This window comes from Streptomyces sp. TP-A0356 (genome assembly GCF_001417775.1).
Classification (GTDB): Bacteria; Actinomycetota; Actinomycetes; order Streptomycetales; family Streptomycetaceae; genus Streptomyces.
The window spans coordinates 55,655-168,183 of sequence record NZ_BBZJ01000023.1 but is presented as its reverse complement, the minus strand read 5'-3'; the positions used below and the strand labels follow the sequence as shown (position 1 = coordinate 168,183).

General features: G+C 70.4%; 103 protein-coding genes and 1 pseudogene (1 of these 104 cut by a window edge). 47 read left to right on the top strand and 57 right to left on the bottom strand.

Translation table 11 applies throughout. The features are described 5' to 3' along the window. Positions 1–45: 45 nt before the first annotated feature. Positions 46–1,125, bottom strand: a complete 1,080-nt coding sequence (locus ASC56_RS25055) for an SDR family oxidoreductase (protein WP_055493783.1) — start codon at positions 1,123–1,125, stop codon at positions 46–48. A gap of 3 nt (positions 1,126–1,128) precedes the next feature. Next, entirely contained in the window at positions 1,129–1,629 is a 501-nt protein-coding gene (locus ASC56_RS25050) for a phage holin family protein (RefSeq protein ID WP_055493782.1), read from the bottom strand. 105 nt (positions 1,630–1,734) lie between these two features. On the opposite strand from ASC56_RS25050, the gene ASC56_RS25045 reads away from it, so the two are divergent. Continuing rightward, positions 1,735–2,088 carry a VOC family protein gene (locus ASC56_RS25045; RefSeq protein WP_055493781.1) on the top strand — a complete coding sequence of 118 codons (354 nt, stop codon included), beginning with the start codon at positions 1,735–1,737 and terminating at the stop codon, positions 2,086–2,088. Here the strand turns inward: ASC56_RS25045 and ASC56_RS25040 are convergent. Continuing rightward, positions 2,085–4,040 (bottom strand): DUF5107 domain-containing protein, encoded by a 1,956-nt coding sequence (locus tag ASC56_RS25040; protein WP_055493780.1) that lies wholly within the window; start codon positions 4,038–4,040, stop codon positions 2,085–2,087. The two genes, ASC56_RS25045 and ASC56_RS25040, sit on opposite strands and share 4 nt — an antisense overlap. A 183-nt stretch (positions 4,041–4,223) precedes the next feature. On the opposite strand from ASC56_RS25040, the gene ASC56_RS25035 reads away from it, so the two are divergent. Continuing rightward, the gene (locus tag ASC56_RS25035) at positions 4,224–5,957 is read left to right on the top strand and encodes a cytosine permease (protein ID WP_055493779.1); all 1,734 of its coding nucleotides are present in this window, start codon (positions 4,224–4,226) and stop codon (positions 5,955–5,957) included. A gap of 21 nt (positions 5,958–5,978) precedes the next feature. On the opposite strand, the gene ASC56_RS25030 is transcribed toward ASC56_RS25035, so the two are convergent. From ASC56_RS25030 to ASC56_RS24980, 11 genes are all read right to left on the bottom strand, one after another. Next, positions 5,979–6,524 carry a GNAT family N-acetyltransferase gene (locus tag ASC56_RS25030; protein WP_055493778.1) on the bottom strand — a complete coding sequence of 182 codons (546 nt, stop codon included), beginning with the start codon at positions 6,522–6,524 and terminating at the stop codon, positions 5,979–5,981. Between the two features lie 24 nt (positions 6,525–6,548). Further along, a complete protein-coding gene (locus ASC56_RS25025) occupies positions 6,549–7,121 on the bottom strand; it encodes a hypothetical protein (protein WP_159039698.1) in 573 nt (190 codons plus the stop codon). A 275-nt stretch (positions 7,122–7,396) separates the two neighbouring features. After that, a complete protein-coding gene (locus ASC56_RS25020; protein ID WP_063784999.1) occupies positions 7,397–8,320 on the bottom strand; it encodes an LD-carboxypeptidase in 924 nt (307 codons plus the stop codon). Then, positions 8,317–10,281, bottom strand: coding sequence for an LpqB family beta-propeller domain-containing protein (locus tag ASC56_RS25015; RefSeq protein ID WP_055493775.1), 1,965 nt, complete (start codon positions 10,279–10,281; stop codon positions 8,317–8,319). Before ASC56_RS25015 ends, ASC56_RS25020 begins: the two co-directional genes overlap by 4 nt. Positions 10,282–10,296: 15 nt before the next feature. Continuing rightward, on the bottom strand, positions 10,297–11,598 hold the full coding sequence (locus ASC56_RS25010) for a M20/M25/M40 family metallo-hydrolase (protein ID WP_055493774.1): 1,302 nt from the start codon (positions 11,596–11,598) through the stop codon (positions 10,297–10,299). Continuing rightward, positions 11,591–12,424 (bottom strand): M55 family metallopeptidase, encoded by an 834-nt coding sequence (locus ASC56_RS25005; RefSeq protein ID WP_055493773.1) that lies wholly within the window; start codon positions 12,422–12,424, stop codon positions 11,591–11,593. Before ASC56_RS25005 ends, ASC56_RS25010 begins: the two co-directional genes overlap by 8 nt. A 163-nt stretch (positions 12,425–12,587) precedes the next feature. After that, positions 12,588–13,607, bottom strand: coding sequence for a Gfo/Idh/MocA family protein (locus ASC56_RS25000; protein WP_055493772.1), 1,020 nt, complete (start codon positions 13,605–13,607; stop codon positions 12,588–12,590). A 25-nt stretch (positions 13,608–13,632) separates the two neighbouring features. Then, positions 13,633–14,535: a sugar phosphate isomerase/epimerase gene (locus tag ASC56_RS24995; RefSeq protein WP_055493771.1), complete on the bottom strand. Its 903-nt coding sequence runs from the start codon at positions 14,533–14,535 to the stop codon at positions 13,633–13,635. Between the two features lies 1 nt (position 14,536). Continuing rightward, positions 14,537–15,439, bottom strand: coding sequence for an ATP-binding cassette domain-containing protein (locus tag ASC56_RS24990; protein ID WP_055493875.1), 903 nt, complete (start codon positions 15,437–15,439; stop codon positions 14,537–14,539). A gap of 5 nt (positions 15,440–15,444) precedes the next feature. Continuing rightward, entirely contained in the window at positions 15,445–16,521 is a 1,077-nt protein-coding gene (locus ASC56_RS24985; protein WP_055493770.1) for an ABC transporter permease, read from the bottom strand. After that, positions 16,521–17,543 (bottom strand): sugar ABC transporter substrate-binding protein, encoded by a 1,023-nt coding sequence (locus ASC56_RS24980; RefSeq protein WP_055493769.1) that lies wholly within the window; start codon positions 17,541–17,543, stop codon positions 16,521–16,523. Before ASC56_RS24980 ends, ASC56_RS24985 begins: the two co-directional genes overlap by 1 nt. Positions 17,544–17,858: 315 nt before the next feature. Between ASC56_RS24980 and iolC the strand changes: the two genes are divergently transcribed. The 6 genes from iolC to ASC56_RS24950 all read left to right on the top strand — a co-directional run bounded on the left by iolC (position 17,859) and on the right by ASC56_RS24950 (position 25,201). Beyond that, entirely contained in the window at positions 17,859–18,815 is a 957-nt protein-coding gene (gene iolC, locus ASC56_RS24975; RefSeq protein WP_055493768.1) for a 5-dehydro-2-deoxygluconokinase, read from the top strand. A 112-nt stretch (positions 18,816–18,927) separates the two neighbouring features. Continuing rightward, positions 18,928–19,806, top strand: coding sequence for a hypothetical protein (locus tag ASC56_RS24970; protein ID WP_055493767.1), 879 nt, complete (start codon positions 18,928–18,930; stop codon positions 19,804–19,806). A 223-nt stretch (positions 19,807–20,029) separates the two neighbouring features. After that, positions 20,030–20,911, top strand: a complete 882-nt coding sequence (iolB, locus tag ASC56_RS24965; RefSeq protein WP_055493766.1) for a 5-deoxy-glucuronate isomerase — start codon at positions 20,030–20,032, stop codon at positions 20,909–20,911. Positions 20,912–20,918: 7 nt separating this feature from the next. Next, positions 20,919–22,793, top strand: a complete 1,875-nt coding sequence (gene iolD, locus ASC56_RS24960; protein WP_055493765.1) for a 3D-(3,5/4)-trihydroxycyclohexane-1,2-dione acylhydrolase (decyclizing) — start codon at positions 20,919–20,921, stop codon at positions 22,791–22,793. A gap of 27 nt (positions 22,794–22,820) precedes the next feature. Beyond that, the gene (locus ASC56_RS24955; protein ID WP_055493764.1) at positions 22,821–24,314 is read left to right on the top strand and encodes a CoA-acylating methylmalonate-semialdehyde dehydrogenase; all 1,494 of its coding nucleotides are present in this window, start codon (positions 22,821–22,823) and stop codon (positions 24,312–24,314) included. A gap of 86 nt (positions 24,315–24,400) precedes the next feature. Next, positions 24,401–25,201 (top strand): GntR family transcriptional regulator, encoded by an 801-nt coding sequence (locus ASC56_RS24950; RefSeq protein WP_055493763.1) that lies wholly within the window; start codon positions 24,401–24,403, stop codon positions 25,199–25,201. Between the two features lie 25 nt (positions 25,202–25,226). On the opposite strand, the gene ASC56_RS24945 is transcribed toward ASC56_RS24950, so the two are convergent. Continuing rightward, the gene (locus ASC56_RS24945; RefSeq protein WP_055493762.1) at positions 25,227–26,381 is read right to left on the bottom strand and encodes a Gfo/Idh/MocA family protein; all 1,155 of its coding nucleotides are present in this window, start codon (positions 26,379–26,381) and stop codon (positions 25,227–25,229) included. 110 nt (positions 26,382–26,491) lie between these two features. Between ASC56_RS24945 and ASC56_RS24940 the strand changes: the two genes are divergently transcribed. Further along, positions 26,492–27,505, top strand: a complete 1,014-nt coding sequence (locus tag ASC56_RS24940; RefSeq protein ID WP_055493761.1) for a LacI family DNA-binding transcriptional regulator — start codon at positions 26,492–26,494, stop codon at positions 27,503–27,505. Between the two features lie 92 nt (positions 27,506–27,597). Here the strand turns inward: ASC56_RS24940 and ASC56_RS24935 are convergent, their stop codons facing one another. The 6 genes from ASC56_RS24935 to ASC56_RS42125 form a co-directional block, all read right to left on the bottom strand. Further along, positions 27,598–28,323: a class I SAM-dependent methyltransferase gene (locus ASC56_RS24935; protein ID WP_055493760.1), complete on the bottom strand. Its 726-nt coding sequence runs from the start codon at positions 28,321–28,323 to the stop codon at positions 27,598–27,600. Between the two features lie 140 nt (positions 28,324–28,463). Next, positions 28,464–30,944: a SpoIIE family protein phosphatase gene (locus ASC56_RS24930; RefSeq protein ID WP_055493759.1), complete on the bottom strand. Its 2,481-nt coding sequence runs from the start codon at positions 30,942–30,944 to the stop codon at positions 28,464–28,466. A gap of 239 nt (positions 30,945–31,183) precedes the next feature. Then, positions 31,184–33,595, bottom strand: coding sequence for an MFS transporter (locus ASC56_RS24925; RefSeq protein WP_055493758.1), 2,412 nt, complete (start codon positions 33,593–33,595; stop codon positions 31,184–31,186). A 298-nt stretch (positions 33,596–33,893) separates the two neighbouring features. Next, positions 33,894–34,337: an SRPBCC family protein gene (locus ASC56_RS24920; RefSeq protein ID WP_055493757.1), complete on the bottom strand. Its 444-nt coding sequence runs from the start codon at positions 34,335–34,337 to the stop codon at positions 33,894–33,896. A gap of 69 nt (positions 34,338–34,406) precedes the next feature. Beyond that, on the bottom strand, positions 34,407–35,303 hold the full coding sequence (locus ASC56_RS24915; protein ID WP_055493756.1) for an alpha/beta fold hydrolase: 897 nt from the start codon (positions 35,301–35,303) through the stop codon (positions 34,407–34,409). After that, positions 35,303–35,509 (bottom strand): hypothetical protein, encoded by a 207-nt coding sequence (locus ASC56_RS42125; protein ID WP_234377049.1) that lies wholly within the window; start codon positions 35,507–35,509, stop codon positions 35,303–35,305. Before ASC56_RS42125 ends, ASC56_RS24915 begins: the two co-directional genes overlap by 1 nt. Positions 35,510–35,593: 84 nt before the next feature. Between ASC56_RS42125 and ASC56_RS24910 the strand changes: the two genes are divergently transcribed. Next, positions 35,594–36,649, top strand: coding sequence for an Rv2578c family radical SAM protein (locus ASC56_RS24910; RefSeq protein WP_055493755.1), 1,056 nt, complete (start codon positions 35,594–35,596; stop codon positions 36,647–36,649). 148 nt (positions 36,650–36,797) lie between these two features. Beyond that, positions 36,798–38,375, top strand: coding sequence for an alpha/beta hydrolase (locus ASC56_RS24905; RefSeq protein ID WP_055493754.1), 1,578 nt, complete (start codon positions 36,798–36,800; stop codon positions 38,373–38,375). A 66-nt stretch (positions 38,376–38,441) separates the two neighbouring features. Here ASC56_RS24905 and ASC56_RS24900 read toward each other — a convergent pair whose 3' ends face one another. After that, a complete protein-coding gene (locus tag ASC56_RS24900; RefSeq protein WP_055493753.1) occupies positions 38,442–39,014 on the bottom strand; it encodes an adenylosuccinate lyase in 573 nt (190 codons plus the stop codon). A gap of 362 nt (positions 39,015–39,376) precedes the next feature. Between ASC56_RS24900 and ASC56_RS24895 the strand changes: the two genes are divergently transcribed. The 9 genes from ASC56_RS24895 to pssA all read left to right on the top strand — a co-directional run bounded on the left by ASC56_RS24895 (position 39,377) and on the right by pssA (position 50,394). Further along, on the top strand, positions 39,377–41,182 hold the full coding sequence (locus ASC56_RS24895; protein WP_055493752.1) for a 3-hydroxyacyl-CoA dehydrogenase family protein: 1,806 nt from the start codon (positions 39,377–39,379) through the stop codon (positions 41,180–41,182). Between the two features lie 136 nt (positions 41,183–41,318). Further along, complete coding sequence (locus ASC56_RS24890) at positions 41,319–42,128, top strand: TetR family transcriptional regulator (protein WP_199836064.1); 810 nt, start codon at positions 41,319–41,321, stop codon at positions 42,126–42,128. A 452-nt stretch (positions 42,129–42,580) separates the two neighbouring features. Beyond that, the gene (gene ccrA / locus ASC56_RS24885) at positions 42,581–43,918 is read left to right on the top strand and encodes a crotonyl-CoA carboxylase/reductase (RefSeq protein ID WP_055493750.1); all 1,338 of its coding nucleotides are present in this window, start codon (positions 42,581–42,583) and stop codon (positions 43,916–43,918) included. An 18-nt stretch (positions 43,919–43,936) separates the two neighbouring features. Next, positions 43,937–45,985, top strand: a complete 2,049-nt coding sequence (locus ASC56_RS24880; RefSeq protein WP_055493749.1) for a protein meaA — start codon at positions 43,937–43,939, stop codon at positions 45,983–45,985. Beyond that, the gene (locus ASC56_RS24875) at positions 45,982–47,001 is read left to right on the top strand and encodes a CoA ester lyase (RefSeq protein WP_234377048.1); all 1,020 of its coding nucleotides are present in this window, start codon (positions 45,982–45,984) and stop codon (positions 46,999–47,001) included. Before ASC56_RS24880 ends, ASC56_RS24875 begins: the two co-directional genes overlap by 4 nt. A 4-nt stretch (positions 47,002–47,005) precedes the next feature. Beyond that, positions 47,006–47,521 carry a MaoC family dehydratase gene (locus tag ASC56_RS24870; RefSeq protein WP_055493748.1) on the top strand — a complete coding sequence of 172 codons (516 nt, stop codon included), beginning with the start codon at positions 47,006–47,008 and terminating at the stop codon, positions 47,519–47,521. Beyond that, positions 47,518–48,723, top strand: a complete 1,206-nt coding sequence (locus ASC56_RS24865; RefSeq protein WP_055493747.1) for an acyl-CoA dehydrogenase family protein — start codon at positions 47,518–47,520, stop codon at positions 48,721–48,723. Before ASC56_RS24870 ends, ASC56_RS24865 begins: the two co-directional genes overlap by 4 nt. A gap of 170 nt (positions 48,724–48,893) precedes the next feature. Continuing rightward, positions 48,894–49,550 (top strand): phosphatidylserine decarboxylase, encoded by a 657-nt coding sequence (locus ASC56_RS24860; protein WP_079102686.1) that lies wholly within the window; start codon positions 48,894–48,896, stop codon positions 49,548–49,550. Positions 49,551–49,608: 58 nt separating this feature from the next. Continuing rightward, positions 49,609–50,394, top strand: coding sequence for a CDP-diacylglycerol--serine O-phosphatidyltransferase (pssA, locus tag ASC56_RS24855; RefSeq protein ID WP_055493873.1), 786 nt, complete (start codon positions 49,609–49,611; stop codon positions 50,392–50,394). 99 nt (positions 50,395–50,493) lie between these two features. Here pssA and ASC56_RS24850 read toward each other — a convergent pair whose 3' ends face one another. Next, positions 50,494–51,663, bottom strand: coding sequence for a glycerate kinase (locus ASC56_RS24850; RefSeq protein ID WP_371330274.1), 1,170 nt, complete (start codon positions 51,661–51,663; stop codon positions 50,494–50,496). Between the two features lie 138 nt (positions 51,664–51,801). Here ASC56_RS24850 and ASC56_RS24845 point away from each other — a divergent pair, with 138 nt between their 5' ends. The 5 genes from ASC56_RS24845 (at position 51,802) to ASC56_RS24825 (ending at position 54,975) form a co-directional block, all read left to right on the top strand. Further along, complete coding sequence (locus ASC56_RS24845) at positions 51,802–52,170, top strand: TetR-like C-terminal domain-containing protein (RefSeq protein ID WP_055493745.1); 369 nt, start codon at positions 51,802–51,804, stop codon at positions 52,168–52,170. Positions 52,171–52,503: 333 nt separating this feature from the next. Continuing rightward, complete coding sequence (locus tag ASC56_RS24840; protein WP_055493744.1) at positions 52,504–52,995, top strand: NUDIX hydrolase; 492 nt, start codon at positions 52,504–52,506, stop codon at positions 52,993–52,995. Positions 52,996–53,281: 286 nt separating this feature from the next. Continuing rightward, positions 53,282–53,644, top strand: coding sequence for a DUF2267 domain-containing protein (locus tag ASC56_RS24835; RefSeq protein WP_055493743.1), 363 nt, complete (start codon positions 53,282–53,284; stop codon positions 53,642–53,644). A 51-nt stretch (positions 53,645–53,695) separates the two neighbouring features. Beyond that, positions 53,696–54,166, top strand: a complete 471-nt coding sequence (locus tag ASC56_RS24830; protein WP_055493742.1) for an SseB family protein — start codon at positions 53,696–53,698, stop codon at positions 54,164–54,166. Positions 54,167–54,240: 74 nt separating this feature from the next. Next, positions 54,241–54,975 (top strand): Sir2 family NAD-dependent protein deacetylase, encoded by a 735-nt coding sequence (locus ASC56_RS24825; protein WP_055493741.1) that lies wholly within the window; start codon positions 54,241–54,243, stop codon positions 54,973–54,975. A gap of 60 nt (positions 54,976–55,035) precedes the next feature. Here ASC56_RS24825 and ASC56_RS24820 read toward each other — a convergent pair whose 3' ends face one another. The 7 genes from ASC56_RS24820 to ASC56_RS24790 form a co-directional block, all read right to left on the bottom strand. Then, a complete protein-coding gene (locus tag ASC56_RS24820; protein WP_055493740.1) occupies positions 55,036–55,824 on the bottom strand; it encodes a class I SAM-dependent methyltransferase in 789 nt (262 codons plus the stop codon). Between the two features lie 164 nt (positions 55,825–55,988). Continuing rightward, on the bottom strand, positions 55,989–56,477 hold the full coding sequence (locus ASC56_RS24815; protein WP_199836057.1) for a methylated-DNA--[protein]-cysteine S-methyltransferase: 489 nt from the start codon (positions 56,475–56,477) through the stop codon (positions 55,989–55,991). A gap of 15 nt (positions 56,478–56,492) precedes the next feature. Beyond that, on the bottom strand, positions 56,493–57,959 hold the full coding sequence (locus ASC56_RS24810) for an AlkA N-terminal domain-containing protein (protein ID WP_055493739.1): 1,467 nt from the start codon (positions 57,957–57,959) through the stop codon (positions 56,493–56,495). Between the two features lie 190 nt (positions 57,960–58,149). Beyond that, positions 58,150–58,659: an O-acetyl-ADP-ribose deacetylase gene (locus ASC56_RS24805; protein ID WP_055493738.1), complete on the bottom strand. Its 510-nt coding sequence runs from the start codon at positions 58,657–58,659 to the stop codon at positions 58,150–58,152. Then, positions 58,656–60,065, bottom strand: coding sequence for an NAD(P)/FAD-dependent oxidoreductase (locus tag ASC56_RS24800; RefSeq protein ID WP_055493870.1), 1,410 nt, complete (start codon positions 60,063–60,065; stop codon positions 58,656–58,658). The genes ASC56_RS24805 and ASC56_RS24800 overlap by 4 nt, the downstream gene beginning before the upstream one ends. Before the next feature lie 154 nt (positions 60,066–60,219). Continuing rightward, the gene (locus ASC56_RS24795) at positions 60,220–61,065 is read right to left on the bottom strand and encodes an inositol monophosphatase family protein (RefSeq protein WP_055493737.1); all 846 of its coding nucleotides are present in this window, start codon (positions 61,063–61,065) and stop codon (positions 60,220–60,222) included. A gap of 139 nt (positions 61,066–61,204) precedes the next feature. Next, entirely contained in the window at positions 61,205–63,031 is a 1,827-nt protein-coding gene (locus tag ASC56_RS24790) for a gamma-glutamyltransferase family protein (RefSeq protein ID WP_055493736.1), read from the bottom strand. Positions 63,032–63,158: 127 nt separating this feature from the next. Here ASC56_RS24790 and ASC56_RS24785 point away from each other — a divergent pair, with 127 nt between their 5' ends. Continuing rightward, complete coding sequence (locus ASC56_RS24785) at positions 63,159–63,434, top strand: DUF6480 family protein (RefSeq protein WP_371330272.1); 276 nt, start codon at positions 63,159–63,161, stop codon at positions 63,432–63,434. Between the two features lie 191 nt (positions 63,435–63,625). Further along, positions 63,626–64,312: a hypothetical protein gene (locus ASC56_RS24780; RefSeq protein ID WP_055493868.1), complete on the top strand. Its 687-nt coding sequence runs from the start codon at positions 63,626–63,628 to the stop codon at positions 64,310–64,312. Positions 64,313–64,348: 36 nt separating this feature from the next. Here the strand turns inward: ASC56_RS24780 and ASC56_RS39935 are convergent. Then, a pseudogene (locus tag ASC56_RS39935) lies at positions 64,349–64,522 on the bottom strand (nitrate reductase); the annotation flags it as partial. Positions 64,523–64,629: 107 nt separating this feature from the next. Continuing rightward, positions 64,630–65,127 carry an ATP-binding protein gene (locus ASC56_RS24775; protein WP_055493735.1) on the bottom strand — a complete coding sequence of 166 codons (498 nt, stop codon included), beginning with the start codon at positions 65,125–65,127 and terminating at the stop codon, positions 64,630–64,632. A gap of 149 nt (positions 65,128–65,276) precedes the next feature. On the opposite strand from ASC56_RS24775, the gene ASC56_RS24770 reads away from it, so the two are divergent. Next, a complete protein-coding gene (locus tag ASC56_RS24770) occupies positions 65,277–66,125 on the top strand; it encodes a helix-turn-helix transcriptional regulator (RefSeq protein ID WP_055493734.1) in 849 nt (282 codons plus the stop codon). Continuing rightward, positions 66,122–66,310, top strand: coding sequence for a DUF397 domain-containing protein (locus ASC56_RS24765; protein ID WP_055493733.1), 189 nt, complete (start codon positions 66,122–66,124; stop codon positions 66,308–66,310). Before ASC56_RS24770 ends, ASC56_RS24765 begins: the two co-directional genes overlap by 4 nt. A gap of 117 nt (positions 66,311–66,427) precedes the next feature. Here ASC56_RS24765 and ASC56_RS24760 read toward each other — a convergent pair whose 3' ends face one another. The 9 genes from ASC56_RS24760 to ASC56_RS24720 all read right to left on the bottom strand — a co-directional run bounded on the left by ASC56_RS24760 (position 66,428) and on the right by ASC56_RS24720 (position 78,160). Next, positions 66,428–66,838, bottom strand: a complete 411-nt coding sequence (locus tag ASC56_RS24760) for a RidA family protein (protein WP_055493732.1) — start codon at positions 66,836–66,838, stop codon at positions 66,428–66,430. Between the two features lie 541 nt (positions 66,839–67,379). After that, a complete protein-coding gene (locus ASC56_RS24755; protein ID WP_055493731.1) occupies positions 67,380–68,930 on the bottom strand; it encodes an NCS1 family nucleobase:cation symporter-1 in 1,551 nt (516 codons plus the stop codon). A gap of 216 nt (positions 68,931–69,146) precedes the next feature. Beyond that, on the bottom strand, positions 69,147–70,166 hold the full coding sequence (locus ASC56_RS24750; protein WP_055493730.1) for a TIGR03842 family LLM class F420-dependent oxidoreductase: 1,020 nt from the start codon (positions 70,164–70,166) through the stop codon (positions 69,147–69,149). 11 nt (positions 70,167–70,177) lie between these two features. Beyond that, positions 70,178–71,581, bottom strand: coding sequence for a dihydropyrimidinase (gene hydA / locus ASC56_RS24745; protein ID WP_055493729.1), 1,404 nt, complete (start codon positions 71,579–71,581; stop codon positions 70,178–70,180). 149 nt (positions 71,582–71,730) lie between these two features. Then, complete coding sequence (locus ASC56_RS24740; RefSeq protein ID WP_055493728.1) at positions 71,731–72,573, bottom strand: nitrilase-related carbon-nitrogen hydrolase; 843 nt, start codon at positions 72,571–72,573, stop codon at positions 71,731–71,733. Between the two features lie 151 nt (positions 72,574–72,724). After that, positions 72,725–74,284 carry a PucR family transcriptional regulator gene (locus ASC56_RS24735; RefSeq protein ID WP_055493727.1) on the bottom strand — a complete coding sequence of 520 codons (1,560 nt, stop codon included), beginning with the start codon at positions 74,282–74,284 and terminating at the stop codon, positions 72,725–72,727. Between the two features lie 68 nt (positions 74,285–74,352). Further along, complete coding sequence (locus ASC56_RS24730) at positions 74,353–75,636, bottom strand: aspartate aminotransferase family protein (protein ID WP_055493726.1); 1,284 nt, start codon at positions 75,634–75,636, stop codon at positions 74,353–74,355. Next, positions 75,633–76,475, bottom strand: a complete 843-nt coding sequence (locus ASC56_RS24725; RefSeq protein WP_055493725.1) for a nitrilase-related carbon-nitrogen hydrolase — start codon at positions 76,473–76,475, stop codon at positions 75,633–75,635. Before ASC56_RS24725 ends, ASC56_RS24730 begins: the two co-directional genes overlap by 4 nt. 185 nt (positions 76,476–76,660) lie before the next feature. Beyond that, complete coding sequence (locus ASC56_RS24720) at positions 76,661–78,160, bottom strand: hypothetical protein (protein ID WP_055493724.1); 1,500 nt, start codon at positions 78,158–78,160, stop codon at positions 76,661–76,663. A gap of 441 nt (positions 78,161–78,601) precedes the next feature. Here ASC56_RS24720 and ASC56_RS24715 point away from each other — a divergent pair, with 441 nt between their 5' ends. Further along, the gene (locus ASC56_RS24715; protein WP_234377052.1) at positions 78,602–81,331 is read left to right on the top strand and encodes an ATP-dependent Clp protease ATP-binding subunit; all 2,730 of its coding nucleotides are present in this window, start codon (positions 78,602–78,604) and stop codon (positions 81,329–81,331) included. Between the two features lie 15 nt (positions 81,332–81,346). Here ASC56_RS24715 and ggt read toward each other — a convergent pair whose 3' ends face one another. Further along, positions 81,347–83,143: a gamma-glutamyltransferase gene (ggt, locus tag ASC56_RS24710; protein WP_199836056.1), complete on the bottom strand. Its 1,797-nt coding sequence runs from the start codon at positions 83,141–83,143 to the stop codon at positions 81,347–81,349. 104 nt (positions 83,144–83,247) lie between these two features. Between ggt and ASC56_RS24705 the strand changes: the two genes are divergently transcribed. Both ASC56_RS24705 and ASC56_RS24700 read left to right on the top strand, forming a co-directional pair. Beyond that, positions 83,248–84,003, top strand: a complete 756-nt coding sequence (locus ASC56_RS24705; protein ID WP_055493723.1) for a hypothetical protein — start codon at positions 83,248–83,250, stop codon at positions 84,001–84,003. 115 nt (positions 84,004–84,118) lie between these two features. After that, positions 84,119–85,684 carry an alpha/beta fold hydrolase gene (locus ASC56_RS24700; RefSeq protein WP_055493722.1) on the top strand — a complete coding sequence of 522 codons (1,566 nt, stop codon included), beginning with the start codon at positions 84,119–84,121 and terminating at the stop codon, positions 85,682–85,684. 52 nt (positions 85,685–85,736) lie between these two features. Here ASC56_RS24700 and ASC56_RS24695 read toward each other — a convergent pair whose 3' ends face one another. From ASC56_RS24695 to pcaC, 8 genes are all read right to left on the bottom strand, one after another. Beyond that, the gene (locus tag ASC56_RS24695) at positions 85,737–86,624 is read right to left on the bottom strand and encodes an amino acid ABC transporter permease (RefSeq protein WP_055493866.1); all 888 of its coding nucleotides are present in this window, start codon (positions 86,622–86,624) and stop codon (positions 85,737–85,739) included. Further along, positions 86,621–87,265, bottom strand: a complete 645-nt coding sequence (locus ASC56_RS24690; protein ID WP_055493721.1) for an amino acid ABC transporter permease — start codon at positions 87,263–87,265, stop codon at positions 86,621–86,623. Before ASC56_RS24690 ends, ASC56_RS24695 begins: the two co-directional genes overlap by 4 nt. Before the next feature lie 11 nt (positions 87,266–87,276). Next, positions 87,277–88,188, bottom strand: coding sequence for a glutamate ABC transporter substrate-binding protein (locus ASC56_RS24685; RefSeq protein WP_055493720.1), 912 nt, complete (start codon positions 88,186–88,188; stop codon positions 87,277–87,279). Between the two features lie 15 nt (positions 88,189–88,203). Next, positions 88,204–88,947: an amino acid ABC transporter ATP-binding protein gene (locus ASC56_RS24680; RefSeq protein ID WP_055493719.1), complete on the bottom strand. Its 744-nt coding sequence runs from the start codon at positions 88,945–88,947 to the stop codon at positions 88,204–88,206. A gap of 261 nt (positions 88,948–89,208) precedes the next feature. Then, on the bottom strand, positions 89,209–89,649 hold the full coding sequence (locus tag ASC56_RS24675) for a DUF6278 family protein (protein WP_055493718.1): 441 nt from the start codon (positions 89,647–89,649) through the stop codon (positions 89,209–89,211). Between the two features lie 60 nt (positions 89,650–89,709). Beyond that, complete coding sequence (locus ASC56_RS24670) at positions 89,710–90,489, bottom strand: exodeoxyribonuclease III (RefSeq protein ID WP_055493717.1); 780 nt, start codon at positions 90,487–90,489, stop codon at positions 89,710–89,712. A gap of 89 nt (positions 90,490–90,578) precedes the next feature. Then, the gene (locus ASC56_RS24665) at positions 90,579–91,214 is read right to left on the bottom strand and encodes an MBL fold metallo-hydrolase (RefSeq protein ID WP_055493716.1); all 636 of its coding nucleotides are present in this window, start codon (positions 91,212–91,214) and stop codon (positions 90,579–90,581) included. Positions 91,215–91,284: 70 nt separating this feature from the next. Beyond that, a complete protein-coding gene (pcaC, locus tag ASC56_RS24660; protein WP_055493715.1) occupies positions 91,285–92,580 on the bottom strand; it encodes a 4-carboxymuconolactone decarboxylase in 1,296 nt (431 codons plus the stop codon). Between the two features lie 435 nt (positions 92,581–93,015). Here pcaC and ASC56_RS24655 point away from each other — a divergent pair, with 435 nt between their 5' ends. The 3 genes from ASC56_RS24655 (at position 93,016) to ASC56_RS24645 (ending at position 95,229) form a co-directional block, all read left to right on the top strand. Further along, complete coding sequence (locus tag ASC56_RS24655) at positions 93,016–93,552, top strand: ion channel (RefSeq protein WP_159039697.1); 537 nt, start codon at positions 93,016–93,018, stop codon at positions 93,550–93,552. A 280-nt stretch (positions 93,553–93,832) separates the two neighbouring features. After that, positions 93,833–94,192, top strand: a complete 360-nt coding sequence (locus ASC56_RS24650) for a hypothetical protein (RefSeq protein WP_055493713.1) — start codon at positions 93,833–93,835, stop codon at positions 94,190–94,192. 83 nt (positions 94,193–94,275) lie between these two features. Further along, entirely contained in the window at positions 94,276–95,229 is a 954-nt protein-coding gene (locus ASC56_RS24645; protein ID WP_055493712.1) for a PIN domain-containing protein, read from the top strand. A 29-nt stretch (positions 95,230–95,258) separates the two neighbouring features. On the opposite strand, the gene ASC56_RS40710 is transcribed toward ASC56_RS24645, so the two are convergent. Then, on the bottom strand, positions 95,259–95,396 hold the full coding sequence (locus ASC56_RS40710; protein ID WP_159039696.1) for a hypothetical protein: 138 nt from the start codon (positions 95,394–95,396) through the stop codon (positions 95,259–95,261). Between the two features lie 59 nt (positions 95,397–95,455). Between ASC56_RS40710 and ASC56_RS24640 the strand changes: the two genes are divergently transcribed. Next, on the top strand, positions 95,456–95,707 hold the full coding sequence (locus tag ASC56_RS24640) for a hypothetical protein (protein WP_159039695.1): 252 nt from the start codon (positions 95,456–95,458) through the stop codon (positions 95,705–95,707). Here the strand turns inward: ASC56_RS24640 and ASC56_RS40705 are convergent. After that, positions 95,704–95,859, bottom strand: coding sequence for a hypothetical protein (locus tag ASC56_RS40705; protein ID WP_159039694.1), 156 nt, complete (start codon positions 95,857–95,859; stop codon positions 95,704–95,706). The genes ASC56_RS24640 and ASC56_RS40705 overlap by 4 nt on opposite strands. A 207-nt stretch (positions 95,860–96,066) precedes the next feature. Here ASC56_RS40705 and ASC56_RS24635 point away from each other — a divergent pair, with 207 nt between their 5' ends. The 3 genes from ASC56_RS24635 (at position 96,067) to ASC56_RS42860 (ending at position 98,088) form a co-directional block, all read left to right on the top strand. Continuing rightward, on the top strand, positions 96,067–97,305 hold the full coding sequence (locus ASC56_RS24635) for a helix-turn-helix domain-containing protein (protein ID WP_234377047.1): 1,239 nt from the start codon (positions 96,067–96,069) through the stop codon (positions 97,303–97,305). A gap of 328 nt (positions 97,306–97,633) precedes the next feature. Further along, a complete protein-coding gene (locus ASC56_RS24630) occupies positions 97,634–97,831 on the top strand; it encodes a hypothetical protein (RefSeq protein ID WP_055493709.1) in 198 nt (65 codons plus the stop codon). A 131-nt stretch (positions 97,832–97,962) separates the two neighbouring features. Further along, positions 97,963–98,088: a hypothetical protein gene (locus tag ASC56_RS42860; protein WP_267887635.1), complete on the top strand. Its 126-nt coding sequence runs from the start codon at positions 97,963–97,965 to the stop codon at positions 98,086–98,088. 241 nt (positions 98,089–98,329) lie between these two features. On the opposite strand, the gene ASC56_RS24625 is transcribed toward ASC56_RS42860, so the two are convergent. Next, positions 98,330–98,668 carry a hypothetical protein gene (locus ASC56_RS24625; RefSeq protein WP_234377046.1) on the bottom strand — a complete coding sequence of 113 codons (339 nt, stop codon included), beginning with the start codon at positions 98,666–98,668 and terminating at the stop codon, positions 98,330–98,332. Positions 98,669–99,044: 376 nt separating this feature from the next. Next, positions 99,045–100,256: a tyrosine-type recombinase/integrase gene (locus ASC56_RS24620; protein ID WP_234377045.1), complete on the bottom strand. Its 1,212-nt coding sequence runs from the start codon at positions 100,254–100,256 to the stop codon at positions 99,045–99,047. 1,037 nt (positions 100,257–101,293) lie between these two features. Between ASC56_RS24620 and cutA the strand changes: the two genes are divergently transcribed. Further along, on the top strand, positions 101,294–101,620 hold the full coding sequence (gene cutA, locus ASC56_RS24615; protein ID WP_055493707.1) for a divalent-cation tolerance protein CutA: 327 nt from the start codon (positions 101,294–101,296) through the stop codon (positions 101,618–101,620). 65 nt (positions 101,621–101,685) lie between these two features. Here the strand turns inward: cutA and ASC56_RS24610 are convergent, their stop codons facing one another. Further along, positions 101,686–102,927 (bottom strand): helix-turn-helix transcriptional regulator, encoded by a 1,242-nt coding sequence (locus ASC56_RS24610; RefSeq protein ID WP_055493706.1) that lies wholly within the window; start codon positions 102,925–102,927, stop codon positions 101,686–101,688. A 515-nt stretch (positions 102,928–103,442) separates the two neighbouring features. On the opposite strand from ASC56_RS24610, the gene ASC56_RS24605 reads away from it, so the two are divergent. Then, positions 103,443–104,699 (top strand): IS110 family transposase, encoded by a 1,257-nt coding sequence (locus ASC56_RS24605; RefSeq protein WP_107309344.1) that lies wholly within the window; start codon positions 103,443–103,445, stop codon positions 104,697–104,699. Between the two features lie 88 nt (positions 104,700–104,787). Then, the gene (locus ASC56_RS42855) at positions 104,788–105,297 is read left to right on the top strand and encodes an ATP-binding protein (RefSeq protein WP_079102685.1); all 510 of its coding nucleotides are present in this window, start codon (positions 104,788–104,790) and stop codon (positions 105,295–105,297) included. A 62-nt stretch (positions 105,298–105,359) separates the two neighbouring features. Here the strand turns inward: ASC56_RS42855 and ASC56_RS24595 are convergent, their stop codons facing one another. Both ASC56_RS24595 and ASC56_RS24590 read right to left on the bottom strand, forming a co-directional pair. Then, the gene (locus ASC56_RS24595) at positions 105,360–105,860 is read right to left on the bottom strand and encodes an SAM-dependent methyltransferase (protein ID WP_055493703.1); all 501 of its coding nucleotides are present in this window, start codon (positions 105,858–105,860) and stop codon (positions 105,360–105,362) included. A gap of 72 nt (positions 105,861–105,932) precedes the next feature. Beyond that, positions 105,933–107,321, bottom strand: coding sequence for a Tat pathway signal protein (locus ASC56_RS24590; RefSeq protein ID WP_199836061.1), 1,389 nt, complete (start codon positions 107,319–107,321; stop codon positions 105,933–105,935). A 189-nt stretch (positions 107,322–107,510) separates the two neighbouring features. Here ASC56_RS24590 and ASC56_RS24585 point away from each other — a divergent pair, with 189 nt between their 5' ends. From ASC56_RS24585 to ASC56_RS24565, 5 genes are all read left to right on the top strand, one after another. Then, the gene (locus tag ASC56_RS24585) at positions 107,511–108,002 is read left to right on the top strand and encodes a DUF6415 family natural product biosynthesis protein (RefSeq protein WP_234377044.1); all 492 of its coding nucleotides are present in this window, start codon (positions 107,511–107,513) and stop codon (positions 108,000–108,002) included. 232 nt (positions 108,003–108,234) lie between these two features. Next, complete coding sequence (locus ASC56_RS24580) at positions 108,235–110,130, top strand: glycoside hydrolase family 15 protein (RefSeq protein WP_055493702.1); 1,896 nt, start codon at positions 108,235–108,237, stop codon at positions 110,128–110,130. A 26-nt stretch (positions 110,131–110,156) separates the two neighbouring features. Then, on the top strand, positions 110,157–111,671 hold the full coding sequence (locus ASC56_RS24575) for a sensor histidine kinase KdpD (protein WP_107309337.1): 1,515 nt from the start codon (positions 110,157–110,159) through the stop codon (positions 111,669–111,671). Positions 111,672–111,741: 70 nt separating this feature from the next. After that, on the top strand, positions 111,742–112,257 hold the full coding sequence (locus ASC56_RS24570) for a roadblock/LC7 domain-containing protein (protein WP_055493701.1): 516 nt from the start codon (positions 111,742–111,744) through the stop codon (positions 112,255–112,257). After that, positions 112,254–112,529: the 5' portion of a DUF742 domain-containing protein gene (locus ASC56_RS24565; RefSeq protein WP_006143017.1), read on the top strand. 129 nt of this gene lie beyond the right edge of the window; the window shows 276 of its 405 coding nt (coding positions 1–276); the start codon lies at positions 112,254–112,256; its stop codon lies beyond the right edge, outside the window. Before ASC56_RS24570 ends, ASC56_RS24565 begins: the two co-directional genes overlap by 4 nt.

Sequence of the window (112,529 nt, the reverse complement as noted above, 5' to 3'; positions counted from 1 at the left end):
AACACGCTGGCCACCCGCGGCTCCTGCCTCCCGCCGCGACCGCGCTCAGCGCGCTCGGCCGCGGCGGCGCAGACCCGCGGTCATCGCGGCGCCCAGGCCGCCCAGCAGAAGGCCCGCGCCCAGCCTGGACCGGTTGCGGGAGAGCCAGTCCTCGGCGCTCCCCGGCAGGGACTCCCCGTCGAAGCGGCCGTGCGCCCCGTGGTCGTGACCGTGCGGGCCGTCCGCGGGCGACCACAGGTTCCCCGCCTCGCCGTGCTCCCCCTGGTCCCGCTGCTGGTCCCGCTGCTGGTCCCGCTGCTGGTCCCGCTGCGCGTCGTACCCGGTGCGGGCGAGGTAGCGGTCGAGCAGCCCCGGGGCCATGGCGTTGGCGATCAGCGTGGCCGCCGTCGAGCCGCCCACCCAGTACTCCCGCCGCCGTCCGTGCCCGGCCGCGTGCACGATCGCGCGGGCGGCGACCTCCGGCTGGTAGACCGGTGCCACCGGTCGCGCCCGCCCCGGCATCCGGCTCAGCACCCAGTCGAACTGCGGGGTGTTGAGGGCCGGGAGCTGCACCATCGTGGTCCGCACCCGCGACCCGTCGTGCAGCAGCTCGCACCGCAACGACTCGTTGAAGCCCTGGACGGCGTGCTTGGCCCCGCAGTACGCAGTCTGCAGGGGGATTCCCCGGTAGGCGAGCGCGGAGCCGACCTGGACGATGGTTCCGTGGTCGGCGGGCAGCATGTGCCGCAGGGCGGCCCGCGTGCCGAACACATAGCCGAGATACGTGACTTCGGTGACCCGGCGGAACTCGTCCGGCTCGATCTTCATGAACGGCGCGAAGACCCCGGCGAACGCGTTGTTGACCCAGACGTCGATCCGTCCGAACGCGTCGACGACCTGCTGCGCCGCGTCCTCGACCGCCCTGGCGTCCGCGACGTCCACGGGGACGACCAGCGCCTCACCGCCGGCGCGCCGCACCTCGTCCGCGGCGGCGGCGAGGCCCTCCCGGCCCCGGGCCAGCAGGGCCACCCGGTCGCCACGGGCGGCGAAGGCGAGGGCCGTGGCCCGGCCCACGCCTGCGCTCGCCCCCGTCACCACGACCGCCCTGCGGCGCCTCGGCAGGGCTCCCGACAAGGCCCTGGCCATCTCTCACCGGTCCGGGTGGTGCGGTGTCCCCGGGTCCGGTCCGGGCGCTGCGGCACCCGGCGCGGCCGCGTCGGGGATGCCCGGCGTCGGAGCTCCGGTCCCCGGGGCCCCGGGCGCGACGGGCGGCATCGGCGGGTACGGCGTCCCGGGCCCCCTCGACGGCGTACCGCCGGTGACCCCGCCGCCGGTTGCCGGCGACACGGCCCCGTGGCCGCCCGAACGGGCTGCGCCGCGCAGCAGATACGCGGCCACACCCAGCACCGCCGCCATGATCAGCGCGGCGGCCCAGGCGGGGAGGGCGAGCCCCAGCGCCAGACCGAGGGCGAGTGCCAGCGCGGCGCCCGCGTACAGGCCGACGGCGCCGGACGCGGCGTAGAGCGCGGCCGTGCGGCGCTGCTTGCGCGTCTGCGCGCGCAGCTCGTCGCGCACGGCCTCACGGGCCACCTGCGCCAGTTCGTCGACCAGGTGCTTGTCCAGATGTTCCAGGTGATCCATGCGGTTCATGGCCGCCGAGTACCCGGGCCCGAGCGCCCGTAACGCCGCGTGCGCGCGCCCGCGATCGGTCCGAATCGATCTCCTCCCGGGCCACCCCCAACTAGGCTCGTACCCATGGAGATTCTCGGAGCCTCGCTGCGTATCTGCGTCGACGATCTGGACACCGCGGTCCCCTTCTACGAGCGTCTCGCGGGCGGCAGAGCTCTCCGGTTCGAACGCGGCGGTGTCCAGGTGGCCGCGGTCGGCTGCTTCCTGTTGATGAGCGGCCCCGAGTCGGAGCTGGAGGTGCTGCGCAAGGTGGCGGCCACGATCGCCGTCCAGGACGTGGACGAGGCCCACCGGGTGCTGACCGACCTCGGCGCCCGCATCATCGCGGGCCCGGTGCCGACGCCGGCGGGCCGGAATCTGCTCGCGGCCCATCCGGACGGAGCGGTGTACGAGTACGTGGACCGCCGACCGGCCGCCTAGTCCTCGGGCCGCATCCGGAAGTCGTAGCGTGCCGGGAGTGGTTCGTCGGTGATCCGGGCCCACAGTTCGCCGATCGTCTCCGCGCCCTCCCGCAGGTCCTCGACCTCGAACCCGGCGTCGAGGAGGGCCCGGGCGCCGTCCCGGTCACCCTGCGCGAGCAGTATCCGGGCCTCGGTCAGCCGGAAGCGGCCGCGCCCGCGCGTCGCGGGGTGCAGCCGCCGCCACACGGCGCGCGCGTCCTCGGTACGGCCCACCGCCAGCAGCGCCTCGATCGCCTCGCGGCCGAGCGCCGCCGTGGCGGCCGTCCAGCTCTCCCCGGCGTCGCGCCGCTCCTGGCACAGGTCGTCGAACGCCTCGGCGTACCGGTCGGCGGCACGCTCGCGGTGTCCTGCCTCCTGGTCGGCCACGGCGAGACAGCGCAGCATGGGCCAGAGCGACGGCGCCAGGTGCAGGGCGCGCTCCCAACTGCGCACCGCCTGGGCGCGGTCGCCCGCATGCCACTGGGCGACCCCGAGGTGATACTCCGTCAGGGGCCGTGCGGGCGCGGTCTCCAGCATGTCCCGCCAGTGCGGCGCCACGAGCGTCTCACCCGGCGGCCCGACCCGCCGCGGCTCGGGGAAGGAACCGGACCGCAACAGCTCCAGCCAGGGCGCCTGTGCCTCGCCGAGCGTCGACTCCTCGAAGGGCGTGCCCGGCAACTTGGCGCCGGAGCGCCTCACTTCGAGCGCCCCCCAGCCGGAACCGACGGCGAGCTGCTCTGCCGGATCGACGTCGGCGTACGGCTTCCACGCCTCGTACGCGGCGTCGACCGCGGCACGCGGCAGGGCGGCTTCCAGCCGTGCCTCGGCGCCCCGAACAACGGCGTTCCACTCCCCCTCCCGCCGAGCGCTCAGTGGCCCGTAGGCCTCCAGCCAGGACACCTCGCTCTCGGCGTCCAGCCGTACGTGCTCCAGCTGGGTGCGGGCCAGCCCGGCCTGGATCTCGCAGTAGCCGCCGGTGCCCGGTTCGGTGAGCCACTCCTGCCAGCGGCGCCCCCCGGCACCGGTGCCCCAGACGAACAGTTTCCGCCCGCGCAGCACATCGGTCGACGTCTGCACCAGCCCATGACCGTCCTCGCCGAGCGCGGCGATCCAGCGGCGGCGTCCACCGGGCACCTCGTAGAAGTAGTCGGCGGCATGGGCGCTGTTGAGGGGGTAGGTGCGGTCCACACCGTCGTACGACGGCACCGGCACCCGGCGCAGCCGGCGGGTGTATCCGAAGTGCCAGGCCTCCTGGGCCGGGGCCAGGACCCGGCACTCCTCCGGTACGGCGATGTTGGACCACCAGTACACCGGCGCCGGCCCCTCGTGCGGATTGCGGACGCGGACGCCGACGTAGAGGAAGTCGGAGCCCTCCGGCAGCCAGAGGTCGACCTGGAAGGGCAGGTCGCGCAGGCGCTCCCACTCCCACAGGCGCAGCATCTCACCGCCGTCGGGCGCGGTGACCCGGGCCGCGTGCAGGGGTGAGCAGGAGAGGGTGGTGTGGCCGGTGGCGCCGATGTTCCACTCGATGCCACCGGAGAACCAGGCACCGTTGAGTGCGAAGGAGGCGGGCTGGAAGACCGGGTTGCGGTAGAGGAGTTCGCGGCCGGTCGGCTTGTGGAACAGCGACGCGACCCGCCCGCCGAGGCCGGGCAGCACGGTGGCGCGCAGCCGGTCGTTCTCGATCACGAGGGTGTCGATGCGCCGGGGCTCCCGTGTTCTGCCGTAGCCGTCGCGCAGCCGTACGGGCAGCAGGCCCCGCAGGGGCGCGTAGCCGATCTGCCGGGCCATGTCGCCCGGCAGGTCCTCCCTGTCCCGGTCCTCGATGCGGTGCACCTCGTCGAGCGGCCGCAACGGGGGCAGCGGATTGTCGGGGCCCAGCGCCGCGGCGGGCAGCGTCACTGCGTCACGTCGGATCGTCGTCACCACCACATGGAACCCGGCCGCCGATGACCTGACCAGGGGCTCTGCCGGTCAGGATTCCGCAAAGGCGCCCGGATCCCCGGAGCTTCGTAAAGGCTTCGAAACGGTCGGGAAATATTGCGGCGGGACTCTTCCGTGGAACTCCTCCCGGGCCGTCGGGAGGTGACTTCCTGCGTGCGAGGAGGAGGAGTCGTGACGGAGATCGTCGACGACCGGACGCCGGCGTCCCCGCCGGAAGCGGCCGACACGAAGGCCGGGCAGGCCGACGCGGCGGGCCGGACCTACAACGGCTGGACGCACAACGACACGCTGGAGGACTACTCGCTGCGGTATGCCCCGAAGTCCTTCCGCCGGTGGACTCCGTACGTGGTGGCCACCACGGCCCTGGGCGGTATCGCGTATCTCGCTGACTTCGCCATCGGCGGCTCGATCGCGATCTCCCATGGCTTCTCCAGCGCCATGGTGGCGATCCTCGCCGCGGCGGTGGTCATCTTCCTCACCGGCATTCCGGTCTCGTACTACTCGGCGAAGTACTCGATCGACATGGACCTGCTGACCCGGGGCGCCGGCTTCGGCTATCTGGGCTCCACCCTGACATCGGTCATCTACGCCAGCTTCACCTTCATCTTCTTCGCCCTCGAAGGGTCGATCATGGCGCAGGCCCTGGAGCTGGGCCTGCACATCCCGCTGGCCATCGGTTACCTCGTCTGTTCGCTGGTCATCCTGCCGCTGGTGATCTACGGGATGACGGCGCTGTCGAAGATGCAGGTGTGGACCCAGCCGATCTGGCTGGTCCTCATGGTCGCGCCGTTCGTGTCGATCGCGATCCAGGAGCCCGGCAGGTTCTCGGAGTTCACCCACTTCGCCGGGAACTCGCCGACCGGCTCCGGTATCAGCCTGCTCGGCGTCGGCGCGGGCGCGGGCGTGGCGCTGTCACTGATCGCGCAGATCGGTGAGCAGGTCGACTACCTCCGATTCATGCCCGACAAGACGCCGCAGAACGCGAAGAAGTGGTGGGGCGCGGTGCTCTCCGCCGGCCCGGGCTGGGTGGTGCTCGGCGCGGCGAAGCAGATCGGCGGGGCGTTCCTGGCCTTCTGCATCGCCGGCAGCGTGGGGCTCGCCCAGGCGAACGAGCCCATCCAGCAGTACGTCCACGGTTTCAGGACCTTCGCCGCGCCGGTCGCCCTCGGCCTTGCGACGTTCTTCGTGATCCTCTCCCAGATCAAGATCAACTCGACGAACGCGTACTCGGGCTCGCTGTCCTGGTCGAACTTCTTCTCCCGGCTGACTCACCGTCACCCCGGGCGTGTGGTCTACATCTTCCTCAACGTCGGTATCGCGCTCGCGCTGATGGAAGGCGGCGTGTTCGGGTTCCTCAACACAGTGCTGGGCTTCTACTCGAACGTCGCCATCGCGTGGATCGGCGCGGTGGTGGCGGACCTGGTCATCAACAAGCCGCTGAAGCTGAGTCCGTCCTACATCGAGTTCAAGCGGGCCCACCTCCACCACTTCAACCCGGTCGGCTTCGGCTCGATGCTGATCGCCTCGGCGGTCTCGATCGCCGCGTACTTCGAGGCCTTCGGCGCCCTGGGCAAGGCCTACTCCCCGTTCATCGCGCTGTTCCTGGCGATGGTGCTCTCCCCGCTGTTCGCGGTGCTGACCCGGGGCAAGTACTACATCGCCCGCCGCGACGACCTGGACGAGCCACTGCTCGACCCCCAGGGACTGCCTTCCGCGGCGACGCTCACCTGCTCGGTGTGCGCGGACACCTTCGAACGTCCCGACATGGCGCGCTGCCCGTACCACTCCGGCGCGATCTGCTCACTGTGCTGCAGCCTGGAGAAGGCCTGCCACGACTCCTGCAAGGGCGGTCCGAACACCGGTGCGGTCGACCTCGCCATGCCGACGGTCCGGTCCGAGCGCTGAGGAGCCGGACCGGTGGCGGGATCACTTCCGGACCATCTCGGCGGTGATGGCCCAGCGCTCGTGATCCCGCCAGGCACCGTCGACGTAGATCATGTCCGGTGAGAAGCCTTCCAACCGGAAGCCGCAGCGCCGGGCGAGGGCGATCGAGGCGGCATTGAGGGGCTGCACATTGATCTCCAGCCGGTGCAGCCCCATGGGCCCGAACGCGTACCGCACCACCAGGTGGAGGCCCTCCGACATCAGCCCGCGCCCGGCGGCGTGCGCGAAGGCGCCGTATCCGAGGGCCCCGCTCAGGAAGCCGCCCTCGACGATGTTGTTGATGTTGATGAAGCCGGCGATGCCCCCGCCGTCCCTCTCGCACACCAGGAACCCGGCCTTCGTCGGGTCCTCGATGAGCCGCCCCGCGTACGCGGCGTAGGCCGCGGCGGTGACCGGCGGGAACAACCAGGGGTGGTGCAGGTCCCTGCTCTCCCGTGCCCGGGCGGTGAACTCGGCCCCGTCGGCGGGGGTGAAGTGGCGTATCCCCACGCGGGGGCCTTCGGTGAGGTATCCATGAGTCTCAGGCACGTCGACACCGTACGTGAACGGGACTCAGCCGCGCCGACTCACGAAGAGCGCCCCGCACGGCCCCCCGATCAGCCACTGCCCCCGCCCCTGCTGCACCCCGCCGCTCGTCCCGGCCCTCCGGGAGGTCCTCGCGCTCATACGACCAGGATGAACGGCCAAGGCCGACACCGCCCGGCCGGTGGGGGCCGGACGGGTGACGCACTCAGCGGACCGCGGGCGTGGTGTGGGCGCAGACGTCGCGTTCGCCACGCCGGGCAGTTCACCGGTGAGATCGAGCGGCCCGTCCCCGCCGTCCAGGATGTTGGTCCCGTGGTCCGCGAACAGCGGGTCCGCCTCGGCCCAGCTCACGCGCAGTGGGACGGGGTCGTGAATACGGGCGAGCCGCTCCTCCCGGTCGTAGACGGAGCGCAGCCGGGAGGCGAGCACGGCGGCGGTCGTGTCCAGGCACGCGTCCGGCAGGAAGATGTCGCGGCCCCTCGCCCCGCGCTGGGCGGCGTGCACCCGCCGGACGGCGACGACGACCATCAGCGCCGCGACGAGGAGCGCCACCCACTTGCCCGTGAGGATGAAGAGCCAGACCGCTGCCGTGGCAGCCACGAGCGGGAGGAGGAACCCGAACAGCGGGACACGCCCCGCGGACTCCGGTCGGTGCAGGTGCACATGGATGCCCCCTGCACCGACCCGGTCATCACCACGTAGTCGGCCGATCCGCCGTTGAACTCGTTGATGACCGTCGGCGGACCGTCCCGTCCGCGCAGCCGCATCGTGCGTCCCCCGTCGCTCCGCCGTCCACAGCCCAACGAGCCTGCCACAACAGTGAGTTGCGGCGCATCTGTGTCCTCGCGCCGGTCCGGCACCGGGCCGGCGGCCCGCTACGCCAGCGCCGGCACCTCCAACGTCAAGGTCCCTGCCGCCGAGTCCAGTTCGGCCGCCACCCCGAACGGCACCGTCAACGCGCCCTGTCCATGGCCGAATCCGAACTCCTCCACGACCGGCACCCCGAGGCCGCCGAGCCGGTCGACGAGGACCGGGCGCAGCTCCTCGTAGGGGCCGCACCCCTCCCATGAGCCGAGGGCGATTCCGGCGACCCCGTCGAGCCAGCCCGAGCGCAGGAGCTGGGTGAGGATCCGGTCGATGCGGTACGGCTCCTCGCCGATGTCCTCGATCAGCAGCAGCCCGCCCCGGGCGCCGGACCGCGCGTGCGGGGTGCCGAGTTCGGACGCGAGCATGCTCAGACAGCCGCCCAGGGTGACTCCCCGGGCGCGGCCGGGCACCAGTGCGGCGCCGCCGGATCTGATGGTCCGCACCGATTCCGGCTCGAACAGCGTCGCCCGTAGATGCTCCTGCGCCCGTGCGCTCTTGAGGAAGTCGACGGCCGACACCATCGGCCCGTGCAGCGTGGCCAGGCCCAGCCGGGCCGCGAACGCCTCGTGCAGCGCGGTGACGTCGCTGAAGCCGACCAGCACCTTGGGCCCGGCGGCCCGCAACGCCGCCCAGTCGAGCAGGTCCACCATGCGCTGTGCCCCGTACCCGCCCCGCGCGCACAGCACCGCCGCCACGTCGGGGTCGCACCACGCGGACTGGAGGTCGGCGGCCCGGTCGGCGTCGGTGCCCGCGAGATAGGGGAAGTCGGGGTGCCGGTCGAGGACGTGCGGGGCCACGACGGGATCCAGGTCCCAGGCGCGCAGGATGTCGAGCCCGGCGGCGAGTCGCTCCTCGCGGACGGGTCCGCTGGACGCGACAACGGCCACGCGGTCACCGGGGACGAGCCTGGGCGGCCGTACAAGAGGTGTCACTTGGTCAGCTCCAGGGTGGGAATGCCGGGCGGGTTCAGCCCGAAGACCTGCGCGTACAGGGACAGCTCGGCCTCCAGGACACGCACCATGGTCTCAGCCCGTGTGAAGCCGTGCCCCTCGCCCTCGAAGGCGATGTAGGCGTGCGGGATCCGCCGCCCCGCCAGCCGGGCCAGGAAACGCTCGCACTGCGCGGGCGGGCAGATGGCGTCGTCCAGTCCCTGCAGCAGCAGGAACGGGGCGGTGATCCGGTCGGCGTGCTCCAGGGGTGAGCGCTCGGCGTACCGGGCGGGCACCTCGGCGTACGGCCCGACCAGTGTCTCCAGGTACCGCGACTCGAAGTCATGGGTCTCCCCCGAGCCCCAGCTCACCGGGTCCAGGACCGGGTAGAGGATCGTCCCGCAGGCGTACACGTCGGTGGTCGTCAGGGACACGGCCGTCGTCCAGCCGCCCGCGCTGCCGCCGCGTACGGCGAGCCGGTCACGGTCCGCGGTGCCCTCGTCCGCCAGGGTGAGCGCGACGGCCGCGCAGTCCTCGACGTCGACGACGCCCCACTGCTCGCGCAGCCGGTTGCGATACTCGCGCCCGTATCCGGTGGAACCGCCGTAGTCGACCTCGGCGACGCCGATGCCGCGTGAGGTGAAGTAGGCGATCTCCAGATCGAGGACGTGCGGGGAACGGCTCGTGGGCCCGCCGTGCGCCCACACCACGTACGGCGGCAGCTCGTGGTCGGGCGCGACGTGGTCGGGGTGGTGCGGCGGATGGATGTGCGCGTGGATCTCGCGGCCACCCGGGCCGGTGAAGGTGCGGATCCGTGGTTCGGGGTAGTGAGCGGGGTCCACCGGGTCCTCGTGGGCGGCGCCGATCACCCGGGTGCGGCCGGTGCGGCAGTCCAGTTCGACGACCTCGTAGGCGCTGCGGGGGCCGGCGCCGACGGCGACGATCCGGCTGCCGTGCACGGCGAGTGTGGCGGCGAACTCCGTCCAGGGGCCGGCCGTGTCCACCACCTCGCCCCTGTCGGGGTCGAGGATCCCGAGCCGGCTCGCGCCCCTGCCGTGCACGACCGCGATCAGGCCGTTCTCCAGGGGCGCGAACCATCGCAGTCCGACCTTCCACAGGGGCCCGCCGAACTCCTCCTCGCGAGGGCACAGCGGCACGTCGTCGCGGTACAGGTTCCACCAGCCGGTGCGGTCACTGACGTACAGCAGGGAGCCGTCGGATGCCCACTCGGCCTGGGCGATCGACTCGTCGGGGCCGCCGGCGACCGTGCGCGGCTCCCCGAACGTGCCCTCGCCTCTGACCTCGGCGACGACGAGCTCGGTGCCGTCCCACGGCATGCGCGGATGGTCCCAGGCGAGCCAGACCGCACGCCGCCCGTCCGGCGACAGGCGAGGCCCGGTGACGAACCGGTGGCGCGCGTCGGTGAGTTCGCGTACGGAGTCCCGGTCCTGTGCGGCCGAACCGTCCAGTGGTACGGCCGCGGCCACCCGGCGAACGTGCGTGGGGCCGTCGCCGGTGAACTCCTCCAGCACGCACCAGACTTCGCCGCGCTCGGCATGCACCTGCGGATCCACCCAGCGCAGTCCGCCGCCCACCGGGGAGAGTGGGGTGAGCGGACGCGGCCCGGCACCGGGGGCCGCGGGCTCGTACGCGTACAGCCGCTGGTCCGCGAAGTTCACGAACACCACCAGTGGGCCGCCGGGCCGCATCGCCCCGGCCCAGGGCCGGCCGCCGTACTCCATGACGCGGCTGCGCACGTTCCACGAAGGGGGCAGCACCGACTCCTCCCTGCCGTCCGCCGTGCGCCGGACGAGGGTGCGGCGGCCGCCCTCGGTGGGACGCGGCTCGATCCACCACGCCTCGTCGCCGACGAAGCCCACCGACTCCGGCTGCCCGTCGTGCGCGGCGGCGAGTGACGCGTCGATGGGCGAGGGCCAGGCCCCGTACTCCAGGGTCCGCACCATCTTCTCGACTCCCTACTAAGAGCTGAGGAAGCGGTCGAGGACGCGGACGCCGAAGTGCAGTGCGTCCACCGGGACGCGCTCGTCGACGCCGTGGAAGAGCGCCTGGTAGTCGAAGCCCGCCGGGAGCTTCAGCGGCGCGAACCCGTAGCCGGTGATGCCGAGTCGGGAGAACTGCTTGGCGTCCGTGCCGCCGGACATGCAGTACGGCACCACGTGCCCCTCGGGCGCGAACTCCTGTACGGCCGCGCGCATCCGCGCGAACGTCGGCGCGTCCACCGGCGCCTGGAGGGCGACTTCGTGGTGCTGGAACTCCCAGTCCACGTCCGGGCCGGTGAGCTCGTCGAGGGTGGTACGGAACTCGTCCTCGCCGCCGGGCAGATAGCGTCCGTCGATGTACGCGACGGCCTCCCCCGGGATCACGTTGACCTTGTACCCGGCGCTCAGCATGGTCGGGTTCGCGCTGTTGCGGACGGTCGGCTCCACGAGCGCGGCGGCGGGGCCGAGCTTCTCCAGCAGGCCTTCCACGTCGTCGAGTGCGGTGTCGAGGCCGTAGAGGGCGGCCAGTTCGGTCAGCGCGGCCCGTACGGTCGGGGTGAGCCTGAGCGGCCATTCGTGGGCGCCGATACGGGCGACGGCGGCGGCGAGCCGGGTGACCGCGTTGCTGCGGTTGACCTTGGAGCCGTGGCCCGCCCGCCCGCGTGCGGTGAGCTTGAGCCAGCCGGTGCCGCGCTCGCCCGCCGCGATGGGGTAGATCTGCCGTCCGGTGCCGTCGTGGAAGGTGAACGCCCCGGACTCGCTGATCCCTTCCGTGCATCCCTCGAACAGGTCCGCGTGCCGGTCCGCGAGGAAGCCGGAGCCGTCCTCCGCGCTCGCCTCCTCGTCGGCGGTGAAGGCGATCACGAGGTCGCGCCGCGGCCGCACGCCCGCGCGCGCCCAGTTCCGAACCACGGCGAGGATCATCGCGTCCATGTTCTTCATGTCGACCGCGCCCCGCCCCCAGACGACGCCGTCGCGGACCTCGCCGGAGAACGGGTGCACGCTCCAGTCGCCGGCCTCGGCGGGCACCACGTCGAGATGGCCGTGGACGAGCAGCGCGTCGGCGCGGGGGTCGGTGCCCGGGACGCGGGCGACGACGTTCGTCCGGCCCCGGGTGCGCTCCAGGAGCGTGGGCTCGAGGCCCGCCTCGGCCAGCCGGGCGGCCGCGTACTCGGCGGCGGGCCGCTCCTGGCAGTCGCCGCCGCCACGGTTGGTGGTGTCGATGCGGATGAGGTCGGACGTGAACCGTACGACCTCCTCCCGTGCCTGCTCGTCAACCATACTGCTCCTCCACCGCGGCCGAGACGATCGTGGTGACCGCCTTGAAGGTGCGGATCGCCTCGTACATGCTCCCGCTCGTGTACGCCACCTTCCGCTCCGCGACGCGGTCCACGCCCGGCACGACGGTGGCGGCCATCGCCAGGTGCTCCGCGTCGAACTCCAGCGCCACGGTGAACGGCCCACCGGACACGGGCTCGTGACGCGCCGCCAGACCGGCCGCCTCCTTGGCGGCCGCACGGATGTCGGCGGCGGTCCTGGCCGGTGTGCGGCAGACGGCCGCGTACCGCGAGACATGGTCCTTGACGGCGACCTTGAGCGCCTCCGGCGCATACCCGAGCGCGTCCTCGCAGGCCACGTCGTCGCCGGTGACGAGGATGACGGGCACGCCGTACTCGGCGACCACGTGCGCGTTCAGCAGTCCCTCGCTGGCTCGTACGTCGTTGAGCCAGACACCGGTGATGGAGTTGGCGAGATACGTGTGCGCGAGGACGCCCTCCATACCGGCGCCCGCGTGGTAGCCGACGAACGCGATGCCGTCCACGTCCCCGTGCTGCACACCCTCCACCATGGACAGGGACTTGTGACGGCCGGTGAGCATCTGCGCCCGCTCGTCGAGCCGCTCCAGGAGCAGATTGCGCATGGTCGAGTGGGCCTCGTTGATCACCACCTCGTCGGCGCCGCCGTCGAGGAAGCCGCGCACGGCGGCGTTCACGTCGGAGGTGAACATCGCACGGCACCGCTCCCACTGCGGCGTTCCGGGCAGCACGTCGGCCGGCCAGGTCACACCGGTGGCGCCCTCCATGTCGGCGCTGATGAGGATCTTCATGCTCCGTCACGTTACGCGCCGCACCGGCAACAGGCTATGAACCGCGGGGGCCGGGTGGCATGCCTCTCCTGCTCGCCTCGCTCATGGGCGAGAACCCCACCCCGTGGAAGGAGCGGCAGGCGTGCCCTGCGCCGGAGCTCCGGCGCAGGGCACGCCTGCCGGATCAGCGGTAGAGAGCGGGGCGCTCGATCAGTTCGACTTCGGTGCGGCGGCCCTCCGCCTGGGCGCGCACGCCCGCCTCGCAGACCGCCGCCGCGGCATAGCCGTCCCAGACGCTCGGCCCGGTCACCTCGCCGCGCCGGGTGGCGTCCACCCAGGCCTGCACCTCACGGTCGTAGGCCTCCGCGAAGCGCTCCACGAAGTCCTGCGCGATGGTTCCGCCCCAGCGGCCCGCCGCGTTGGTCACCATGGCGTGCCCGTCGCCGATCCGGGCGGTGCCGCGCTCACAGACCGCTTCGGCCTGCACCTGGTAGCCGAATCCGCAGTTGACGAAGATCTCGACATCGACGAGGGCGCCTCCGTCGGTCTCGAGGACGACGAACTGCGGGTCCGTAAGGCCCTCCGGGGCGTTGTCCGACGGTGTCGGGCGCAGCGCCGTCACCGCTGTGATCTCCTGGCCGAGCAGCCAGCGCGTCACATCCATCTCGTGCACGACCGAGTCGTTGATGAGCATGGCGTCGGTGAAGCCGGGCGGGCTGGCCGCGTTGCGGTGCCGGTTGTGCAGCATCAGCGGACGGCCGAGCTGGCCGCTGTCCAGCAGCGCCTTGAGCTTGATGTACTCGGCGTCGTAGCGCCGCATGAAGCCCACCTGGACGCGCCGGTGCCCCAGCTTCTGCTCGGCCTGAAGGATCCTGAGCGCGGAGGCGGCGTCGGGGGTGAGCGGCTTCTCGCACAGCACCGGCAGGTCACGCTCGAAGGCCGCGAGCAGCGCGGCCTCGTGCGCGGGGCCGGGCGAGGCGATGAGTACGGCGTCGACGTCCTCGGCGGCCATCGCGGCGGCCGGTTCGGTGTGGGCGGTGCAGCCCTCGACACCGGCCGCGACGCTCTTGGCCCGTTCCGCGTCCACGTCCACGACGGCGGCCACCCGCGCCCCGCTGGTCACCTCGCTGATACGGCGCACATGGTCGGCGCCCATCCTCCCCGTCCCGATGACGGCGACTCCGAGCGTTCCACGCTGAGTCATGGTGGTAGGTCGTCCCTTCGGAAGGTCAGGCGCCACAGGAGCGGAGGAACTTGCGGGTGCGTACGGCGATGGGCAGCGGCTTGTCGGGCGCGCAGGGGTACATGTCCTGTTCGACGATGGCGAACAGATCGACACCGAGCCCCTGGGCGGCGGCGAGGACCGGCTCCAGCGCGGGCACGCCGGCCGGGGGTTCGCACATCACGCCGCGCTGCACGGCGGGCCCGAAGGGCACCCCGTTCTTCACGACGTCGGCGAGGACCTCGGGGTCGACCTGCTTGAGGTGCAGATAGCCGATGCGCTCGCCGTAGGTCTCGATGAGCCTGACGCTGTCGCCGCCGCAGTAGGCGTAGTGCCCGGTGTCCAGGCAGAGGTTGACGAGGCCGGAGTCGGTCGAGTCGAGGAAGCGCTCGACGTGCTCCTCGGTGTCGATGTGGGTGTCGGCGTGCGGGTGGACGACGATGTCGAGGCCGTAGGTCTCCCGGACCTCGTGGCCGAGCCGCTCCATGCCCTTGGCGAGGTGGGCCCACTGTTCGACGGTGAGCTCCGAGGGCTCGATGATCTCGGCGGTCTTGTCGTCCCGCCAGAAGGAGGGGATGACCACCAGGTGCTTGGCGCCCATGGCCTGGGTGAGGGCGGCGACCTGGCTGACGTGCTCCCAGGTGGACTCCCATACGGCCGGTCCCCGGTGCAACGAGGTGAAGACCGTGCCGGCCGACACCTTGAGGTCGCGCCGCTCCACCTCTTCGGTCAGCCGTGCCGGATCCGTCGGCAGATAGCCGTAGGGGCCCAGCTCGATCCAGGGGTAACCGGCCTCGGCGACCTCGTCCAGGAAGCGTTCCCAGGGCACCTGATGAGGGTCGTCCGGGAACCAGACACCCCAGGAGTCCGGGGCGGAGCCGACCCGGATGCGGTCCAGGGCAGAGGTCATGTCAGGAGTTCCCTTCGGAAGATGCCGCCACGGGGGCCTGGAGGTCCGCCTCTTCGGGGAGCTCCTCGACGTCGACGCCGCGGACCTGGGCCAGTTCGTGCTTCAGGGCGGCGAGTTCGGCGCCGCCGGCCATGTGGTTGGTCAGCTCTTCGAGGCTGACCTCGTCGCGGGACGCGCTGAGCTCCAGGGTGCCCAGGCGCAGCACGCTGAAGTGGTCGCCGACCATATAGGCGTGGTGCGGGTTGTGGGTGATGAAGATGACGCCCAGGCCACGGTCGCGGGCGGCGGCGATGTACTTGAGGACGACACCGGACTGTTTGACGCCGAGCGCGGCGGTGGGCTCGTCCAGGATCAGGACGCGGGCGCCGAAGTGGACGGCGCGGGCGATGGCGACGCACTGGCGCTGGCCGCCGGAGAGCGTGCCGATGGGCTGTTCGAGGTCGTCGAGGACGATGCCCATGTTGCGCAGTTCCTCGTCCGCGGTCTTCTTCATCCGGGCGATGTCCAGGCGGCGCACGGGCCAGGGGCCCTTGGTCATCTCGGAGCCGAGGAAGAAGTTGCGCCACACCGGCATCAGCGGCACGGTCGCCAGGTCCTGGTACACGGTGGCGATACCGCGGTCCAGTGCCTCGCGCGGGGTGCTGAAGCGCACGGGCTCGCCGTCGACGAGGAACTCGCCCTCGGTGTGCTGGTGCAGCCCGGAAATGATCTTGATCAGGGTGGACTTGCCGGCGCCGTTGTCACCGAGAACGCAGGTGACCTTGCCGGGATGGACGGCGAGGTCGACGCCGTGCAGGGCGCGGATGTTGCCGTAGGACTTGCCCGTGCCACGCAGTTCGACGACGGGGGCCTGGTCGTCCGTGGGCGCCTGGCCGTTGTGGTTGCCGGGGTCAGTGGTCGTCATGGTGATCACCTCCGGGTCGCGGACTTCTGGACCCACAGATTGATGAGGGTGGCGCCGAGGAGCATCACGCCGAGGAACGCCTTGAACCAGTCGGGGTTCCAGCCGGCGTAGACGATGCCCTGACTCACCATGCCGAACATGAAAGCACCGAAGACCGGGCCGATCGCGGAGCCGTAGCCGCCGGTCAGCAGACAGCCGCCGATCACCGCCGCCGCGATGTAGATCAGCTCCTGGCCGACGCCCTCCCCGGACTGCACGGTGTTGAAGGAGAACAGCTGGTGCATGCCGACGAACCAGGCGCCGAAGCCGACCAGCATGAACAGCGAGATCTTGGTGAACTTCACGGGCACACCGACGGCCCGTGCGCTGTCCTTGTCGCCGCCGACCGCGAAGATCCAGTTGCCGTACTTGGTGCGCAGCAGCACCCAGGTGGCCAGGGCCGCGAAGAGCAGCCACCACAGGACGGTGATCTTCACCTGGACACCGCCGACGGTGAACGACGAGGAGAAGAGGGCCCTGGCCTGGCCGAAGCCGTCCATGTCGCTGATGTCGTCGGTCGCGACGTTGCCGGTGATCAGCTTGGTGACCGCGAGGTTGATGCCCTGCAGGCCGAGGAACGTGCCGAGGGTGACCAGGAAGCTGGGCAGTCCGGTGCGTACCATCATCCAGCCGTTGAAGGCCCCGATCGCGAGGGACACCACGAGCGCGACGATCACACCCACCCACACGTTCATGGTCAGCTGGAAGCTGACCATGCTGGCGGTCAGCGCCGAGGTGATCACGGCGACACCGGCCGACAGATCGAACTCGCCGCCGATCATCAGCAGCGCCACCGGCAGCGCCATGATCCCGATGGTGGACGACTGGTAGAGGATGGTGGCCATCGAGCTGCCCTGGCGGAACGTCGGCGCCATCGCGAAGAAGAAGACGAACACCGCGACGGCGCCGAGGAACACGCCGACCTCGGGCCGGGCGAGCAGCCGGAACACGAGGGAGCGCTGCAGTGTCCGGCCGTCGCGGCCCTTCGGACCGGAGGCCGGCGGTGAGGTCACCGCCGGCACAGCCTGCTGGGTCATGGTCATCACCTGGTGCCCTTCGCAGCGAACGTGGCGATGATGTCGACGTTGGACTTGTCGACGAAGGCCGGGCCCGTCAGCACCGGCTGCTCACCACCGCCGCTGTAGTTGCCGTTGTTCTTGTAGAGCCACAGCGAGTCGACCGCGAGGTAGCCCTGCAGATAGGGCTGCTGGTCGACGGCGAACTGGATGTCACCCTTCTTGATGGCGCTGGTCAGGTCCTTGTTGAGGTCGAAGGTGGCGATCTTGGCCTTGCTGCCCGCGTCGGACACCGACTGCACCGCGGTCAGCGCGAACGGGGCGCCGAGCGTGACGACGTAGTCGATGGAGCTGTCCTGCTTGAGCTTGGCAGTGATCGTCGACTTGACCGACGGCATGTCGGTGCCGTTCACGTAGAGCGTCTGGGTCTTGCCGCTGAACGTCTTCTTCACGCCGTCGCAGCGCTGGGTGAGCCCGATGTTGCCCTGCTCCTGGATCACACAGACGGCGTTCTTGGCGCCGATCTCGTTGAGCTTCTTGCCGAACACCTCTCCCGCCACACCCTCGTCCTGCCCGAAGAACTCCATCAGGCCGAGCTTCTTCCAGTCGCTGACGCCCGAGTTGAGCCCCACGACCGGGACGCCCGCCGTCTTCGCCTTGCCCAGGACCTCCTTCATGGCGTCCGGCTTGGCGAGGGTGACCGCGACACCGTCGACCTTCTGGTCGAGCGCGTTCTGCACCAGGTTGGCCTGGTTGCCCGCGTTCGGGTCGCTGGAGTAGACGAGTTTGACGTTGTCCTTGGCGGCGGCCGCCTCGGCGCCCTTGCGGACGATGTCCCAGAAGGTGTCACCGGGGGCCTGGTGGGTGACCAGCGCGACCGTCATACGCGCAGTGGTGGCCTTGCCCGCGGCGACGCCCGAGCTGCTCTCCTGCGCCTTCTTTCCGCCCGAGCTGCTGGAGCAGCCGGCGACGAGCAGGGCGGACGCCGCGGCCAGCGCGACGAGAGGGGCGACTCTGTGGGAGCGGCGGGGGTGAAGCGTGCGATCCATCTTTCCTGCACCTCACTGTGCGACCGGGGGGAAAGGGGAGGGACGACACCGGGCGGGGCGCCCCGCGCGGGGCCCGGACGTGGTGTCCGGGACAGGTGCCGGTGAACCGGCGGTCTCGCTGGGACGGGATACAAACCCCTGTCGCACCCGCCTGTCAATACTTTGTTAAGACATCATTTCAGAAGCAGGTCCGAATGTAAGTACAAACTCTTGACAGAAGCTCGTCCGGCGGCCTACACCTGTGAGGCATCCGGGCCCGGATGTCCGCCCCTCCCGCGCCCGGTGCCCGCATCCCCCGCACGAGGAGCGACGCGCATGCCTGAGCCCGCCGAATGTTTCGATCTCATCACCATGGGACGCATCGGGGTCGATCTCTACCCCCTGCAGACCGGTGTTCCGCTTCCCCAGGTCGAGTCCTTCGGAAAGTTCCTCGGCGGCTCGGCGGCCAACGTCGCGGTGGCCGCCGCGCGGCTCGGCCGCACCACGGCGGTGATCACCCGGACCGGCAACGACCCCTTCGGCACCTATCTGCACCAGGCGCTGAAGGAGTTCGGTGTGGACGACCGGTTCGTCACGCCGGTGGAGGCGTACCCGACCCCCATCACGTTCTGCGAGATCTTCCCGCCGGACGACTTCCCCCTCTACTTCTACCGTCGGCCCAAGGCACCCGACCTGGAGATCCGCACCGACGAGCTGGACCTCTCCGCCATCCGCTCCGCCCGCGTCTTCTGGATCACCGGCACCGGTCTGAGCGAGGAGCCCAGCCGCTCGGCGACGCTCGCCGCCCTGAAGGCGCGGGACAAGGCGGGCACCACCGTCTTCGACCTCGACTGGCGCCCCATGTTCTGGCGGGACCCCGACACCGCTCGGCCGTACTACGCCGAGGCACTGCGCCACGCCACCGTGGCCGTCGGCAACCTCGACGAGTGCGAGATCGCCACCGGCGTGCGTGAACCCCGGGCCTGCGCCCGGGCGTTGCTCGACGCGGGCGTGGAGCTCGCGGTCGTCAAGCAGGGTCCCAAGGGAGTGCTCGCCGTGCACCGCGACGGCACGACGGCCGAGGTCCCGCCCGTACCGGTGGAGGTCGTCAACGGGCTGGGCGCAGGGGACGCCTTCGGCGGCTCGCTGTGTCACGGGCTGCTGTCGGGCTGGCCGCTGGAGAAGACCATGCGGTACGCCAACGCGGCCGGGGCGCTCGTCGCCTCTCGTCTGGCCTGCTCCTCCGCGATGCCGACCGAGGCGGAGGTCGCCGGCCTCCTGGCACGCGGCTGACCGTCGCGTCGGGGGTGTGGGGCTGATCAGCGCGACGCCGCCAAGATCCGCCGGACACCCCCAAGGCACCCCGCACGCGGCCGACCGCCGCCACCTCTGAACGGAGCCTGTCTTGAGCATCAGCATCCCCGACCTCGCCGCGGTGCGCGCCCGGCATCCGGAGGCCGTGGCCGAAGCCGCCGCCTGCCGGGTCCGCCGCCCGCTCATCGGCGACAGCGGCCGCCTCATGATCGTGGCCGCCGACCACCCGGCCCGCGGCGCGCTCGGCGTCGGCGACCGCCGCCTGGCCATGGCCAACCGCGCCGACCTGTTGGAACGCCTGTGCGTCGCGCTGTCCCGGCCCGGTGTGGACGGGGTGCTGGCCACCGCCGACATCCTGGAGGACCTTCTGCTGCTCGGTGTCCTGGACGACAAGGTCGTCATGGGCTCCATGAACCGCGGCGGCCTCGCGGGCGCGGCCTTCGAGATGGACGACCGCTTCACCGGCCACCGCGCCGAGGACATCGAACGGCTCCGCTTCGACGCCGGGAAGCTGCTGCTGCGCATCGACTACGGCGACCCCGGCTCCCTGCGGACCCTGGAGGCCACGGCCCGGGCCATCGACGACATGGCCGCGCGCCGACTGCCGCTGTTCGTCGAGCCGTTCATATCGCGGCGGGTCGACGGGAGGGTGCGCAACGACCTGAGCGCCGAGGCCGTCACCCGGTCCATCGCCATCGCCTCGGGCCTCGGCGGCACCTCCGCCTACACCTGGCTCAAGCTCCCCGTCACCGAGGACCCCGACGACATGGCCGAGGCGCTGGAGGCCTCCACGCTGCCCGCCGTGCTCCTCGGCGGCGAGGTCGGCAAGGACCAGGAGGGCGCGTACGAGAGATGGCGCAAGGCGCTGCGTCTGCCCACCGTCCAGGGCATGGTCGTCGGCCGGTCCCTGCTGTATCCCGCCGAGGGCAGCGTGGAGACCGCGGTCGACACCGCGGTCGGCCTGCTGTGACCCGGCCGCGAGTCCGACGAAGCCGCCGGGACACCGCGAAGCCTGCCGGGACACCATGCACTACCTGCCGGGACACCATGCGCCACCTGCCGTGAACCGCGCGAAGCTTGCCGTAACACCGCGCGCAGCCGACCGGGACACCGCGCGAAGCTGTAACACGGCGCGAAGCCTTCCGTGACACCACCACGAAGCCTGCCGTGACTCCGCCACCAAGAAGGGCATCATGACCACCACGCACCACCTTCCCGCGGGCAAGGCCACCACCGACGCCTACACCGTCGACGTCACCCCGGAATCGGCCGGCTGGGGCTACTCAAGCCTGAAGGTGCTCGAACTGTCGCCCGACGGCTGGCACACCTTCGACACCGCCGACAGCGAGTGGATCGTGCTCCCCCTGTCGGGCTCCTGCACCGTCGCCGTCGGCGGCGACACCTTCCGGCTGCAGGGGCGAGCGAGCGTCTTCAGCGGCGTCAGCGACTTCGCGTACGTACCGCGCGACGCCCAGGTCTCGATCGCGTCCCGGGACGGCGGGCGCTTCGCGCTCACCGGTGCCCGCTGCGAGCGCCGGCTGCCCGCCCGCTACGCGCCCGCCTCGTCCGTCCCGGTCGAGCTGCGCGGCACCGGCTCCTGCTCCCGCCAGGTCAACAACTTCGGCGCCGCGGGGGTGTTCGAGTGCGACAAGCTGATCGCCGTCGAGGTGATCACGCCGGGCGGCAACTGGTCGTCCTTCCCGCCGCACAAGCACGACGAGCACCGGCCCGGCGAGGAGTCCGAGCTGGAGGAGATCTACTACTTCGAGTTCGCGGCCCACGAGGGCACGCCCGGACTCGGCTACCAGCGGGTCTCTCCCTCGGGCCACGGCCGCGGCACGGACGTGCTGGCCGAGGTGCGCGACGGCGACGTCGTGCTCATCCCGGACGGCTGGCACGGACCGTCCATGGCCGTACCGGGTCACGACATGTACTACCTCAACGTCATGGCGGGCCCGGACCCCGAGCGGGCCTGGCTGATCTGCGACCACCCCGACCACGCGTGGATCCGCGGCACCTGGCCCGCACAGCCGGCCGACCCCCGCCTCCCCCTCTACACCGCCCCGTCCCAGTGAGGTCCCGATGAGCCAGTCCACCCGCCGCCTGACCGTCGCCCAGGCGCTGGTGCAGTTCCTGTCCGCGCAGTACACGGAGCGCGACGGCGTACGCCACCGGCTGATCGCCGGCACCTGGGGCATCTTCGGCCACGGCAACGTGGCCGGCCTGGGCCAGGCGCTGCTGGAGGCCGGCGAAGACACGATGCCCTTCCACCAGGGCCGCAACGAGCAGGCCATGGTGCACGCCGCCGTCGGCTACGCGCGCCAGCTGAACCGGCTGTCCGCACAGGCGGTCACCACCTCCATCGGCCCCGGCGCCACCAACCTGGTCACCGGCGCCGCGCTGGCCACGATCAACCGGCTGCCGGTCCTGCTGCTGCCCGGCGACTACTTCGCCACGCGTCCCGCGGACCCGCTGCTGCAGCAGCTGGAGCACCCGGTCGACGCCGACGTGTCGGTCAACGACACGCTGCGCCCGGTCTCCCGCCACTTCGACCGGATCGCCCGCCCGCAGGCGCTGATCCCTTCCGCACTGAACGCCATGCGGGTACTGACCGACCCGGCCGAGACCGGCGCGGTCACCCTCGCACTGCCGCAGGACGTGCAGGCGGAGGCGTACGACTGGCCGGAGGAGTTCTTCGCCGAGCGCGTCTGGCGCGTGCGCCGCCCCGCACCCGACCCGGTCGAGCTCGCCGAGGCGGTACGCGCCATCCGCGCCGCCGAGCGGCCGCTGATCGTGGCGGGCGGCGGCGTCCACCACAGCGAGGCCGAGCACGCGTTGAAGGCACTGGTGGACGCCACCGGCATCCCGGTCGCCTCCACCCAGGCGGGCAAGGGCTCGCTGCGCCACGACCACCCCGCCGACCTCGGCGGTATCGGCCACACCGGCACCGCCGTCTGCGACGACATCGCGCGCGCCGCCGACCTGGTCATCGGAGTCGGCACCCGTTACACCGACTTCACCACCGCCTCCGGCACGCTGTTCCAGAACCCCGGAGTGCGGTTCGTCAACCTCAACATCACCGCCTTCGACGCCCACAAGCTCGCCGCCCGCGCCCTGGTGGCGGACGCCCGGTCGGGCCTTCAGGCGCTCGCCGAGGGACTGTCCGGCCACCGTGTGAGCGAGGCCTACGAGGCCGAGTACCGCGCGGGCAAGGCACATTGGGAGCAGATCGTCGAGGCCGCCTACCGCGCGGACGACGAGAACTCGGTGCCGACCCAGACCCAGGTCCTCGGCGCCCTGGACTCCGTCGTGGGCGACGACGACGTGGTGATCAACGCGGCCGGCTCGCTCCCCGGCGATCTGCACAAGCTGTGGCGGGCCCGCTCACCGCGCCAGTACCACCTGGAGTACGGCTACTCCTGCATGGGCTACGAGATCCCGGCCGGCATCGGCGTGCAGCAGGCCGCGCCCGGCACGCCGGTGTGGTCGCTGGTCGGCGACGGCACGTATCTGATGATGCCCACCGAGATCGTCACCGCGGTCCAGGAGGGCCTGCCGGTCAACCTGGTCCTCATCCAGAACCACGGCTACGCCTCCATCGGCGGCCTGTCCGAGGAGACCGGAGGCGAGCGGTTCGGCACCGCCTACCGCTACCGCGCCGCCGACGGCACCTTCACCGGAGCCCCGCTCCCGGTGGACCTGGCCGCCAACGTCGGGAGCCTCGGTATGGACGTGCTGCGCGCCAAGACCCTACGGGAACTGCGTGACGCCCTCGCCACGGCGCGCGCCTCAAACCGGCCCACGTGTGTGTACGTGGAGACCGACCCGGCCCCCACCGCTCCCGGCGCCGAGGCGTGGTGGGACGTGCCTGTCGCCGAGGTCGCCTCCCGCCAGGCCGCCCTGACCGCCCGCGAGAGGTACGACCGGCAGGCCGCCGGCCGCCGACGCCACCTCTGATCCCGCTCACGAAAGGCCACCCGCACCATGAAGACCATCGACCACTGGATCGGCGGCAAGCCCGTCGAAGGCACCTCGGGACGCTTCGGCCCGGTCTACAACCCGGCCACCGGCGCGCTGGAGAAGCAGGTCGCCTTCGCCACGACCGACGAGGTCGACACCGCCGTCGCCACGGCCGCCGCCGCGTTCGAGAGCTGGGGCCGGTCCTCGCTCGCCACGCGCACGGCGATCCTGTTCAAGTTCCGCGAGCTGCTGGACGCGCACCGCGACGAGATCGCCGAACTGATCAGCGCCGAGCACGGCAAGGTCCACTCCGACGCGCTCGGCGAGGTGGCGCGCGGTCTGGAGATCGTGGAGCTGGCCTGCGGCATCTCCGAGAAGCTCAAGGGCGAGCTGTCCACACAGGTCTCCACCCGGGTGGACGTGGCCTCGATCCGCCAGCCGCTCGGCGTGGTCGCCGGCATCACGCCGTTCAACTTCCCGGCCATGGTGCCGATGTGGATGTTCCCGCTCGCCATCGCGTGCGGCAACACCTTCGTGCTCAAGCCGAGCGAGAAGGACCCGTCGGCCTCCTTCCGGCTGGCCGAACTGGCCGCCGAGGCCGGGCTGCCGGACGGAGTGCTGAACATCGTGCAGGGTGACAAGGTGGCCGTCGACCGGCTCCTGGAGCACCCGGACATCGCGGCGGTCTCCTTCGTCGGCTCCACCCCGATCGCCAAGTACATCCAGCTCAAGGCGGTCGAGCACGACAAGCGCGTCCAGGCGCTGGGCGGTGCGAAGAACCACATGGTGGTCCTGCCGGACGCGGACCTGGACTTCGCCGCCGACCAGGCGATCAACGCGGCGTACGGTTCGGCGGGCGAGCGCTGCATGGCGGTGTCGGTGGTGGTGGCGGTCGGCGACACGGGCGACGAACTGGTGGAGAGGATCGCCGCACGAGCGAGGAACCTCCGCATCGGCCCCGGCGACGACCCCGCCTCCGAGATGGGCCCGCTGATCACGCGCGAGCACCGTGACAAGGTGGCCTCGTATGTGACGAGCGCGGCGCGGCAGGGCGCCGAGGTCGTGGTCGACGGCACGGGACACACCGTCGAAGGCCACGAGAACGGCTTCTTCATCGGGGTCTCGCTGCTGGACAAGGTGCCGGTGACGGCGGACGCGTACCGGGACGAGATCTTCGGTCCCGTGCTGTGCGTGGTGCGCGCGGACACGTACGACGACGCCATCGAGCTGGTCAACAGCTCCCGTTGGGGCAACGGGACCGCCATCTTCACGCGGGACGGCGGCGCCGCGCGCCGCTTCCAGCTGGAGGTCCAGGCGGGCATGGTCGGCGTCAACGTGCCGATCCCGGTTCCCGTGGGCTACCACTCCTTCGGCGGCTGGAAGGACTCGCTCTTCGGCGACCTGCACATCTACGGCAACGACGGCATCGCCTTCTACACCCAGGGCAAGGTGATCACCACGCGCTGGCCGGACCCGGCCGACGGTGGTATCGACCTCGGATTCCCCAGCCACTCCTGAGAGGCGCCGCGGCCGGTGCGGCCGGGCACGCGCGCCCCGCACCGGCCACGCCACCTTCCCCCAGGCCCGATGGTCAGGACAACGTGATGACAAGGGTTCCTGTCAACCGGTCGTCGGCATACTCTCCCTCCGCCGCCACCCCCTCCCCCGGGACGCTCGATTTCGCCCTCGACCGCGGCAGCCCGGTCCCGCTCTACTACCAGCTGGCGCAGCAGTTGGAGGCGGCGATCGAGCACGGCGCGCTGGGCCCCGGCAGTCTGCTGGGCAACGAGATCGAGCTCGCCGGGCGGCTCGGCCTGTCCCGCCCCACGGTCCGCCAGGCCATTCAGTCGCTGGTCGACAAGGGGTTGCTGGTCCGCCGCCGGGGCGTGGGCACACAGGTGGTGCACAGCCAGGTCAAGCGCCCGCTGGAGCTGAGCAGCCTGTACGACGACCTGGAGGCCGCCGGCCAGAAGCCCGCGACGCAGGTGGTGCGCAACACGGTGGAGCAGGCCTCCGCCGAGGTCGCCGCCGCCCTCGGGATCGCCGAGGGCGGCGAGGTGCGCCACATGGAGCGCCTGCGCCTCTCCCATGGCGGGCCGATGGCGTTCCTGACCAACTACGTGCCGGTGGGCCTGCTGGACCTCGACACCGAGAAGCTCGAATCGACCGGTCTGTACCGGATGATGCGCAGCGTCGGCATCACCCTGCACAGCGCCCGGCAGTCGGTCGGCGCACGCTGCGCCACCGCGCAGGAGGCACAGCGGCTGAACGAGCCGGAGGGCGCGGCCCTGCTCACCATGCGGCGCACGGCCTACGACGACACCGGCCGCGCCGTCGAGTACGGCACCCACATCTACCGCGCCTCCCGCTACGCCTTCGACTTCCGGCTCCTGGTGCGGCCCTGACCTCAGGGTGTGGTGCCGGTGCTGGTCAGCCGAGGTCCACCCATGCGCGCGAGTCCGCGGAGCGGCTCATGGCGTCCAGCGCGGCGGCGCTGTGCACGGCGTCGTCGAGGGTGGCGCCGTAGGCCGTGCCCTCCGTGACGGAGCGCAGGAAGTGGTACGCCTCGATGACCTTCAGATCGTCGTAGCCCATGCTGTTGGCCGCGCCGGGCTGGAAGGCGGCGTACTCGCCGTGGCCGGGGCCGACGTAGAGGGTGCTGACGGGCTGGTCCTGGTAGGCCGTGCCGCGGCTGACGCCGAGTTCGCCCATGCGCCGGAAGTCCCAGAAGACCGCGCCCTCGGTGCCGTGGACCTCGAAGCCGTAGTTGTTCTGCTCGCCCACGGAGACCCGGCAGGCCTCCAGCACACCGCGGGCGCCGGAGGCGAAGCGCAGCAGGCAGTTCACGTAGTCCTCGTTCTCCACGGGTCCCGGTGCACCGCCCGTCGCACGGGTGTGGCCCGCGGTGGCGCCCGCGGGACGGGCCCGCTCCGGGATGAAGACGGCGGTGTCGGCGGCCAGGGACTCGATCTCGCCGAGCAGGAAGCGGGCCAGGTCCACCCCGTGCGAGGCAAGGTCGCCGAGGACTCCGCTGCCGCCCCGCTCCCGCTCGTACCGCCAGGTCAGGGCGCCCTCGGGGTGGGCCGCGTAGTCGCTGAAGAGCCGAATGCGGACATGGGTGACGGTGCCGATCCCGCCGGAGGCGATGAGGTCACGGGCGGCGGCCACGGCGGGCGCGTTGCGGTAGTTGAAGCCGACCGTGCCCTGGACGCCGGCCTTGGCGACGGCTCCGGCGACCGCGCGGGCGTCCTCGGCGGTCAGGCCGACGGGCTTCTCGATCCAGATGTGCTTGCCCGCCTCGGCCATGGCGACGCCGATCTCGCGGTGCAGGAAGTTCGGGGCGGCGATGCTCACCGCCCGCACCCGGGGGTCGGCGGCGATCTCCCGCCAGTCGTGCACGGCGGTCGCGAAGCCGTACTGCCCGGCCGCCTCCTCGGCCCGGCCGGGCACCTCGTCGGCGACGGCGACCAGTTCGGGCCGTACGGACAGCTGCGGGAAGTGGTGGGGCACACGGACGTAGGCCTGGGTGTGCACCCGTCCCATCCAGCCGAAACCCACGACGGCGACGCCGAGCGTACTCACCATGACTGCCCCTCTTTGGACCGGTCCAGAACGTGCGCGGCTCACACTGAAGCCCATACGAGCACTTGTCAATCCCTTTGACAGGAGCGCTCACCGTATGGAACGGTCCACACATGAGACCACCGACGATCCGCGATGTGGCCGAACGGGCCGGAGTGTCGAAGTCGCTGGTCTCCCTGGTGCTGCGCGGCTCCGACCAGGTGCGCGCCGAGAAGCGGCGGGCCGTGCTGGCCGCCGTCGAGGAACTGGGGTACCGGCCCAATGCCGCCGCGCGCAGCCTCAGCGAGCGCCGCACCCGTACGGTCGGCGTCCTGCTGAACGATCTGCGCAACCCATGGTTCGTGGAACTGCTCGACGGTCTCAACTCCCGGCTGCACGACTCCGGTCTGCACATGCTGCTGGCGGACGGTCGGCTCAACCGGCGTCTCGGGGAGGACCTCACCCGTACCTTCACCGATCTGCGGGTCGACGGGCTGATCGCGGTGGGCACGCTGCCGCCCTCCGAGGCGCTGCGCACGGCGGCCGCCCGGATCCCCACCGTCGTCGCCGGGGCGCGCGAGCCGGTGCTGCCTGCGGTCGACATCGTGGCGAACGACGACGAGCACGGCGCCCGCCTGGCCACCGAGCACCTGATCGGCCTCGGCCACCGCCGCATCGCCCATATCGCCGGTCAGGGGGTGGTGGGCGAACTGCGCCGGCGCTGCTTCGAGACGGTGATGCGCGAGCACGGCCTGGCGGACACCGCGACCGTGACACAGGGCGATCTGACGGAGGAGGGCGGCTACCGGGCCACGGTCCGTCTCCTCAGCGCCCCCGAACGCCCCACCGCCGTCTTCGCGTTCAATGACATAGCGTGCGTCGGCGCCCTCTCGGCGGCCGAGGAACTCGGGCTGCGGGTGCCGGACGATCTCTCCCTCGTCGGCTACGACAACACCTACCTCTCACGGCTCCGGCACCTGTGGCTCACCACCGTGGACAACGGCAGCCACGACGTCGGCCGCCGCGCCGCCCAGTGCCTCCTGGACCGCATCGACGACCCCACCCGACCGGCCGAACTGCTCCTGACCATCCCGTCCCTCGAGGTCAGGGGGACGACGGGGGCGCCCGGTCCGCAAGCGGGTGCTTGAGGGGAGGACGCCACGCCACGCGCAGCCCGCACGCGGGAGAGCACGCGCCCGAACCTACTCACTCACACGCCGGACATACCACTGCCGCCGGTTCAGGACTCTCGTGCCGCCACGATCCACTTCGACGGCAGTTCTATGCGTGTGCCGTCCGCCGTGTGTTCCGTGGTGACCAGCGGCAGTTCACCGCTCGCCACGACCGTGAGACCGGCCGAGCGCAGATACTCCGGTACCGCCGCGTCCGCCACCTCACCGGGAGCGATGCCGTGCCGGAAGACCGGGGCGAGCTTGGCCGGCGGCCCCTCGGGGCTCTGTGCCAGGCCCCTCAGTACGGTTCCGGCCGCCTCGGCGAGTTCGGCGAGGAAGACCCGGCCGCGCTCCCCCACCAGCGTCGCCATGCCGCCGACGAGCGGCTGGCGGTCTTCGGGCTCGCACTGGTGGAGCACGCCCCGCATATAGACGTTGGCGTCGCCGAGTTCGGCGTGCAGTGTCTCGGCCGCGCCCTTCTCGGCAGCGTCGATCCGTCGGTACTCCGCCCGGCCCGTGGGATCGGCGCGGCGGGCGTGGTCGAGGGCCGAGGTCGACAGGTCGGCGCCGAGGACGCGGGGGAAGTGATCGGCCAGGAAGCGGGTCTGGGTGCCGTTCCCGCAGCCGAGGTCCACGAGCGGCAGTCCGGAATCGGCCAACAGCGGTGCGAACAGAGCGAGGTGGACTCCCACGGTCACAGCCGGCTCCGCGTCCCAGAACACGGCCCCCGGCTCGTCGGGTGCCTCGTTCCAGAAGCCCTCCCAGGCCTGCCTGTACCGACTCGTCACGCTCATGTCCAACTCCCTGGGGTTCGGCCGCAACCCGCCGGGGCGACGGGCGAGATCGGTCTACCGCGCGGGGAGTCGGGGCGACAAGAAGGTGGCGATACCTTCACCGCACCATCGCGTCCACCTCTGTGGTCGATCACGACGGCTCAGCGGCGCGGCAGGCTCAGTTCGAACCACACCGTCTTGCCCGAGCTCGTACGGCTGGTTCCCCACTCGCGGGCCAGGGTGCTCACCACGCGCAGCCCGCGGCCGAACTCGTCGCCGGGACCCGTGTTGAGCAGTGTGGGCAGGGTGGGGTCGTCGTCGTCCACCTCGCACAGCAGGGTGTCGGCGCGCACCAGGCGCAGTTCGATCTGGTGACCGTGCGCGTGCGCCACGGCGTTGGTGACCAGCTCGCTCACCATCAGCGCGGCGTTGCCGGCGAGCGCGCTCAGCCCCCACTCGTGGAGCTGTTCGCGGACCACCGCACGGGCCCGGCCCACCTCGACCGGGTCGCGGGCGAGCCGCCACACGGCGACGTCCTCGGGTTCGATTCCGTTGAGCCGGGCCATCAGCAGCGCCACGTCGTCCTTGCGGCCGCCGCGGGTGTTGAGGGCGCGGATGATGGTGTCGCACGCGTCGTCCATGGAGGCCGCCGGGTGCGCGGCGGACTCGCACAGCGTCGCGAGGCCGACACCGATGTCCTCGCCGCGCACCTCCACCAGGCCGTCGGTGCACATCACCAGGCGGTCGCCGGGCGCCACCCGCACGCGTACCGACTCGAACGGCACCCCTCCGACGCCGATCGGCGCACCCGTGGGCAGGCCGAGCAGTTCGCTGCGCCCGTCGCCGGCATGGACGATCACCGGCGGGATGTGACCGGCGTTGGCGATCTGCAGCTCGCTCGCTATCGGGTCGTAGACGGCGTACAGGCAGGTGGCGAGGTAGGAGTCGCCGAGCCGCTGGGCGAGGTCGTCGAGGTTGCGCAGCAGCTGGGCGGGCGGCAGGTCGAGGGCGGCCATGGTCTGCACGGCCGTACGCAACTGGCCCATCATCGCGGCCGAGTTCAGGCCGTGTCCCATGACGTCGCCGACGACCAGCGCGGTGCGCGCGCCGGGCAGTTTCACGGAGTCGAACCAGTCGCCGCCGACACGTCCGAGCAGGGTGCCCGGCAGATAGCGGGTGGCGATGTCACATCCCGCCATACGGGGCGCGATCTGCGGCAGCATGCTGTCCTGGAGGGTCTCCGCGACGCTCTCCTGGTACGTGTACATGCGCGCGTTGTCGAGCACGAGGGCCGCCCGGGCGGCGAGTTCGGCGCCGGTCACCCGGTCCATGTCGTTGAACTCGACGCGCTCGGGGTGGCGCAGCAGGATCATGAAGCCGAGCACCACGTTGCGCGCCTTCAGGGGCACGACCAGCATGGAGCGGTGGGTGATCAGGGGCCGGATGTCGCGCTTCTCGAACTGCGCGGCGATGGCGTGCCCCATCTCCTCGCTGATGCGCGGTACGAGGACGGGCTCGCCACTGGTCATGCACTGGAAGAAGGGCGTGTGCGCCGGGAACGGCATGGCCTCGCCGACCGGTACGACGTCGTCCCAGCGGCCGGGCTCGTCGGTGTGCTCGAGCGCGACCCGGTGCCACATGGTCGTGGTGTCGGGCACGCCTTCGGGGAACCCCTCGCCGGCCACGACCTGTTCACGCAGATACGTGCCCGCCACGTCCGTGAAGCGGGGCACGACGGCCTTGCTGACCTCGACGATGGTCCGCGCCAGATCGAGTGACGTACCGATCCTGCCGCTGACCTCGTTGAGGAACTCCAGGCGCTCGCGCACCGCGACGTACTCGAGGTCCTCGCCCTCGTCCCGGAGGTCGTCGGGCACCGGCTGCCCGCTCGCCACGGCCAGCGCCGCCCGCTCCCGGCGTGCCTTGCGCTCGGCGCGCCGCGGCACGCCCCAGTCGGGCGTGACGGGCACCCGGTCGTTCTGGCTGAACTCCATTATGGGATAGCCGAGTTCGAGTACCTGTGCGACGATCCGGGCGCTCTCGCCGACGCTCATGCTGGGCAGTATCTCGGGCAGTCCCCGGGCGAGTTCCTCGGCGCCGGGGAAGTCGGTGTGCAGGGCGAAGCCGGGCGAGATGCGCTCGATCGCCACGCCGTCGTCCCGGTGGTGCAGCGCGTCCGCGTCGGCGGCCAGTACCAACAGCCGTTCCGGACCGGGTCCCACCAACGGGTACGCCCACCACAGGACGTCGACCCTTTCCCACCCTTCGGGCCGGGAGACCCCCGTCTCGCTCGGCTCGCGGTCGGGCGCGGAGAGACGGGCGCGCCCGGCGGCCGGATAGGACAGCCGCCCGTCGAGCGAGGACTCCAGGTCGGGGCCGAGTCCGTCGTACGCGGCGTACGCCCCGTAGGGGCCGGTCTCCTCGTCGTCGGGCAGGGCGCCGGAGACGGGCAGCAGATCAAGGGCGGGCCGGCCGACCGCGGCCTCCCTGGGGGTGCCGAACAGCTGCCTCGCGCCACGGCTCCAGTGCGAGACCAGACCGCCGCGGTCCACCACGACCACGGCCAGGGGGATTCGGCCGGCCGCGGCGTGCTCCGCCACGACGTTCCCGGCCGGGGCGCCCGTCTTGGTGCCATGGTCCATGGCCCAGGCCCTTCCCTCCGCGTCCGCATGATCTCTGTACCGCACAACCACGGTACGACCCCGCTCGGTCGCGATGTGTGGCATTGCATGAATTGCCGCCGGGGGCGCCTCCGGCGCGGTAAGAGCTCCGAACGGAATGGGAGTCCGATCAGCGCCCATCTTTGTTCGGAGCTCTGAGAGGCGTGGGGCGGTGACGGCATGCGGTCCGTCGGCGGCGGACCGGTTCGCCGCCCGCCCCCTCAGTCCTCGTGCCCCAACTGCAGGTCCCGCTCCGTCCGGCCGCCTCCGGCGACCTGCAACACGGTGGCCACCGGCGGGTAACCGGCTGCGATGACCGTGTACTCACCGGACGACAGGTCGACGAACCGGAACGTTCCGTCGGCCCCGGTCGTCAGTGTGTCGACGACGTTGCCCGCGGCGTCGAGAAGCGTCACCCGCGCATCCTCGACCGGCCGCCCGTCCCCGGCGCGCACGGTGCCGCGCAGCACCGCGCCGCCCGCGAGCTCGACGTCCTGCCGGGTCTCGCGCGAGGCCTGCACGGTGACGGGCAGCGCCGCCGGCCGGAAGGCGGGCGCGCTGGCGGCGAGGGTGTACTCCCCCGCCACCAACTCGCTGATGACATAGCCGCCTTCGCGTCCGCTGCGGGTGCTCGCCACCACCTCCCCGTGCACATTGGTGAGCGTGACGGCGGCATCGCGCACCGGCGTGCCGTCGGCCGTCAGGACGCTCCCGGCGAGCCGCCCCGCGCCGCCGAGCACGACGTCCAGCTCCACCGGACGCTCCCCCACGGTCACCGAGACCGCCTGTGGCTGGTGGCCGCCGGCGGCGGCGATCAGGACGTAGGCCCCGGATCCGGGCGTGGACAGCGCGTACCGGCCGTCCTCGCCGCTCGCGCCCCGTCCGATCTGCACGCCCGCGACATCGATGAGGGTGAGGGCGGCGCGCGGTACGACGGTGCCGTCGGGGTGCTGGACCGTGCCACAGACGGGCACTCCGGCCGCGTAGGGCGAACGTGCCTGCGGAACCTGGGCCGTGGGTGGGGTGCCGGGGGGTGCGTTGTGGGACACCAGTGGTCTCTCCTTGAGGAAGAAGGCGATGAGCAGGCCGAGGACGAGCACCGGCACGAGGTAGAGGAAGATCCGTGGCATGGCGTCGGCGTAGGCGTCGATGTACGCGCGGCGCAGCTCCGGTGGCAGTGCGTGGACGAGTTGCGGGGTGATGGACTGGGGGTCGGGCAGGGGGGCGCCCGCGCGCGCGGGGAGGCGCTTGTCCAGTGCGTCCGAGAGCCGGTTGGCGAACAGGGTGCCGAAGACGGCGGCCCCGACGCTGCCGCCGATCTGCCGGAAGTAGTTGTTGGCGCTGGTCGCGGTGCCCAGGTCGGCGGGGCGCACGGAGTTCTGCACGGCGAGGACCAGGACGGGCATCACCATGCCGATGCCGGCGCCGAGGACGGCCATCCAGATGCTGTACTGCAGCCGCGGAGTGCCGGTCCCCAGCCGGGACAGCAGCCACATGCCGACGGCGGCCAGGAGACTGCCGAGGACGGGGTAGGCCTTGTAGCGGCCGGTGTGGCTGATGAGTTGTCCGCAGATGATCGAGGCGCCGACGATGCCGGCCATCATCGGCAGCATCAGCAGCCCGGACTCGGTGGCGCTCGCTCCGTCGACCATCTGCAGGAAGGTGGGCAGATAGCTGGCGGCGCCGAACAGTGCGACCCCGATGACCAGCCCCACCAGGGCGGTGACGTTGAAGACCGAGTCGCGGAACAGCCGCAGGGGGATCAGGGGTTCGACGGCGAACCCCTCGACGACGAGGAAGAGGACGCTCGCGACGGCCGCTCCGGCGCCGAGCCCCAGGATGACCCGCGAGCCCCAGGCGTACTCGGTGCCGCCCCAACTCGTCAGCAGCACCAGGCAGGTCGACGCGGCGGCCAGCAACAGGGTGCCGATCACGTCGAGTCGGGCCTTCGCGGCGGGCTTCGGCAGTCTCAGTACGACCGCGACCACGGCCAGGGTGAGGAGGCCGAAGGGCACGTTGACGTAGAAGCACCAGCGCCAGGAGAGGTGGTCGGTGAAGTAGCCGCCCAGGAGGGGCCCGGCCACGGAGGCGAGACCGAAGGCGGCGCCGATCAGGCCCATGTAACGGCCGCGTTCGCGGGGCGGGACGATGTCCGCGATGATCGCCTGCACACCGATCATGAGGCCCCCGGCGCCGACGCCCTGGAGGGCGCGGAAGGCGATCAGCTGGTCCATGCTCCCCGCCCGCCCGGCGAGCGCGGAGCCGACGACGAACGCGCCGATCGCGAACTGGAAGACGCCCTTGCGGCCGAAGAGGTCGCCGCACTTGCCGTAGACCGGGAGGCCGACGGTGGAGGTCAGCAGGTAAGCGGTGATCGCCCAGGACATCCGGTCCAGGCCGTGCAGCTCACCGACGATCTTCGGGAGCGCGGTGGCCACGATCATCTGGTCGAGCGCGGCGAGCAGCAGCGCGAGCATGAGCCCGACGAAGACCAGGCGAACCCGGCGGGGGCTGAGCGCCGTGGGCTCCACGGTGTCCGGGGGTGCGGTGCCGGACGGCTTCGGGGGCGTGTGCGGGACCACGGGCGTCACGGCCCGCTCGCTGTCCACGTCCACCACGGTCGTCCCGGCCACGTACCACTCCCCTCGTCGCGCCTGCGCCGCCCATTTCTCGCATTGCGCGACAACTGGGAGCAAGCGCGACGAGTCACCCGCGGAACGGACCCCGTGGCGTATCCGCCGGTCGGAGCCCTACGGCGTACAGCCGTGCCGTACGGAAAACCACCCGAAACGGTGAGCGTGAGAAGCAGTCCTCCACCTGGCGAAGTGCGCTCCGGGAGCTCGGAATGGGAACTCCGCGCCCCGGAGCGCACTCGGTGCCGCAGCGGCGCTCATGGACCGGTGCCGGGCGCCCGCGGTGGCGTACCCGGTGTCACTTCTCCACTTCGGCGGCCAGCTTCGCGAGCACCGCGTCGTAGATCCGGCCGAGGCCCTTGGGGGCGAAGGTCTTCTCGAAGAAGCCACCGATGCCGCCCGCGCCGTTCCAGACGGTGGTGACGACGACGCGGGACCTTCCCTCGCCCGCCGGGGTGACCCGCCAGGTGGTCACCATGGAGGAGTTGCGGTCCTTCTCGACGAGCTCGCCGTCGGTGGGCTCGCTCACCTCGAGGAGGCAGTCACGGACGCGCTTGCTGGTGGCCTGGAGCTTCCAGTGCACGAGGGTGCCTTCGCCGTCACCGCCCTCGCGCACCTCGTACTCGCTGAACTGCTCGGGCAGCAGCTTGCCGCGGGTGCCGCTGTAGTCGGCGAGGGCATCGAACACCGTCTCCGGGTCCGCCGCGATGATCCGCTCCGTCGTGGCCTCGACCTGCGCCATGGCCTTCCTCTTCCTGTGCTGTTACGTGTGATGGGGGCGTGCGCCATCCCATCACATCCCACGCCGGGTTCATGGACGGGGACCTGGGTGCCGGACCGCCGGCAGCCGGGTCGCCTCCTCGAAGAAGGCGAGGGCGCGCAGGTGGTAGGAGCGGGCCGCCCAGCCCAGGCTGATGTTGTGACCCGCGTCCGACTGACGCTCGACACGGACGACGGGGGCCGCGCTCAGCCGGGCCACGATCTCCGCGATGTCCCGCTCCCCGTGCAGCCACCACGCCTCGTGCTGGGCGAACGTCAGCCGCACGGGGATGCCGACGCGCGGCGCCACCTCCTCGAACATCCCCGGCCAGAGGGGTACTTCGTCCGCCTCGCGGACCGGCATCGGGGCCACCACGGCACCGATGGAACGGAATGTCTCCGGTGGATACAGCCGCAGCGGACCCCAGTTGCGCCCCCAGTGCCCCCGGCGCAGGAACCGGGGCAGATCGGTCGGCTCGGCGTCGTAGCGGTGCCCACAGCCGGACACGTCCACGGCGAGCAGCCCGGCGGTGCGCGCGGCCGTCACGAGGGCGAGTTTGCCGCCGAAGGAGTGCGCCAGCAGAAGGAACCCCGCCCCCGTGGCGTGCTGTTGGGCGAACCGCTTCATGGCTGCCTCCAGCACCTCGGCCTGCTCGGCCAGGGTCTGTCCTTCGGGCAGTTGACCGGCGGACAGACCGTAGCCGGGCCGGTCCACGGCGAGCACCGTGTAGCCCAGGCGTGCGCCGAGCGTGAGCAGGGACAGGTCGGGATGCGCCTGCCCGTCGAAGTAGCCCGCCGTCATCCCGCCGCCGTGCACCGCGACCACGGTGGCGCGCGGCTCCCGGTCCGCCGGCTCGGCGAGCAGACAGGACAGGGTGAGGCCCCCGGCGTCCAGGAGGAGGCGGCGCACACCTGCGGACAGGGTCTGCGGCGGTCTTTGCTGCTGCATCACTCTGTTATGTCCCAGACGGCGACGCCGGAGGTGCCGGACGCGCCGGTGCCGCCAGGCCTTCCCCACCGTCCGGCCGCCCGACCCGGAAGCCCGGCCACCGCCGCGGCGTCGAAGCGGAAGCGGGCCGCGTTCTGCAGCAGGTCCGGGTGGGGGTCACCTCCGGCCCGGCTCCGCCCCGCTGCCACCGGTCGGCGAAACATCATGGATTCGAACGATCACTCGAATCCCCGTCGCGATCAAGGGAACGTGTGTTCTATTCTGTGGCCAGTGCTACCGAGGAGGCGCCCATGCGCTGGGACCATCTGGCCGAGAACCCCGCTCCGGCCCGCAACGCCGCACTGTTCGACGCGGACACGGTGACCACCCGTACCTTCGACACCCCGGAGTTCCGCGGCATCACCTTCCACGAGGTGCGGGCCCGCTCGATCGTGAACCGGGTGCCGGGTGCCTCCCGCATGCCGTTCGAGTGGACGGTCAACCCCTACCGCGGGTGCACGCACGCCTGTGTGTACTGCTTCGCGCGCAAGACGCACAGCTATCTGGACCTCGACACGGGCCTCGGCTTCGACAGCCAGATCGTGGTGAAGGTCAACGCCCCGGAGCTGCTGCGCGCCCACCTCGGCTCGCGCCGCTGGCACGGCGAGCACATCGCGATGGGCACCAACGTCGACTGCTACCAGCGGGCCGAGGGCCGTTACCGGCTGATGCCGGGCATCATCACGGCCCTGCGGGACCACGCGAACCCGTTCTCGATCCTCACCAAGGGGACCCTGATCCTGCGCGACCTCGACCTGCTCAAGCAGGCGTCGGAGGTCACCGACGTCGGTATCTCCGTCTCCGTCGGCTTCGTCGACCAGGAGCTTTGGCGCACCGTCGAACCGGGCACCCCGGCGCCGGAACGCCGGCTGGACGTCGTACGCACCCTGAGGGAGCACGGCATCGGCTCCGGCGTCCTGATGGCCCCGGTGATCCCGTTCCTGAGCGACCACCCCGCCCAACTTCGCGCCACCGTACGGGCGATCGCCGCAGCCGGGGCCACCTCGGTGACCCCGCTGGTGCTGCATCTGCGCCCGGGCGCCCGTGAGTGGTTCATGGCCTGGCTGGAGCGCCGGCACCCCTATCTCGTACGCCGTTACGAGCGGCTGTACGCCGAGGGATCCTATGCGCCGAAGTGGTACCAGCGCCGGATCACCCGTCAGGTGCACGAACTGGCACAGGAGTACGGCATCGGCCCCACGCGCCCGGGGATGCCGCGCAGGATCCGGCGGCCCGAGCCGTCGGCGCCCGAGCCCACGGTGGCCCGGCCTACGGTGGGAGAGCCGACCCAACTCACACTTCTCTGACGGCATTCGAAGCGCATCCGAGCGCTTCCGGCGACCCGATCGGGTCAAGTCTTGCGCGAAACGCGCACGTCCGGGCGGCCGTTTCCGGGACGATGCGGCGAGGACCTGACACTCAGGCTCCAACCCTCTCCGTCCTGGGAGGCCTTACATGAGAGAACGCGCAGCCGTGCTGTGCGGTGCCGCCGTCGTGCTGGCCGGAATGCTCACCAGCATCCCCGCCGAGGCGAGCGCACCGCGCACCACGGGCACCGCGCAAGCGGCGAAACCCACCTGGAAGAAGTGCGGCACCACCGAGTATCCGACGCTCCAGTGCGCGTCCGTGACGGTGCCGCTCGACTACGCGCATCCACGCGGGCGGCAGATCACGCTGGCGCTGTCCCGCGTCCCGCACACGGCGAAGACATCTCAGGGACCGCTGCTGGTCAACCCCGGCGGCCCCGGCGGCAGCGGTCTGAAGCTGGCCGGATTCGTCGCGTCCTCGCTGCCCAAGGCGGTGGCCGCACAGTACGACGTCATCGGCTTCGACCCGCGGGGCGTGGGCGAGAGCAAGCCCGCCCTGGACTGCAAGCCCGGTTACGTCAAGCCGGTGCGCCCCGACTCGGTGCCCAGCACCCCCGCGCTGGAGAAGGCCAACCTCGCCCGCGCCGCCTCCTTCGCCCGGGCGTGCGCCGCCAAGTACGCGAGCGTGCTGCCGTACATCGACACCGTGAGCGCCGCGCGCGACATGGACGCGATCCGGCAGGCGCTCGGCGCCCCGAAGGTCAGCTACTTCGGTTACTCGTACGGCACCTATCTGGGCGCCGTCTACGCGAAGCTCTTCCCGCAGCGGGTGCGCCGACTGGTGCTCGACTCCATCGTCGACCCCACAGGCGTCTGGTACGACGACAACCTCCAGCAGGACTATGCGTTCAACGACCGTCATCTCGCGTTCCTCGCATGGGTCGCCAAGAACGACTCCACCTACAGGCTCGGCACCGACCCGGCCAAGGTCGAGGCCAAGTGGTACGCGATGCGCGCGGCGTTGGCGAGGAACCCGGCACAGCGGAAGGTGGGCGCCTCCGAACTGGAGGACACCTTCATTCCCGGCGGCTACTACAACGGCTACTGGCCGCATCTCGCCGAGGCGTTCGCGGCCTATGTGAACGACAGGAACTCCGGCCCACTGGTCGCGGCGTACAACGCCCTCGGCGCGGTCGACGCCTCGGGCGACAACGGCTACAGCGTCTACACCTCGGTCCAGTGCCGCGACGTCTCCTGGCCGCACGACTGGGCACAGTGGCGCAAGGACAGCTGGGCGGTGTACGGCAAGGCGCCCTTCATGGCCTGGAGCAACGCCTGGTACAACGCGCCGTGCGCGTTCTGGCCGACGAAGGCGCTGCGGCCGGTGAACGTGTCCAACGACAAGCTGCCGCCGACGCTGCTGTTCCAGGCGACGAACGACGCCGCCACCCCGTACCAGGGCGGTGTGACGGTCCATCACCTGCTGCGCGGTTCGGGCCTGGTGGTCGAGCAGGGCGGCGGGAACCACGGCATCACGCTGAGCGGCAGCGCCTGCCTGGACAAGTACCTGGCGGCCTACCTCGACAGGGGCACGGTGCCGCGCGGGAGCGGACAGTTCGACGCGGTGTGCATGGCGCTGCCCGATCCGAAGCCCCTGAGCTCCAAGGCCGCGTCCACCGGCTCGCACGGCACGACGCTGCACGGACTGCTCGGCTTCCACGGCTGAGCCACCCCTGAGCGACCCCGTCGGCGGCGGCCCACCGCCCCGACGGGGTCGTCTCCCATGGGCTCGTCACTGACCGGGGATGCGCGCGAGCGCGTGTACCGCCGCCTCCGCCAGCGCCGGGTGCGCGAGCGCCTCGTTCAGCACCGGTCTCGCCCGGGCGTCCCCGAGCGCGCCGAGCCCCTCCACACAGGCGAGCGCCACCCTCCGGTAGGGATCGTGCGGCCGCAGTCTGCGCTGCAGCGTGGTGATCAGGGCGGGTACGGCCTCGGGGGCACGCAGCTCGACGAGCAGGCGCACCGGGTGGAGGGCATAGGCGACACGGAGTTCGTTCGTGGCCAGGGCGGCCGCGGCGCGGGCGGTGCGCGGATCGCCGAGCCGGGCCAGGGCGTACGCGGCGGACGCGCAGCGCTGCGGGTCACGGTGGTTGAGCAGCAGCACGAGCGCCTCGAACGCCCGCCGGTCCCCCGCGAGACCCAGCCGGAAGGCGGCCACCTCCCGTGCCCACAGCGGCTGTCCGGGCTCGGTCAGCACGGCGGCCAGCTCGTCGAGCGCGTCGGTCGCCACCAGCCGCTCGTACCCCGGCCCCCCGCCGGCCTCACCCCGCAAACGCTCCATGAGTGCCCGCAACGCTTCGTCCATGAGCCGAGACTAGGGGCGCACACCGGGCACCGGGACCCACATCACAAAGTCGGGGGGTGGCGCGCTCGTTACCCGCGGGTTAAGCTCAATCGAGCGAGTTACCCACTCGCACCACTCGCAGTGGCCTGGTGACGCAGCCACTGTGAGCGCTGGTCGGTTCGGTACATCGCGTACCGCAGTACGACTCGGCTCCGGGACAGGGCCGGTCGGATCACCGTTCCGGACGTGTGCACGTCCGGACACTGCACCCGGGCGTGTGCGCTCGTCAGCCCGGTCCGCACCCGCATCCTCCGCGCTGTGTGCGCCCGTTGGCGTATCCAGGCGCGCTCCTCAGTCGTCACCCTCATTTCTGGAGTCCCGCGATGGCCACTCCCCTGTCCGACGCCCCTCTGTCCCCGCTCAAGACCATTGCCGTGGTCGGTCTCGGCACCATGGGCACCGGCATCGCCGAGGTGCTGACCCGGGCCGGCCGCGAGGTCGTCGGCATCGACATCAGCGAGGCCGCGGCCACGAAGGCCGTCTCCGCCCTGGAGACCGCCACCGCCCGCGCCGTGAGCCGCGGGCGCCTGACCGAGCAGGAGCGCGAGGCCGCGCTCGCCCGCTTCCGCACCTTCACGGACCTGCAGGCAGCCGCCGACGCCGACCTGGTCATCGAGGTGGTCCCGGAGTCGTACGAGATCAAGCAGCAGGTGCTGCGCGCCCTCGACGGCGTCGTGCGCCCGGACACCATCCTGGCCACCGGCACCAACGCCCTCTCCGTCACCCGGCTCGCGGCCGACTCGGCCCGCCCCGAGCGCGTCCTCGGGCTGCACTTCTTCAACCCGGCTCCGGCCATGAAGCTGGTCGAGGTCGTCTCGTCCGTGCTGACCGCGCCCGCCGCCGTCACCGCCGTCACCAACCTCGCCCTCGACCTGGGCAAGGAGCCCGTCGCGGTGGGCGACCGGCCCGGATTCGTCGCCGACGGACTGCTGTTCGGCTACCTCAACCAGGCCGCCGCGATGTACGAGGCCAAGTACGCCTCACGCGAGGACATCGACGCCGCGATGAGGCTGGGCTGCGGGCTACCCATGGGTCCCCTCGCCCTGCTCGACCTGATCGGCGTCGACACGGCCCGTACGGTCCTGGAGGCCATGTACACGGCCTCCCGCGACCGGCTCCACGCGCCCGCCCCGATCCTCAAGCAGCTCAGCGAGGCGGGCCTGACCGGCCGCAAGTCGGGGCGCGGCTTCTACACCTACGAGGCGCCCGGCAGCGCGGCCGTCGTGAGCGACGCGCTGACCCCGGTGGACGGCGCGGCCCCGGTGGCGGGCCGCACGGTCCGCGCGGTCGGTGTCGCCGGTTCCGGCACCATGGCGTCCGGGATAGCAGAGGTCTTCGCCAAGGCCGGGTACGAGGTGGTCCTCGCCGCCCGTACGGAGGAGAAGGCCCAGGTCGCCAGGACCCGGATCGGCAAGTCGCTCGCACGTTCGGTCGACAAGGGCCGGATGACGGCCGAGGCGGCCGCGCAGACGCTCGACCGGATCCGGCCGACGGGCTCGTACGACGACTTCGCCGACGTCGACCTGGCCCTGGAGGCGGTGGCCGAGGACCTGGAGGTCAAGCAGCAGCTGTTCGCCACCTTCGACAAGGTCTGCAAGCCCGGCGCGATCCTCGCCACCACCACCTCCTCGCTGCCCGTCGTGGCCTGCGCCCGCGCCACCGCGCGCCCGCAGGACGTGATCGGCATGCACTTCTTCAACCCGGCGCCGGCCATGAAGCTGGTCGAGGTGGTCCGTACGGTGCTGACCGCGGACGACGTGCACGCCACGGTCCGTCAGCTGTGCGCGTCCATCAGGAAGCACCCGGTCGACTGCGGCGACCGCGCCGGATTCATCGTGAACGCGCTGCTGTTCCCGTACCTGAACAACGCGATCAAGATGGTGCAGGAGCACTACGCCTCGCTCGACGACATCGACGCGGCGATGAAGCTGGGCGGCGGCTACCCGATGGGACCGTTCGAACTGCTCGACGTGGTCGGTCTCGATGTCTCGCTCGCCATCGAGAAGGTTCTGCACCGCGAGTTCCGTGACCCGGGCCTGGCCCCCGCGCCGCTCCTGGAACACCTGGTGGCCGCGGGCTGCCTCGGCCGCAAGACCGGCCGCGGCTTCCGCGAATATGCCAAGCGCTGACCGGCCCGGCGACTGGCTCGCAGAAGGCGCCGACTGGGGCGGACTGCTCGATCCGGCCGGACACCCCCCGTCCCCGCGGGGCGGGGGGTACCCCGGACATGCGCATCACCCTGCGCACATGCAGTACGTTCAGGGCATGTCCCAGCCCGCCAGGTCCTCACGTACACCAGCTGCGCCCGACGCACCCGAGAGTGCCGCAGGCAGTCGTGCCGCCGCCCAGCGACTCAAGATGCGCCGAGAACTGGCGGCAGCGGCGATGGAACTGTTCGCCACCAAAGGGTACGAAGCGACCACCGTCGACGAGATCGCGGCGGCGGCCGGGGTCGCCCGGCGCACCTTCTTCCGCCACTTCCGCTCCAAGGAAGAGGCGATCTTCCCCGACCACGACGACACCCTGGTCAGGGCCGAGGCGGTGCTCAACGCCGCCCCCGCGCACGAGCATCCGCTGGACACCGTGTGCCGCGGCATCAAGGAAGTCATGAAGATGTACGCGGCCCGGCCGGAGATCTCGGTGCAGCGCTACAAGCTGACGCGCGAGGTGCCGACGCTGCGCGAGGCGGAGATCGCCTCGGTCGCCCGCTACGAGCGGCTCTTCACGCGCTATCTGCTCGGTCACTTCGACGAGCACGCGCACGACGACGACGCGAACGACGATCCGCTGCTCGCGGAGGTCGCCGCGTCGGCGGTCGTCACCGCGCACAACCACGTACTGCGGCGCTGGCTGCGGGCGGGCGGACAGGGAGACGTCGAGGCCCAGCTGGACCACGCCTTCGCGATCGTGCGGAAGACGTTCGGCACGGGGATCGGGGCCGGACGGGAGACCTCCCCCCGCCCGGCGGCGGCTTCCGTGGCCTCGCAGGGCGAGGTGCTGGTGACCGTGGCCCGTACCGATGCGCCGCTCGATGAAGTGATGCGCACCATCGAGCAGGCGCTCAAGGAGCGCTAGGCCTTCCGACGGATCTCCGGGGCGGCGCTGCTCCTGGCGCGCCTCGCGGATCTCCTCCGACGCCACTGCTGCCGGCACAAGACGGTCCGACGCCCACAAGACCGCCCATTGTCACCTATCCGACGGCCGCTTTGATCGATCATCGCTCATTTGTTACGTAAAGATTTCATCTGAGAGCAAGATCTGGCACTCCGTGCCTTGCGGGGTGACACGCCGTGCCATACGTTGGTGATGTCCGGGCGGCCGGCGTGCAAAGACCTCTCGTACGCCGGCTGTCCCCGCCGGCCCTCGGCCGGCGCGCCCGGACGCCTGCGTCACAGGCAACCCTCCCGCGCCACAAAGCGCTGCCACAGCACCACTGAGCCGAACCGACGGCACCCCTCACACCAGCAGCAGCACCGACGTAACCCTCAGCGTCTTCCCTCAAGACGCCATTCGCCGGAGGCAACACCGTGAAGGACATCCTGGACGCGATCCAGTCGGGGACGGCCACGTCCGCCGACTTCGCCGCTCTCCCGCTCCCCGACTCGTACCGCGCGGTCACCGTGCACAAGGACGAGACGGAGATCTTCGCGGGGCTCACCACCCGTGACAAGGACCCCCGCAAGTCGCTGCACGTGGACGAGGTCCCGCTGCCCGAGCTCGGCCCGGGCGAGGCCCTGGTGGCCGTCATGGCCTCCTCGGTCAACTACAACTCGGTGTGGACCTCGATCTTCGAGCCGCTGTCCACGTTCGGCTTCCTGGAGCGCTACGGCAAGCTCTCCGAGCTCACCAAGCGCCACGACCTGCCGTACCACATCATCGGCTCCGACCTCGCGGGCGTCGTCCTGCGCACCGGCCCGGGCGTCAACGCCTGGAAGCCGGGCGACGAGGTCGTCGCGCACTGTCTGTCGGTGGAGCTGGAGTCCTCCGACGGGCACAACGACACGATGCTCGACCCCGAGCAGCGCATCTGGGGCTTCGAGACCAACTTCGGCGGCCTGGCGGAGATCGCGCTCGTCAAGTCCAACCAGCTGATGCCCAAGCCGGGCCACCTGAGCTGGGAGGAGGCCGCCGCCCCGGGCCTGGTCAACTCCACCGCGTACCGCCAGCTCGTCTCCCGCAACGGCGCCCAGATGAAGCAGGGCGACAACGTGCTGATCTGGGGCGCGAGCGGCGGCCTCGGTTCGTACGCGACCCAGTTCGCCCTCGCGGGCGGCGCCAACCCCATCTGCGTCGTCTCTTCGCCGGCCAAGGCGGAGATCTGCCGCTCGATGGGCGCGGAGGCGATCATCGACCGCACCGCCGAGGACTACAAGTTCTGGAAGGACGAGCACACCCAGGACCCGAAGGAGTGGAAGCGCTTCGGCAAGCGCATCCGTGAGCTGACGGGCGGCGAGGACGTGGACATCGTCTTCGAGCACCCCGGCCGCGAGACCTTCGGTGCGTCGGTGTACGTGACGCGCAAGGGCGGCACGATCGTCACCTGCGCCTCGACCTCCGGCTACAACCACGAGTACGACAACCGCTACCTGTGGATGTCCCTCAAGCGGATCATCGGCTCGCACTTCGCCAACTACCGCGAGGCCTGGGAGGCCAACCGGCTCATCGCGAAGGGCAAGATCCACCCGACGCTCTCCAAGGTGTACCCGCTGGAGGAGACCGGTCAGGCCGCGTACGACGTGCACCGCAACCTCCACCAGGGCAAGGTCGGCGTCCTGTGCCTCGCCCCCGAGGAGGGCCTGGGCGTGCGGGACCAGGAACTGCGTGCCAAGCACGTCGACGCCATCAACCGCTTCCGGAACATCTGACGACGGCGGAGGTCATAGATGACTGAGCGTCAGCCCGCCGGAACAAGGCGGGAGAAGGACCGGCCGTGGCTCATGCGCACCTACGCCGGTCACTCCACGGCCGAGGCGTCCAACGAGCTGTACCGGCGCAACCTCGCCAAGGGCCAGACGGGTCTGTCGGTGGCGTTCGACCTGCCGACGCAGACCGGCTACGACCCCGACCACGTCCTCGCCCGCGGTGAGGTCGGCCGGGTGGGCGTTCCTGTGTCGCACCTCGGTGACATGCGCCGGCTGTTCCAGGACATACCCCTGGAGCAGATGAACACCTCGATGACCATCAACGCCACGGCCATGTGGCTGCTGGCGCTCTACCAGGTCGTCGCGGAGGAGCAGGGCGCGGACATCACCAAACTCCAGGGCACGACCCAGAACGACATCGTCAAGGAGTACCTGTCGCGGGGCACGCACGTCTTCCCGCCGGGTCCCTCGCTCCGGCTGACGACGGACATGATCGCGTACACGGTCTCCCACATACCGAAGTGGAACCCCATCAACATCTGCAGCTACCACCTGCAGGAGGCGGGCGCCACACCGGTCCAGGAGATCGCTTACGCGATGTCGACGGCCATCGCCGTCCTCGACGCGGTGCGCGACAGCGGCCAGGTGCCGCAGGAGCGCATGGGCGATGTCGTGGGCCGCATCTCCTTCTTCGTGAACGCGGGCGTCCGCTTCGTCGAGGAGATGTGCAAGATGCGGGCGTTCGGCCGCATCTGGGACAGGATCACGCGCGAGCGGTACGGCATCGAGGACCCCAAGCACCGTCGCTTCCGCTACGGCGTCCAGGTCAACTCGCTTGGTCTTACGGAGGCCCAGCCGGAGAACAACGTCCAGCGGATCGTGCTGGAGATGCTGGCCGTGACCCTCTCCAAGGACGCACGCGCGCGTGCCGTCCAGCTCCCCGCCTGGAACGAGGCGCTGGGCCTGCCCCGGCCCTGGGACCAGCAGTGGTCACTGCGCATCCAGCAGGTGCTCGCCCATGAGAGCGATCTGCTGGAGTACGACGACATCTTCGAGGGATCGACGGTCATCGAGGCCAAGGTGGGCCAGTTGGTCGAGGAGTCGCTCGCCGAGATCGAGCGGATCCAGGAGATGGGCGGCGCGATGGCGGCCGTCGAGTCCGGCTACCTCAAGTCGCAGCTCGTCGCCTCGCACGCGGCCCGCCGGGCCCGTATCGAGTCCGGCCAGGAGAAGATCGTCGGCGTCAACCTCTTCGAGACGACCGAGCCGAACCCGCTGACGGCCGATCTGGACACCGCGATCCAGACGGTCGACCCGGCGGTCGAGGCGCGCGTCATCGAGTCGCTCCAGCACTGGCGCGACACCCGCTACCAGCCGCCGTTCAACCACCCGCGCCCGTGCAAGGCGCTGGAGCGGCTGAAGGAGGCGGCCAAGGGCACGGACAACCTCATGGAGGCCACCCTGGAGTGCGCCCGCGCCGGGGTGACGACCGGTGAGTGGGCCGGGGCCCTGCGCGAGGTGTTCGGCGAGTTCCGGGCGCCGACGGGTGTGTCGTCGGCGCCGGTGGCCGTGACCGCCGAGGAGGGCACCGCCCTGGCCCAGGTCCGCCGCAAGGTGGATGTCACGGCCCAGGATCTCGGCGTCGGCAAGCTGCGCTTCCTGGTCGGCAAGCCGGGCCTGGACGGGCACTCCAACGGCGCCGAGCAGATCGCCGTGCGAGCCCGCGACGCCGGGTTCGAGGTGGTCTACCAGGGCATCCGGCTGACGCCCGAACAGATAGTGGACGCGGCCCTCGCGGAGGACGTGCACGCGGTGGGTCTGTCCATCCTCTCCGGTTCGCACGCACAGCTGGTGCCGGACGTGCTGGAGCGGCTGCGCGAGGCCGGCGCGACCGACATTCCGGTGATCGCCGGCGGGATCATCCCGAACGGCGACGCCGAGCAGCTGAGGGCCGCTGGAGTGGCCGCGGTCTTCACCCCGAAGGACTTCGACATCACCGGGATCATCGGTCGTATCGTCGACGAGATCCGCACAGCGAACAAGCTCGACCCCCTGGAGGTCCCCGCATGACCGCCCGCCCGTCGCCCGCCGCCACCCTCGCAGCGAGCGGCTCCGCCGCGCCCGTTCCTGCCGTCAACCGTCTGCGTCCGCGACGCTCCTGCCTCGCGGTCCCGGGAAGCAACCCCCGCTTCCTGGAGAAGGCGCAGGGCCTCCCCGCCGACCAGGTCTTCCTGGACCTGGAGGACGCGTGCGCGCCGCTGGCCAAGCCCGGGGCCCGGCACACCATCGTCAAGTTCCTCAACGAGGGCGACTGGACGGGCAAGACGCGGGTCGTGCGTGTCAACGACTGGACGACCGAATGGACGTACCGCGACGTCGTGACGGTGGTCGAGGGCGCGGGCCCGAACCTCGACTGCATCATGCTGCCGAAGGTGCAGAGCGCCGAGCAGGTCGTCGCGCTCGACCTGCTGCTGACGCAGATCGAGAAGACGATGGGCTTCGAGGTCGGCCGGATCGGCATCGAGGCGCAGATCGAGAACGCCCAGGGCCTCAACAACGTCAACGCGATCGCGCAGGCCTCCCCGCGCATCGAGACGATCATCTTCGGCCCGGCCGACTTCATGGCGTCGATCAACATGAAGTCGCTGGTCGTGGGCGAGCAGCCGCCCGGCTACCCGGCGGACGCCTACCACTACATCCTGATGAGGATCCTGATGGCCGCCCGCGCCAACAACCTCCAGGCGATCGACGGCCCCTACCTGCAGATCCGCAACGTGGACGGCTTCCGCGAGGTGGCGGGGCGTGCCGCGGCGCTCGGCTTCGACGGCAAGTGGGTGCTGCACCCGGGCCAGGTGGACGCCGCCAACGAGGTGTTCTCGCCGTCCCAGGAGGACTACGACCACGCCGAGCTGATCCTGGACGCGTACGAGTACTACACGTCCGAGGCGGGCGGCAAGAAGGGCTCGGCGATGCTCGGCGACGAGATGATCGACGAGGCGAGCCGCAAGATGGCACTGGTCGTCGCGGGCAAGGGCCGCGCCGCCGGCATGCAGCGCACCAGCACGTTCGAGATCCCGGAGGCGTGAGGCCATGCAGTTCGGACGGACCTACGAGGAGTTCGAGGTCGGGGCGACGTACAAGCACTGGCCGGGCAAAACGGTCACGGAGTACGACGACCACCTGTTCTGTCTTCTGACCATGAACCACCACCCGCTCCACATGGACACGAACTATGCGGAGAAGACGACCGACTTCGGCAGGAACGTCGTCGTCGGGAACTACGTCTACTCGCTGCTGCTCGGCATGTCGGTGCCGGACATCTCCGGCAAGGCGATCGCCAACCTGGAGATCGAGTCGCTCAAGCACGTGGCGCCGACCTTCCACGGCGACACCATCTACGGCGAGACGACCGTGCTCGACAAGTGGCCGTCGAAGTCGAAGAACGACCGCGGCATCGTCCATGTCGAGACCAAGGGCTACAAGCAGGACGGCACGCTGGTGTGCGTGTTCCGCCGCAAGGTCATGGTCCCCACCGAGACGTACATCAAGGAGCGCGGCGGCGAGCAGCCCGGCCGCCCGGAGCTGAAGTCGCAGGAGAAGCAATGAGCCGTCTCGCCCAGACCCACGGTCTCACGGACATCCAGCAGGAGATCGTCTCCACGGTCCGCGACTTCGTGGACAAGGAGATCATCCCGGTCGCGACCGAGCTGGAGCACCGCGACGAGTACCCGCAGCAGATCGTCGACGGCCTCAAGGAGCTGGGCCTCTTCGGTCTGATGATCCCCGAGGAGTACGGGGGCCTGGGCGAGTCGCTCCTCACCTACGCCCTGTGCGTGGAGGAGATCGCCCGCGGCTGGATGTCGGTCTCCGGCATCATCAACACGCACTTCATCGTCGCGTACATGCTCAAGCAGCACGGTACTCAGGAGCAGAAGGACCACTTCCTGCCCAAGATGGCGCTGGGCGAGATCCGCGGCGCCTTCTCGATGTCGGAGCCGGCCCTCGGCTCCGATGTGTCGGCGATCACCTCGAAGGCGGTCAAGGACGGCGACGAGTACGTCCTGACCGGCCAGAAGATGTGGCTGACGAACGGCGGCACCTCCTCGCTCGTCGCCGTGCTGGTCCGGAGTGACGAAGGACACCCCGAGGGCACGGCGCCGCACAAGTCGATGACGACCTTCCTGGTCGAGAAGGAGCCCGGCTTCGGCGAGGTCCGCCCCGGTCTCACCATCCCGGGGAAGATCGACAAGATGGGCTACAAGGGTGTCGACACCACCGAGCTCATCATGGACGGCCTGCGCATTCCGGCCGATCGGGTGCTCGGCGGCGTCACCGGCCGTGGCTTCTACCACATGATGGACGGCGTCGAGGTCGGCCGGGTGAACGTCGCGGCGCGTGGCTGCGGCGTCGCTCAGCGTGCCTTCGAGCTGGGCGTCTCCTACGCCCAGCAGCGTCACACCTTCGGCAAGCCGATCGCCCAGCATCAGGCCATTCAGTTCAAACTGGCGGAAATGGCCACCAAGGTCGAGGCCGCGCATGCCATGATGGTGAACGCGGCACGCAAAAAGGACTCCGGGGAGCGGAACGACCTCGAGGCGGGGATGGCGAAGTACCTCGCCTCCGAGTACTGCAAAGAGGTCGTGGAAGACGCCTTCCGGATCCACGGCGGCTACGGCTTCTCCAAGGAGTACGAGATCGAGCGCCTCTACCGTGAGGCCCCGATGCTGCTGATCGGCGAAGGTACCGCCGAAATCCAGAAAATGATCATCGGTCGCCGACTGCTCGAAGAGTATCGACTCCAGGGCTGATTGCTCGGGTTCGGGGTGTTTTCTTCGCGAAGAAGATCACACCCCGTGAACACTCTTCGGCCGCCGACTCGACTTCCTGGCTTGCCCAGTTGTAGCCCGCGACCGGTACGATCGCCGGAAAGCCGCCGTCCCCCGTCGAAGCGCGGCATCATCCGCTACGAAGGTCATCCATGCCCCACAGCCAAACCTCTGCACCACGCGACAGCCTTGTCAGCGTACGTCTCGCGCGCGGAGCATCGCCGTGGCTTCTCCCGACCGTTGCCACCGCAGCACTCAGCCTGGCCCGGGCGCGCCGCTCCGGCGCCGCCAAGGCCGTGGCCGTGCCCGCCACCGCGCTCGCGGCGGGCATGCTGTGGTTCTTCCGCGACCCCGAGCGTGAGATCGCCCAGGGCCGGGTCATCTCGCCCGCCGACGGTGTGGTGCAGAGCATCATGCCGTGGACGGACGGACGCACCCGGGTCGCGATCTTCATGAGCCCGCTCAACGTCCACGTCAACCGCGCGCCGCTCGCCGGCACGGTGACGTCGGTCGAGCACATCCCGGGCGGTTTCGTTCCCGCCTTCAACAAGGAGAGCGAGAACAACGAGCGCGTGGTGTGGCACTTCGACACCGAGCTCGGCGACATCGAGATGATCCAGATCGCCGGCGCGGTCGCCCGCCGGATCGTCCCGTACGTGCCGCAGGGCACCAAGGTCGAGCAGGGTGACCGTATCGGTCTGATCCGCTTCGGTTCGCGCGTCGACCTCTATCTGCCCGAGGGCGTGGAGGTCGCGGTCGAGGTCGGTCAGAAGACCGTGGCTGGGGTGACTCGCCTTGACCGTGATTGATCGCGATACCAAGTCCGGCTGGGTACCGGAGGCCGACGAGGTGGACGACGAGGAGGAGATGCCCCTCTCGCTCCGCCTCTCAATAGCGGACACCCTCACCCTCGGCAACGCGACGTGCGGGTTCATGGCGGTGTACTTCACCACCACGGGCATCCTGATCCCGCACCTGACGGGCCACGACGAGTCGGCGGGCATGGCCCGGCACAGCGCGGCCACGGCCGTCATCCTGATGCTGTGCGCTGCGGTCTTCGACCTGTTCGACGGCCTGGTGGCCCGCAAGCTGCGCAGCTCGCCCATGGGCGCGGAGCTGGACAACCTCTCGGACCTGATCAGCTTCGGTCTGGCGCCGGCGTACTTCGTACTGGTCTACGGCATGGTCGCGGACGACGCGCACCAGAGGGTGGCCGCGCTCGGAGCGATCGTGGTGCTGCTGGCGGTGGTCCTGAGACTGGCCCGCTTCTCCTGCGTGACGATGAAGGACGGCATGTTCCAGGGCATGCCCTCGCCGTTCGGGGCGCTCACGGTGGTCTCGATCGTCCTTCTCGAGCTGCCGTTCTTCGCCACGCTGCTGGCGATCCTGGGTACGGCGTGGCTGATGGTCAGCCGGGTGGAGTACCCGAAGCCGCGGGGCCGCCTGGCCGTGGCGATGCTGTCCTGGATCGTCCTGTCGATGGGCCTCCTGGCGGCCTGGGCCTTCGACGCCCCCAGCGGGCAGCTCCTCCTCCAGACGGGCTGCGCGCTGCAGCTGGTCATGGGCGCGGTGATCCCGCTGTTCGCGACGGCTCGCCGGGTGAACAACTTCCGCGACAACCGGCGCGAGGCGCGTGCGGCGCAGCTGCCGTAACCCTGCCGGCAGACGACGCGAACGGGTGTGGGCCCGAGCCACATGGCTCGGGCCCACACCCGTTCTCTTCTACGGTCATGCCCGCGGACAGGAATCCGCTCAGCCCAGGAAGTCCCGTGCGATCCGCTCCGCCACCCGTTCCAGGATCGGGCCCGCCTGCGCGATGGACTTCGCGACGTCCGGCTCCTCCTCCGTCAGGGGGTACGCCCGGCGGATCCCCGCCCTGCCCAGGGCCTCCGGCGGCAGGGCCAGGCGGCCGCAGACCGCGATGACCTCCTTGCCCGCCGCCCGCGCCGCCGCGGCGACGCCCGCCGGGGCCTTGCCGTGCAGCGTCTGCTCGTCCAGCGATCCCTCACCCGTGATCACCAAAGAGGCCCGCTCCAGCGCCCGGGCGAAGCCCAGGACATCCAGCATGACGGCGATACCGGGCCGGAAGCGCGCCCCCAGGATCAGCGCACCATAGCCGATGCCGCCCGCGGCGCCGGCCCCCGGCGACGCGGCGTACTGCGCCGCGCGGGGACCGATCGCCTCCTCCAGCACCTTGGCGTAGTGCGCGAGCGCCGCGTCCAGCGTCGCGACGTCGTCCGGCGAGGCGCCCTTCTGGGGCCCGTACACGGCGGGCGCGCCCTGCGGCCCGGTCAGCGGGTTGTCCACATCACTCGCGAGCACCAGTTCGACCGAGGCAAGTCTCGGGTCCAGGCCCGAGAGATCGGCACGAGCGAGCTGCGCCAGTCCCCCACCGCCCGGTGCCACCGGCTCGCCCTCGGCGTCCAGGAACCGCGCCCCGAGCGCGGACAGCATCCCCACGCCCCCGTCGGTCGTCGCGCTCCCGCCGACCCCGAACACGATCGTCCGCGCCCCGGCGTCCAGCGCGGCCCGCAGCAGTTCCCCGGAGCCGTACGTGGACGCGGTCAGCGGTGCGAAGACCCCGGCCGGCAGTCGCTGCAGCCCGCTCGCCTCCGCCATCTCCACGACCGCGGTGTCACCACGCAGCGCGAACGCCGCCGTCACCTCGTCGCCGAGCGGACCCGCGACCCGTACCTCATGTCGTTCGAACCCGGCCGCTACCGCCGCGTCCACCGTGCCGTCGCCTCCGTCGGCCACGGGCAGCGCCTCGACGTCGAGACCCGGCACGACTCTGCGCAGTCCCGTCGTCACCCGCTCAGCGACCTCTACGGCCGTCAGCGATCCCTTGAACTTGTCCGCGGCGATGAGCACCCGCCGCGCCGTCCGCGCCGTCCGGGTGTCGTTCACTGCAGCGTCCGCCACCTGCACTCCCCTTGCTCTCCAGCCTTGCGCACGTCAAGGCAGTCGCGCCGCTGCGACCCTAGCCGCAGGACACCCCCGCCGTCATGCCCCGTCCGGCTCCCGGAACCAATCACCCACCGAAGCGGGTACACCGAAGCCATGACCCCTGTGGGCAAGGTCCGACGGGACGAGCGAGCCCGGCACTCCATCCCCGGTTCCGCGCCCGCCATGAGCAGCCTCTTCCAGGCCGTCCCGCTCGATCCGGAACTCATGCAGGCGCTACGCGAGTTGATGCTCGAACCCGGACTCGAAGCCCTGCGCACCATCCTCCAACGGCACGTCGACCGCGGCGAGATCCCGCAGGACAGCCGCGTCCTCGACCTCGTGGACCGCATCCTGTTCGGTCCGATGCTCGTGGAGCAGCTCTACCTCGGCGGTCACCGCAGCGTCGAACTCACCCACCGCATCGTCGACGAGGTGCTCATCCCCCTCCTGACTCCGCCCGCCCGCGGCGGATCCGGAACTTGATGCCAAGGGCCGCGTCTCCCTCTCCCAATCCCGAACGAAGGAGATGACGAGATCGCGCTGCCCCTTCCCGGAGCGGCGAGCGGGCTGCGCCCCGCCTGAGCTATGAGCATGGCCACGCTGTCATTGCCGACGATCGCCCTGACCGTGCGTGGCGGCCTGGACACCGACTCAGGACACGGTCCGCAGCGCCGTCGGCGGTTTCGACGGCGGTCCGGCTCACACACCGGCGGAGCGGACGGTGGGGCTGGCGGAACAGGGGAAACAGCCGGGGGCGGGTCCGGTGGGTGCGGAGGGCGGGGGAGAACTTCCGCGCCGACTGGTTACCCTGCCCCAATGACGTTCCCGGACTTCGCCACGTACATCGCTTCCCTCCCCCGTGTCCTCGCCGGCGCCGCCGCGCTCTTCCGCGACGACGAGGGCCGGGTGCTGCTGGTCGAGCCGAACTACCGTGACGGCTGGGCGCTGCCGGGCGGGACGATCGAGTCGGACGACGGGGAGACGCCGCGCCAGGGCGCCCGGCGGGAGACCGCGGAGGAGATCGGGCTCGACGTCGAGCTCGGGCGGCTGCTCGCGGTGGACTGGGTGCACGGCGCCGCTCGGCCGCCGCTGGTGGCGTATCTGTACGACGGCGGCGTCCTGGGCGAGGAGGACCTCAAGGCGATCCGGCTGCAGGAGGAGGAGCTGCTGTCGTGGCGGCTCGTGCCGCGCGAGGAGCTCACCGAGTATCTGCCGGGGGCACTGGGCCGACGTGTCCTGGCCGGGCTCGACGTGCTGGCGGACGGCTCGGGGCCGGTGGAGCTGGAGAACGGCCACCGCGCCGGGTGATCCGGGCTCCGCGCGGTCTCCACGGCCGGCGCGGTCCGAAACATGTCCCAAGTAGTCGCCGGTGACCGGTTTGAGTGGGCGAGGATGCAGGCACTCGGGGGGCCAGGCACCGCAAGCGGCTCAACCGCAGCTCCCGTGACGGAGGGAATGCGCCGGTGCAACCGGTCTCGGCCGGACCAGCCGGCCGACGGCCGAGGACAGGCCGACGGCCGAGGACAGAACGCCTTCGACATGCCTTTCGGCAATCTCGCCGCTCTTCAGGCGACATGTCGAGCGAGGAGTCTTCATGGATCACGACGAGTTCATCCGACTGGTCGCTCAGCGTGCCGACGTGCCGGAGGATGAGGCAGCGCGGCTGACCCGGGCCACGATGCTGACGCTCGCGGAGCGGATCACGGCCGGCGAGGCGGAGGATCTGGCGGAAGTCCTTCCGCCGGAGGTCGCCCCGCCCCTGATGCCCCCGGTGGACGTGGCTCAGAAGTTCGGCTTGGACGAATTCGTACGGCGGGTGAGCGAACGCGCGAATGTCGACGAGACCGTGGCGCGCCGAGGGGTTCGGGCTGTGTTCATGACACTGCACGATGCCGTCCCCGGCAAGGAGTTCCAGGACGTCATGGATCAGCTGCCGAACGAGTTTCAGGACATCTAGCGGCCTCCACCGAGCGGGGGCCGGTGCACAACGCCGACAAGAGGACCACCCATGAGCACCTCGAACCCCAACGAGAACGCGCCTTCCCCCGAGGCTGCCGCCTCCGAGGAAGCCCAGGCCGCGGCGGACACCCAGGCCGCCCTGATGGAGCTCGCGAACAGCGAAGTCCTGGTGCCGCAAGGGCCGCCGCCCGAGGGCGAGGAGCGTCCCGAGGGCGCCGTCGCCCTGCCGGTGATCGAACAGGACGGCAAGCGATTCGTCCCCGTCTTCACGTCCGAGGAGGCACTGGTGGCGGCCGGGGCCGACCCGGGCTCAGCGGTCAGCGTCCCGCTCGTCGGACTGGCCGCGAACTGGCCGGCGGACGACCTGTGGCTGGCCGTCGACCCGTCCAGCGAGGAAGGCCTTGCCCTCCCCGCCGACCTGGTACGGGCGCTGCCCGCCCTCAGCCAGGCCGGCCTGTCCGGGCAGACCGGCCAGGAGGAGAACCCCTCCGGAGAGGCCGGCCAGAGCCCGACCGCATGACCGGTCCACCCGGTCCGGGCGAAGCGCCGATACCCGTTCGCCCCACCGCAATCGCCCGCCCTACCCTCGGTGGCATGTCGAAACCCCTCGTCGCCATCCTCAGCGGCGCCGGTATCTCCACCGACTCCGGGATCCCCGACTATCGCGGCCCGAACGGGCTGTGGCGGCGGGATCCCGAGGCGGAGAAGCTCGTGACCTATCAGTACTACATGGGCGATCCGGAGATACGGCGGCGCTCCTGGCAGATGCGGCGCAGGAACCGGACTCTGCGGGCCGAGCCGAACGCCGCGCACCGGGCCGTGGCCGAGCTCGAGCGATCCGGGGTGCCCGTGCGGGTGATCACGCAGAACGTGGACGGGCTGCACCAGCTCGCCGGGATGCCCGCCCGCAAGGTACTGGAGCTGCACGGCACCGTCCGTAGCGTCGTCTGCACGAAGTGTCATGCGCGTGGTCCCATGGAGGACGCGCTCGCCCGGGTCGAGGCGGGTGAGGACGATCCGCCGTGTCTGGAGTGCGGCGGCATCCTCAAGTCGGCGACCGTGATGTTCGGCGAGCGGCTCGACCCGGGGGTGCTGGGCGAGGCCGTCGCCATCACCAAGGCCTGCACCGTGTTCTTCGCGGTGGGCAGCAGTCTCCAGGTGCAGCCCGCCGCCGGGCTCGCGGGTCTGGCCGCCGACCACGGGGCACGGCTGGTCATCGTCAACGCGGAGCCGACGCCGTACGACGACCGGGCCGACGAGGTCGTACGGGAACCGATCGGCACCGCGCTGCCGAAGCTGCTGCACCGGCTCGGCGAGGACGGTGCCTAGTGCCGCGACCGGAAAGGTTCACCGGCTCGCGACGCCCGGCAAACCTTTCCGGCCACAGCACTAGGTGTGCTGTCCGGCCGGGTTGGTGACGCGGATCTTGGACTGACCGTGCGGCAGCTGCTCCCAGTCCGCCATGAACCGGGCCTTCAGGCCGTGCTTGCCCGCCAGCGCGAGGAGCGTCTCGGTGCGGTAGTAGAAGTCCTCCCGCAGCACATGGTGCTCCTTGCCCTCGGTGCGGTCGAAGGTGAAGTCGAACCAGCCGCCCGGGGCCAGCACCCGGCCGACGTTGGCCAGGCACTCCTCGATGACCGGCAGCGGCGAGTGGGAGAAGACGCTGTGCGCGTGCACCACGTCGAAGTGGGCGTCGGGCAGGAACCGCAGCGTCAGGTCGCGTACGGGGGTCAGGGTGGGGAGCCGGGCCTGCAGGCCCATCTCCACGACCGTGTCGTGCGCGGCGAGGAGGATGTCGGGTGAGATGTCGATGCCGTAGTAGTGCCCGGGCTCCAGATGGCGGATGAACCGCCAGCCGCCGCGCAGATTGCCGCACCCGATCTCCAGCATGCGGTGCTCGGGGCGCAGACCGTGGCCGAGCAGGTAGTCGAACTGCATCGCGCCCAGCGCCAGCCAGCGCTCACGGCTGCGGCTGCCGACCGCCGCGTCCGGGTCGGCGCGGGTGTCGGACCGCATCACGGCACGGTAGTAGGAGATGTGGTCCGGCCGGCGGCGGCGCAGCCACAGGTCCCGGGCGGCGCGGGCCAGGTGCTGCGGTACCCGCTCCGGGTGGCGCAGGGCGTAGCTGATGCGATGTCCCAGGGCGGCACGGTTGACGACGACGTTCCTGGCCGGCACGGCTCCTCCTTCCCGAGTGGCACGGACGCGGAGGCAGTGCCGTCGCGCCCCCGGATCTTGATACCAGTCCCGCCGCCCGACCGGCGCGTGCGACTCGGCCGGCCCTGGTCCGCCCGGTGCGCTTCCCCGCGCGTGAAGGCGCGGTCGGAGCGAGGGGGGCGCGCTCAGAAGAGGGCCGCGCCGCTCTCGAAGTCCAGGAGGCGCTTCTTGCGGTCCAGGCCGCCGCCGTAGCCCGTCAGACCGCCGCCGGCGCCGACGACCCGATGGCACGGGACGATGATGCCGATGGGGTTCCTGCCGTTGGCCAGTCCGACCGCGCGGGAGGCGCCGGGACTGCCGAGGGCTGCGGCCAGTTCGCCGTACGAACGGGTCTCGCCGTAGGGGATCAGACGCAGCTGTTCCCAGACGCTGCGCTGGAACGGCGTGCCGTCCAAGCGGAGTTCGAGGGTGAATTCCTGCAACTCGCCCGCGAAGTAGGCCTCCAGCTGGTCGATGGCCTCGCCGAAGGGCCCCTCGTCGCGCTCGCCGAAGGTCTCCTCCGGTGGGCGGTGACGCTGACCGGCCATGTAGAGGCCGCACAGGACGCCGTCGGTGGCGACGAGGGTCAGCGGGCCGTAGGGGCCCTCGGTCACGGTGTGCTGTTTCACTGTCATGGTCGCTGAACGTCCTTACACGGGGAGGAAGTTGATCGGGTGACTGTCCGTCGCCCACAGGTACTGGACGGCGTAGGCCCGCCACGGCCGCCAGGTCGCCGCACGTGCGGTGAGTGCGGCGGGGGTGGAGGGCAGACCCAGCTCCTGTGCGGCGCGCCGGATGCCGAGGTCGGTCGGCAGGAACGCGTCGGGGTCGCCGAGTGCCCGCATCGCGATCACGTCGACCGTCCAGGGGCCGAAGCCGGGCAGGGACAGCAGCCGGGCGCGGCTCTCCTCCCAGTCGCTCTCCACGCCCAGGTGAAGGGTGCGGTCGGCGAGTTGGCTCACCAGGGTGGTGAAGGTGGTACGGCGGGTGCGCGGCAGCGCCAGGGTCTCCGGGTCGAGCGCGGCCAGTGCCTCGGGCTCCGGGAAGAGGTGGGTGAGGCCGCCCTCGGGGTCCTCCACCGGCTCGCCGTGCGCGGTGACCAGGCGGGCCGCGTGGGTGCGGGCGGCGGCCGTGGAGACCTGCTGGCCCAGGACGGCGCGCAGGGCGAACTCGGCCTCGTCGACGGTGCGCGGTACCCGGCGGCCGGGCGCCTTGTCGACCAGGGGCGCCAGCACCGGGTCCGTGCGCAGCTGGTCGTCGATCGCGACCGGATCGGCGTCCAGGTCGAGCATGCGGCGGCAGCGGCTGATGGCCACCGGCAGATCGCGCATGTCGCTGAGGGTGAGGCGGCACGCGATGTGGTCGGTCCCCGGGGTCAGCGCCGCGATTCCATGGCCGTACGGCAGCCGGAGCGTGCGCCGGAAGGCGCCGTCGCGCCACTCCTCCACACCCGGGACGGCGGTCGCGGCGAGGTGGCCGAAGAGGTTCTCCGGGTTGAGCGGGGCCCGGAACGGCAGCCGCAGGCTCAGGCTGCCGGGTGTGATCACGGTGTTCTTCGGGAGGCGGCCGCGCAGCTCGCTCGGGGAGAGCGCGAAGACCTCGCGGACGGTGTCGTTGAAGGTGCGGATCGAGGAGAAGCCGGCCGCGAAGGCGATCTCCGCCATCGGCAGCGCGGTCGTCTCGATGAGCAGCCGGGCGGTCTGGGCGCGCTGGGCCCGGGCCAGCGCGAGAGGTCCGGCGCCGAGTTCGGCGAGGAGCTGGCGCTCGATCTGGCGGGTGCTGTAGCCGAGGCGGGCGGCCAGACCGGGCACGCCCTCGCGGTCGACCACGCCGTCGGCGATCAGGCGCATGGCGCGGGCGACGAGGTCGGCACGCTGGTTCCACTCGGGTGAGCCGGGGCTGGTGTCCGGGCGGCACCTCTTGCAGGCCCGGAAACCGGCCTGCTGGCAGGCGGCCGCGCTCGGGAAGAACGTCATGTTCGCCGACTTCGGCGGCACGACCGGGCAGCTGGGGCGGCAGTAGATCCGAGTGGTCAGGACCGCCGTGAAGAACCAGCCGTCGAAGCGCGCGTCCTTCGACTGGACGGCGCGTACACAGCGCTCCCGGTCGGTGTGCATCCCGTTTCGCATGCCTCCAGCATCGGCCATCGGCCGGGCCTCGGCTGGCGGGAATCCGACATGTACGTGGTCCCGACCTGCAGTGGGCCCTCGGTGGGGGTCGTATGGGAGCACAGCTGGAGGGGCCGTTCGGCGAGCTCGCTTCGCCTGCCCCGCAGCCGTCCGTGCATGCCGCGATGCCGCGCGGATGTCAAGGGACGTGCCGGGCGAACGCGTCGTACGCCCGCTCGTCGAAGAGGACGAATCTGACCTCCTCGACCGCCGTGTCCGTGGCCCGCACCGTCTCGACGGCGATACGGGCGGCGTCCTCCATCGGCCAGCGGTAGACACCGGTGGAGATGGCGGGGAACGCGACCGTACGGGCGCCGAGCTCGTCGGCGACCTTCAATGACTCCCGGTAGCAGGACGCCAGCAGCTCCGAGCGGTCCTCCGTGGTGGCGAACACGGGACCCACCGTGTGGATCACCCAACGGGCGTCCAGTTCGCCCGCAGTGGTGGCGACCGCGTGGCCCGTCGGCAGTCCCTTGCCGTAGCCGGACGCGCGGAGTCTGCGGCACTCCTCCAGGATCGCGGGGCCTCCTCGCCGGTGGATCGCGCCGTCCACGCCTCCCCCGCCGAGCAGCGAGGAGTTGGCCGCGTTGACGATCGCGTCGGCGCTCTGCCGGGTGATGTCCCCCTGGACGAGCGTGATCGTGGTCATGTCTGTCTCAGCCTCCTCCAGACCGCCTTCGCCGCGTTGTGCCCGGACATGCCGTGCACGCCGGGGCCGGGAGGGGTGGCCGAGGAGCAGATGAAGACGGCCGGGTGGGGAGTGTTGTACGGGAACAGGGACACCTTGGGGCGCAGCAGCACCTGAAGCCCGGACACCGCGCCGGTGGCGATGTCGCCGCCCACGTAATTGGCGTTGCGGGCGGCCAGTTCGGGCGGCCCCGCCGTGGCGCGGGCCAGGACGCGGTCGCGGAAGCCCGGTGCGAAGCGCTCCAGTTGACGTTCGACGGCGTCGGTGAGATCTCCGCGCCAGCCGTTCGGCACATGGCCGTACGCCCAGAACACCTGCTTGCCGTCCGGAGCGCGGGTGGGGTCGACGACGCCGGGCTGCACGGTGATCAGGAACGGGTGGTCGGGTGCGCGGCCCTCTCGGGACGCGGCGCGCAGCGCGGTGCCGATCTCCGCGCTGTCCGCCCCGATCTGCACGGTGCCGGCGACCCGCGGCTCCTGGGCGGTCCACGGCACCGGGCCGTCCAGCGCGTAGTCGAGCTTGAAGACGCCGGGGCCGTACCGGTATCGCTCGTAGTACCGGCCGAGGCCCGCGATCCGGGCCAGGGCGGTGGGCGAGGTGTCGAACACGTACGCGCGCGCCGGGGGCAGGTCGTCGAGACGCTTGACCTCGTAGTCGGTGTGGACGGTGCCGCCGAGGTCCTTCAGATACGCGGCGAGGGCGTCCGAGACGGCCTGCGAGCCGCCGCGGGCTACCGGCCAGCCGCGGGCGTGCGCGGCCAGCGCGAAGACCAGCCCGATCCCGCCCGTGGCGAAGCCGTCCAGCGGGGCCATCACATGTGCGACGAGCCCGGCGAACAGGGTCTTCGCCCGCTCGTCGCGGAAGCGGCGCATCAGCCAGGTCGAGGGAGGCAGTCCGGCGAGGCCGAAGCGGGCCAGGGTGACCGGGTCGCGGGGCAGTGCGGTCAGGGGCAGGGACATGAAGTCCCGGACCAGGGTGTCCCAGCGGCAGAGGAAGGGCTGGACCAGCCTGCGGTACGTCCCCGCGTCCCGGGGGCCGAACGAGGCGGCCGTCTCGGCCACGGACCGGGACAGCACCGCGGCGGTGCCGTCCAGGAGGGGATGGGCCATCGGGAGCTGGGGGTGCAGCCATTCGAGGCCGTACCGCTCCAGGGGCAGGGCTCTGAACGCCGGCGAGTTGATGCCGAGGGGGTGTGCCGCCGAGCAGGGGTCGTGGCGAAAGCCGGGCAGCGTCAGCTCCTCGGTGCGGGCGCCGCCGCCGATGGTGTCTCGCGCCTCGAAGACGGCCACGGAGAAGCCTCGGCGGGCGAGCTCCACGGCAGCCGTCAGTCCGTTCGGCCCCGCTCCCACCACGACCGCATCGAGCATCGACGGCACCTTCGGACTCCTTCGTCAGCCGACGGCCACTGGGCATCAGGATATGCCGGGGGACTGACACCTCTGGGGCGAAGGCGGCGGCCGCAGACGGAGACCACGATTCCGTTTTCGCGCCGGGACCAGGCGGTTCCCCGCGCGGGCGGTCTCAGGCACCGCCGGACAGCAGCTCCACCACGCGGCGGGCCGTGGCCTCGTCCCGGGCCGCGGTGAACGGCAGGGCGTTGCCACCCGTGATGCGGAACGGTGCACCCGTCCGGGTGAGATGGGTGCCGCCCGCCTCCTCGACCAGGAGCAGTCCCGCCGCGTGGTCCCAGGCCGCTTCCCAGGAGAAGGCCGTGGCGTCCAGCACGCCCTGGGCGACGCTGAGGTACTCCAGACCCGCCGAACCGCACGAACGCGGACGGACGCCGTCCGTCCACAGGCCGAGCAGCGCGCGCTTCTGCTCGTCCGTCGTGTAGTACGGGTGGGAGGTGGCCACCTCCAGGTCGCGGCCCGGCTCGGGCGAGCCCGAGCGCAGGCGCTCGCCGTCGAGGAACGCGCCCCCGCCCCGTATCGCCACGGCCAGCCGGTCGTGGGCCGGTGCGTATGTCCACGAGGCGCGCACGACACCGCCCTGGGCGAGCGCGACAAGCGTGCAGAAGCCGGGGTCGCCGTGGACGAACTGACGGGTGCCGTCGACCGGGTCGACGATCCAGACCGGCGCCTCGCCGTGGACGGCCTCGTATGTCGCCGGGTTGGCGTGGACCGCTTCCTCGCCCACCACGACCGAGCCGGGCAGCAGCTTCACGAGCTGCTCGGTGAGGTAGATCTCGGCCTTGCGGTCGGCGTCCGTGACCAGGTCGTGCGGGCCGCTCTTCTCGTCGATCTCGTGCGCGGCGAGCTGCCGGAAGCGCGGCATGATCTCGGTGGCGGCCGCCGTGCGGATCGCCTCCTCGACGTCGGAGGTGCCGTGGGTGAGAAACTCGTCGATGGTTTCGAAGTCTTCGATCATGCCCCTATGAGAGCACGCGCCGCTGACAATCCCCGCCGGTCCGGTGTACTCGGGGTGGAATCGGCATGAAGACGGGGCTGCTTCGCGCGTGACGCGTGCCACCCGCCGGCACACCTCGAAGCCGTGCGACCGCACCGGTTCAGCGTCCGACGGCGTACCCCTGCATTCCCCGCGGGTTCGCCGCGGCGGACAGCACGCCCGTCTCCGGGTCCCGGGCGACCGCGCACAGCCGGCCCTCCGACCAGGCCTCGCCGACCGTGACCTCATGGCCGCGGCGGCGCAGTTCCTCGATCACCCCGGGGTCCGTGCGCGACTCCACGGTGACGCTGCCGGGGCGCATGCCGCGCGGGTGGAAGGAGCCGGGGAAGCTGTCGTTGTGCCAGTTCGGGGCGTCGATGGCGCCCTGGAGGTCGAGGCCGCCGCGGACCGCCGGGCGCAGGGTGGCGGCAAGGAAGAAGTGCAGCTGCCACTGGTCCTGCTGGTCGCCGCCGGGCGTGCCGAACGCCAGCACCGGCACCCCGTCGCGCAGCGCGATCGAAGGGGTGAGGGTGGTGCGGGGGCGTCGCCCCGGCGTCAAGGAGTTCGGCAGGCCCTCGTCCAGCCAGCTCATCTGGAGGCGGGTGCCGAGCGGGAAGCCCAGCTCGGGCACGACCGGGTTGGACTGCAGCCAGCCACCGCTGGGGGTGGCCGCGACCATGTTGCCCCAGCGGTCGACGACGTCGATGTGGCAGGTGTCGCCGCGGGTGGCCCCGTCGGCGGTGACGTCCGGCTCGCCGGGCACCGCAGAGGTGGGGTGCTTGGCGACGGTCGGTTCGCCGACCCCCATGGGGTCGAAGCCGGGATCGCCGACGGCCGGCATGCGCGCGTGCCTGCTCAGCCGCGGGACGCGGCCTCCGGGGGCGCCGGGACGCAGCTCGTACGACGCCTTGTCGCCGACCAGGGCGCGCCGCTCGGCGTTGTACGCGTCCGACAGCAACTCGTCCAGCGGTACCTCGGCCGCGTCGCCGTACCAGGCCTCGCGGTCGGCCATGGCGAGCTTGCAGCCCTCGATCAGGAGATGGACGTAGTCCGCGGAGCCGTACCGCGGCAGTTCGGGCGGGAGCAGGGCGAGCTGCTGCAGCAGGACCGGCCCCTGGCTCCAGGGGCCCGCCTTGCACACGGTCCAGCCGTTCCAGTCGTACGTCACCGGGGCCTCGTACGCGGCGGACCAGCCGGCCAGATCGTCGGCCGTCAGGGTGCCGCTGTGGCGCTCGCCGCTGTTGTCCATGGTGGGCCGCCGCGCCTGGCGCACCAGCGCCTCGGCGATGAATCCCGACCGCCACACCTGCCGGGCCGCCTCGATCTGTGCCACCCGGTCCCCGGCCCCGGGCACCTCGGCGAGCAGCCGCTTCCAGGTGGCTGCCAGCGCGGGGTTGCGCAGCAGCCGGCCGGGGCTCGGAGCCGTCCCGCCCGGCAGGTACACCTCGGCCGAGGAGGTCCACTCCGTCTCGAACAGCTCGCGCACGCTCTCGACCGTCTCGCCGACGCGCTCCACGGGCGCGTGCCCGTGCTCCGCGTATCCGATGGCGTACGTCAGGACGTCGGCGAGGGACTTCGTGCCGTGGTCGCGCAGCAGGAGCATCCAGGCGTCGAAGGCGCCGGGGACGGCCGCGGCGAGGGGTCCGGTACCGGGCACGAGATCCAGGCCGAGGCCCCTGTAGTGGGCGATCGTGGCGCCCGCCGGTGCGACGCCCTGCCCGCACAGCACCCGCACCTCGCCGCCCGCCGGGGCGAGGAGGATCGGAACCTCGCCTGCGGGCCCGTTCAGATGCGGCTCCACGACGTGCAGCACGAACGCCCCCGCCACGGCTGCGTCGTAGGCGGTGCCGCCGTCCTCCAGGACGGCCATCGCCGACTGCGAGGCCAGCCAGTGCGTCGAGGACACCATGCCGAAGGTGCCCTGGAGGGTGGGCCGGGTGGTGAACATCGGGACTCCTCACTGCTCACGGGGCCGGTCCGGTGATCGTACGCATGCGGTGGGCGACCCGGCAGGGGTCATCCCTTTCGTCCGTCGATGTCCGCGTCAGGGCCGGTAGCAGGGGTACTCGACGGCCATGAACCAGATGCACCGGAACACCGGAACGGGCGGGACGGGGGACCAGCGCCACGGCGCTCCCGGCGACGCGCAGCCAGGGCGGCCCACGGTGCAGCCGGGCGGGGTTCCGCCGGGCGAGACCCCGCCGGCAGAGAGCGGCATCGAGGATGCCGTTCCGCAGGTGGAGTACCAGAGGACGCGGGGCTGGGCCAAAGCACCGCTGGCCATCATCATGATCCTCGTGGTGCTGGTGGCCGGGTTCTTCCTGGCCTACGCGCTGTCGCTCAGGCTGTGAGGAAGGGGGCCGCGACATAAGGGGCACTCCGTGGCGAGAGGCGTCGAGGCGGACGCCTCTCGGGGGCTGAACCGCTGTCACCACGCAGGTACGCAGCGAGTTCATACTTCCGCCCTACCGGCAGTCATGTGACACTGGCGTCCCGTCCGCTGTGCGGACTCCTCCGCACCGTCCCCCACGAGAAGTGCGCCGTGCGTTCTCTTCCTCTGCCGCTCGCCCTCAGTGCGCGCCTGGCGCCGGTCGCCGTGCTCGCCACGGCGGGCTGGGCCCTGTCGTCCGGTCCGTTCGCCGCGACGCCGACCGCCGAGCACAGACCCACCGGGCAGGCGCCGGGCACCGCGAACACCCAGTCGGCCGCCGCTCCCACGACGTCGGCGGCGACGGCGACGAAGACGTACTCCTCCTCTCCCGCGCCCTGTGCCGCCGTGGCCACGGAGACCGTCAAGTCCCTGGTGCCCGGCGCCAAGACGGACGGGAAGGAGATCCCCTCTACGGACACGAAGGTGCGCCGCACCTGCTCCTGGAACGCCCTCAAGGGCTATGACTACCGGTGGCTCGACGTGTCCTACGAGATCACCGGCTCGGACGCGGCGGCGCAGAAGTCCTACACCGCGCGCACCACGGACAAGAGCGGCGGAGGCGCGGTTCCCGGTCTCGGTGACTCGGCCTACTCCGTCGTGAACCTCACCACCCAGGACAAGCAGGAGACCCGCGAGGGCGTGGTACTGGCTCGCGTGTCCAACGCGCTGGTGGTCGTCACGTACAACGGCAGCAACTTCGAGACCAAGAAGGCGCCCGGTGCGGACGAGATCAACAAGGGTGCCATCAAGGCCGCCAGGGAAGCGGTGACCGCGCTGAAGGGCGGTCAGAAGAACTGACCGTCCTGCACGCGCCTCGGGTGGTCGGGCCGTGCCGCTCTCCCGGCCGCGCAGCAGCATCAGCGCCACGTACAGCACCAGCGACGTGCCCAGCCCCACCGCCCAGCCGTAGTCGGCGAGCGACGACAGGGCGGCAATGCGCTACAGGTCGGCGAGGTCCAGTCGGGCGCGGCGCAGGATCCAGTACTCGGCGATGAGGATGCCGGCCACCGCACGGTTCTCTGCTGTGCGCCGCCCCAGCCGCTTCAACAGGCGCACGCGGCCGAGAAGTCGCCCCGGCAAGTAGAAGACGAACCATAAGAATGTCTGTCGCGTGCTCATGGGAGCAGGGTGGCAGGAGGCACTGACACGGCCCGGTGAGTGGCACTACGGGCGTGGGAGCCGATCCCGCGGTCGATCTCCGCCCAGACCCTCTTGCCCGGCCCGGGTTCGGTGTCGACGCCCCAGCGGGAGGCGAGGGCGTCGATCAGGATGAGGCCGCGGCCGGTCTCGGCGTCGGGGACCGGAGACGTCGGGAGTCGCGGGAGGCGTTCGCCGCGGGGGTCGGCGATCTCGATGCGGATCGTGCCGGGGCTGTGTGTCAGACGCAGGGCGATGTCCCGGCCTGGCACGCGGCCGTGGAGGACGGCGTTGGCTGCGAGTTCGGCGACGATCAGGGCGGCGGTGTCGGAGGCGTCGGAGCCGTACGGGACTCCCCAGGCGTCGAGTTGGTGGATGGTGAGCCGCCTGGCGAGTCGGGCGGCGCGGCGGGTGGCGCTGAGGCGCTGGCTGAACACACGTACGGTGACCGGGGCTTGGGCGTGTGGCGCTGTCATGGAGGTCAGCGTTCCGGCAGAGCGGGCGGTTCAACCAGGCACGACACTGGTACAGCCGCGTTGTACTGGTTCACTCGCTGGACAGGGCGCGTGACACCCCGTAACCATGTGCGGGTTGAGCGCGTGGTAGGTACGGGAGGGGGCCGGGCGTGGTGGACGTCGAGGGCGCGGGGGCCGGGGGTGGCGGCAGTGAACCAGAGGCGTCGGACAGCCTCAAGACCTTCGGCGCGGTCCACAAGGCGCTGCGGGAGACAGCGGGGCTGACGCAGGAGGAGTACGCCGAGGTCGTCGGTTACTCGGTGCACGCCATCGCCAAGCTGGAGCAGGGTAGGCGGTTTCCGCAGCCGAGGTTCATCGAGCGGGCGGGTGAGGTGCTGGAGGCGCCGCGGGTGCTGCGGGCAGCTGCGCGGAACCTGACGCGGAGGCAGGGGCTGGCGTCGTGGTTCCAGCAGTGGGCGGGGATCGAGGAGGAGGCGATCTCGCTCTATGCGTACGAGTGCCGGGCGATTCCGGGGTTGTTGCAGCCGGAGCCGTACATCAGGGCGATCTTCGAGAGGCGGTTGCCGCCGGTCACCGAAGAACGGCTTGAACGGGAGGTCGCGGCGCGGCTGGAACGGCAGCAACTCCTCGGCCGCAGGCCAAACACAGCGTTCAGCTTTGTCATCGAGCAGGCTCTCATCGTACGACGGGTGGGCGGCTGCGAGGTCACAAGGGCACTCATCGACCACCTGTTGGGAGTCGGAGAGCTACGCAACGTCGAGATCCAGATCATGCCACTTCAGCAAGAGGATCACGTGGGCGTTGACGGACAGATGTACCTGTCGGAGACTCCGGATCACCAGTGGTTCGGCTACACCGAGGGGCAGCGCTCAAGCAGCTTGATCAACGCGCCAGAGGACGTGAGTGTGCTGCTCCAGCGGTATGGCAAGCTGCGTGCGCAGGCCCTCGATTGCAGGGCCAGCGTGAGCCTGCTGAAGGAGATCCGAGGAGCGCTATGAGCACCACTGAACGGGCGTGGTTCAAGAGCAGCTATAGCGGCAGCGAGGGCGACAACTGCATCGAGGTCGCCGTGGACGAGTCCATCCACGTGCGCGACTCGAAGCAGCGAGAGCTGGGGCAGCTCGCCCTCTCCCCCGCCGCCTGGTCGGCGTTCATCGCCCACGCGGCCAACACCCAGGACTGAAGTCGCCTACCGCGCTTGGTGGATCAGAGCTCTTCCGCTCTGGCCCACCAAGGCGATACGGGCTACTCGCTCCCCATCCGGGCCGACCCACACCGGATCGAGCCCGAACTCCTTCGCTCAGTCGGGCAGCGCGACGGTGAGGTCCACCTCGACCAGCTGCCCTGCGAAGCCCAGCTGCGCAACCCCCAAGAGCGTGCTGGCGGACGTGAAGGCCGGCCCGAGAGCGGAAGCGGTAAGCCGGTGCCAGGCGAGACCCAGGTCCTCCCTGTCATCGCTCCGCACGTAGATCACCGAACGCACCACGTGCTGCGGCTGAGCATTCACCGCCGCAAGGGCAGCAAGTGCGTTCACGACAACCTGATCGACTTGCACCTCGAGGGAGCCCGGGCCGACGAGAGAGCCGCCCTGGTCGAGGGGGCACTGCCCCGCCAGGTAGGCCGTTCGGCCGGTCTCCACCACGGTGATGTGGTTGTAGCCCGGTGTCTCATGCAACTGATCGGGGTTGATGCGGCTGATCTTCGCTGTCATGCCATGAGTCTGACCAGTCTGCCCCCGACACGCACCGAAATTTGTCCCACCGCGCGACCGCCCGACGCGGCGCGAGGTTAAAAGAACAAGCTCAGATCCTGAAGGTCGGTGCCAACCGTGCGGAACTCACCTGGACTTGGGCACCGGGCGCGAACCTCCTGCCGTCAAAGCCCGACCTCCACTGTCCCCGCCCCTCCTTGAGGACGAACCCCTGGTCGACGTTACCGCGCCCTGCCGACGGACCGGATCCGTCTTTCACAGCTCGGTCACCACCGGCACGGCCGGATGCTGCTGGCCGGGTATGCGGGCCGTGGGCGCGGGCACCAGGTCGGCTCAGGGAATCGAGCCTCCGTCAGACCCGGAGCGGTTCAGACCGCCACCTTTCCACCGCAGGCCACGTCCTGCCTCACGGCAGTTGCCAGAGCCGCGAGTAGAGAGACAGCGTCCCGTCCCATGGATCCGAACCAGGGAAGGGCCTCCGACGCAGGTCAGAGGCCCTTGCCCAACCTGTCCTCGGCGTGTCCGTCGGCCGGTTGGCGGTTCAGCTGTCCTGGTTCTGCCTACGGCCGAGGCTGAGCAGGGTGTAGACCAGCAGGGCGGAGGCCAGGCCGACGGCCCAGCCGTAGTCGGCCAGGGGCTTGAGGAACGGGATGACGCCGTCGGCGGGGAAGGGGCCCTGCTTGACGCCCTTGACCACGGTCGAGTACGAGCCGCCGACGGCCAGGACACCGCCGACCACGAAGGCCGCCACCGCGCGCAGGTTCCAGCCGCCGGTGTACCAGTAGCGGCCGCCGAGCTGATACAGCTCCCCCAGCGCCAAGCGGGTACGGCGCACGATCCAGTAGTCGACGACGAGGATGCCGGCCACGGTGCCGAGCAGGCCGCCGACGAAGCCGAGCCACGTGAAGATGTACACATGCGGGTTGGCGATCAGCTTCCACGGCATGATCAGGACGCCGACCACGCCCGTGATCAGCGCGCCGGTGCGGAAGCTGACCAGGCGCGGCAGCAAGTGCGACAGGTCGTACGCCGGGGAGACGACATTGGCGGCGATGTTCACCGACAAGGTCGCCACCATCACGATCACCAGAGCGAACAAGGCGCCGACGGTGTTGCTCATCTTCGCGCTCAGTGCGATCGGATCCCAGATCGGCGCCCCGTAGACGGCCTGGGAGCCGGACGTGACCAGCACCGACAGGATCGCGAACAGTGTCATCGTGGTCGGCAGGCCCAGGGCCTGGCCCCACAGTTGGGCGCGCTGGCTGCCGCCGAAGCGAGTGAAGTCCGGGATGTTCAGCGACAGCGTGGACCAGAAGCCGATCATGCCCATCAGGGAGGGGAAGAACACCTTCGCGAACCCGCTCCCCCAGCCCAGGCGCGAGGGCTGGTCCAGCAGCGGGCCGAAGCCGCCCGCCTTGGCGGCCATGAACCCCAGCAGCACCAGCGCGCCGACGATCACCAGCGGCGCCGCCCAGTTCTCCACCCTGCGCAGCGTCTCCATGCCACGGGTGATGATGGCGACCTCGACCAGCCAGAACACACCGAAGGACAGCCACTGGGTCCACGGCGTGCCCGCTATCGGACCGGCGTTCAGCCAGCCGTGGCCGAACAGCTTGCCGGCCAGCAGGAAGATGCCTTCCCCACCGATCCAGGTCTGGATGCCGAACCAGCAGCACGCCACCGCCGCCCGCACCATCGCCGGCAGGTTCGCCCCGCGCACCCCGAACGACGCCCGCGCGAACACCGGGAACGGAATCCCGTACTTGGTGCCGGCATGACCGGTCAGCAGCATCGGCACCAGCACGATCACGTTCGCCAGCGCGATCGTCAGCACTGCCTGCTTCCAGTCCATCCCCAGCGCCACCAGCCCCGACGCCAGCGTCCACGACGGGATACAATGCGCCATCCCCACCCAAAGGGCGAGATAGTTGTAGGTCCCCCATGTCCGGCGCGCAATCGGGACCGGCACCAGATCCGCGTTGGCGAAACGCGAATCGTCCAGCACCGCCGGATCGGGCAAGGCGACCCGGCCGTCCGGATACACCTGCTGCACAACGGCCGGATCGGCCAGGGTTCTTCCTCTGGAGGACATCGGGACCACCTCGTATCGCGAAGACTCATCTGGGGATGCGGACTCCGGGAAGCTCAACTCATCCCCGGGAGTACGACGAACGATGGACGAAAGGCCGTGCGGGCGATGCCGATGGGGGGTGCGCCCCCGGGGACGAATCAACAGGGAGCGCCCTGGCCCCTTCCCGGGACGGGAAGGGGGCGAGTTGGGGGCGGGCGGGCCAAAAGGCCTGCGGGGCTAGCCGTTGACGGCCGGGATGACCTGCGTCCCGTACGCGTCGATGACGGCTTCCTGCGCGTCGTGCATGTCGTACACGGCGAACTGGTCGACGCCCAGCTCGCGCAGGGCGTTGAGCTTCTCGATGTGCCTCTCGACCGGGCCGATCAAACAGAACCGGTCGACGATCTCGTCCGGCACGAACTGGGTGTCGGGGTTGCCGCTGCGCCCGTGGTGGGCGTAGTCGTAGCCCTGGCGGGCCTTGATGTAGTCGGTGAGTTCGTCGGGGACGGCGGACGAGTGCTCGCCGTACTTGGCGACCAGGTCGGCGACGTGGTTGCCGACCATGCCGCCGAACCAGCGGCACTGCTCACGGGCGTGGGCGAGCGCCTGCGGCGAGTCGTCCTCGGTGACGTACGCCGGGGCGGCCACGCAGATCGTGACGTCCCCGGGGTCGCGGCCGGCCGCGACCGCCGCGTCCTTGACCGCCTTGACCATGTACTCGGTCAGATACAGGTCGGCGAGCTGGAGGATGAACCCGTCGGCCTCCTCTCCGGTCATCTTCAGGGCCTTGGGGCCGTACGCGGCCATCCAGACCGGGAGTTCGGCGCCGGGCTTGATCCACGGGATCCTGACCACGGTGCCGCCGAGGTCGGCCTCCTCGCCGCGGGCCAGCGCGCGGATGACCTTCATGGCCTCGCTGATCCGGGCCAGGGTGTTGGGCTTGCGCCCGGCGACGCGCATCGCGGAGTCGCCGCGCCCGATGCCGCAGACCGTGCGGTTGCCGAACATGTCGTTGAGGGTGGCGAAGGTGGAGGCGGTGACCTCCCAGGTGCGGGTGCCCGGGTTCGTCACCATCGGGCCGACCGTCAGCTTCTGGGTGTTCGCCAGGATCTGGCTGTAGATCACGAACGGTTCCTGCCACAGCACGGCCGAGTCGAAGGTCCAGCCGTAGCGGAAGCCGTTGCGCTCGGCGCGCTTCATCAGGCTGATGACCCGTGAGGCCGGCGGGTCGGTCTGCAGGACGAGTCCGAAGTCCATGTGCGCCACTCCTAGTTGAGGTACTGACAGGTGGAGCGGGGGGTGTAGACGCCGTGTCCCGCGCGTCCGGTGAACTCCCGCTCGGTGATGACGGGTTCGCCGCGCGAGAGGACGGTCTCGACCCGGCCGGTGACGCGCTTGCCCTCGTACGCCGAGTAGTCGACGTTCATGTGGTGCGTCTCGGCGGAGATGACCTGCTCGGCGTGCGGGTCGTAGATGACGACGTCGGCGTCCGCGCCCGGGGCGACGGTGCCCTTGGTGGGGTAGAGGCCGAACATCCGTGCCGGGGCGGCGCAGGCGATCTCGATCCAGCGGCGGCGCGAGATGTGCCCGTCCACCACGGCCTGGTGCAGCAGGTCCATACGGTTCTCGACGCCGGGCAGGCCGTTGGGGATCTTGGAGAAGTCGCCCCGGCCCAGCTCCTTCTGGCCCACGAAGCAGAACGGACAGTGGTCGGTGGAGACCACCTGGAGGTCGTTGGTGCGCAGGCCCTTCCACAAGGCCGCCTGGTGCTCCTTCGGCCGCAGCGGGGTGCTGCACACGTACTTGGCGCCCTCGAAGTCCGGCTCGGCGAGGTTGTCGGTGGACAGGAAGAGGTACTGGGGACAGGTCTCGCCGAAGACGTTGAGCCCCTCGTCGCGCGCCCTGGCCAACTCGGCGACCGCCTCCTGCGCCGAGACGTGCACGACGTACAGGGGCGCCCCCGCGACCTGGGCGAGCTTGATGGCGCGATGGGTGGCCTCGGCTTCCAGAAGGGCCTTGCGGACCTCCCCGTGGTAGCGCGGGTCCGTCTCGCCACGGGCCAGCGCCTGCTCGACCAGCACGTCGATCGCGATGCCGTTCTCGGCGTGCATCATGATCAGACCGCCGTTCTCGGCGGAGCGCTGCATGGCGCGCAGGATCTGGCCGTCGTCGCTGTAGAAGACGCCGGGGTAGGCCATGAACTGCTTGAAGGAGGTGACGCCCTCCTCGACCAACTGGTCCATCTCCTTGAGCGTCTCCTGGTTGACGTCGGAGACGATCATGTGGAAGCCGTAGTCGATGGCGCAGTTGCCCTCCGCCTTGGCGTGCCAGGCGTCCAGGCCCTCGCGCAGGCTGTGGCCGACGCTCTGCACCGCGAAGTCGACGATCGTCGTCGTCCCGCCCCAGGCGGCGGCCCGGGTGCCGGTCTCGAACGTGTCGGACGCGAAGGTGCCGCCGAACGGCAGCTCCATATGGGTGTGGGCGTCGACCCCACCCGGGATCACGTACTTGCCGGTGGCGTCGATGGACCGCTCGGCCGTGAAGGCCTCGGCGGCCGGGGTGCCGCTCGCGGCGAGGGCGGCGATGCGGCCGTCCTCGATCAGGACATCGGCGTGGATCTCGTCGGACGCGGTGATGACGAGGCCACCGCGGATGACGGTACGGCTGCTCATGCTCCCTCTGCTCCCTTACCTGCGTGGACGCTCCGCTGGGGTGCGGTCGGACAGTGCGGGTGGTTGCTGGCTGGTCGCGCCCACGCGGCGGAGCCGCGTGTCGGACCGCTGCCCCGCGCCCCTTTCGGGGGCGCGGCGGCCGGCCTCCTTCACGGCGCGGTCAGCGGCGTGTACGCGCCCGGCGCCCGGTCCCGGTAGAACTGCCAACGGTCGCGGACCTCCCGTAGCTTCGCCATGTCCAGGTCGCGGACGACGAGTTCGGGCTCCTTGTCGCTGGCCACCTCGCCGACGAACTGGGCCTCCGGGTCCACGAAGTAGGACGTCCCGTAGAAGTCGTTGTCGCCGTACTCCTCGACGCCCACCCGGTTGATCGCCCCGATGAAGTACTCGTTGGCGACGGCCGCCGCCGGCTGCTCCAACTGCCACAGATAGCCGGACAGACCGCGTGAGGTCGCCGACGGGTTGAACACGATCTCGGCGCCCGCGAGGCCCAGCGCCCGCCAGCCCTCCGGGAAGTGGCGGTCGTAGCAGATGTAGACGCCGACCCTGCCGACCTTGGTGTCGAAGACGGGCCAGCCGGAGTTGCCCGGGCGGAAGTAGAACTTCTCCCAGAATCCCTTCACCTGGGGGATGTGGGTCTTGCGGTACTTGCCGAGGTACGAGCCGTCCGCGTCGATCACCGCCGCGGTGTTGTAGAGCACGCCGGGCTGCTCCTCCTCGTACATGGGCAGGACGAGCACGATGCCCAGTTCCTTCGCCAGCGCCTGGAAACGCTTGACGATCGGGCCGTCCGGGATCTGCTCGGCGTACTCGTAGAACGCCGGGTCCTGGACCTGGCAGAAGTACGGCCCGTAGAACAGCTCCTGGAAGCACAGGACCTGAGCACCCTGCGCGGCGGCGTCGCGTACCGCCTGCTCGTGGGCCTGGATCATCGATTCCTTGTCGCCGGTCCAGGCGGTCTGGAAGACGGCGGCACGGATCACTCTGCTCATCGGGACCTCCGGTCGTGGCTCGGTGTCCGGCGAGCTTAGGAAGCCGGTCGGGCCGGTTTGAGTCGCACCGTGTCACGTCTGCGGGCGCCTCGCGTTCCACGGTGTCACCCCGCCCCGTACGCACCGGTTTCCCGCTCTTTTCCACGGCGTTTCACCCCTGTTGGGCGTCGTGCGCGAGCAGCGCGATGTGCACGGAGGCGGCCTGTTCGAAGTCGTCGAGGTCGACCCCGAGGCGGCCCTCGATGGCCTCCAGCCTGCGGTAGAGCGCGGGACGGCTGACGTGGTGGAGCTGAGCGGTGCGGGACTTGTTGCGGCCGGTGGCCAGATAGGTCCGCAGCACGGGCAGCAGCTCCTGCTCGGCGTCACGCCCGCACAGCAGCCCGTCGAGCTCCCGCTCGGCGAAGGACTGCACGTGCGGGTCGTCGCGCAGCAGCCTGATCAGACCGCGCAGATGGACGTCCCTGAGGCGTACGACGGCAGGGAGGTCCAGCGCGGCGGAATGGTCGGCGACGGCGTCCGCCACATGCTGGGCCTCGCGCAGCCCGGCCGGCACGTCCTCCCAGGCGGCGCGCGGGTCGGCAGCCGCGACGACCGTCCCGCACGCCCCGGACTCCGTCCGCAGCCGGGCGGCGAAGTGCGCGGTCAGCGCCTGGGCGTCCTGGTCGCGGGCGAGGCTGAGCAGGACGGCGGTGGCCCCGTCGGCGAGTTCGGCGACGAGTCCGTGCAGCCCCAGCAGCCGCAGCACACGGTCGAGCCCGGCCGCCTCGCCGTCGCTGACGACGAGGGGCACGAAGGTACGGCGGTTGACGGGCAGCCCGGCCGCGCGTGCCCGCGGTAGAAGCTGGCGGGCCGGTACGGCCCCGGAGACGAGGTCGGTGAGCAGGCTCTGGGCGGACTGCTCCTCCCACGAGTGCGCGGTGCCGCCGAGCATTCGGTGCAGCACCAGGGCCTCTGCGGCGCGCTCCGCGAGGAGGCGCCCGATGGGGCCCTCGCCGCGATGGCCGCACAGTACGATCCGGCCCCAGCGCTCGCCGCGCCCACCGAGTTCGGCGCGGACCCAGCCGTCGCCCTCGCTGCCGCCCGCCTGCCGGGCGATGCGCCCCCAGTCGCGCAGTACGTCGTCGACCGCGGACCGCTCGCCCGCCGTGGCGAGGACACGGTGGGCGAGGTTGGTGAGGATCACGGGGCAGCCCGCGTGCACGGCGATCTCGTCGAGCAGCCGCTGGAGCGGGGCGCCCGCCGTGATGAGCCCGGTCAGGGCCGTGCGTACGGACTCCGACAGGCTCACGGCCGCGAACTTCCGCCGCACCAGCCGGGACTGGACCTCCTCGGTCAGTTCGGCGAAGGGGAAGGGCCGGTGCAGGACCACCATGGGCAGCCCGCAGCGCTCGGCGGCGCGGCGCATCACGGCCGGGGGCGAGGGGAAGGCACGGCCGAGTCCGAGGACGACGGCGGCGGCCTCCGCGCGGTGCAGGGACCTTATGTACTCCGCCTGCTTGTCCTCGTCACCGGCGAGCAGTACCCCGGTGGTCAGGACCATCTCGCCGCCGCTGAGCATGACTCCGACGTCGGGTGCCTCGGCGACGTGCACCCAGCGCACCGGCCGGTCGAGGTGCCCGGCGCCGGCCACCACCTCGGGCTCTCCGGCGAGCACCCGGTCCAGGGTGAGGACCTGGCGTACCGACAGGGCGGGTTCCAAGACGGTGGTCATGGCGACGTTCCCTTGCTCAGGTTCCTATGGGAGACACCTCAGGACGGCGCTGCCCGGGATGCGGCTCGTCACTGGACGCTCCTGAGGGCACGGTCCAGGATCGTGGCGCCCTCCTCCGCCTCCGCGACCGTGAGCGTGAGCGGCGGGGCGACGCGCAGCACGCTGGTGTTGTGGCCGCCGCCCTTGCCGATCAGCAGACCTCCCTCACGGGCGGCCTCCAGCACGGCGGCAGCCGCGTCCGGGTCGGCCTCGTCCGTGCCGGGCCTGACCAGCTCGACGCCGATCATCAGGCCGCGCCCGCGCACCTCCCGTACGACCGGGAGCTGCGCCGCGACGGCCCGCAGCCGCTCGATGAGCAGTCCGCCGACACGCCGGGCGTTGCCCTGGAGGTCGTGCTCCACCAGGTAGGTGAGGTTGGCGAGGCCGGCGGCCATGGTGATCTGGGTGCCGCCGAACGTCGAGATGGAGTTGGCGTCCAGGCAGTTCATGATCTCGGCGCGGGCGACGACCCCGCCGATGGACATGCCGTTGCCGATGCCCTTGGCGAAGGTGAGGATGTCGGGCGGACCCGAAGCGGCGTGAGCCTGCCAGCCCCAGAAGTGGTCGCCGGTGCGGCCCCAGCCGGTCTGCACCTCGTCCGCGATCCACAGGGCGCCCTGCTGGTGGAGCACATCGCGGAAGGCCGCGTACAGGCCGTCGGGCGGGGAGGTGAAGCCGCCGACGCCCTGGATGGGCTCGGCGATCAGGGCGGCGGGCGGCCGTGTGTGCCCGAGCAGGTCCTTCAGGTCCTCGACGCAGGCCGCGATGAACTCGGCGTCGCCGAGGTGGGCGTAGGGGCCGCGGGTGCGGACGCCTCCGTGCACGTACAGCGTCTGCAGCGGTGACAGCGAGGTCGGGGACCAGCCGCGGTTGCCGGTGACGCCGATCGCGCTGAACGAGCGGCCGTGGTAGCTGTTGCGCATCGCCAGGATCTGGTTGCTGCGCCGGTAGGTGGTCGCCAGCAGCAGCGCGGTGTCGTTGGCCTCGGTGCCGGACGTGGTGAAGAAGACACGGGCGTCCGGGATACCGCTCAACTGGGCGATGCGCTCGGCGAGTTCGACCATCGGCCGGTTGAGGTAGAGGGTCGAGGAGTGCAGGATCCGGCCGGCCTGCTCGGTCACCGCCTTGGTGACCTCGGGCAGGGCGTGCGCGGTCATGGTGGTGAGGATCCCGCCGAAGAAGTCGAGGTACTTCCTCCCGTCGGCGTCCCAGACGTGGCGGCCCTCGCCATGGGTGATCTCCAGGGGGTCCTTGTAGTACAGGGCCAGCCAGTCGGGCAGGACGGCCTTGTGGCGGGCGTGGAGGTCGGTCACGGCTTCACCAGTCCTTCGTACGCGTCGGGGCGGCGGTCTCGGTAGAAGGCCCACTGCTGCCGCACTTCTTCGATGAGGTCGAAGTCGAGGTCGCGGACGACGAGTTCCTCCTCCTTGTCGTCGGCGACCTCCCCCACGAACTGCCCGCGGGGATCGACGAAGTAGCTCGTGCCGTAGAAGTCGTTGTCGCCGTACTCCTCCCGGCCCACCCGGTTGATCGCGGCGACGAAGTACTCGTTGGCGACGGCGGCCGCGGGCTGTTCCAGCTGCCAGAGGTAGGCGGACAGGCCGCGCGAGGTGGCGGACGGGTTGTAGACCAGTTGGGCGCCGTTCAGGCCGAGTTGCCGCCAGCCTTCCGGGAAGTGGCGGTCGTAGCAGATGTAGACGCCGACCTTGCCGACCGCGGTGTCGAAGACGGGCCAGCCCAGGTTGCCCGGCTTGAAGTAGTACTTCTCCCAGAAGCCCTTGACCTGCGGGATGTGGTGCTTGCGGTACTTGCCGAGACAGGTGCCGTCCGCGTCGATCACGGCGGCGGTGTTGTAGTAGAAGCCGGACTGCTCGATCTCGAAGACGGGGACGACGATCACCATGCCGGTCTCGCGCGCCAGTTCCCGCATACGGGTGACCGTGGGGCCGTCCGGCACGGGCTCGGCCCAACGGTAGTGCTCGGGCTCCTGGACCTGGCAGAAGTAGGGGGCGTTGAAGACCTCCTGGAAGCCGATGATCTTCGCCCCCTGCCGGGCCGCCTCACGGGCGTGTTCCACATGCTTGGCGATCATGGATTCCGTGTCGCCGGTCCAGGTCGCCTGGACCAGTGCGGCGCGTACGACGTGGGCCATGGTGCCGCTCCTTTGCCTGTTGTCCCGGTAGGGACGTCAGAGAGCCTCTACGCCCGTAGACACAGGTGGTAGAGGCTCGAACGTAAGCCTCGGGGACGGCCTTGCCAAGACCATCGTCGTTAACCCGCGAAGTCGATCAGGTTTCGCACCCCCGTGGGCGAGTGGTCCGATTGTCGGTGGACCGCTCAGGCGGTGAATCCGGCCACCCGGAGGGCGTGCACAAGATCCCAGTGCCGCTCGTCGGAGACCCCACGGGCCGCCTCCAGCAACAGCGGTACGAGCCGCTGCGGGTCCGCCACGGCACTGCGGGCGGCTTCCTCCGGCGGGCGGATGCGTACGTACGCGTCGAGGAGGGCGCGCACCTCGCGGTGTCGGCCGTCGGCGTCGAGCCCCAGCACGGCCGCGCCGATCTCGTCCGCCGGCCGCAGGACGCCCTGGCGCAGCATCTGCTCACCGTCGGCGGTACGGCCGGCGGCGATGAGGGCGTCCGAGGCCGCGACCAGCCGGTCGACGGTCATGGATGCGGCCTCCCACAGCAGGGTGGCCCAGTCGGCGTCCAGGCCCGCGCGGTGGAGTTCGGCGGCGAGCAGGGGGTAACGCGCGGCGGGCCACTGGGCGGCCTCGACGAGCAGGGCGTGCGCCTCGCCGCTACGGCCCTGGGCGCGCAGCCGGGCGAGCGTGGCGACGGTGTCGGCGGTGATCCGCCGGTCCGCCTCGTCGGAGGCCTCGCGACGCGGCTGGGGCGCCGTCTGAGGCTCCTCGGCCGCCGCCCCGGCGAACCGGGCGCCGCGGAGGCTGCGACGGCTGGGAGCGGGCGCAGGCGCGGGCGCGGGCGCATCGGCCGGGGGCACGTCCGGGACGTCCATCGCACCGGCGAAACGGGCACTGCCTCGGGGACGGCGCTTGGAGCGCTGCCGGGCGGGGGGTTCGGGGGACGGGGCGGGGGGTTCTGGGGACGGGGCGGGGGGTTCTGGGGAGCGGGCGGGAGACACGGAGGCTTCGGCGGAGGGTTCGCGACCTCGGGCGGGCTCTCCGGAGGCCGGGGCGTGCGGCGCGGTGGGAGCGCCGGCCGGCCGAGCACCGGGCCGAGGGACCTCGGGGCGAGGGCCGGTCCCCCGCACGTCCCCGGCCCGGGGTGTCCCGGATGCCACCACGCCCTGCGCCGGGGAGCGCAGGGCGTGGTGGTCGAGGGCTTCCATTCGGCGGCGGAGTTCCGCGCAGCGGGCCGTGGCGCGCTGGTGGTCGTCCTGGGCCCAGGCCAGGTCGAGGCGTAGCGACTCGGCCTGTTCCCGGTTGGCGGCCGCCTCCAGCCGACGCCGGAGGTCCGTCGTCCGCTCCGCCGCGTACCGCTTCTCGCGGAGCATCACGTCGAGGCGGTCGCCGAGGGCGTCCCGGCCGCCGGGCCGGGCGTCGTACGCGTCGAGCGCGGCACCGTGCAGCGGCCTGGCCCGCTCGGCCTCCCGCGCGGCGGTCGCCGGTCCGTATGCGGCGGCGAGGTCCCGCAGGAGCGCCTCCACGACGTCCCAGGGCGGCACCTCCCGGCCGTCGCGGCAGGCCCGCATGCCGTCGGGGTCGCGCTGCCAGAACACTCCGCACCAGCCGTCGCCCTGGTCGAGCCGCGCCAGCAGCCCATTCAGGTAGCTCGCGAACTCCCGCATCCGTCCCGGGAGTTGATCCACAGCCATCGCCCAGCTCCCGCCCGAGTGAAGTCCTCCGGTCCGGTAGACAACACCAGCCGTGTTACAGATGGGCTACAGCGAGCTTTCAGACGGGACGCGGAGCGCTCAACGGGAGCGCGCGGGACTCGTGCGCTCCCCGGGCCCGGCCGGGACGCGCCCCGATCACACGGCGGCCGGCGCGCACCGCCCGGCGACGGTGGCGATCACGCGGAGGGGCCCGCGGATCCTCACGGCACGGTGACGCGCACCGCAGTCGCCCGACGCCATCCAGCACGTGGGCGACGGCGTGCCTGGACATGCCCCCCGCAGGGGATCGTGCCATCGTGGTCTACGGGCGCCAGCCGCCTCACGGGTGTAACCGGGCCCCCCAGGGGCACTCGCGGCAACCGCCACGTCGATCAACGAGCGTGTCCCGGGCCCCCCGCCGGGACGCCGGAACGGATGGCCATGACCAGCGGGTTCAACGGTCCGCAGGGCTACGGCCCGGACCCCTTCGCAGAGTACTTCGCACGAATCTTCGGCGGACAGCGTCCCGGTCCCCGGCAGATCGACCTCGGCCGGATGCTGAGCGAGCCGGCCCGGCAGCTGGTCGTCGGAGCCGCGCAGTACGCCGCCGAGCACGGCAGCCGTGATCTCGACACCCAGCACCTGCTGCGCGCCGCGCTCGCCACCGAACCGACCCGGAGTCTGCTGAGCCGCGCCGGGGCGGATCCCGACTCGCTGGCGACGGAGATCGACCAGCGCTCCGGCCCGCCCCGGCAGACCTCGGGCGAAGCGCCGCCGCCCACCTCGCTCTCCCTGACGCCCGCCGTCAAACGCGCCCTGCTGGACGCCCACGAACTGGCCCGCGCGAGCGGCGCCGGCTACATCGGCCCCGAGCACGTCCTGAGCGCCCTGGCGGCGAATCCCGACTCGGCGGCCGGGCACATCCTCCACTCCGCCCACTTCGCGCCCGCCGCCCCGCAGCCGGAGGCGGGTGAGGCCACCCAGGCGCGCCCAGAACGACCGCGTGCCACCAGGACCCCCACCCTGGACAAGTACAGCCGCGATATCACCGACCTCGCGCGTCAGGGCCGTATCGACCCGGTGATCGGACGGGACGACGAGATCGAGCAGACCATCGAGGTGCTCTCGCGCCGCGGCAAGAACAATCCGGTCCTCATCGGCGAGGCGGGCGTCGGCAAGACCGCCATCGTCGAGGGGCTCGCCCAGCGCATCGCCGACGGCGACGTGCCCGACATCCTCCTCGGCCGCCGGGTCGTCGCCCTGGATCTGACCGGTGTGGTCGCCGGCACCCGCTACCGGGGCGACTTCGAGGAGCGGCTCAACAACATCGTGGGCGAGATCCGCGCACACTCGGACGAGCTGATCGTCTTCATCGACGAGCTGCACACCGTCGTGGGTGCCGGGGGCGGCGGCACGGAGGGCGGTTCCATGGACGCGGGCAACATCCTCAAGCCCGCCCTGGCCCGCGGCGAACTGCACATCGTGGGCGCCACCACGCTCGGGGAGTACCGCCGCATCGAGAAGGACACGGCGCTGGCCCGGCGCTTCCAGCCCATCCTGGTACCCGAGCCGACCGTCGCGGACGCCATCGAGATCCTGCGCGGGCTGCGCGACCGCTACGAGGCCCACCACCAGGTCCGCTACACCGACGAGGCACTGATCGCGGCGGTGGAGTTGTCCGACCGCTACCTCACCGACCGCCATCTGCCCGACAAGGCGATCGACCTGATCGACCAGGCCGGCGCCCGGGTGCGGCTGCGCGCCCGGACGAAGGGCACGGACGTACGGGCCATGGAGCGCGAGGTCGAGCAGCTGACCCGGGACAAGGACCAGGCGGTGGCCGACGAGCAGTACGAGCAGGCAACGCAGTTGCGCGACCGTATCGGTGAGCTGAAGCAGAAGATCGAAGAGGCCTCCGGCGAGACCGAGGCCGACGAGGGGCAGCATCTGGAGGTCACCGCCGAGGCCATCGCCGAGGTCGTCTCCCGGCTGACCGGCATCCCGGTGAGCCGGCTCACCGAGGAGGAGAAGCAACGGTTGCTCGCCCTGGAGGAGCATCTGCACCAGCGGGTCATCGGGCAGGACGAGGCGGTCCGCGCGGTCGCCGACGCGGTGCTGCGCTCACGCGCCGGACTGTCCAGCCCCGACCGTCCGATCGGCAGCTTCCTCTTCCTCGGTCCGACCGGCGTCGGCAAGACGGAGCTGGCCCGCGCGCTGGCGGAGGCGCTGTTCGGCAGCGAGGAACGCATGGTCCGCCTCGACATGAGCGAGTACCAGGAGCGGCACACCGTCAGCCGCCTGGTGGGCGCCCCGCCCGGATACGTCGGCCACGAGGAGGCCGGGCAGCTCACCGAGGTCGTACGGCGGCATCCGTACTCGCTGCTGCTGCTCGACGAGATCGAGAAGGCGCACCCGGACGTCTTCAACATCCTGCTGCAGGTCCTCGACGACGGCCGGCTCACCGACGCCCAGGGCCGCACGGTGGACTTCACCAACACGGTCATCGTGATGACCAGCAACCTCGGCTCCGAGGCGATCACCCGGCGCGGCGCCGGCATCGGGTTCGGGGCGGGCGGCCCCGAGGCGGACGAGGAGGCGCGGCGCGAGCAGATCCTGCGTCCGCTGCGCGAGCACTTCCGGCCCGAGTTCCTCAACCGCATCGACGAGATCGTGATCTTCCGGCAGCTGACGTCCGAACAACTGCGGCGCATCACCGACCTGATGCTCGACAAGACACGGCGTCGGCTGCACGCCCAGGACATCGACATCGAGTTCACCGAGCGGGCCGTCGATTGGCTGGCGCAGCGCGGCTTCCAGCCGGAGTACGGTGCCCGGCCGCTGCGCCGCACCATCCAGCGGGAGGTCGAGAACCGGCTCTCCCGGCTGCTCCTGGACGGCGAGATCGAGCCTGGCGGCCGGGTCGTGGTGGACGCGGAGGACGGGCAGCTCGTCTACCGCACCCAGCCGCCCGCTCCGAAGGCGGCGGCCGGGGCGGCCGCCCCTCCGGCGGAGCAGAGGGCTGAGGCCTGGGCTCCCCCGGAGCCGGGCGCGGACGCCGCCACCAGGGACGTCGCACCCCCCACTCGGCCGGGCGGAGAGACCGAACCCCCCGCGGTGCAGGGCGGCGAGACGGCCCGCCCCGAAGGGGACCAGGAGTCCCCTCCCGAGTAGGCCGCCTGCCGGCGGTCACGGCGTCGGGTCCACCACCATGGCGGACCCGCCGCCGCGCCGCACCTTCTCCGCCGCGGCCAGCCACCTGCCGTCCGGCAGCCGCTGCACACCGGTGGCCGCGCCGATCTCCGGGTTCAACTTGAAGGAGTGGCCGATCGCCTCCAGCTGTGTCCGCAGATCGCTGTTGTAGAGGCCGGGTTCGAGCTCCGTCTGTGCGGCGTTGCGCTGGCTGGCGCGCGGCGCGGCGATCGCGTCGACGAGCGGCAGGTGCCGGTCGAGGAACCCGGTCAGGGTCCCCAGCACGGTCGTGATGATGGTGGCTCCGCCGGGCGAACCGAGCGCGACGACCGGCCTGCCCTGCTTGTCGAGCACGATCGTCGGGGAGATCGAGGAGCGCGGACGCTTGCCCGGGCCGGGCAGGTTCGGGTCGTGGACGGCCGGGTTGGCGGGCGTGAAGGAGAAGTCCGTCAGCTCGTTGTTGAGGAGGAAGCCCCGGCCCGGGACGGTGATACCGCTGCCGCCGGTCTGCTCGATGGTGAGTGTGTAGGAGACGACGTTGCCCCACTTGTCGGCGACCGTGAGGTGCGTGGTGTTCTCGCCCTCGTACGTCGTCGGAGCCGCCGTGCCCCGGTCGGCGCAGGCCGCAGGGTGGCGCGGGTCACCGGGCGCGAGCGGGCTGGTGAGCACCGCGTTGTCCTTGATCAGGCACGCGCGGGAGTCGGCGTACTTCTGCGACAGCAGGTCCTTGGTCGGCACGTCCTCGAAGGCGGGGTCGCCGACCCAGCGGCCGCGGTCCGCGAACGCGACGCGGCTCGCCTCGATGAAGTGGTGCAGGTACTGGACCTCGCTCGCCTTGGAGAGGTCGGTCCGCTCCAGGATGTTGAGCGCCTCGCCGACCGTGGTGCCGCCGGAGGAGGAGGGCGCGATGGAGTAGACGTCCAGACCGCGGTAGGACGTCTTCGTCGGCGCCTGGAGCTTCGTCCGGTACGCCGCGAGGTCCTTGGCGGACAGCTTGCCCGGGCGGGCGTTCCAGCCGGACGCGGGGTCCACCGGCGGCTTGTTCACGGTGGCGGCGATGTCCTGGCCGAGGTCACCGTGGTAGATCGCGTCGACGCCGTTGCGGCCCAGCTCCTCGTAGGTGCGGGCGAGGTCGGGGTTCTTGAAGGTGGAGCCGACGACGGGGAGCGCGCCGTTCGGCAGGAACAGCCTGGCCGTGTCCGGGAAGTACCGGAAGCGGGTCTCGTTGGATGCGGTCTGCGAGCGGAAGGTGTCGTCGACGGTGAACCCGTTGCGCGCGATCCGTTCGGCCGGCCTCAGGACCGTGCGGAGCCGCTCGGTGCCCCACTCGTCCAACGCCTTCTGCCAGGTGGCGGGCGTGCCCGGGGTGCCGACGCTCAGCCCGCTGCTGACGGCGTCGGCGAAGGCGAGCGCCTTGCCGTTCTCCTCGAAGAGGTGGGAGTCCGCGGACAGCGGGGCGGTCTCGCGGCCGTCGATCGTGTGCACCGTGCGGGACTTGGCGTCGTAGTAGACGAAGTAGCCGCCTCCGCCGATGCCCGCGGAGTAGGGCTCGGTGACACCGAGCGCGGCTGCCGTGGCGACGGCCGCGTCCACCGCGTTGCCGCCCTTCCTGAGGACTTCGATACCGGCGGCGGAGGCGTCCGCGTCGACGCTCGCGACGGCTCCCCCGTAGCCGACGGCCACGGGCACCTTCTCCCGTGCCGGAGCGGACGACGGCGGTGCCGCCGCTCCCACCGACACCACGGCGGCCGAGACCGCCAACACCGCAAGATTCCGCGCGACAGGGCGACGCATTCGTACCTCCAGTCGACAACCGTCAGCGCAGCGTAACCGCATTGCCATGGTCCCGTCAGTCCCATCGAACACCGCTCCGCCTCGGCCCGCTACCATGCGCGCCCATGAACGACGACGTGCGCAACATCGCCCTCGGGGTGATCGCGGCCGGCATCAGTGCCGCGCTCGGCTGGCTCGCCCGTACGTATCTGTGGAAGCGGAAACTCCGCCGTAGGCAGGCGTTCTTCGGGCTGCCCGACAACTCCGAGTCGCTGCTGGTGGTCAACCGCGAGGCGGGCGGTCCCGAGCTGACGGTGATGCGACACGACGTGTTCGCGCTGCTGGAACTCGCCGCGCTCATCAAGGACTGCGGGGCGAACGCCCAGGTCGTTGCGCACGACGCGGCCCAACAGGGCTTCGGGGAGCGCACGGAGTTCTGTGTGGGAGGGCCCTCCTCCAACCGCCGGATGGCGGCACACCTTCACTCACTCCTGCCCGGTATACAGGTGAACACCGACCCCGAACCCGGCCCGGAACGCGGGGCGTTCCGCATCGGCGGCGAGCTGTACCGGCTGGAGTCCGGCAGTGCCGAGTACGTGATCCTCGCCCGGCTCACGGCGGACCTGGGCAACGGCGCCCGGCCCGTCTTCCTCTTCTGCGGCCAACGCGCGATCACCAACCAGGCGGCGACCCGCTATCTCGCGCGCCACCACGACCGCTTGGCGCGCAAGTACGGCAACGGCTCCTTCGTCCTGCTGCTGAAGGTCGTCAACTCAGGGGCGTACGGCCCGGACGTGGTGGAACTGGTGGGAGACGTCACACGGGCCGCACAGGCTCCCGCCCCGACGGCGGCCCCCCGCAACTCCCACCGGGCTTCCTGACTCTCACCATCCGTCAGGAACCTTTACTCCCACGTAACTTACCGCTGGGTTACATCTGGTAGGGACCTGAGGTTACTGTCGGGTCACTTTGCACTGATCATGTGAGGAGTGACCCGTGGGACACCACCGCAAGGCCCTGCGTACGACCGCCGTGGGTGCCGTTTCGGCGACGCTGATCGCCGGCAGCGCCCTCGGACTCGCCCCCACCGCCCAGGCCGCGAACGCCGTCCGGTTCGTCGACATCACCGGCGACGGCGGCACGGTCCTCAAGGCGAACGTCGTCACGCCCCGGGGCGCGGGCGCCGCACAGCGCTACCCGCTCGTCGTGCTTCCCACGAGCTGGGGCCTGCCGCAGGTCGAGTACCTCGTCCAGGCCCAGAGGCTCGCGGACTCCGGCTATGTCGTGGTCACCTACAACGTACGGGGCTTCTGGCAGTCCGGCGGCCGGATAGAAGTGGCGGGGCCGCCCGACATAGCCGACGCGTCCAAGGTCATCGACTGGGCACTCGCCAACACCCCCGCCGACGCACGGCACATCGGCATGGCGGGTGTCTCCTACGGCGCCGGCATCAGTCTGCTCGCCGCCGCGCACGACAAGCGGATCAAGGCGGTCGCCTCGCTGAGCGGCTGGACGGACCTCACCGGCTCCATCTACTCCGGCCGCACCCAGCACGTCGAGGCGGCCGCCGTGCTCGACGGCGCGGCGACGCTCACCGGCCGCGAAAGCCCCGAGACCCGGCAGGTGTTCAACGACTTCTACGCCGGCAACCTGGCCAAGGAGCAGGACCTCATCGCCTGGGGGAAGAAGCGGTCCGCCGAGACCTACCTCGGCCAGATCAACAGGAACGGCGCGGCGATCATGCTCGCCAACGCCTGGGGCGACACGGTCTTCCCGGTCAACTCGTACACCGACTTCTACGAGAAGCTGACGGGCCCGAAGAGACTGGAGCTGCGTCCGGGCGACCACGCCACGCCTGAGATCCCCGGGCTGTTCGGGCTGCCCAACGACGTGTGGACCAGCACCGAGCGGTGGCTCGACCACTACCTCAGGGGCCAGGACAACGGCATCGACAGGGAGCAGCCGGTCCAGCTCAAGTCCCGCACCGGGGGCGGCTACGAGGGCTATCCGGACTGGAAGTCGGTGGCCGCGACCAGCAGGAAGATAGACCTCGCGGGCACCACCACGATCCACGCGAACGTCGACTCGGGCGCGGACGGCGGGATCGTCTTCCTCTCCAGCATCCTCGACCAGGTGGCGCACATCCCTCCGATGGCGTGGATCCCCCTGCTCCCCCGCCGCTGGGCCGCCGTCTGGCAGTCGGAGAAGTACGCCGCCGCCCAGCACATCCGCGGCACGGCGAAGCTGCACACCACCGTCACCGGCACCAAGGAGAACGGCACCCTCGTCGCCTATCTGTACGACGTGGGCCCGCTCGGCGTCGGCAAGCTGGTCAGCACCGCGCCGTACACCTGGTACGGCCGCACACCCGGCAAGCCGTTCGGCGTCGACCTGGATCTGTTCTCCACGGCCTACGACGTCCCGGCCGGGCACCGGCTGGCCCTGGTCGTCGACACGGTCGACCCGCTCTACATGGAGCACAACCCGCCCGGCGCGCAGCTGACCTTCTCCTCGCCCGCGGACGATCCGTCCTACGTCTCCGTTCCGCTGCGCGAGCAGTGATCTCCGGCTGCCGCCGGCCGGGCCTGGCCCTGTGACTGCTGCTCCCCTCCCCCTACGGTCTCGGGGCCGTGGGGGGACCCCCACCCGGCAGCAGTGTCCCCGGCTCGGCCGCGACGTCCACGGCCCGGGTCTTGGGACTGCGCTGCTCCCACCGGGACGCCCGCCGGGCGCACCAGGACAGCAGCATGCACATCCCGATGTAGAGAGGCGAGATCACCATCACCACGGGGATGAACGGCAAATCGTAGTCGAGGTTGGACGCGATGAGCTTCCCCGCGTGGAGGAACTCCTCATAGGTGATCAGATACCCGAGCGAGGTGTCCTTCAGGGCCACCACCAGCTGGCTGATGATGGCGGGCAGCATGGCCCGCACGGCCTGTGGCACGAGGACGTACGACATGGCCTGTGTCTTGCGCATGCCGAGTGCGTACGCGGCCTCCTTCTGGCCCCGGTCCACGGAGTTGACACCCGCGCGGAAGACCTCGGCGAGCACCGAGCCGTTGTAGAGCGTGAGTCCCGCGACCAGCGCGGGCAGGGGCTGCACCTTCAGCGCCACGAAGATGAAGAAGATCATCACCAGCAGGGGCATGGCGCGGAAGAACTCCACGACGAGTGTCGACAGCAGGCGCACCGGCGCGTGTTCGGAGAGCCGTCCGGTGGCGAGGAGCCCGCCCAGTGCCAGCGAGAGCACCGCCGCCATGGCGAAGGCCTTGAGCGTGTTGCCGAGCCCCCGCAGCAGCAGTTCCTGGATCCCCTTGTACTCGAAGGGCATCCACTTCGTGTACGTGAACTGGCCCGTGCGGAGCAGGAGATACACCACCCAGGCGACCAGGGCGAGCAGGGCGGCGGTGGACACGGCGCTGTAGGCGCGGTGCCGCTGCCGGGCCTTGGGCCCCGGGATGTCGTAGAGGGCGGTGGTGGCGGCGGTTCTGGCGGTCATCGGGCGGCTCCCCACCGGCGTTCCAGGAGGTTGAAGACCGCGCTGATGGCACCGGTGACGATCAGATAGCCGACGGCGATCCAGACGAACGTCAAGATGATGTTGTAGCCCAGTTCGCTCATGATCCGGTACGTGCCGAGCAGTTCGGTCACGCTGAACGCGCCGGCGATCGCCGAGTTCTTGGTGAGTGCGATCAGGATCGATCCGACCGGCGCGATGACCGAGCGGAAGGCCTGCGGCAGCACGACCTGCGACAGGGTCTGCCCGAAGGTCATGCCGAGGCTGCGGGCCGCCTCGCCCTGGCCGGTGGGCACGGTGTTGATGCCGGAGCGCAGCGCCTCGCAGATGAACGCAGAGGTGTAGCAGCCGAGCGCCAGCACGGCGAAGACCATGAAGGGCAGCACGATCCCGAACCGCGGCAGTCCGAGCAGTACCGCGAAGAAGAGCAGGGTGAGCGGGGTGTTGCGCAGGACCGTCACCCACGCGGTGCCGAAGGCCCGTAGGGACCGCACGGGCGCGACCCGGAACGAGGCCATCACGAAGCCGAGCGCGAGGGCCAGCGCGGAGGCGTAGACGGTGAGTTGGACGGTGCCGAGGAAGCCCTTGGCGAAGGTGGGGAAGTTGTCTGTCAGTACGTTCACGAGTGCCTCGCTCAGCTCGCCGGGTAGCGGTCGATCGCGGGCGGGGTGGGTGCGGGCACGCCGGACAGGCCGAGCGTCGCCTCGTACGCCTTCTTCCAGTCGCCGTTCTTCTCGCGGGCCTCCAGCGCGTCGTCGAGTGCGAGTCTGAGGGCGTTGTCGCCGTGCGGGACACCGATGCCGTACGGCTCCTTCGAGAAGGGCCTGCCGACGACCTTGAGCTCCTCGGGGGCCTTCGCGGCGTAGCCGATGAGGATGGCGTCGTCGGTGGTGACGGCGTCGACCTGGTAGGTGAGCAGGTTGTCCACGCACACGGAGTAGGTGTCGTACGCGACGAGGACCGCCTTCGGGTGTTCCTTCCGGACGCGCTGGTACGGGGTCGAACCGGCCGCCGAGCACACGCGTTTGCCGTCCAGGTCCTGTGGGCCGTCGATGCCGTGCTCGTTCCTGCGGACCAGCAGCGACTGGCCGGCCAGGTAGTACGGCCCGGCGAAGCCGACGAGCTTCTTGCGCAGGGCGTTGATCGTGTAGGTGCCGACGTAGTAGTCGATCTGCCCGTTCTGCAGGGCGGTTTCGCGGTTGGCGGAGGCGATGGTCCTGAAGTGGATGGTCCCGGGGGCGAGGCCGAGCGAGGCCGACATCATCCTGGCGATCTCGATGTCGAAGCCGGAGTAGGTGCCGGTCGCCGGGTCCCGCTGGCCGAGGTAGGGCTGGTCCTCCTTGACTCCGACGACGAAGTAGCCGCGTCCGACGGCCCGCTTCCAGGTGGGCGAGGCCGGGAGCCGGAACCCCTGCGCCACCCGGTAGGCGGGGAGCCGATCGGTGGCCGGTCCCTTGACCGGCGGGCTGCCCTCCTTGCCGCAGGCGGCCGCGGCCACCACGGCGAGCACCGCCAGGGCGAGCCGCACACATGCGGTACGGATCATGGTCGCACCCCCGGGTCAGTGCTTGAGGATCTTGGAGAGGAAGTCCTTGGCGCGGTCGGTTCGCGGGTTGGTGAAGAACTCCTCGGGGGTGCGGTCCTCGATGATGCGGCCGTCGGCCATGAAGACGACGCGGTTGGCGGAGGCACGCGCGAAGCCCATCTCATGGGTGACGACGACCATGGTCATGCCTTCCTGGGCGAGCCGGCGCATGACCTCCAGGACCTCGTTGATCATTTCCGGGTCGAGGGCGGAGGTCGGCTCGTCGAACAGCAGCGCCTTGGGCTCCATCGCGAGGGCGCGGGCGATGGCCACGCGCTGCTGCTGCCCGCCGGAGAGCTGGGCCGGGTACTTGGACGCCTGGGAGGCGAGGCCGACACGGTCGAGGAGTTCCAGGGAGCGCCGGTCCGCCAGTTCCCTCTTGTGCCCGCGGACCTTGACCGGGGCGAGCGAGACGTTCTCCAGGACGGTCTTGTGGGCGAAGAGGTTGAAGGACTGGAAGACCATGCCGACATCGGCACGGAGGCGGGCGAGCGCCCTGCCCTCCTCGGGCAGCGGTCGGCCGTCGAGCTTGATGGTGCCGGACTGGACGGTCTCCAGCCGGTTGATCGTTCTGCAGAGGGTGGACTTGCCCGACCCCGACGGGCCGATGACCACGACCACCTCCCCCTTGCCGACCGTGAGGTCGATGTCCCGTAGGACGTGCAGGTCGCCGTACCACTTGTTCACGCCGTCAAGTTCGATCAGCGGTTCGACCGCCATGCCCAGCCCGCCCTCCTCGCTCCCCGCCGTGTCGCAGGTCCCGCAAACTATCCAGACGGGGACGGACCCCCTAGACGACACGCACTTCGCGGGCATTAGCCGTATTTACGGGGCAAGGGTGCCGATTTACGGGGAAGGGTGCCGAGGGGGAGGCGAAGCCCTCGGCGGCGGGAACGGCGGCTGAGCGGGGCGGCTCGGCGGCCAGGGCGCTTCTGACGGATCTCCGTGGGGCAGGAGCGGCGGAGATCCGTCAGAAGCGCCCTATGCCTCCGCCACCTCCGCATACACCTGCGACAGCTCGGGGGCGCCCGTGGACGCCCAGGTGTGGCCGTCGGCGACCACGTCGATCTCACGGCCGGAGACCAGCCGTACCACGGGATGGCCGTTCGGCCAGATCTCCCAGGCGGCGCCCGGGACCGTGCGCACGATGACCGTGCCCAGGTAGAGGCCCGCGTCGTTCCCGAGCCAGGGCAGGATCTCCTCGTCGTCGCGCCAGCGCGGCAGGAGTTGGTCGAGCGCCTCCAACGAGGCAGCGGAGTCGTCGAGTTCGACGCCCGCCTGCTCGGCCTGGGAGCGCAGCAGCTCGCACTCGGAGAGGAGGCCGGTGACGCCGGTCGCGTCGGCGTCACCGTCGGAGAACACCGCGACACCGACGGCGGGGCCGCGCTTCTTGCGCCAGTTGCCCAGGAAAGGGATGTCCATGCGCCCAGCGTGTCACCGGCAGGACGGGGCGCACCACCGTGACACCGCGCGGGAGCCTTCCTACACGTCCAGGTCCACCACGACCGGCGCATGGTCGGAGGCGCCCTTGCCCTTGCGCTCCTCCCGGTCCACGTACGCGTCCTTGACCGCCTTCGCGAACGGCTCGTTGCCGTACACCAGGTCGATGCGCATGCCGCGGTTCTTGGGGAAGCACAGCTGGCGGTAGTCCCAGTAGGTGAACGGGTGGTCGTACTTGAGCGGGCGCGGGACGACGTCCGTGAGGCCCGTCTCCCGCAGCGCGGCCAGGGCGGCCCGCTCGGCCGGGGTGACATGGGTGAGGCCGTCGAAGGCCGCCACGTCGTAGACGTCGTCGTCCGTCGGCGCCACGTTGTAGTCGCCCATCACCGCGAACGGGCGACTGCCGGCCGCGTCGCCCGCCACGGCCGCCTTCAATGCCTCGAACCACTGGAGCTTGTAGGCGTAGTGCGCGTGCTCCACCTCGCGGCCGTTCGGCACGTACACCGACCAGACGCGGACCGGGCCACAGGTGGCGGAGAGGGCGCGGGGCTCCTCGACGCCCTCGTAACCGGGGTCGCCCGGCAGCCCCTTCACCACGTCGTCCAGGCCGACGCGGGAGAGCACCGCGACGCCGTTCCACCGGCCGGTGGCGTGGACCGCCGCCTCGTAGCCCAGGTCGCGCAGCTGGTCGTAGGGGAACTGGTCCTCGGCGACCTTGGCTTCCTGGAGGCACAGCACGTCCGTGCCGCTGCTCTCCAGCCAGGCCAGCAGCCTCGGGAGACGGGCGGTGATCGAGTTCACGTTCCAGGTCGCGATGCGCATGCCTCACAACCTACCTGGCCGGTACGACAACGTGGCCGGGCCCTGCACGCAACGGTGCCGGGCCCGGCCTCACCCGGCTTCAGGGCTCCTCAGACCTCCGCCGACGCCCCCGGCGTCAGTCGCAGGTGCTCGGCTCCGCCCAGCGCGCCGATCTGGTTGTCGTAGATCGGGCGGGCGAGATCCGTCAGAAGGGCGTCGTGGATGTCGTACGCGCGCCGCGGCTTGACCTCGCGGACGTAGTCGATGACCTCGGCGATCTTGTTCCAGGGGGCCATCACCGGAAGCATCAGCGTCTCGACGGGGCGGTCGGGGACGGTGAGCGCGTCGCCGGGATGGAAGACCTTGCCGCCGTCGATCAGATAGCCGACGTTCGTGATGCGCGGGATGTCCGGGTGGATCACGGCGTGCAGTTCGCCGTGCACCTGGACGTCGAAGCCCGCGGCGGTGAAGGTGTCGCCGTGGCCGACGGTGTGCACACGGCCCGGGAACGCCGCCGAGATCCTGTCCGCGACGGATGCGAGGGTCCAGATCTCGGCGCCCGGGTTGGCCTCCATGCCGGCCCGCAGCCGCTCCTCGTTGAAGTGGTCGAGGTGCTCGTGCGTGACCAGGATGGCGTCCGCGCCGACCGCGGCGTCCTCCTCGCTGAACGTGCCGGGGTCGATGACGAGGGTGCGCCCGTCCTTCTCCAGCCGGATGCAGGCATGCGCCTTCTTCGTGAGCTTCATGGATCCATCCTGCCCCCGCCGGCCCCGCCGGGGCCCGCTCAGCGTGGTGCTCCTGATGCCCGGCTGACGATCACTCCTGGGGCGTGGTCTCCTCGCGGATGACCTGCTGCGCCACCTTGAACGCGCTGTTCGCGGCCGGCACTCCGCAGTAGACCGCGGCCTGGAGCAGCACCTCCTTGATCTCGCCCGGTGTGAGTCCGTTGCGCAGGGCCGCCCGGGTGTGGAAGGCGAGCTCCTCCAGGTGGCCGCCCGCCACCAGGGCGGTGAGCGTCACACAGCTGCGCACGCGGCGGTCCAGACCGGGCCGGTCCCAGATCTCGCCCCACGCGTAACGGGTGACGAACTCCTGGAAGTCCCCGGAGAAGTCGTCGGCCGAAGCCAGCGCCCGGTCGACGTGTGCGTCGCCGAGCACCTCACGACGGATCTTGATCCCCGCGTCGTACGGGTCGGGCCTGCCCCCGAGCTCGGCCGGGACGGCGGCCGGGGCGATCTCCGCCACGGGCGCCACCGGCGGCGGTGGGGCCAGCACCGGCTTCACCGGGGGTGCCACGATCGCCGCCATCTGGCCGGTCGCGTCGAACGCCGGCTGCCAGGCGGTGGAGAAGTGGCGGACGAGCAGATCCGTGACCGCCGCGGGCTGCTCGACGGGCACCAGATGGGATGCGCCGGGAACGACCGCGAGCCGGGCGTCCGGTATCCCGGCGACCAGGGTGCGCGCCTCGGCGGGGCCGGTGACCTGGTCGTCGGAGCCGACCAGGACGAGGGTGGGCACGCCGATGCGGCCGAGTTCGGCCCGTACGTCGAAGGCGGCCAGCGCCTCGCAGGCGGCGATGTAGCACCCGGGGTCGGTGGTGCGCACCATCTGCACGGCCCACTCGGTGATCGCGGGCTGGGCGGCCGCGAACCCACTGGTGAACCACCGCTCCGGCGAGGTCCGGGCGATCGGGTCGAGCCCGTTGGTCCGGACGATCACGCCGCGCTGGCGGAACTCGTCGGCCGTGCCGAACCGGGGCGAGGCGGCGATCAAGGCGAGCGAGGCGAGCCGCTCGGGGTGGCGCAGCGCCAGCTCGGCCCCGATGGCGCCGCCGAGCGCGCAGCCCGCGTAGCCGAAGCGATGCACTCCCAGTCCGTCGAGGGTGGCGAGCAGCCGGGCCGTGAGGTCGGCGACGGACCCCGCCGGGTGCGCGGGGGCGCCGCCATGACCGGGCAGGTCGAACCGGAAGACCCGCCACTGCTGGGCGAGCTCGGGGACCTGCCGGTCCCACATGTGCCATGTGGTACCCAGTGAGGGACCCAAGATCAGGACCGGAGCGTCTTCTGGCCCGTCAAAGCGGTATTGCAGGGTGTTCGGGGGTGTCTCACTCACGCCCCAGACCCTCTCACGTCTCACGAAATCTCACACGGCCAGGTGAACCCGGCGGCTCGTGACCCTCGCGGCGCGGCACGCCCGGCACCGCCAAGACCCTCATGGGTCCACGTACGGGTACTTCGATGTGCACGCCTGACCGTGGGGACAGTGCGTCCTCCCGGCTCGCGCACCCTCGCGATCCCTGCACTGCGCAGCTTCCCACTTCGGCACGGCTTCCAGACGGTCTGGTTTGCAGCAAAGCGTGTAGTGCCGTCACCAAGGATCGGCATGACGTACCTGAAAAACCTCTGGGATTCACCGGCGAACAGCCCGGGTGGGGTCGCATGTCCATGCATCGCGTATTCACCGGTCCGTGAGGAGTTCCGTCACGGTCGGTAGTGGCCTCCAGCATGTCTTCGTATCACTCACCCTCACCCGTTCTAGGGTTCAGTGGTGGGCGATGAGGATTCGCATGAACCGATCGTGGTCGAGTATGGGGGGCGGATCACGCCCGTCGATTTTGTTGTCTGGCCTGCGTTCGGCTTGCTTCCCGCCCTCGCCATGATTCCTGCGCTTCCGAGGTGGCTGGCTTACGTCTGCCTCGCATTGGGCGTCGTCACAACATGCGCGCTGATGATCGGCGCCTCGATCACCTTCGGCCGCGAGAACGCCTGGATCGAGGGATCAAGGCTCCAGCTGTCGCTCATGATCGGCTTCTTCCTGATCGGGCAGATGATGGTGTTCGCCTCGGGCTATTACCTGCTGTCGTCCGGGGTCCGGGGGTCCTTCAGCCAGGCGTTGACCCCAGCGAGCGCGGTGTACTTCTCCGTCACGGCCTGGACCACGACAGGGTTCGGAGATATTCACCCAGCAACATCATTCGCTCAGATTCTCGTGGTCTCTGAACTGCTCAGTGCTGTTCTCACCGTCACCGTCGTCTTGACCACGGCAGTTACCAAGGCATTCGCTGAGGGCAAGGTGTCGTGCTGAGGCTGCGTTGCGCCTCCTCGACGAACTTGTCACCGCCTGTGGTCGCCAGGGGCGTATCGGCTCCAGGTTCCTCCGGCTTCGGTGACCAAACGGGTGGCTGTCTTGTCGTGGCATGCGCGGCTACGTGCGCTGCACCGAACGCGTGATGTGCGGGCGACACCAGCGCCGGGCCCCGGCTCGTTCACCCGGCATGGGACGAAAGAGTCAGGCTCGACGGGCGGCGAAAGGGAAAGGGCCCAAGGACCGCAGCTGGCGGGATGCGCCGACAGCGTCAGGCCCCATGGAGCCCCTGGTGTACCGGGACGAGACGGAAGAGATCGGCGGCCGGGTCTACCCTCCAACGATGCGTATCCGCATGAGAGAGAGCGGCGACGTCGTGGCGCTCGACGCCATCGCGACCATGTGTGCGGTCGCCGAGGGCCGCATCACCGGCGTGGAAGCCCGCACGGTGTCGGCGCTGATCGCCGGCGCCGAGGAGAACGCGGGTCTGCGGCCTCGTGACGAGATGGACGTCGACGAGTTCGTCGCCTCGCACACGCGCCTGTTCCAGGGCGGGTTCATCGGCTATGACCAGCACGGCGGGTACCTCTCTGCGCGTGCAGCCGACCCTGCCGCGCTCGCCACGTTGACGGGTAGCTGAGCGCGCCTCGCACTACAGCTCCTGCCGCTTGAGCATTGCCCGGTTCTCCTCCGCTCGCCTCGACCGGCTGGAAGGATCGACGCATGCTCATCACGCCCCACCCAGGCGCCGATCGCCGCAACATACGAGAAGCACTCCGCAGCGCCCACACCGCGGCCATCAGCCTCGGGGGTGCTGGACCGGAAACGGCGTTCTCCCGGCTCATGCGCTACCTGAACTGGGTCACCGACACCGCTGAGACGCTCCGCCACCAGATCAGCGGCAAGGACATCGACCGCCTCCTCCTCACCCCCCGGTACCAGTCGCTCCTCGGGAGCTGCGGCACGCTCGCTGGCAGCGCCCAGGAGCGCCTCGGCAACGGGCTGATCAACCTCGAAGTGACCGAACGCATCCAGGCTCTCGAAGAGGCCCTCAAGGCGCTCACCGTCCAGATAGAGCGCTGGACGGGGCTGGAGCGGTTCGTCGTCGCCGACTCCAGCTTCTACATCCAGAACCCCGACAGGCTCTCCGAAGTCGACCTGCATGAGGTCCTCGAGTTCCCTCCGGACGCCGACATTCGCCTGTTGTTCCCGATCGTCGTGGTCGACGAGCTGGACGGGCTGAAGGAGTCGGGAAAGCACCGATCGCGCTGGCGCGCCACTCACACGCTCGGTCACCTCGACGAGGTCCTGAAGGGCCGCACCTTCGGCGTTCTGCGCGAGTCGGACAAGAGCGGTGAGCCAGCCAGGTGGCGTGGGGAAGTGAACGTGGAGATCGTCTTGGACCAGCCCGGCCATGTCCGCCTTCCGATCGCCGATGACGAGATCATCGACCGGGCGGTGGCCATCCAGTCCCTCGCGGCGCGCGACGTACGGCTGCTGACGTGCGACACCGGGCAGCACACCCGCGGGCGGGCTGCCGGGCTGCAGGTGACCAAGGTGGAGGCGAGGGACCCTGGCCCAGAACCGGACTGGGAGGCCGAGAACAAGCCGGGCACCGGCACTCGTGCGAAGCGCCGTGAACGGCAGGCTGAACGAGCGACGCAGCCCCTGAGCTGACCCAGCCAGCCGGAGACGACGGTGGTCGGTCAGCGAGCGCCGGCGTTCGGTACCTCGGCGAGGGCGGCGACGAGCTGGGTGATGGAGACGGAACCCGACTCTGGAAGCCCGGCGACCACCCAGGCCCGGCGAGCGGCATCAATGTCGCCCTCGGCGGCAGCCAGCACGTTCTCCTTCGCACACTGTGCTCGTGCACCGGGTCGGTGTCAGGTCCGTAGTCGGCCAGGTGAACGACAGTGCGGACCTGCATCTTGGGGTTGCCGGCCATCTGCTCGTTGACGCGGTAGACCCGCAGCCGGTGCCCGAGCAGCGCCCGGGCACGCTCGAGCATGGCACGGCCGACCTCGGTGTCGCCGCGATCGGTGCGCAGGTGCTCCAGCTCGCCGGAGGTGTTGCGGACCACCAGGAGGCCGCGGGTGCTGGTGTCCTAGACGCTTACGGAGAGCAGGGTGGACGTGAACTGCTTCGCCGCGTCTAGGCGCTGAAGGTCCTGCCCAACGGTGTCGGCGAGGGTGTACAGGGGATGGCGCGGGCGCGGACCTGCTCGGTCCAGGCGGCCTCCTCGCCGGGCGGGCAGGTGCCGACCGCGCGGGCGGCGGCCAGGGTGAGTTCGAGGTCGCGGGGGTTCACCTGCCCAACTTGCCTGCGCGGTCATCTGCGAGCAGGCCGACGTAGAGTCATCGCTACGGACTACCTGGCAGGAAGGCCCGCAGCAACGGACGGATGGGAAAAGCACCGGCCGCCGGGGGTTTCGCCGATTAGGGTGCCGGGATGGCACGTTCCTGGACGCGACTGCACGAGTACCTCGGCCGCCCACCGGGGCCCCTGACCTACGACATGGTCTCCGAGGCCGTACAGCGCAAGCTCGCCGAGAGCGACGACCTGGACTGGAAAGAGATGGTCCCGGGAGAGGCCAAGGTCAAGGGCGAGTGGAACGAGTTCTCCAAGGATGTCGCCGCCATGGCCAACACCCGGGGCGGACTTCTGGTCTACGGCGTGAGCGACGCCGTAGAACTGGTCGGCGTCAACCTGAACGAGATCGACGACAAGAAGCTGGGCCAGTGGCTCCGCGTCCACCTGCAGCCCGTCGTGACCGGAGTGAGCTACCTGAGGCTGCCAGCGACCGACGGGAGCGGAAAGGACGTCTTCGTCGTCGACGTGCCGGCCAGCGAGACGGCGCCGCATTTCCTGTACGGGTGGCAGCAGAAGGACAAGGACAAGACCACGTTCAACGCGCCTTATCGGCACCGCGACGACACCGCCTACATGCCCGAGCACCAGATCGCCGCGTCCTACCGTGCCCGGTTCGCCCGCCAGGACGCCGCCGAGGTCGCCCTGGACAAGCACGTCCGGCACACCACCGACCTCCTCTCGGGAGAGTCGGACGCCCCGACGGCATGGCTGGTCGTCGTCGCACGACCCACCCGCCCGCTGCCTCGCACCGTCCCAGCCCCGACACGTGCTGAGGTCCAGTGGGTCATCTCTCAGAGCGCCAAGCGCGCCGATGCGGCACTCAACCGTGCTGTCCCGCTGCGACGGCTTCTGGGACCACAGCTCCTCCTCGGCCTCCTTGACAACAATCCCAGCCGGGGCCTGCGCCGCTGGATGGAGACGAACATGCTGGTGCCAGCGCGGGCCAGCGGTCGACAGAGGGTCCTTGTCGAACTGCATCACGACGGCAGCGTCATCACCGCTGTCGACCTTTCCCACTACGCCATCCCCGGCTTGGTGGAGTCGGATGACGTCGCCATCTCGTGCCCAGCGCTCATCAGGTCGGTCTTCGAGAGCGTGGCGCTGGCCCACGAATACCGCTTGGCCTTGCGCGCCGACAGTCCCATCGACCTCCGCGCTGTCCTCACCATCCTCCCGGAGGCTGACTGGAACCGGCTGGCGCCGGCTGTGATTGAGCTCGGCGGCCGCCTGGCGATAGCCGAGTGGGCACGCCATCCGAGGAAGGTCCAACCGGCTGACGGTGAGCTGGCACCCTTCATCGACGATGAAGCACTCGCCGCAGCGGCAACTGAACTTGCTGAGGGACTGCTGCACCAGTTCGGCATGAACATGCTCGGGGACTAATAACCTCTCAGCGTGCGTGCGTCCGAACAGTCACCCCACGCCGTCACCGACCCGCAGCCCTCGATCGTGTGTCCTGAGTGCGGTGTGCAGTCGTGGCACCCCAAGGACGTGGAGGACGGCTACTGCGGCCGGTGCCACTGGTGGACTGGGGGCCCCAGCTGCACGCGGCGTGGAAGGCGGAGCGCGAGGCGTCCGGCGAGTAGCTGCTCTCCGTGCCCTGCCCGGCAACGCCATTATCCGCAAGGGGCGTTCCGCCCGATATCTGCCCGCCCGCCCCAGAGTGCCTCCTACGCTGGATCCCCTGCACCGCTCAACACGGAGGACACCGATGGACACCCCAAGCCAGCCCCAGCCACTCAGCGGCCCGGAGACGGTCGTGCTCACGACCGTTGTGGCCCTCACCGTGGCAGCATTCTCGGCCGCACTGTGGGGAAACGCTGAGCAGAGCGAGCGTGGCTTCAAGCTGCTGAACTGGCTGCACAAGCGCAGCGAAACTGAGCTCCCGCCCGCAGAGTCGGACCTGTAACGCTCACACCCCTGTGCGTCGTGCCGCGCCTGCAGAAGAGTGGAACTCCTCCTGCAGGCACCGGCCTTCTCCGAAGAAGGCTCGCTGCATCGCCCTCAAACAGCCGCCGCGGCGGCCGATACCCTGCCCTCATGAGCACCACCACAGCAGACGTGGCGGCGGCAGCCGCCGCCACCGTGACCTACAGCGCGTGCAAGACCGGCCTCGGGACATCGGTACAGCCGTTGGCGCTGAGATTGGTCATGGCCTTGAGCTGAGGGTTCCCGCCGACCCAGGCGTCACCGAGATACGTGACAAAGGGGCCAGGGGGTGATCTTGCTCTGTGAGTGAGCAGCAGAATTCTGGCGTGCGCGGTGGCTGGCTGGCCCGGTCCTTGAGCGTCGGCGGGAGGCTCGCCGCGCTCGTGGGCCGCGGCGGCGCTTCGTGGGAGGAGGCCGCCCAGCGGGCGGCGGACGCCTGGAAGGCCGGTAGTTGCTTCGGCTCGGGGCCAGTTGCTGGTCAGGCCGGGGTGTCGGATACGGCTTGGGTCAGGGGGCCGAGGTCTCCGTACAGGGCGGCGTGCAGTGCGGCGGCGAGTTCACGGGCCCTGTCTTCACACTCCAGGTCGTATAGGACGAAGTAGACCGGCCCGCACGAGGAGTCGGGGCGGATCTCGCGGGAGCGGATCAGGTGAATGGCCGCGTTGCGGATGGCGTCGTACACCGCGGTGTCGATGTGGTGCTGCGGGGCGGTGAGCGCGTCGGCCTTCACCGTCCAGCGCTGGGCCTGGCACTCGACGGCGACGAATACGGCCTGCTGCCGCTTGGCGGCCTTGTACGCGGCGTTGAACGCGGTCATGCCCGTGGCGTCGGGGATCAGGTCGGCGGGGCAAGGGGTTGGCAGCGGGCTGGTGCCCCTCCCGGCCGAACATCCGCAGCAGGTCATACGCCCACACCCGCTCAACGATCCTTCTCGGAAGCTCCACGCCAGCACCCTTCCCTGTGCTAGCGGCCGTGATCAATCCCAGCGCTACATTCTGTACTGCATCAGACCTCGCACACACGGCGGGCAAGCTCTGCCTTCCCTCGCAGGAGGGGAGACGTTGGCCGTAGCCTGCCCGCCCCTCCCCGTTGCCGTCGCTGGTCCACAGCCAGCAGCCGGCCTCCGGGTCACCTCGATTTGACTGCCATACGGCTGGGCAGGTCGCCCAATCGGCAGACCGCCTGAGTCAGGCTTACCCCTCCGTCGCAGCACCGTGCAGGCCGTCCCACGTTGTGGCGGCTCCACGGAGGTCCTCCACATCCGGCTTCACGTACCACTTCTTGGTGGTCTTGACGTTCGTGTGTCCGGCCCACCGCGCAAGGATGTGATCCGGCACGCCTTTGTTGGCGAGGTATGTGAGGCAGGAGGAGCGAGCGTCGTAGAGGCGCACTCTGCGGAGTTCAAGGATCTCCATGAGCCGGTAAGCGCGTCTGCGGAGCTGCTTGATCGTGAAGGCTTCCCCGGTCTCGTGCACCACGACGTATCCGGAATCCGAGTAAGCCTCACCGAGGACGAGCTTCTCCTTGGCTTGGAGAGCCCTGAACGACTTGAGGGCAGCCAGCACCGGTGCTGGCAAAGGAAGATCCCGTTCCCCAGCCAGGGACTTGGTGTCCTTCTCCACAACGTACCGATTTCCCATCATCGTCCGAGTGTTGGCTATGGTGATTGTGGCGGCTTCCAAGTCCACGTCTTCCCACCGGAGTCCGCAGACTTCAGCCGGACGTAGACCCATGAGGGACAGCAAGAGGGCAGCGTAAAGCCGTTCTGTCCGGACACCGTGAATGAACGTCTGAATCTCCCGCACGTTCCACGGCTTCACCTCCTGCTTCTTCTTTCGCTCTTCTTTACGTGCCCTCCGTGGGATGGTCACATGTTGGGCTACATTCATAGTTACTAGCCGACGCGTAACGGCTCGATTCAGGGCGTCCTTCAATCGGGCAAGACTCATTTCCACGCTGGTCACTCCCAGCGGAGTACCTGCCTTACCACCACGTACACGCCCGTGCTTCAACGCCCAGTGCATCCACTCTTCTACATCTTCCTCGGTGAGTTCCTGAAGCCGGATGCGCCCCAGCCTCCCCCGAACCCGGTCGAGGGTGACCCGATAGTTGTAGACAGTGGTCTCTTCCAGATCCTCTGCTTTCATGGCCAGCCACTGATCAAGCCACCCATTGACGGTTATCTGGTTGGGCGGTACGAATGTCCCTTCCTCGCGGCGGTTGGTGATGCGCGCGTACTCAGCCTTTGCCTCCTTGAGAGTGGCGAACGTACGCGTCAGCTGTTTGCGCCTCCCGGTGGCAGGGTCGATGCCTACGTCGACTACGAACCGGTAACGCACCTGTCCCTTGGAGTTGGGTGGAAGCTTCTTGATCGGAACGGACAGGGGGTACTCACTCTCCTTCAAGGGGACCTGCACCAGCAGGGCGCCGGATCATCTGGCTGGCACCAGACCAGTGCCATCCCGTTTCACGAGCTGCTGAGTTCGCTGCAGCTCCGCCGCCAAGCACAGCCGCGCATGCGAACGTCCTCAAGGAACCTCACGATCGCCGGTTTTGCTAACCGGCGATCGTCGTCTATGTTGCGCACCGCATCACGAAGACGGCATCTGCTTAGGCTCGCCGCAGCCAGGGCCAGTCGACGCGCAACCAGGTGCGCGCCGTCCGTGGCGAGCACCAGCGGACCGTCATCGGTGAGGCGGTCGAGATTCCGCGCAGCAAGGCGCTCGCCCTGATGGCGTGTGCCATTTGCCATGTTGCGGCGCCAAGACATGCCCCAAGGTATGCGAGGGCGGCACTGACGCTGCGATAGCCACGTTGCAACAGGTCCTCACCGAACAGGCCGGCCACGCAAAAGCAGACGCACAGCCCGGCGGAGACGGTCCCGTAGTCGCTGGCTGCCTGGCTGTACCAGGCGTTCAGACGCGCCGCGGGTATAAGGTGCGGGTGCAGTGAAACGAGCGGATCGCATAGCGGGGTCAGACAGGCGGACCTCCCCAAGTAGGAGCCCTGGCAGCAAGGCAGTCACACGGGTGCAGGATTACAAGGCATTTCGCAACCCGGGCCGCAGTGGACCATCTGCACATCCTGGCCTGGTGGTTTCCGGGACGTTGTACGTTGACATGGTCCGGACGGAGGTATCCAGTCCTGTGGTCCTATTTCTCGTCTGCCGTGAGCGAATGGCCGCGGACAGCCAGCAAGTCCTCCTGTCGTGGGCTTATGAAGCGCACGGGCTCCGGCGCCTGCATCATGGAGGCGCCGACCTCGTTGACGAGAACCTGCCACCCCAGTGCCGAAGCGACGCGCCGCCCCGCATGGCCCGCCGCCACCTGACTGGTACAGGTCGTGGTCGAGCTTCGCTCGCCTTCAGGGGTGGCGACCGGCTTTCAGGCGTGCCCTGGACGGCTGGGTAGGGTCGCAGCACCCGAGCTGGAGAGGTAGTTGCATGGCCAACGATATTGTGATTGCGCAGACGACCAGCGACGACGAGGGGCAGGCGAAGATGCTGGCCCGAGGTGCGGTCGAGAGCAAGCTGGCAGCGGGTGTTCACATCGATGCGCCAATCACCGCCTTCTACTGGTGGAAAGGGAAGGTCGAGGCGGCGCAGGAGTGGCGCATCTCTTACATGACTACGACGGACCGTCTACCCGCGCTGGAAGCGTGGGTGCACGAGAAGCACTCGTACGACGTCCCCCAATGGATCACACTCCCCGTAACCGGCGGGTCGGAGGCGTACCTGTCCTGGGTCTTCGAGGAGACGGAATCGGACTGAGGAGCCACGGGCCGGGCGTCGGCGGCGTTGGCGCCCTGGGCGTGCCGCGTGCCACCCGAGGCGGATCAGGATGTGAACCGCCGGAAATAAACGGCAAATTCGTGTTCGCTGTCAGGAAGCAACGCTGCAATAGCCGCCGCCCGCTCCTTGCCCATGGTGTTGGGCTTGGCCTGTGCCGCCGCAGCGAACTGGCGGGCCACGTAGACGCCTTGGTCGACGTCACCCCCACGCAGTAGGGCCGACGCCAGATCACCGAGGACTACGACGCCCCCGTCCGGTAGCCCGTCTCCGAGGCGGTCGACCGCGGTATCAGCTGTGGACGTGAGCTCGGGGCGCCTCAGCTGGCCGTACACGGACAGGGCCAACGAGTCCATGCGGTATGGGGTCACGAACCTGACCCATGCCTGCTCGCTGGTGTGGTCCGCGAAATCGTAGGCGAAGCGCGCTCGGTCTAACGCCTGGAGCGCCCCCACCTCGTCGCCGGCCGCCGCAGCTTCTTCCGCGTGCCTACCGAGAACCCAGGCGGCAGCAGTAGCGTTACCGTGGCCTCGCACGTCGTTGGCGGCTTGGGAGAGGAACTCCATCTTCGCCTTTGGCGTCAAAGCGCCGTAGCTGCTGTAGGTCAGGGCCAGGGCTCGGAGTGGAGGATGCCCGGCAGCCGCCGCGCACTGCGACGTGACCTTGTAGTAGGCGTTGGCTTTGTCGTGCTCCCCCAGGTCCCAGGCCACCCAACCGGCCAGAGCGGCGGTTTCCCCGGCGGCGATGGTGAGAGCGCCTTCGTGTTCGCCTGCACGAGGCAGGGCCGCAGTGATCGCGTCAAGATGCGACTCGACCGTTTTTTGTAGCCGCCGCGCGCTGAGGTTGAGTTCCTGGACGTGCAGTTCAGCGGCTCGGTCGATGAGCGCGGCGGCAGCGGGCGAATCGATCTTGTTCCCCTTGCTGAGGGCGAAGGCGAGGCGCCCCCACGGCTCGGCGGCCACGCTCACGCCGATAGTGGCGCTACCCAGGAGCGTGCGACGCTTCACGGCGTCTTGGTCCTCCCCTGCATCGGCATGCCCCTTTCTCTTCCGAGCGCGGGCGGCCTTGGCCTCTCGCTGTAGTTCCTCGAAGGGGACACCGCAGGCCGCCGCGATGTGGCCGATTGTGTGGTTGGTAGGAATGTTCTCGAAGTTCTCATAACGGCTGATCTCTCGGCGGGTCATGGTGTCCCGGCCGGAGACAGCGTTGATCGCCTCCGCCTGCTCCTCCTGTGTCCGGCCCGCCTCCTGCCGAAGCCGGAGGAGCAGGTCGGCGAACGGGTCTGGCATGAGTGTGACCTCTGTCGGTGGGCGGAATCCAATCATGGCCTCAATTCCCCCCTTCAGTTTCCCCCTAATCCAGTGCGGAAGCAGACGGCCCGGGCCCGTGCAACGACCCGGGCAGCTGCTCGCGCAGGACAGCGAATGCCTGGATCCCCCCTGGCCATCAAGGCCTCCTCAAAGAGCGGCATCGCTGTCCGTTGCGGGGTTCGCGGTGATGACGCGGGCGCCGGGCTGATGCCTCCGTTTCCCCGGGCCCTTGAGGCCTCTGTCAAGAGCGGCGCAGCCCGGCGCCTCCGTGATCACCGCGAAACTCGCGGGGACCGCTCGGACGTTGATCGTCACGGCGCGAGCCCGCTCCAGGGTCGACCTCTTGTTCATCCGCGAGCCAGCGAGCTCTGCAGAAGATCGAGCCCCTGGAGCGCGCTGGTGTTGCGAACGGCTACTGAGATGGCGGACCAACGAGTCCTTGGATTAGGGCGCCGCGCGACCCGCATGTGCTCGTGACCTGCATAAACGGACAGATCTGGGAGGACAGCTTGACCGTGTTCTGCGGCATCGACTGGGCGGAGCGACACCACGACGTTGCCCTCGTCGACGAAGCCGGCACTTTGCTCGCCAAAGCCCATATCACCGACGACGCGGCCGGCTACCACAAGCTCTTGGCCCTCTTGGCCGAACACGGTGACAGCCCAGACGATCCGATACCGGTGGCCATCGAGACCAGCCACGGCCTCCTGGTTGCGAGCCTGCGCACCGGCAGCCGTCGGGTCTTCGCGATCAACCCGCTCGCGGCCGCCCGCTACCGCGACCGCCACGGCGTCAGCCGCAAGAAGTCCGACCCCGGCGACGCCCTGGTCCTCGCGAACATCCTGCGCACTGACATGCACGCCCACCGGCCCCTGCCGGCGGACTCCGAACTCGCCCAGGCCATCACTGTCCTGGCCCGAGCCCAGCAGGACGCCGTCTGGACTCGGCAGCAGGTCGCCAACCAGGTCCGCTCGCTCCTGCGCGAGTACTACCCTGCTGCTCTGCTGGCCTTCCAGGCCAAGCAGAGCGGTCTGACCAGGGCTGATTCCCGTGTCATCCTCACTCTGGCCCCGACCCCGGCCAAGGCCGCGAAGCTCACCCTCGCCCAGTTGAGGGCCGCCCTCAAACGCAGTGGCCGCCTCCGCGGCTGCGACGCGGAAGCCGAGCGGCTACGGGCCGTCTTCCGCGCCGAGTACGCCCACCAGCTCCCCAGCGTCGAGGATGCCTTCGGCCACCAGCTCCTGGCTCTGCTCAAGCAGCTGGACGCCGCCTGCCAGGCCGCGGACGACCTCGCGGAGGCAGCCACAGCCGCCTTTCACCAGCACGCCGACAGCGAGATCCTGCTCAGCTTCCCGGGCCTTGGGCCCATGCTCGGCGCCCGCGTCCTCGCCGAGCTGGGCGATGACCGGGCACGGTTCACCGACGCCCGGGCACTGAAGTCATACGCCGGATCCGCGCCCATCACCCGGGCCTCTGGCAAGAAGCGCTTCGTCGGCCGCCGCTTCGTCAAGAACAACCGCCTCATCAACGCCGGCTTCCTCTGGGCCTTCGCCGCCCTCACCGCCTCACCAGGAGCAAACGCGCACTACCGGCGCCGACGCGAGCATGGCGACTGGCACGCCGCCGCACAACGGCACTTGCTGAACCGCTTCCTCGGCCAGCTCCATCACTGTCTCAAGGCCCGGCAGCTCTTCGACGAACAGCAGGCCTTCGCACCGCTCCTGTCACCCCCGGCCGAGCAGGCAGCTTGACTTCTAAGCCCCCTGAGATGTCTTGACATGATTTTCCCCCTCTGGATTCCCCTGGTCGACGGCGTCGCCGCACGGTGCCATAGCCCACATGACCAGGCTCCAAGAGGCGGCCCCGCCCGGCGGGGGCATCCGCAGCTGTGCGGCTACAGCAGGCGCGTCATGCGTCAGGCCGGTTCAGGAAGACGAGGCCGGCGCATGGGCGAGGGCAGAGGTACCGGCGGCATCCCATGCCTGTCAGGCGGCCCTTCTCCCCGACCTTGCGAAGGTCGGGGAGATGCGGCGCATAGCCAGGGCGTTCCTGCGGCGGTGCCGTGTTTCGGAGCCGGTGGCGGGGTTCGTCGTACTGGCCGTTTCGGAGCTGGTCACCAACGCCGTGGTCCACGGTGAGGGCGAAGTCGTGCTCCACATCACGGTGGCCGTCGACGTGGTGCGTGTCTCGGTAACCGACCACAACCCGGCGCCCGCTGTGCTCAAGGAAGCCGGACCCGACGGCGAATCGGGGCGCGGGATCCGGCTGGTCGATGCGATCTCAGACGCATGGGAGAGCAACGGCGAGGAGACGTGGTGTGAGTTCCGAGACGCGAGGGCTGCAGCTTGAGCCAGACCTCCAGTTGGTTCCCGACGATGCAAATGGCAAGCCCGGCAGCTCAGTCGCTTCTGTCATACAGGGCGCTCCGAGGGCCGTTCGCTTGCCTTCGCCCAGTAATTCGGTTCGAGCATCTCGCCGGGCCAGGCGGGCTGACGGATCGGGCCACGAGGCCCCATCTGTTCGAAGTACGGTGCCAAGTCGATCACGGGCGTTCCGTCTACAGCATCGAGATCGGTGACCAACAGGTCCCGTCCCTCGACCTCGAGCAGCCGCGGGTAGCTGATCGCCAGTTGATTGGGACGCCGATGGTTGCGGTGGACGAAGGTACCGGTCGACGGCCAGTCCGGATTCCCGCGGGGGCTGCGTGCGTGGAGCTGGACGTCTTCCGGTCGCGCCAGGTGGAAGAGCCAGGTCACCGTCAGGTGGGAAAACTCTTCGATTCCCTGCAGCGTCTCAAGGGGGTACGCCTCGTTGAGTCGGATGACCGACTCGACTCCGCCCTGGTAATCGTCCTGAACGCGGGTGTGGCCCCCGACCACCGTTGCGATCGATTCGACCTCGTACGTTGCCATCGGCGCTCGTTCCTCTCTAACGGGGTCGCGTGTTCAGCAGCTGCCGTCAATAGCTGCGGACGTGCCCTGTGGTCAGCCTATGGCGCGCAGCATTTCCCGCGCCCGGCGGTCCAGTTCGGCGACGTGGCGGCCACCACGTTGCCGCACAGGCGAGAGGTCGCTCTGCATGCGGACGATGACGTCGCGGGCGCGGCCGGACTGGACGCCAGCCATGGCGTCCAGTGCTTGTCCCCAGGTACCACATGCCTCATCGAGGCGTCCCTGCTGGACCTGGACAGCACCGAGGTAGCCGAGGGTCACACTGTGGGTACGGGCATACTGCTGCCGCCGGCGGGTGGCGACGCTGCGCTGGAAATGCAACTCCGCGTCGAGAGGATTTCCCAGGTCCCGCAAGGCACACGCAGTCTCGTGGGCGAGGGAGGCTTCCTGGAAGAAGCTGACGCGGTCGGGGGCACCTTCGTTATCGGCACGTGCGAGGTCCCTCTCCGCGCGACTGATGGCCGCGAGAGTGCCGCGGCGGTCGCCGCCGGCGGCCAGGGCGCGGGCATGGACTACCGCGAGCAGGGCCTTCTCCCGCGAGCTGGCCTGGCCGTAGTGGGTGCGGGACATGGAGGCATCGGCCAGGTCGAGCGCTCTGCGTGGGTGCCCGAGGTCGACTGCTTGATGGGCGAGGGCACGCAGGATGTGGCCGCCCAGCGGTCCGTCTGCGGCTTCGGCCGCAATGCGTGCGGCGAGGGTGAGGTAGCGCTGGGCGGTCCGATGCTCGGAGGCGTCGAAGGCCATCCAGCCTGCGAGGTAGGTCATCTCTGCCACGGCCGAGTACGTATCCCGGCGGTGCTGTTCCGTTCGGAACCTGCTGCCCAGGAGCGGCACCGCTTCGTCGCGAAGATGGCCGGCCAGGGCCGAGCGCCCCGAGGCTCCACCGCGCTGCTGGTCCCTCGCGGAGTAGAAGGTGGTCAGTTTGCGGACATCGTCGATGTCAGCCTGAGTCACCAGCCGGGAGGAGACTGCAGGGCGCGAGGCCGCCGCGGCCGGGGCGGCTGCCCACCATGGAGCGGCAGGCAGGACGAGGCCGGCGGCCGAGTACGCGGTGGTAGCCAACAGCTTGCGTCGGTGCATGTCCAGATCGTCGCTTCCCAGCTCGGCCAGCACGGTCAGAGGGTCGACGCTCCAGTCAGAACTACTGTCAGTGGATCCTGTCGGCCCATCTTCCAGTCCGAGGTCAGCGAGGGTGAGGCGTCGGCCGAGCCTGCGGGACAGCGTCTCACGCAGGATATGAGGCGCTCGTCCACTGGGCTTCGTGCCCTGGACCCACATGGCGATGTGGGAGCGGGAAATAGCCTCCAGTTCGCGTACACCGCTCTCCGCGGCAACGCGAGCGACCGCGGCGGCTGCTTGGGGCTGGGACCAGCCCGCTTCGCGCAGGAGCGCGGCAAGGGCGACGTTTCTCTCACGGGCCATGTACTGCCCCTCGGTTCCGAAATGATCTTTGACGCCTTTGACGGCCTTGAGGGCCGCGTAGGCATACCCCCTGACAGGGATTCGCGGTTCGCTCAACGTAGCCGCAGGATCACTCACCTTGCACGTCAGTTGCCTGCGGTGCACAGCGTTCCTCGCTCAAGTTGGCTTGATTCACCTAGGAGTTGCGTCATGCGTCCCTCGCTGGCCCTTCGCCGGGCGTGCCAACTCAGTGATCAGGGAAGGAGAAGCCACGCCCTTGGTGAGCCCATCCTGCGACGTGACCCGGCGGCCTCGGCGACGGAAACGGTGGCGCTCGTGCTGGGCGAGGACTCGCCGTTACCCGATACTGCCGCCGATGTGGAAGACCTCGCACTGCGGCTGCGAGGACACGTCAGCCAGCTCGGAGCTCTGACGCCTTCGCAAGAGCCGGCCCTGCTCCGTGCGCAGCAGCTCTGTTCGGGCGGCCTCCCCGATGGCTACATGCCCAGCAGGGTTCATCTGGTCAGGCTGGCCGAGGCGACCCAAGACCTTATCGCTGCCGTGCAGGCCCACGACGTGGCCCCTGCGAAGTCGGTCCAGAGACGGCGCTGGTGGAAGCCGCCGATCAACGTGCTGCGCGGCGCGGTCTTCGCTCTCGCCCTCGCGTGCGTGGTTCTGGCCGCGTCGGTGCCCCGGACATGACCGCCGCCGGGGCAGTTCTGATCGCGCTGATTCTCGGTCCCATGGCGTGGCTGGCTCTTCGTGGTGAGCGAGTAACCGGCCCCATTGCTCCACGGGACGTGGATCCCCGGCCGGGGCAGAACAGACCTCCCCCGGACCGGTAACCACCGTGCCTCTCTCACCGACACTTCCCGGCCGCCCCGGCGGCCCCGAAGCCACCCCCGGGTCCACGGGGACTACGGAGACCCACACGATGAAACGCCTCCCGCGCATCGAGCAGTACGGCCTGATCGGCGACATGCAGACCAGTGCCCACGTCTGCGACGATGGTTCGATCGACTGGCTGTGCCTGCCCCGGTTCGACTCGTCGGCCGTCTTCGCCGGCCTGCTCGGCACGCACAAGCACGGCACCTGGCAGATCGCCCCGGCCGCGCCTGGCCCCTCCGGGCCCGGAGCGGTCACCGAGCGCCGGTACCGCGGTGACACGCTCGTCCTCGAATCGATCTGGCGCACACCGGCCGGGTCGGTCCGCGTCCTGGACTTCATGCCGCCTCGCGACGGGGCACCGCAGGTGATCCGGATCGTCGAGGGTCTGGCCGGTGAGGTGGCAATGGTTTCGGCCATGCGTCCGCGGCCGGGATACGGCAGCGTCAGCCCGTGGATCCACGAGGCCGATGGGCGCATGGTCGCGGAGGCCGGCGCGGACGCACTGTGGCTCGACACCTGCGTCCCGCAGGCGGAGAAGGACGGGGTCGTCGTCAGTGCCTTTGCCATCCGCGCCGGGCAGAGCGTGGCGTTCGTGCTCAGCTGGTGCCCGTCCCACGCACCGGCTCCGGAGATCCCCGACCCGCACGCGGCGCTCACCGAGACGCTCGCCTTCTGGCAGGACTGGACGCAGCAGTGCACCTACGACGGCCCCTACCGTGAGGCCGTGGTCCGTTCCTTGATCGCGCTGAAGGCACTGACCTACCACCCAAGCGGCGGGATCGTCGCCGCGCCGACCACCTCGCTGCCCGAGGAGATCGGCGGCCGACGCAATTGGGACTACCGCTTCACCTGGCTGCGCGACGCCGCTACGACCCTGGCCGCGTTACTGGAGACCGGCTACCGGCAGGAGGCGCAGGCATGGCGGCGCTGGCTTCTGCGTTCCGTGGCCGGCGACCCAGAGAACCTGCAGATCATGTACGCGATCACCGGAGAGCGTGATCTTCGGGAACGGGACTTGCCCTGGCTGCCCGGGTATGAGGGCTCGACGCCGGTGCGGGTCGGGAACGGGGCGGCGGACCAGCTCCAGCTCGACGTGTACGGCGAGGTGATCGAGACCCTGTACCTCGCGCACGAGAGCGGTGTGGCCCACTGTGCCGACACCGCGGTCCTGCACCAGCGGCTCGTCGAGCACCTGGCACAGCGCTGGCGGGAGCCCGACGAGGGGATCTGGGAGATCCGCGGGGCACGCCAGCACTTCGTCCACTCCAAGGTGATGGCCTGGGTGGCGATCGACCGCACCATCCGCCTGGCCGAAGCCGGCGCGCTCGACATCGACCTGGCCCGCCTGACCGAGCTGCGGGCAACCATCCACCACGAGGTCTGCACCAGGGGCTTCGATCCGGTGCGCAACACCTTTACCCAGTCCTACGGTTCCAAGGAACTCGACGCCGCCACGCTGCTGATCCCCCGCGTTGGCTTCCTACCGCCGAACGACCCGCGCGTCATCGGCACCGTGGACGCAGTGCGCCGTGAACTCTCCACGTCTGACGGGCTTGTGCGCCGTTACCCGACCATCGGCGACCACACCGGGGTGGACGGCCTGAGCGGAGACGAGGGCACATTCGTCCTCTGCTCCTTCTGGCTCGTAGACGCCCTGGCCCTGACCGGCCGCCTCGACGAGGCCCACGCCCTGTTCGAACGCCTCCTCGCACTGCGCAACGACCTCGGCCTCCTGGCCGAGGAGTACGACCCCGTCCAGCAGCGCCAGCTCGGCAACTTCCCGCAGGCATTCAGCCACATGGGCCTGATCCAGAGCGCCCGGCTGCTTCAACTCCTGGCGACGCAGTCCTCCCACCGCGGCGCGGTCGCGTTTCCGTCACCCTGCTCGACCGCACGCAGCACACACAAGACCTGCGCAGACCTGACGCTGCAGCACGCCTAGCCACCCCCACCCTGACGAGGATTCCCATGCCTGACAGCGCCTTTTCGGCACGGCCGGCCGCCACCGGCCACCGCCGACGGCGGCCTCCGATCAACGCGTTCACCCTGCACCGTGTCCACCGCGCCGTCGCACCGCCCCTAGTGCTCCTTGCCGCCCTGCTGGGTGCCGCCTTCACCTTCTGGTCGGTGTCCGCGGTGGGCCCCGGCTGGCTCCTGGCCGGCCTGATCTGCGGACTCGCGGGCGTCGCCACGATGGCGGCTCGCGGAGCGCGAACGGCCGCAGGAGCCATACAGGCAGCGGCGGAGGAGGCCCGGGCAACGGCACTGGCAGCAATCGCAGGGGCAGCCGCGGCCATCGAGAAGTCGGTGCAGTGGTCGGCGGACGAGCTGTGCCGCGGGGGACGCCCGCCGCTGCCGGACCTGCAGGCGCCACGTGCCAGCCCTGACGCCGAGATTGACAAGGCGTTGAGTGCTCTCCAAGTGCGGGCCGTCGCGTCGTTGATACGGGTGCACGACGAGTCCCAGTCCGTCGTCCTCCTGGAAGTGCTGCGCCGCCTGGCCATGCGCGAGCACGCGCTGGTCGGCAAGGCGCTTGAGGCACTGAGCCAGCTGGAGATGCTGACCGACGACCCGGAGTTGCTCGCCAAGATCTTCGAGATCGATCACCTCGTGACGCGGATGCGTCGCCAGGTCGAGAGCACTGCGGTGCTGGGCGGGCAGTCCCTGCGCAGCGTGCGTCGGCCCGTTCCCGTCAAGAGCGTGCTGCGCGGCGCAGTCTCCGAGGTCGTGCAGTATCCGCGGGTGGCGGTTGCGGCCGGGTCCGTGGGCGCGGAGCTGGGCCTTCCCGGCCATGTGGGTCCGGACCTGACGCACCTGCTGGCTGAGCTGATCGAGAACGCCTGTGAGTGTTCCGATCCGGCGACGAAGGTGATGGTGCGTGCGCAGCGGGTGGCGAACGGGCTGGCGGTCGAGGTCGAGGACCGGGCCATCCCCATGCATCCGCAGACGCGGGCGCAGATGAACCACCTGCTCCAGGCCCCCGACGAGGTCGACGTCAGCGGCCAGGTGCGAGCGGGGCAGCTCGGCTTGCTGGTCGCCGCGAAGATCGCCCAGTCGCACGGGCTGTCCGTTCTCCTGCAGGAGAACGTGACGGGAGGCACCACCGCCCTGGTGGTCATCCCGGCACGGCTCCTAGTAGCGATTCCCTCCATCGACGATGCGAGCGCGCTGCCCCAGGACGCCCGCCCCTTGGCGCCGCAACCGCAGCAGGTTGCCGCGACTCCAGCCGCCCCGAGGCCGGGGCAGGTCCGACGCCCCCGTACCGCAGGGGCGCCGGAAGCCGCACAGGCAGGTCACTCTGCTGATGCGCCCGCCCTTCCCACGCGTAGACGCCAGGCCGGCACGTTCCATCCGCCACACGAGCGGGAGCAAGCCCCCGTGACCGCGGCGACGCCAGGGCTAGCAGCCGCCTTCCGCACCGGCATCCAGGCCGGCGGGCAAGCCGGTTCTCCCACCGCTTCGACAGAGCACCCCAGGCCCTGACCCCCGTCCCTCCACGTTCCCGGTGGCCGTTACATCCGCTGGCCCTTCCCCCCTTTCTGGAGCGATCCCTATGAGTACCCACCCCGCGATGAACAACGTGACCGGCGACGCACCCGCAACCGAGACAACGGCAAGCGGACAGCGGGACAACATGGCGTGGCTGCTGCGGCAGTTCGCCTCCGACACGACGGGCGTCACGCACGCCGTCCTGCTCTCGCGGGACGGACTGCGGCTGCTGGACAGCGAGGTCGACAAGGACTGGGCGGACGAACTGTCGGCCGCCATCAGCGGAGTGGCCTCACTCGCGGCGAACATCACCGGTCCCACCCACAAGAAGAGGCCGGCGAGGCAGGTCGTCATCGAGCGAGACGACTGTCTGATCTTCGTCCAGAGTTCCGGTCGCAGCGCGGCCTTCGAGGGCCATCCCGGCAACGAACGAGGCGTGGTGGACACGGTCCTCGCGGTGATCGCGACCATGGACGCCGATGCCGGCACCGTCGGGTTCGAGATGGGGCGCCTGGTGCAGAAGTTCGCCCCCTACATGCAGATCCCCGTCCGCGTCGGCACGGGTGATGAGGTCCGGTGACCGCACACGGGAGCGCGGCCGAGGATTCGACGTTCGTGCGGACCTACACCCTGACGCGCGGTCGCACCCGGCCACGGCATCTGCTCGGCCTGGACACGGTGCTGGATGCCGGACCCGGGCGGCCCGGCCCGGGCCAGGCCGAAGAATGCGCAGAGATCCTCGCCCTGTGCCGGGAGCACCGGCGTTCGGTGACCGAGCTGGCGGGCCGACTCGGCCGTCCCGTAACCGCCGTCAAGATCCTTATCTCCGACCTCCTGGACGCCGACGCCCTG

Excerpts from the sequence above, each read along its gene's own strand:
- ASC56_RS25055 (WP_055493783.1), bottom strand. The coding sequence starts at position 1,125 with ATGGCCAGGGCCTTGTCGGGAGCCCTGCCGAGGCGCCGCAGGGCGGTC.
- ASC56_RS25050 (WP_055493782.1), bottom strand. The coding sequence starts at position 1,629 with ATGAACCGCATGGATCACCTGGAACATCTGGACAAGCACCTGGTCGAC.
- ASC56_RS25045 (WP_055493781.1), top strand. The coding sequence starts at position 1,735 with ATGGAGATTCTCGGAGCCTCGCTGCGTATCTGCGTCGACGATCTGGAC.
- ASC56_RS25015 (WP_055493775.1), bottom strand. The coding sequence starts at position 10,281 with ATGGTGCGGACCCTGGAGTACGGGGCCTGGCCCTCGCCCATCGACGCG.
- ASC56_RS25010 (WP_055493774.1), bottom strand. The coding sequence starts at position 11,598 with ATGGTTGACGAGCAGGCACGGGAGGAGGTCGTACGGTTCACGTCCGAC.
- ASC56_RS25005 (WP_055493773.1), bottom strand. The coding sequence starts at position 12,424 with ATGAAGATCCTCATCAGCGCCGACATGGAGGGCGCCACCGGTGTGACC.
- ASC56_RS25000 (WP_055493772.1), bottom strand. The coding sequence starts at position 13,607 with ATGACTCAGCGTGGAACGCTCGGAGTCGCCGTCATCGGGACGGGGAGG.
- ASC56_RS24995 (WP_055493771.1), bottom strand. The coding sequence starts at position 14,535 with ATGACCTCTGCCCTGGACCGCATCCGGGTCGGCTCCGCCCCGGACTCC.
- ASC56_RS24990 (WP_055493875.1), bottom strand. The coding sequence starts at position 15,439 with ATGACGACCACTGACCCCGGCAACCACAACGGCCAGGCGCCCACGGAC.
- ASC56_RS24985 (WP_055493770.1), bottom strand. The coding sequence starts at position 16,521 with ATGACCATGACCCAGCAGGCTGTGCCGGCGGTGACCTCACCGCCGGCC.
- ASC56_RS24980 (WP_055493769.1), bottom strand. The coding sequence starts at position 17,543 with ATGGATCGCACGCTTCACCCCCGCCGCTCCCACAGAGTCGCCCCTCTC.
- iolC (WP_055493768.1), top strand. The coding sequence starts at position 17,859 with ATGCCTGAGCCCGCCGAATGTTTCGATCTCATCACCATGGGACGCATC.
- iolB (WP_055493766.1), top strand. The coding sequence starts at position 20,030 with ATGACCACCACGCACCACCTTCCCGCGGGCAAGGCCACCACCGACGCC.
- iolD (WP_055493765.1), top strand. The coding sequence starts at position 20,919 with ATGAGCCAGTCCACCCGCCGCCTGACCGTCGCCCAGGCGCTGGTGCAG.
- ASC56_RS24955 (WP_055493764.1), top strand. The coding sequence starts at position 22,821 with ATGAAGACCATCGACCACTGGATCGGCGGCAAGCCCGTCGAAGGCACC.
- ASC56_RS24950 (WP_055493763.1), top strand. The coding sequence starts at position 24,401 with ATGACAAGGGTTCCTGTCAACCGGTCGTCGGCATACTCTCCCTCCGCC.
- ASC56_RS24945 (WP_055493762.1), bottom strand. The coding sequence starts at position 26,381 with ATGGTGAGTACGCTCGGCGTCGCCGTCGTGGGTTTCGGCTGGATGGGA.
- ASC56_RS24940 (WP_055493761.1), top strand. The coding sequence starts at position 26,492 with ATGAGACCACCGACGATCCGCGATGTGGCCGAACGGGCCGGAGTGTCG.
- ASC56_RS24935 (WP_055493760.1), bottom strand. The coding sequence starts at position 28,323 with ATGAGCGTGACGAGTCGGTACAGGCAGGCCTGGGAGGGCTTCTGGAAC.
- ASC56_RS24930 (WP_055493759.1), bottom strand. The coding sequence starts at position 30,944 with ATGGACCATGGCACCAAGACGGGCGCCCCGGCCGGGAACGTCGTGGCG.
- ASC56_RS24920 (WP_055493757.1), bottom strand. The coding sequence starts at position 34,337 with ATGGCGCAGGTCGAGGCCACGACGGAGCGGATCATCGCGGCGGACCCG.
- ASC56_RS24915 (WP_055493756.1), bottom strand. The coding sequence starts at position 35,303 with ATGCAGCAGCAAAGACCGCCGCAGACCCTGTCCGCAGGTGTGCGCCGC.
- ASC56_RS42125 (WP_234377049.1), bottom strand. The coding sequence starts at position 35,509 with ATGATGTTTCGCCGACCGGTGGCAGCGGGGCGGAGCCGGGCCGGAGGT.
- ASC56_RS24910 (WP_055493755.1), top strand. The coding sequence starts at position 35,594 with ATGCGCTGGGACCATCTGGCCGAGAACCCCGCTCCGGCCCGCAACGCC.
- ASC56_RS24905 (WP_055493754.1), top strand. The coding sequence starts at position 36,798 with ATGAGAGAACGCGCAGCCGTGCTGTGCGGTGCCGCCGTCGTGCTGGCC.
- ASC56_RS24900 (WP_055493753.1), bottom strand. The coding sequence starts at position 39,014 with ATGGACGAAGCGTTGCGGGCACTCATGGAGCGTTTGCGGGGTGAGGCC.
- ASC56_RS24895 (WP_055493752.1), top strand. The coding sequence starts at position 39,377 with ATGGCCACTCCCCTGTCCGACGCCCCTCTGTCCCCGCTCAAGACCATT.
- ASC56_RS24890 (WP_199836064.1), top strand. The coding sequence starts at position 41,319 with ATGTCCCAGCCCGCCAGGTCCTCACGTACACCAGCTGCGCCCGACGCA.
- ASC56_RS24880 (WP_055493749.1), top strand. The coding sequence starts at position 43,937 with ATGACTGAGCGTCAGCCCGCCGGAACAAGGCGGGAGAAGGACCGGCCG.
- ASC56_RS24875 (WP_234377048.1), top strand. The coding sequence starts at position 45,982 with ATGACCGCCCGCCCGTCGCCCGCCGCCACCCTCGCAGCGAGCGGCTCC.
- ASC56_RS24870 (WP_055493748.1), top strand. The coding sequence starts at position 47,006 with ATGCAGTTCGGACGGACCTACGAGGAGTTCGAGGTCGGGGCGACGTAC.
- ASC56_RS24865 (WP_055493747.1), top strand. The coding sequence starts at position 47,518 with ATGAGCCGTCTCGCCCAGACCCACGGTCTCACGGACATCCAGCAGGAG.
- ASC56_RS24860 (WP_079102686.1), top strand. The coding sequence starts at position 48,894 with ATGCCCCACAGCCAAACCTCTGCACCACGCGACAGCCTTGTCAGCGTA.
- pssA (WP_055493873.1), top strand. The coding sequence starts at position 49,609 with ATGCCCCTCTCGCTCCGCCTCTCAATAGCGGACACCCTCACCCTCGGC.
- ASC56_RS24845 (WP_055493745.1), top strand. The coding sequence starts at position 51,802 with ATGACCCCTGTGGGCAAGGTCCGACGGGACGAGCGAGCCCGGCACTCC.
- ASC56_RS24840 (WP_055493744.1), top strand. The coding sequence starts at position 52,504 with ATGACGTTCCCGGACTTCGCCACGTACATCGCTTCCCTCCCCCGTGTC.
- ASC56_RS24835 (WP_055493743.1), top strand. The coding sequence starts at position 53,282 with ATGGATCACGACGAGTTCATCCGACTGGTCGCTCAGCGTGCCGACGTG.
- ASC56_RS24830 (WP_055493742.1), top strand. The coding sequence starts at position 53,696 with ATGAGCACCTCGAACCCCAACGAGAACGCGCCTTCCCCCGAGGCTGCC.
- ASC56_RS24825 (WP_055493741.1), top strand. The coding sequence starts at position 54,241 with ATGTCGAAACCCCTCGTCGCCATCCTCAGCGGCGCCGGTATCTCCACC.
- ASC56_RS24815 (WP_199836057.1), bottom strand. The coding sequence starts at position 56,477 with ATGACAGTGAAACAGCACACCGTGACCGAGGGCCCCTACGGCCCGCTG.
- ASC56_RS24810 (WP_055493739.1), bottom strand. The coding sequence starts at position 57,959 with ATGCACACCGACCGGGAGCGCTGTGTACGCGCCGTCCAGTCGAAGGAC.
- ASC56_RS24805 (WP_055493738.1), bottom strand. The coding sequence starts at position 58,659 with ATGACCACGATCACGCTCGTCCAGGGGGACATCACCCGGCAGAGCGCC.
- ASC56_RS24800 (WP_055493870.1), bottom strand. The coding sequence starts at position 60,065 with ATGCTCGATGCGGTCGTGGTGGGAGCGGGGCCGAACGGACTGACGGCT.
- ASC56_RS24795 (WP_055493737.1), bottom strand. The coding sequence starts at position 61,065 with ATGATCGAAGACTTCGAAACCATCGACGAGTTTCTCACCCACGGCACC.
- ASC56_RS24790 (WP_055493736.1), bottom strand. The coding sequence starts at position 63,031 with ATGTTCACCACCCGGCCCACCCTCCAGGGCACCTTCGGCATGGTGTCC.
- ASC56_RS24785 (WP_371330272.1), top strand. The coding sequence starts at position 63,159 with ATGAACCAGATGCACCGGAACACCGGAACGGGCGGGACGGGGGACCAG.
- ASC56_RS24775 (WP_055493735.1), bottom strand. The coding sequence starts at position 65,127 with ATGACAGCGCCACACGCCCAAGCCCCGGTCACCGTACGTGTGTTCAGC.
- ASC56_RS24765 (WP_055493733.1), top strand. The coding sequence starts at position 66,122 with ATGAGCACCACTGAACGGGCGTGGTTCAAGAGCAGCTATAGCGGCAGC.
- ASC56_RS24760 (WP_055493732.1), bottom strand. The coding sequence starts at position 66,838 with ATGACAGCGAAGATCAGCCGCATCAACCCCGATCAGTTGCATGAGACA.
- ASC56_RS24755 (WP_055493731.1), bottom strand. The coding sequence starts at position 68,930 with ATGTCCTCCAGAGGAAGAACCCTGGCCGATCCGGCCGTTGTGCAGCAG.
- ASC56_RS24750 (WP_055493730.1), bottom strand. The coding sequence starts at position 70,166 with ATGGACTTCGGACTCGTCCTGCAGACCGACCCGCCGGCCTCACGGGTC.
- hydA (WP_055493729.1), bottom strand. The coding sequence starts at position 71,581 with ATGAGCAGCCGTACCGTCATCCGCGGTGGCCTCGTCATCACCGCGTCC.
- ASC56_RS24740 (WP_055493728.1), bottom strand. The coding sequence starts at position 72,573 with ATGAGCAGAGTGATCCGTGCCGCCGTCTTCCAGACCGCCTGGACCGGC.
- ASC56_RS24735 (WP_055493727.1), bottom strand. The coding sequence starts at position 74,284 with ATGACCACCGTCTTGGAACCCGCCCTGTCGGTACGCCAGGTCCTCACC.
- ASC56_RS24725 (WP_055493725.1), bottom strand. The coding sequence starts at position 76,475 with ATGGCCCACGTCGTACGCGCCGCACTGGTCCAGGCGACCTGGACCGGC.
- ASC56_RS24720 (WP_055493724.1), bottom strand. The coding sequence starts at position 78,160 with ATGGCTGTGGATCAACTCCCGGGACGGATGCGGGAGTTCGCGAGCTAC.
- ASC56_RS24715 (WP_234377052.1), top strand. The coding sequence starts at position 78,602 with ATGACCAGCGGGTTCAACGGTCCGCAGGGCTACGGCCCGGACCCCTTC.
- ggt (WP_199836056.1), bottom strand. The coding sequence starts at position 83,143 with ATGCGTCGCCCTGTCGCGCGGAATCTTGCGGTGTTGGCGGTCTCGGCC.
- ASC56_RS24705 (WP_055493723.1), top strand. The coding sequence starts at position 83,248 with ATGAACGACGACGTGCGCAACATCGCCCTCGGGGTGATCGCGGCCGGC.
- ASC56_RS24695 (WP_055493866.1), bottom strand. The coding sequence starts at position 86,624 with ATGACCGCCAGAACCGCCGCCACCACCGCCCTCTACGACATCCCGGGG.
- ASC56_RS24685 (WP_055493720.1), bottom strand. The coding sequence starts at position 88,188 with ATGATCCGTACCGCATGTGTGCGGCTCGCCCTGGCGGTGCTCGCCGTG.
- ASC56_RS24680 (WP_055493719.1), bottom strand. The coding sequence starts at position 88,947 with ATGGCGGTCGAACCGCTGATCGAACTTGACGGCGTGAACAAGTGGTAC.
- ASC56_RS24675 (WP_055493718.1), bottom strand. The coding sequence starts at position 89,649 with ATGGACATCCCTTTCCTGGGCAACTGGCGCAAGAAGCGCGGCCCCGCC.
- ASC56_RS24670 (WP_055493717.1), bottom strand. The coding sequence starts at position 90,489 with ATGCGCATCGCGACCTGGAACGTGAACTCGATCACCGCCCGTCTCCCG.
- ASC56_RS24665 (WP_055493716.1), bottom strand. The coding sequence starts at position 91,214 with ATGAAGCTCACGAAGAAGGCGCATGCCTGCATCCGGCTGGAGAAGGAC.
- ASC56_RS24650 (WP_055493713.1), top strand. The coding sequence starts at position 93,833 with ATGGAGCCCCTGGTGTACCGGGACGAGACGGAAGAGATCGGCGGCCGG.
- ASC56_RS24645 (WP_055493712.1), top strand. The coding sequence starts at position 94,276 with ATGCTCATCACGCCCCACCCAGGCGCCGATCGCCGCAACATACGAGAA.
- ASC56_RS24635 (WP_234377047.1), top strand. The coding sequence starts at position 96,067 with ATGGTCTCCGAGGCCGTACAGCGCAAGCTCGCCGAGAGCGACGACCTG.
- ASC56_RS24630 (WP_055493709.1), top strand. The coding sequence starts at position 97,634 with ATGGACACCCCAAGCCAGCCCCAGCCACTCAGCGGCCCGGAGACGGTC.
- ASC56_RS42860 (WP_267887635.1), top strand. The coding sequence starts at position 97,963 with ATGAGCACCACCACAGCAGACGTGGCGGCGGCAGCCGCCGCCACCGTG.
- ASC56_RS24625 (WP_234377046.1), bottom strand. The coding sequence starts at position 98,668 with ATGACCGCGTTCAACGCCGCGTACAAGGCCGCCAAGCGGCAGCAGGCC.
- cutA (WP_055493707.1), top strand. The coding sequence starts at position 101,294 with ATGGCCAACGATATTGTGATTGCGCAGACGACCAGCGACGACGAGGGG.
- ASC56_RS24610 (WP_055493706.1), bottom strand. The coding sequence starts at position 102,927 with ATGCCAGACCCGTTCGCCGACCTGCTCCTCCGGCTTCGGCAGGAGGCG.
- ASC56_RS42855 (WP_079102685.1), top strand. The coding sequence starts at position 104,788 with ATGACCAGGCTCCAAGAGGCGGCCCCGCCCGGCGGGGGCATCCGCAGC.
- ASC56_RS24595 (WP_055493703.1), bottom strand. The coding sequence starts at position 105,860 with ATGGCAACGTACGAGGTCGAATCGATCGCAACGGTGGTCGGGGGCCAC.
- ASC56_RS24590 (WP_199836061.1), bottom strand. The coding sequence starts at position 107,321 with ATGGCCCGTGAGAGAAACGTCGCCCTTGCCGCGCTCCTGCGCGAAGCG.
- ASC56_RS24585 (WP_234377044.1), top strand. The coding sequence starts at position 107,511 with ATGCGTCCCTCGCTGGCCCTTCGCCGGGCGTGCCAACTCAGTGATCAG.
- ASC56_RS24580 (WP_055493702.1), top strand. The coding sequence starts at position 108,235 with ATGAAACGCCTCCCGCGCATCGAGCAGTACGGCCTGATCGGCGACATG.
- ASC56_RS24575 (WP_107309337.1), top strand. The coding sequence starts at position 110,157 with ATGCCTGACAGCGCCTTTTCGGCACGGCCGGCCGCCACCGGCCACCGC.
- ASC56_RS24570 (WP_055493701.1), top strand. The coding sequence starts at position 111,742 with ATGAGTACCCACCCCGCGATGAACAACGTGACCGGCGACGCACCCGCA.